The sequence below is a fragment of the Agrobacterium sp. LEGMi-208b genome (assembly GCF_059511785.1).
Window position 1 is genome coordinate 344,253 of sequence record NZ_CM183446.1, and the last position, 115,343, is coordinate 459,595.

Below are 115,343 nucleotides of genomic sequence, written 5' to 3' on the forward strand. Positions count from 1 at the left end.
AGGGTTGAGAACCGTCATGTTCAAGAAGAAAAACGCCATTGCCGAAGTCAAACCCCAGGGCCAGCTGGAATGGTACAGCGAGGTGCCGCGTTCGATCCGCCTGCACAGCTCGATCGGTCTTGCCGTGCTGCTCGCCTCCTTCGGCGGTTTCGGATTCTGGGCCGGCACCGCGCCGCTCTCCTCGGCCATCATCGCCCAGGGCAGTTTCGTCGCCACCGGCAACAACAAGGTGGTCCAGCATCTGGAAGGCGGCATCATCAAGGAAATGATGGTCAGCGAAGGCGACACGGTGAAGGAAGGCGATGTCCTTCTGACGCTGGACAAGACGACGGCGCTTGCCAACGAGCGCATGTTGCAGCTGCGGCGGCTTCGCCTCGAAACCATCGTGGTGCGCCTGCGCGCCGAGGCCCAGGGCGAAAAAAGCTTCAAGGTGCCAGATATCGTCATGAAGGAAGCCGGCGATCCGGATATAAATTCCATCATCCAGAGCCAGAACATCGTGTTCCACAGCAAGCTCATCAAGCTTGAGGAACAGATGAACCTGATCGACAAGAATATCCGGTCGCTGGAGTTCCGCTATGCGGGCTATGACGGCCAAAAACAGTCCTTCGACCGGCAACTGGCGCTTTTGACACAGGAGCGCGATTCCAAGGAGCGGCTCGCCAAGGACGGCGTCATTCGCAAGACCGACATGCTGGCGCTGGAGCGCGCCATTGCCGACGCCATGGGCGATATCGCCCGGCTGAGCGGCGAAATGAACCAGAGCGAGGCGGAAATCGCCAAGTTCCGGCAGGAAGCGGTCATCGCCGTCAACGCCAACAAGCAGGCAGCACTCGATGCGCTGGAAACCGCCGAATCCGATCTCGACAGCGTGCGCGAACAGGTGCGTGGCGCCGCCGAAGTGCTGGAACGCACCGTCATCCGCTCCCCCGTCAACGGAACCGTGGTGCGCGCCTATTATCATACGCCCGGCGGCGTCATCACGACAGGCAAGCCGATCATGGAAATCCTGCCCGCCCATGTTCCCCTGATCCTTGAGGCGCAGGTGCTCAGGACCTCCATCGACCAATTGCATGAGGGCCAGACCGCCGCGATCCGCCTGTCGGCGCTCAACCGCCGCACCACACCGGTTCTGAATGGCAAGGTCTTTTACGTTTCAGCCGACAGCATCGAGGAAAACGCCGGCCTTCAGGTCAAGGACGTCTATATCGTGCGCGTGCAGATACCCGACGAGGAAATCGCCAAGGTTCACAATTTCCATCCCGTGCCCGGCATGCCGGCCGACGTGCTGATCCAGACTTCGGAGCGCACCTTCTTCGAATATCTGACCAAGCCGATCGCCGACAGCATGTCCCGTGCCTTCAAGGAAAGATGAAGAAATATCAGTAACCTACACTGTCTTTTCCGCAGCGGTCGGCATATAATATCCAAATATGTTTCGTCGGGGCGGGAGAAGCGGCATGGCGGCGATGTCGGATGTATTGCTGCTGGTCGGCAGGCTGAATTACGTGTGGACCAACACGGAAAGCCTGATGATCTATCTGATCGTCCATCTCCTGAAAGTGGAGAAGGAAGCGGCCATCGTCGTGTTCCTGACGCTCAACACCACGCGGGCGCGCATGGATCTGATTGAGCGCCTGGCGAAGCTTCCCTCCACCGACGCGAAGGACCGCAAGACCATCCTCTCCATCATGGCGCGGCTGAAGAAGGAAGCGAAGACGCGCAACAAATATAATCACTGCATCTATTCCTTCGACGAGAAAGGTGAGATCGCCAGCACGCAGCTGATGCGGCTTGTGGAGGATGACAGCCAGGTGCGCTACGGCAAGGTGGAGCGCATGGACGAGAAGGAAATCGGACAGCTCGAAAAATCGATCGCCGACATCGTCGATGTCAGCAAGGACATGTGGAACTTCATCCATGCCAGCCCGCATGTTTCTGCGGATTATCTCTAGAGCATTTCCAGTAAAAATGCATGGCGGCTTTACGTCCGGAAAATCTCGGAAAACAAAGGGATAACGCTCGGCCGACGGTTTCGGCCACAGTATACGACGTTAATGGTGAGAAAATACTCGACCGTTTACCATCCATTTTGAAGCAATGCGCCTTGTCCAGAAATTTAAACCGGACAGCAGTGGGACAAGACCGAGGATGTCACTGTTGCCAGCCGATGTGCATCTGCGTCGCGGAAGCATCCTTCCAGCCCAAGAATTTGGGCTGGAAGGTTTCCTGTGACCGGCACAGGAATGAGACCGATGAGCGCACCCGAAAACAGCGGACTTCGTAACTGACGCATCGGCCCGAACATTTGGGCCACGGACCGTGAACATGAACCGGAAAGGTGTCATATTCATCTGTTTTCATTTATCTTTTCGGAAAGATCGGAGCCCATTTTTTCTGACGGACGCTGGTGAAGTCGAATGAGCCTGCCACAGCGCGGTCATTTTACAACGATGGAAATGACATCCTGATAGCGGTTTGTCTCTGTTCCCTTGGCGATACCCGTCGCATTCACCGCGCGTGTCGGGACGCGGCGGCCGCACTGCTTGCTTTGACGACTGGAAAGGCCGCCATCCGAATAGGAGACGATCCTGGATTTCGGAAGCTTGCCCGCCACCGCCGCAAAACTCAAGGGAGCAGCACCGCAGTTCTCGGCCCTGTAGGCCGTAAGGTGCCGCGTCTGGCCAACCGAAAGTTCCACCGTCTTGTCCACACCGGCGCTGACGCAACCCGAAAGCGCAAGGACGGCAACCGATACGCTGGCCAGCGAAATATATCTCTTCATAACGTCTCTCCTTAAAACAATTCAGCGCATCAGCGCATTCAAAATAATAAACGAGAACTTGCGCCGTATCTTTTTACACGCGCGAGTTCATGGCTGGACGATTTTTAGTGCTTCACATATCATCCTCAATCACCCGCGCGGGTGAATTGATTGAGGTGAAGGGAGCGGACCAGCGTTTGTCGGGCTTCTCCGGCGGCAGGGATTGGGGCATGCGCATTCGTGGCTTGAGGCACTCGGACGACGACCTGATAGATCTCATTTATGCAGCGCTGCTCGGCGAGGCGTCGTGGCAACAGTTTCTCGACCGGCTTTCAGAGAATGCACCCGATGGTCGAACGATTTTGTTTTCCATGAATACGCGCGAGCCCGACGACTATGTCGGCATGACGTCAAAATTCGACCTTCCGGAACTTGAAAGCTATGCAGCGCATTACATCAACACCAATCCATGGCTGGAGCATTGCGCTCTGCGCCAGGTAGGCTTGGGCGTTTTCTCGGATCAGATCGTCCCCAGAAAGCAGCTGGTCAAAACCGAATTCTTCAATGACTGGCTGTCACCTAACAATATTTCGACCTCCATCGGCGTCACCATTGACAAGAACGAGGGCAGCCCCCTGATCGTATCCACCGTCACCAGCCGCGGTGACCCCGATGAAAACAGCGTTTTTTCCGATCAGCTCACCCGTATCGCGCCCCATCTGAGGCGCGCCGCGCGTTTCTACAAGAACAGTTCGGTCCGATGGGCAGCCTTCGACCTCAATACGTCGCTGTTCGATTTCGTCGAGACGGGCGTCGTCATCATCGGCGAAAACGCGCAGATAAAGACAATCTCCCCGATCGGTCAGGAGCTTCTGGACAAAGGAACGCTCATATCGGTTTCGCCGCTCGGAAAGCTACGCCTGCGCGGCAAGGATGCTCAAACAGCGCTGAACACAATGCTGAAGCGCAGTTATACCGGCCCCAGAACAGCAAGCTTTCTGTTACAGGGCATCAGGCTCACGCTTGTCGCAATGGAGAAAGAACGCCTCTCGCTTTACTTCGAGGGGCCTACCGTTGCGCTCCTTATCCAGCCTTCCGGGGCGCCGGGCGAAATACCCGGCATCGACCAGTTCGCTGAATTTCATCGGTTGACGATGGGGGAGCGGCGAGCACTTCTCGGCGTCATAAACGGCAGGACCATCACACAGATAGCGCTGGAGGCCTCCGTATCGCGCGAGACGATACGCACGCAGCTCAAAAGCCTCTATGCCAAGACCGGGACACGCAGCCAGAACGACCTGCTGCGCCTCGCATACCGCATGGCAAACCCGGGCCCGTAAGCGCGTCGCGTCTGATCGTATTCCACAGTACACGACACAATGGTTTTTTTGTACCGTGGTTTCGACCAGACCGGACGCGCTCTAGGCGCGTGTCTGCAACCGCATGCCGATTGCCGGGTGAGTATCACCGCCCTGCGCCACCTTCGCCGGAAGGCAGAGTTTTCCGGCCGCGAAATAAAGCAGGAATGAACCGATCTGATAAGGGAAGATGATGTCGATCTCCACGAAGGAGCGCACCACGAACAGCGCGCAGATCGCAAACAGGATCACGCCCTGCGGATCGCTCTGACGCATCAGGACCGAGCGCAGATGCCCGATGAGCGTTCCGTAGAGCACCATGCCGAGCAGGAACATGCCGACAAAGCCGTTTTCCACCACCGTCTCGATATAGGTGTTGTGAAAATGGAAGCCGCTGCGCCCGGTAATGAAAAAATCGTTCCACAGGCGTTCGGCATCGGCAAAACCGGCGACCCAGAACCCCTGATAACCGACGCCGAGAATGGGCGTCTGTTTTGCCGCCTCGATGCCCTGCTGCCAGAGATAGGTTCGGCCGGTCAGCGTCGAATCCTTGCCGAAAATGCCGAGAATGGCGTCCAGCAGACCGAATTGCAGGGAAGCGACCGCGAGCAACGCGCCGAGACCGCCCAGCGCGAAAAACATCATCTTGCGGTTAGCCGGTGACAACATGCCGATGGGAATGAAGCCGATGATGAGGGCGACCACCGCCGCCGTGGTGATGGCGGATGTGGCCGATTGCGAGGCGATGAGACTATAGGCCGATAAAAGCCCGGTGACGCCGGCGATGGGCAGCCAGATGCCCCTTAACTTCAGCACCAGCACCGATGCGGCAGCAAAAATGACGCCGAGCGAGGCATAAAAACCGAGCTGGTTCTTGGAAGAGAAGGCGCCGACGAAACTATAGGTGCCGTCAAGCGCATCGAAGAGATAAATGCCGAACAGCAGCGAATAGAAGAGAACGACCGCGATGCCGATCAGCGCGCCGCGCGTCAGCGTCCGGATGGAGATCACCCGCATCGCGATCAGCGCGCAGACGATATGCGTCATATACTGGATGGAGGCGCGCATGGTCACCGACACCGCCTCCGACCAGAAGCTGGACAGAACCGTCAAGATGCCGAAGGCGAATATCCAGAGATAGCGCGGATAATTGCCGAGCACGCGCCGGTAATCGACCACCACCAACGGCAGCCACATGCCATAATAGGCCAGAACCGAGATTTGCCCGAAACGCGACGAATAAGCGAAGACGAAGAATGACAGCGCAACCGCCGCCATTCCGTAAATCTCATTGCGCTCGGGATCGATCAGCGCCGATTTGGCGATCCGCATTGAAACCTCACTGCATCAGGATTTCAGACGAGACCTTGATGACGTCGCCGGGCTGGAGCATGGCGTTTTCATCCACCTTCAGCTCTTTCGGCTTGCCGTTTTCCTCACGCACCACGACATAGCCGATCGTCGCGGACTTGCCCGACGGGTCGAAACGGATCGCTTCTGCCGATTGCGCCAGTGCTTCCGACATCAATTCGCGGCTGGTGGTCAGCTGCAGATTAAGCTTGTCGAGTTCCGCTTCCGTGTCCTGCAATTCCTTGGAGCGCTGTGCCACCCAGTCGTTGCGCAGGTTGATCTCGTCCTGGGTCGCCTTGTTGATATCCTGCTTGGCGCGCAGCGACTGCGTATCGATATCGAGCAGATTGGATTCCACTTCCGCCGCGCGTTCTTCCGCGGAAATACGCCGCTGCGACAGCGCAAGCCCCTGCTCGTTCAACCGGTTGACGCGGTCGCGATCCTCATTGGCAAGCTGGAGCTGACGATTTTGCGTCTCCGACTTCTTCTTGAGGGATTCCACTTCGCTCTGCAGAAGGGCGTGCAGATCCGTCAGCGCCTTGAGCTGCAGGGTGTAACGCTCGGTGCGCGATTTCATCAGCGCGCTTTCGCTGGCCAGCAACACGTCGATCTCGGCAATCTTTTCCATTTCAGGCGTCTTGGCGATGGTCGTGTCGCCCTTTACCTCGGCCACCAGCCGCGCCTGACGGGCAAGCAGCCTTGCCCGCTGGTTGTCATAGACGGCGGCGTCACCGCGGGCATTGATGAAGTCGCGGGCAAAACGCTGCCCGGCATCCGAGCGCCGCAGGCCGCCGGCAAGGCTGACGGCCTTCAGCACCGTGAGATTGGCGGCATAGGGATATTCACCCGGCGTCTGCACATCACCACTCAGAAAGATCGGCCGGAACTGAGCGATCTCGACGGAGGCCGAAGGCAGGTTGCGAAGGGCGAACTTGCTCTGAAGCTGGGCGCCGATCTCTTCGCTGACTTCCGATGGGGTCTTGCCCGCAACATCCAGCTGACCGATGAAGGGCAAGGACAGCGCACCCGACGGGCCGACCGAATAATCGCCGTTGATCACATCCCAGTTGCGGATGCTGCCATCCGCCGGCTGCCATTCGGCAACGCGGATACGCAATTTGTCGGCGGTGCCGAGCTTATATTGACCACCATCCGCAGCCATTGCGGAGAGCGGCGCGGCAAGGGCGACGGAAGCGGCAAGAACGAGGGCCACAAACGGGCGGTGGGCGGCAAACAAGCCGTTCATCGGGAAACTCCCTGTTAGCGGATCGCCCGGCAGGCGATCAGGCCGTAGCGCGACCGGCAAAGCCGGCTGCGCAGCGCCGCAAAAAGCGGCCGGTATGATTAGCACCAATGACGCACCCGAAGACCGGACTTGGGATCCCGGTCAGGGTGCGTGTCGAAACGAAGATCGATAAAGCCGAACTCAATATCGGTTTTCAGTAGCTTCCGCGTGAAAGGCACACGGCGGGAATGGTCTTGACGATGATGAAGACATCCTGCCGCATCGACCAGTTCTGCACATAATGCGTGTCGAAAGCGACGCGGGTCTTGTAGGATACGTCGTTGCGGCCGCTGATCTGCCACAGGCCGGTCAGGCCCGGACGGGTGCTGAGATAATAAGCGGCAGCGCTTTCATAATAGCTTAGTTCCTCATCGACGACCGGGCGCGGACCGACCACGCTCATTTCGCCGCGGATGATGTTGAGGAGCTGCGGCAGTTCGTCGAGCGAGAGCTTGCGCAGCACGGCGCCAACGGCCGTAACACGCGGATCGTTCTTCAGCTTGCGGGTGGCGCGCCATTCTTCGGCGGCTTCCGGATTGGCGGCAAGATATTGCCGCAGAATCTCGTCGCCGTTCATCGCCATCGTCCTGAATTTCAGGCAATGGAAATAACGGCCATTATGTCCCACACGCCGGTGGCCATAAAAGATCGGGCCGGGATCAGACAATTTCACCAGCGCGGCGATCAACAGGAATATCGGGCTGAAGATGAGCAGCGCAAGCGCAGCCGATGTCATATCGAAGCTGCGTTTTGCGATGCCCCCGATAGGGAAACTGACATCGAAATCTTCGGAGCTGCTGAGTGTCTGTTCAGCCGATTGGGTCGCGGACTTCATAGAGAGAACTCCATTTATGTTTTGCGATTGGTCGGTGCCCGGAGGCGCGTCTTTCCGTCTAAAAGAGATAACAAGTCTGTGTTCGGAATTTGATGCTAATGGATTTTTTGTAAGGCACATTGCCCATAACCGTCTATGCGATTTCTTGCGCGAGCGGCCGATCAACGCCCGGGCAATATTAACGGTTGCATAAAAAAGCAACAAATGTGCCGATGGCCATGTGTTGGGAGCATGGGTGTCGCTCCGGCATGTATTGGGTTTTGTGCCGTCGACAGCCTTTTCTTATATGTTTCTTATGACTTGGTGAGATGAGACAGGAACGCTAAGAACAGCCATGTATGTAACAGACTATTAAATTTTTTTGCAGCGCAGCAAGATTGTGGCAATGCATATAAAATTTGACATATTGGCCAGGACTTTTTTTCCCAACATTGCCACCCCACCAAGAAAAAGCGATGGAAAAATCGCTAAAAGGGCGCAAAGACGGCAAAAGAGTGGCAAGGAACTGCATTTTATTCATGGCAGCCACGCAAAAATGCCGGGTCTAACGGCCTGTTTTTATCGACTCGCTCCCATTTTGCCGTTCTACCAGTGCTGCGAGACGCGAAATCCGCCGGAATCAGAAGGTTGGAGGTGTGCAGGCGCTGATGACCTCGCACGGCACGGGACCGACGCAACGGAAGCGATGCGGCCTGCGGCTTTCGAAATAATAGGCATCTCCCGGCCCAAGCACCCGCCTCTCCTCATCGACCGTCACTTCCAGGCGCCCGGAGAGAATGATGCCCCCCTCTTCCCCATCGTGAACCAGCGGAACCTTACCGGTATCGGCGCCCGGCTGATAACATTCCTTCAGGATCTGCAGGCTGCGGCCGAAAACATTCTCGCCCACCTGCCGGAAGGAGATCGGCCCCTTGCCGATTTCGACCAACTCATCCGCCCGGTAAAAGGCCTTGCGGCTCGTCTCCGGCTCGAAAGCGAAAAACTCGGCAAGGCCGATCGGTATGCCATCGAGAATGCGCTTCAGCGCGCCGACGGATGGGTTGGAGGTGTTGGATTCGATCAGGGAAATCGTCGAATTGGTGACCCCGGCGCGTCTTGCCAGTTCCCGCTGGGAAATATTGTGGCGCAGCCGTAAATGGCGCAAACGCCCGCCTATATCCACCGACATGCGTGAGCCCCCGTTGTCCTTGTTCGAAATATCGAAAACCGCTGTCCACGGCTATAGTATTTTCAATGGCTTGGCTACAGAAAGAAAAGGGCTTGTTCGGCCGCGAAAATAGCTTTCAATCATCGGCACCGAACAGGAGACCAAGATGGACAACCCGAGCCGATCCAATTCCACCTCACTCGACAGCTACTGGATGCCGTTTACCGCCAACCGGCAGTTCAAGGCCAATCCCCGCCTGCTGACGAGCGCCGAAGGCATGTATTACACCAGCAATGACGGCCGTCAGGTTCTCGACGGCACGGCTGGCCTTTGGTGCGTCAATGCCGGCCACGGCCGCCAGCAGATTGCCTCTGCCGTGAAGCACCAGCTTTCGACCATGGACTATGCTCCCTCCTTCCAGATGGGCCATCCCGTTGCCTTCGAATTCGCCGAGCGGCTGGCGGAAATCGCCCCCGGCCCGGAAGGCGCGAAACTTGATCGTGTCTTCTACACGGGCTCAGGGTCGGAATCGGTCGATACGGCGCTGAAGATCGCGATCGCCTATCAGCGCGCCATCGGCCAGGGCACCCGCAGCCGCCTGATCGGCCGCGAGCGCGGTTATCATGGCGTTGGTTTCGGCGGCATCTCCGTGGGCGGCCTTGTCAACAATCGCCGCGTTTTCCCGCAGATCCCCGCAGACCATCTGCGCCACACCCATGATCCGGCGAAGAACAGCTTCGTGAAGGGCCAGCCCGAGCACGGCGCGGAGCTTGCGGACGATCTGGAACGTCTGGTCGCCCTGCATGGCGCCGAAACCATCGCCGCCTGCATCGTCGAACCGGTCGCCGGCTCCACCGGCGTGCTGGTGCCGCCGAAGGGTTATCTGGAGCGTCTGCGTGCGATCTGCGACAAGCATGGCATCCTCTTGATCTTCGATGAAGTCATTACCGGTTTCGGCCGCATGGGCTCCACCTTCGCCAGCAACTATTTCGGTGTTACGCCAGATATCGTCACCACCGCCAAGGGACTGACCAACGGTGCGATCCCCATGGGCGCGGTCTTCACCAGCCGCAAGGTGCATGATGCGCTGATGCATGGTCCGGAAAACCAGATCGAGCTGTTCCACGGCTATACCTATTCCGGTCACCCGGTCGCCTGCGCCGCCGGTATCGCGACGCTCGATATCTATCGCGATGAGGGCCTCTTCACCCGCGCCGCGGAATTGCAGGATGTGTGGCACGACGCCATCCACTCGCTGAAGGGCCTGCCGAACGTCATCGATATCCGCACCATCGGTTTCATCGCCGGCATCGAACTGCAATCGCGCGACGGGGCTGCCGGCGCACGCGCCTATGACATCTTCGTGGATTGCTTCGAGCGCGGCCTGCTCATTCGCGTCACCGGCGACATCATCGCCCTTTCGCCGCCATTGATCGCCGAAAAATCCCATTTCGACGATATCGTCTCGATCCTCGGCGATGCGCTGAAACGCGCGCAGTAAAAGTATACATTTCTAATAAAGAAAAGGCTGCAATACTAATTGCAGCCTTTTTTGCTTTTATCAATTCTGAGCGAAAATATATCATTTATTAAGCATGTTCTATTAACTTCCTGAAGTATAACAATTGCGCGGGAACGTTCCAATGGCATCGATTCAGAAAAAGATAATATTGGCGAGCATTGCAATCTTTTCCATCACCGGCAGCGCCGCCGGTGTCGGCATATGGGCAGCGGAGACGCTTAACCGCAACAGCGAATATGTGGCGCTTTCAGCCGACGTGCTTCGCAACCACATGCAGGCGGACATGATGCATGACGCATTGCGGTCCGACGTCCTTGCCGCCATTCTTTCTGCCGATACCAGAATGGACCTCGACCTCAAGGCGGTTAAGGCCGATCTTGCCGAACACGAAGCCAGTTTCCGCGAGATGATCGAAGCAAACAAGTCACTGTCGGCCGGCACCAATGTCAAATCCGTCATAGACGGCGTCGAAAAGCCGCTTCTTGCCTATATGGACGCCGCCAACGCCGTGGTCGGACTTGCCGGCTCCAGCCCCGAAGAGGCCATCAAGCTGATACCGGAATTCATGCAACAATTCTCCGCGCTTGAAAAAGCGATGGAAGCTGCAGGTGACCAGATTCAGGAGCTCTCGGACGCCGCATCGGCCGAAAGCGAAAAGACCAAGGCGGCGATCAATCTTATATTGAACGGACTTCTGGTTCTCGCAGCACTTTTCTCCGCCGGGCTTTTCCTTCTCACCCGCAAATCGATCATCCGTCCCATCCTGCAATTGGCAAGGAATATGGAGGCCCTGGCGGGTGGCGATACGTCACAATCGCCCCCCAGCATCAACCGCAAGGACGAAATCGGCTCCATGTCCGGCGCTGTCGAAATTTTCCGGCAGGCGGCCATCGCCAACCGGGCGCTCGAGGAACAGGCGGCAGCGGCCCGCCGGCAGGCGGAAGCCGATCAGGAAGCGGCCCGCCGGCAGGCCGAGGAGGAGGCGTCCGAAAGACTGCGCATCGCAACTTCCGGCCTCGCAACCGGTCTCAAGCGGCTCGCCTCCGGCGATCTGGCGTTCCAGTTGAATGACGCCTTCGCCCCGCAATTCGAGGCCCTGCGTCACGATTTCAACAGCTCGGTCCGGCAACTGGCCGAAACGCTCTTCGCCATTTCCAATGGTATCGGCACGATCGACGGCAGCAGCCGGGAAATTGCAGCCGGTGCCGGCGATCTTTCGCGCCGCACGGAGAATCAGGCCGCCTCCCTCGAACAGACGGCGGCGGCACTCGATGAGATTACGGTCAATGTCTCGAATGCCAACAAGCGCGCCGCCGAGGCGCGACTCGCCGCCACCGATGCCAATCACAGCGCCCTGAAATCGGTCGAGGTGGTGAGCCATGCCGAAGAAGCGATGCGCCGCATCGAGGCCTCGTCGCGGCAGATCACCGGCATCATCGGCGTCATTGACGAAATCGCCTTCCAGACCAATCTTCTGGCGCTGAATGCCGGGGTGGAGGCCGCACGCGCCGGCGAAAGCGGCAAGGGCTTTGCCGTGGTTGCGCAGGAGGTGCGCGATCTCGCCCAGCGCTCGGCAAAAGCCGCAAGCGAAATCCGCGACCATATCCGCCAGTCATCCGTGGAAGTGGAAAGCGGTGTGAAACTGGTTCTCGATACCGGCAGCGCGCTGAAGGATATCGGCGAACGCATCGCCGGAATCGACCGCCATATGAACGCCATCGCCACATCGGCCACTGAACAATCAACCGGTCTGGCGGAAATCAACGCGGCGGTGAACTCGATGGATCACGCGACCCAGCAGAATGCGGCCATGGTGGAACAATCCACCACCGCTTCGGCAACGCTTGCCGCGGAAACGGCAAAACTGCGCGCGCTGGTCTCGCGTTTCCGCCTGGATAAGGAAACAGCCGGAAGTCAGGAACAGCCGCGCAGGGTGGCCTGATGGCTGTGAAGAGACGAGGACATCTCGTCCTCATGCAGGACTTCAGCCGGCACATACCCACGGCACGCCTGCGCCGTGGTTGAAGCTCCAGCGATCAATAAGCCTGCGACGGTTGCGACAGGCCGTCGCCGATCACGCCATTGCCATATTGCGCCACGGGCACACCGTCCTGGCCGATCGGCACACCCTGCTGCGCGGGGCCGAGCGCCGTCACCACAATCGGCGTACCGTCAGGCACGCGATTATAGAGGTCGACGATATCCTGGTTCAGCAGGCGCACGCAGCCTGACGAGACCGACTTGCCGATGGTCCACCATTCCGGCGAGCCGTGCAGTCGGTAGATCGTATCCTTGCCATCCTTGAAGATATAGAGCGCACGCGCCCCGAGCGGATTCTTGAGGCCCGGCTCCATGCCGCCATTACGGCTGCTATAGGGTTCCAGTTCCGGCTGGCGCGCGATCATTTCGTCGGGCGGCGTCCAGCGCGGCCATTGGCGTTTGTACTGGATCACGCCGCGGCCAGCCCATTCGAAACCTGCACGACCGAGACCGACGCCATAGCGCATGGCCTGATTGTCCTCATAGGTCAGATAGAGGAAATGATTGGCGGTATCGACCACGATGACGCCGGGGCGCTCGCCGGTCGGGTTCGCCACCATCTGCCGCAGGAACTGGCGCGGAATCCGCTTGTAGGGAATCTCCGGCAGCGGGAACTGCTCGTCCGGCTTGGGGCCGTACATCAGCGCATACATCGGGTCTTCGGCAGGCGCCGCGGGCCGGGCGGCCTCACGCGCGGTTGTGTTGCAGCCCGCAAGGCCGGCAAGCGCCAGTCCGCCTGCTCCAAGCAGGAAACCCCGCCGGGTCGTCGTCGTCTCGTTCAATTGAAAAACCTCATTTACGTCATCTCACGCCGGCAAAGGGGTCTGCCAGCGCCGCCTCTGGGCGGCTGATAGGGTACTTCGTGCCGGAAACCTGCGATGCCATGGCCTTGGCGCCGCTGGATTTCAAAATAGCCCGGAAGCTCGGATGCATGCCGCCATCGACATAAGCGCTGACGGGGACCGAAGTTCCATCGCTCAATGCAGCGGCAAGTTTTTGTTGCTCTTCAGCCAGTTTCGACGCCACCAGCGGGTCCTGCTGGTTGATGGCCGGCGGGCAGGCCGCCAGCGGATCGGCAGGTTCGCCTCCGGCAAATTCACTGTTGAAGACATAACGGCGACCGCACACGGAAACCTTGGGCTGCCGGCGCGTCACCTCGAAATAGTCGTAGCCTTCCTTCAGCGTCTTCCAGAACGGCATGTTGGGATCGTCCCGATGCGCCACCATGTTCCTTGCGGTCATGCGAAACGGATAGGCCTGTACCTGAAAGCGGTCCTGTCCGCCCTGAAGCGCACGCGCAACGATGGCGTAAATCTCGCCCACCTGGGCGTCCGTCATGGCGTAGCAGCCGGAAGAGGAGCAGGCTCCATGCACCATCAGCGCCTCGCCGGTGTAACCGAGCGCCGATTCCAGCCGGTTGGGATAACCGAGATTAAAGGAGACGTAATATTGGGAGTTCGGGTTCAGCATGCCGGCAGAGACATGATAAAAACCTTCCGGCGCCTGCCGGTCGCCCGTCTTCATCTTGGGGCCGAGCTGTCCGGACCAGCGGCACATGGGATAGGCCTTGAGCAGCGCGTAATTTCCGGTCTTGTCGATCTTCCAGACCTCAAGCTCGCTTTCCTGCTTGAAAATGCGAACGAGAACCGGGCTTTCCGGGCGCATGCTTTTGGCCGACATCTGCGCCATCATCTTCGACGACAGTTTCGGCGGGTCCTTCTTGACGCTATCGAGCCCCATGGACGTGCACGCGGCGAGGCCGCCGCCGATCGCAACGATCGCGGCCATTCTTGCCCCTGCCCTTACCTTTTGCCGCAACCCCGCAACCGCGAAATCCAGCAATGCCTGCATGCCCATGGATCGTTCTGCCCGCCTGATTTGCCCACCGTTCCGGCAGACGCTTAACTATCGAAGGTGGCCACAACACGGCAACCTCGCCCATGGACAAAGTCTCGTGAACAGACGTTACCCATTCGTTAATCATAAGGACACAAGCCTGTGATGGGTGGGCAATGAAAGTAGCGGCCACGCTTATCGAAGCAGCCCCTGGCCGCCATCGATCCAAACCGGTGTGCCGGTAATGTGGCGGGATGCATCCGACGCCAGGAAACCGATCAGCGCGGCGACGTCGCCACTCGTCCCCGCCACGCCGCCGGTCACCGGAATGTCGCCGGCCGGAAAACGGACGGGAACCTCCGTTTTCTCCCGCCCGCGTATATCGGTATTTTCATCGATTGCCGTTTCGATTTCGCCGGGACACACCGCATTGACGCGGATACGGTGACGCCCCAGTTCCAGCGCCAGTTGCTGCGCCATGGCGAGTTGGCCGGCCTTCGTCACGGAATAGGCCGTAGCGCCGGGTGACGTGAAAGTACGGGTGCCGTTGATCGACGAAATGATGACGATGGATCCGCCGCCCGCCGCTTTCAGATGCGGCAGGCTCACATGAACGGTGAGATAGGTGCCGCGCAGGTTGATGCGGATCGTATCGTCCCATTCAGACGGCTTCAGTTCATCGATGGGCGCCCAGACGCCGTTGACGCCGGCATTGGCCACCACGACATCAAGTCGGCCGAAATCCTCAACCAGCGCTGCGACCGCGTGACGCATGGCCGCTTCATCCGCCACATCGGCCACAAGCACCTTCGCAGAACCGGATGCGGCGCCTATGTCACGGGCAACATCGTCCAATTCCGATTCGGTGCGGCCCAACAGGCCGAGCGAAAAACCCTCCGCCGACAGATGAAGGGCGGCGGCGCGCCCAATACCGGAGCCTGCGCCGGTTACCAGAGCGACTTTGCCATTAGCCACTATCAGTGCCCTCCTTTTCGGGACGCTATGGACGTGACCGTCGCCGAGACGGGGTCACTTGCCGGAAAGCTGTCTTCCAGCCCCTCTTCCAGCTCTTCCTCCAGAATCTCGCGGTCCCGCGCGGTGCGGGCGCTCGCCTGCCCGTGCGGGACTTCGTCCTGGGCCGTTCCGAGAGCGGAAAATTGCGCAGGCGCATCCGCACCATGGCGCGTTCCGAAGGCGGTCAGCTGCACCATCACGGCACTCGCGCGCTTGATGGCCTCGGCATCGTCGATCCCTTCGAGACCGTCGGCGAGGCGAACCGAAACCTGATCACCGTCGCTGCCGACGAACTCGACGGAGATAACCCCGTTATTGCGTTTTACATAGGTCGTCGAAAGTTGCATGACATGCCCTCCGGCTTGGAAAGCACCGGTACGAATCCGATGCTGGAAAACGGTTAGAACCTGAATTCACAACGGCGGCAGAGCGGAAGGGTTCCAGATGGATCAGGCCTTTGGTCCGGAAATGCAGGAGAGTTTCTTCCTGCGGGATGCGGTGGACGTGGCCCGCGCCATCATTGGCGCGGAGTTCCGCATCGGCAACACCGGCGGTATCATCGTGGAAACCGAAGCCTATCATCCGGACGACCCGGCATCCCACAGTTTCAACGGGCAGACCCCGCGCAACAGGGCAATGTTCGGCCCGGCCGGCCGTCTTTATGTCTACCGGTCCTATGGCATTCACTGGTGCGCCAACTTTGTCTGCGCCCCGGGGTCCGCCGTGCTTTTACGCGCCATCCAGCCCCTGACCGGTATAGACATGATGAAACTGCGCCGGGGAACTGACAAGCCGAAACTTCTCTGTTCAGGCCCGGGCAGGCTCTGTCAGGCGCTGGCCATCACGGGAGAGATGGACGGCGCGCCGTTGAACGCACCGCCGTTTTTCCTGCGGCTGCCGAAAGAAGCCGCAGCCATCACCATCGGCCGACGAATAGGCATCAGCCGCGCGACGGAATATCCATGGCGCTTCGGGCTGAAGGGCTCGGCTTTCGTCAGCAAGAAATTCGAGAATGGAGAGGCGTGAAAGACGAGAGCACTTTCGGTGGCCCGTCATTTTCATCCGGGTTGGGTGTCGGCACCTCGTCCGGCAAGCGGTCGGGTTCCGGTTCTTCCACCGGCGGAATATCCGGCTGCGGCGGCACGGGCATCGGCTGATCGGGATAGGGTTCGACGGGAACGGCGGGCATCGCGGCCTCCTGATAAACACGCTTTGCCACGATGGACACAAGCTTGCGTTTTTCATGGGACAGCGCGTTTGCGCCGTCGCCAATCAGGCGGCGCAACACCCAATTCGCCCATCGGTCAAATGCCGGTCAGGTCCCTTCGGTCCGATTGCGCCGCCCTGCGGGTCGTACAGGGAAAACGCGGGCACGGCCTGTCCGTTCCGTTTTTAAGGAAGGTTTTTGTGACGGCTCAGGCGAAACCGAGCGCGCTGCGGGAAATATCGCGATTTTCGCAATAATCGCGGGAATGGGCCTCATGACCATGCTCGCGGGCGGTCGAACGGGTGAGTTCCGGGCTTGGAACGTTGAGAAGCGCATCGGCATAGGTGCCGGTCGCCTCGACATCGTCGATCACAGTCTGCTGTTGCGGCTTTAAAAATTCAAACATCCGTCATCCTCCTTCGACGCATCCCCTCAACGCGCCGGCACGGGGCCTGTTCCATATGCCCGTGACTGTTCCGATTATACATGAGACTGGCTTAACGAATAGATGATGAAAGGCGAACGTCATCAACTGACGTTCACAAAATGGAGTGGAATCAGTGAGCTATGGCCCCAGGCTCAAGCTGGGCCGACCGATTCCCGCAAGATCAGTTCCACCGGCCACAATTCCTGAACCTCACGGACAGGACGGCCGCCGACGATCTGCAAAAGCAGGTCCGTGACCCGCATACCCGCCATGCGCATGGACGAGCGGGTGGTGGAAAGCGGCGGCATCATGCTTTCCGGCGTGAGATAGGGAAACACGTCGTCATGGGCGATGACGGAGACATCCTTGCCGATCGTCAGCCCCATCTGCGTGGCGGCGCGATAGACGCCCTGCGCCGTCATCATTGCGCCCGCCACAAAGGCGGTCGGGCGCGGCGTCTGCTCCAGAAGCGAGCGGGCAAAGCGAAAGGCCGCCTCCTCGCTGAAGTGCTCACTCATCATGAAACGCGGATCGGGCGTAATGCCGTGGGTCGCCAGCGCATCGCGAAAACCCTGTTCACGATCCTGCACGAAGGTGCGGCCGACGGGACCGTTGATGAGGGCGATGCGCCTGTGCCCCCGCTCGAGAAAATGGATCGTCGGGCGATAGGTCACATCGTGATTGTCGATATCGAGCCACGCATGTTCGAAGGGCGTCTTTGAGCGGCCATGCACGATGAAAGGCACGCCCAGCCGGTTGAGCAGCGCGATGCGCTCATCTTCGGGGCGCGGCGAATGCACGATGATGCCATCCACCCGGCCGCTCGCCGCCAGCCGGCTGAAAATCGCCAGCTCCTCGTCGAGATTATTGTCGACGGTGACGCTGACGAGAATGTCGGTCTCTTCGCGCTCCAGCCGGGTCGCCATGCCACCCATGAATTCCGAAAAGAAATGCCCGCCGCCCGAACGGCCCATGACAACGCCGATGGCACCGGCCCTGCCGGTTGCCAGCCTGACGGCGTTGGCATTCGGCCGATAGCCATATTTCAGCGCAGCCTCCATCACCCGCCGGCGCGTTTCCTCGCGCACCTCGGGGTAGCCGCCCAGCGCCCGGCTGACGGTGGTGGGCGAGAGCCCGACCTTTTCTGCAAATTCCTTGAGCTTCATGTTTTTTGCCAATTTGCCCCTGCATGCGTCGCCGCCGCGGATTTTTCAAGCCGACAAAATTGAAAACGATTTCAATTTTCCTCCACCTGAAACCTTACAGTTGATCAATAGGAATAGCAAACGCCGAAAAATTGCAGGCGAAAACAGCCGATTTCCGGGGGATTAGAAAGAGTATTGACAGATCGTTCGGCTTTTGAGAGCCTCATGCCAGTCAAAAGCGCTTTCAATTTTGAGGATAATCGGAAGCGTCAACGGAGGAGTTTGACAATGAATATTTCCATGAAGACTTTGTTCCTGTGCGGAACCGTGTTTTCCGCCGCCATTTCGGCTCAGGCGGCCGAACTTTCTATCGCCGCCAATTCGACCGGAAAGAACGTCGCGTTCTTCCGCGAACGGATCGCCGCTTTCGAGAAAGAGACCGGTCACAAGGTCAATCTCGTCACCATGCCGTCATCATCAAGCGAACAGTTCAGCCAGTACCGGCTGTGGCTTGCCGCCGGCAACAAGGATGTCGACGTCTACCAGACTGACGTGATCTGGGCGCCGCAGCTGGCAGACCAGTTCGTGGATCTGACCGCAGCGACCAAGGATGTCATCGGCGATCATTTCCCCTCCATCGTCGCTTCGCAGACGGTTGACGGCAAGCTCGTCGCCATGCCGATGTTCACCGACGCGCCGGCACTGTTCTACCGCAAGGATCTCCTGGAAAAATACGGCAAGCAGCCGCCGAAAACCTGGAAGGAACTGAGCGAGACCGCCAAGGAAATTCAGGACAAGGAGCGTGAGGCCGGCCAGAAGGATCTCTGGGGCTTCGTTTTCCAGGGCAGCGCCTATGAGGGCCTGACCTGCAACGCTCTGGAATGGATCGCATCCGCCGGCGGCGGCCATATTGTCGAGACCAACGGCGACATCTCCGTCAACAATGAAAAGGCCGCAGCCGCCATCGAAACCGCCAAGGGCTGGGTCGGCACCATCGCACCGCAGGGCGTGCTCGCCTACAAGGAAGAGGAAGCGCGCGGCGTCTGGCAGACCGGCAATTCCGTCTTCATGCGCAACTGGCCCTATGCCTATGCGCTTGGCAACGGTGATGACAGCGCCATCAAGGGCAAATTCGGCGTCACCCCGCTGCCGGCAGGCGAAGAGGGTGCAGCCCCTGCTTCCACACTTGGCGGCTGGAACCTTGCCGTTTCGAAATATTCCGACGACCAGGAAGCCGCCATTCAGCTCGTGAAATTCCTGGCATCGAAGGACACACAGAAGCTGCGCGCAATCCAGCTTTCCAACATGCCGACGATCGCTTCGCTTTACGATGACAAGGATGTCGCCGAAGCACAGCCCTTCATGCCTACATGGAAGCCGATCTTCCAGACCGCCGTTCCGCGTCCTTCCGCCTCGGCCAAGGTGAAATATAACGAGGTTTCGGCCAAGTTCTGGGGCGCCGTGCACAACACGCTCTCCGGCAACGGCACGGCGGCGGAAAATCTCGAACTTCTCGAGGTTGAACTGACCGATCTCAAAGGCAACGGCTGGTAATCCGGCCCGCGCGGGAGATGGTCTAGTCTGATCGTTTCCCGCGCCCCAACCGCGAGATATCCCCATGAACGACATCGCCCTTCAAAGACCGGTCGCGGCAGCCGGCACCGGCTCCGATCTGCAGTCGGAACGTCTGAAATCCGCCTGGCTGTTTCTTGCCCCCACATTTCTGGTGCTGGCGCTGGTGGCCGGCTGGCCGCTGGTGCGCACCGTCTGGTTCAGCCTCACCGACGCTTCGCTCACCAATCTCGAGGGTGCGCAGTTCGTCGGCCTCAAGAACTACCTCACCTGGATCACGCTCAGCAGCGGCCGCACCATCTATCGCGGCCTGCTTGCCGATCCCGCATGGTGGGGCGCGGTTCTCAATACGCTGAAATTCACCGTCGTCTCCGTCAGCCTCGAAACGGTACTCGGCCTCATCGTCGCGCTGGTGCTGAATGCCGAATTTAGGGGACGCGGCCTCGTGCGTGCCGCGATCCTCGTGCCGTGGGCCATTCCCACCATCGTTTCGGCGCAGATGTGGGCGTGGATGCTGAACGACCAGTTCGGCATCCTGAACGACCTGTTCCTCAATCTCGGGCTGATCTCCAACAAGATCGCCTGGACCGCCAATCCCGAAACCGCGATGATCGCCGTCTTGATCGTCGACATCTGGAAGACGACGCCCTTCATGGCGCTGCTCATCCTTGCCGGACTGCAAATGGTGCCGAAGGACATGTATGAGGCGGCCAAGGTGGATGGCATTCATCCGGTCAAGGTGTTCTTCCGCGTCACCCTGCCGATGATCCGACCCGCGCTCATGGTCGCCGTCATCTTCCGCATGCTGGATGCGATGCGCGTCTTCGACCTCATCTACATCCTGACGCCGAATAATGCCCAGACCCGCACCATGTCGGTTCTGGCGCGTGAGAACCTGTTCGATTTCGACAAGTTCTCCTATGGCGCCGCCGCCTCCACCATGCTGTTCCTCATCATCGCCTCGATCACGGTCATCTACATGTGGCTCGGGCGCGTCAACACCGATGGAGCCGCGCGATGACCCTGCCAAGCATCCTGAAAACCACCGCCTTCTATGCGCTTGTCGCCATCATCATGGTGATTTCGGTATTCCCGTTTTATTACGCGATCCTGACGAGCCTGAAATCCGGCTCGGCGCTGTTCCAGGTCAATTATTGGCCGCGTGACTTCTCGCTGACCAATTACAGCTTCGTCATCGGCAACGGCACATTCCTGCGCAATCTCGGCAATTCGCTGTTTGTTGCATCGTCCGTCGTCATACTCTCGCTGTTCCTTGCGGTAACGGCGTCCTATGCTCTCGCCCGCGTCCGCTTCCGTGGCCGCGCGCTGCTGCTGCTCACCATCCTGTCGGTTTCGATGTTCCCGCAGATCGCCGTGCTCGCCGGCCTGTTCGAACTGATCCGCTGGGCGGGCATCTTCAACACGCCGCTGGCGCTGATCTTTTCCTACATGATCTTCACCCTGCCCTTCACGGTCTGGGTGCTGACAACCTTCATGCGCGACCTGCCGATCGAGATCGAGGAAGCGGCCATCGTCGATGGCGCGACGCCGTGGGTCATCATCACCCAGGTGTTCATGCCGCTGATGTGGCCGGCGCTCGTCACCACAGGGCTTCTCGCCTTCATCGCGGCGTGGAACGAGTTCCTCTTCGCGCTCACCTTCACCTCATCGAACGAGCAGCGCACGGTGCCTGTCGCCATCGCGCTTCTGTCGGGCGGCTCGCAGTTCGAAATACCCTGGGGAACGATCATGGCGGCCTCCGTCATCGTCACCGCCCCGCTCGTCGTCCTCGTTCTGATCTTCCAGCGACGCATCATCTCCGGCCTCACCGCCGGCGGCGTCAAAGGCTAGGAGAAACATCATGACCACCATTCAACTGCGCGATCTTCGCAAATCCTTCGGCGCCTTCGATGTCATCAAGGGCATCGACATGGACATCCGCTCCGGCGAGTTCATGGTCTTCGTCGGCCCTTCCGGCTGCGGCAAGTCCACGCTTCTGCGCCTCATCTGCGGGCTGGAGGAAATTTCCGGCGGCACGCTTTCCTTCGACAGCGAGACAGTAAACCGCCTGCCGCCCGCCAGGCGCGGCGTCGCCATGGTCTTCCAGTCCTATGCGCTTTATCCGCACATGACCGTGTTCGAGAACATGGCCTTCGGCATGAAACTCTCAGGCGCGGACAAGGAACAGCGCAGGAAGCGCGTCGAAGCGGCAGCCGAAATGCTGCAGCTCACGCCCTATCTGGAGCGTCTGCCAAAGCAGCTTTCCGGCGGCCAGCGCCAGCGTGTCGCCATCGGTCGCGCCATCGTGCGCGATCCCAAGGTATTCCTGTTCGACGAGCCGCTTTCCAACCTCGATGCGGCGTTGCGCGTTGCCACGCGTCTGGAAATCGCCAAGCTGCACCGCTCGATGCATGACACGACGATGATCTACGTCACCCACGACCAGGTGGAGGCAATGACACTCGCCGACCGCATCTGCGTGCTGCGTGACGGCCGGGTCGAGCAGATCGGCACACCGCTGGAGCTTTACGAAAGCCCTGTCAACACCTTCGTCGCCGGCTTCATCGGCTCGCCGAAGATGAACTTCCTGTCAGGCAAATATGCCGAGACGGAAGGCGCAAAAACCATTGGCATCCGCCCGGAGCACATCACCATCACCACGGACGGCAGCGGCTGGAGCGGCGAGATCGTGCATTCGGAAATGCTCGGGTCGGACAGCTACATCTATGTCGAGATCGGCGCCGGTGAACCCGTCGTCGTTCGCGAAGAAGGCGTGACCGACCGCAAGGCGGGCGAGCGTATCGCCCTCGTGGCGGATGCGACGCAGATCCATCGTTTTGATGCCGAAGGCCGGGCGCTTGCCCGTAACCCCGCCCGGGGCGCTGCCTGAATTTTTCACTTTCGCCGGGATCACCCAAGGTCCCGGCTTTCACCGAGGAGCATGAAAATGACCATCAACACCGTTGTATGGGGCGAAAATATTCACGAACACATCAATGAGACGGTGCGTTCGATCTATCCAAACGGCATGCACAACACCATCGCCGACGCGCTGAACCAGAACCCCGAGATCAATGCCACCACCGCCACGCTGCAGGAGCCGGAACATGGCCTGTCGCAGGAGCGCCTCGACAAGACTGATGTGCTGGTCTGGTGGGGTCACAAGGACCATGGCGCGGTGCAGGACGAGATCGTCGAGCGTGTTGCCAAACGCGTCTGGGAAGGCATGGGCCTCATCGTCCTGCATTCCGGCCACTTCTCCAAGCCGTTCAAGCGGCTGATGGGCACGCCCTGCGCGCTGAAATGGCGTGAGGCGGGCGAACGCGAGCGTCTGTGGACCATCAATCCGCGCCACCCGATTGCCGCCGGCCTGCCTGAGCATTTCGAGCTGGAAAACGAAGAAATGTACGGCGAGCAGTTCTCCGTGCCGGAGCCGCTGGAAACCGTGTTCATCTCCTGGTTCCAGGGCGGCGAAGTCTTCCGTTCCGGCCTCACCTGGCGTCGCGGCGCTGGCAATATCTTCTATTTCCGCCCCGGCCACGAGACCTATCCCACCTATCACGATGCCAATGTCCAGAAGGTCATCAGCAACTCGGTGAAATGGGCCTATAATCCGGTTGGCGCACTGAAGAGCATTCACGATGCCCCCAATGTTCCCGTCGACAAGGCGCTGGAGCCGATCGAAGAACGCGGCCCCAAGCTGCACAAGGCAGGCGAAGCAGGTTACAGGTAAAAAGCCATGAGACTTCTCATTCTCGGAACCGGCGGCATGGCCAACAACCATGCCACCTATTTCTCGCAAATCCCCGGCGTCGAACTGGTCGCGGCGGTGGATGTGGACGATGTGGTGGTGCGCGGCTTTGCGCTCCGCCACAACATCCCGCTCTCCTTCACCTCGCTGGATGACGCCATTGCCTGGGGTGAATTCGACGCGGCGGCGAATGTCACGCCGGACGCCATCCACCACCCCACCAGTCTGAAACTGCTGGCGGCCGGCAAGCATGTCTTCTGCGAAAAGCCGCTGGCGGAAAACTACGCCAAGGCCGCCGAAATGGCCGATGCCGCCGAAAAAGCCGGCCTCGTCGCCATGGTCAACCTCACCTATCGCAACGTCGCCCCCTTGCAGGCGGCGCGCGAGATGGTGCTGGCAGGCAAGATCGGCAAGGTGCGGCATCTGGAAGCCTCCTATCTCCAGAGCTGGCTGGTTTCCAAGGCCTGGGGCGACTGGATGACGGAGAGCAAGTGGCTGTGGCGGCTTTCCACCAAGCATGGCTCGAACGGCGTGCTGGGCGATGTCGGCATCCACATTCTCGACTTCGCCTCCTATGGCGCGGGCAGCGATGTGGAGCGCATCTTCACGCGGCTGAAGACCTTCGACAAATATGAAGGCAATAAAATTGGCGTCTACGACCTCGACGCCAATGACAGCTTCACCATGACCGCCGAACTGGAAAACGGCGCCATGGGCGTCATCCATGCCAGCCGCTGGGCGACGGGGCACTTGAACGAACTGCGTCTACGCATCCATGGCGACAAGGGTGCGCTGGAAGTCATCCACACGCCCGACTATTCCAGCCTGCGTGCCTGCATCGGCGAGGATGTGGAGAAGGCGATCTGGAAGACGATCGATGTCGACCCGGTGCCGACGAATTACGAAAAATTCGCCAAGGTGGTGATGGAAGGCGGCGTTGCCGATCCGGACTTCCGCCACGCGGCCAATCTGCAGAAGGTGCTCGATCTGTCGATCATCGCGGATCGGGAGAGGCGCGAGCTGGCCGTTTCGGCTTGATGTGAAAAAAACAACATGCGGCAAAACGTTGCCGCATGTTTCTTCTCCCCGGGGGGAGAAGGTGGCCCGAAGGGTCGGATGAGGGGGCACCATTGCCGGATTTCGGGGAGCTCGCCCCCTCATCCCGCTGCCGCGGACTTCTCCCCGCCGGGGAGAAGAAATATGCCGTACTCAATCGCTCAATTCATCATGCGCTTCTTGAGGATGCACACTGCGGCGTGGAATTTCAGTCCCGCGCAGCCTACACCCCACGCTTGTTCCCCCACAACAGCACATGCAGCTGCGGCAGCACGCGGGCAGAAAACCAGCGGTCTTCGCTGACCTTGTCCACCAGCCACAACATCCGGTCCATCACCCCATCGATATCCACACGCGCATCGTCATCATCGGGCGGCGGCGGGGTGTGGTTGCCGGGCTGGAGATAGACGGGCAGATGCGGGAAGCGCGCGGATGCCGCCTTGGCATAGGCATAATCCGCATCGTCGAACACCACGATCTTTAGCGCCACCTGCGGCCCCTCGCCGGCGGCGGCAAGACAGTCCTCGAAAGCCCGCCAGTCCGTTTCCATGCCGCTTGATGGCGGCTTGGGGCTCAGAACCAGATGGTCGAGATCGGCAAACCAGTCTTTCGCGATGCTGCCCTGCGTTTCCAGCGCGAAGCGATACCCCTCGTCCTGTCCCCTGGCGATCAGAGCCGCGAGCGGCTGGATAGCCGGATTGCCGCCTGAAAGTGACACCGTCAGCGGCACACCACCGGAAAGCTGCCGTACCTCCTGCCAGATCGCCTCGACCGACAGCGGTTTCCACGTGTCGCGGTAGTCGCTATCGACCGCATGCAGCGTATCGCACCAGGAGCAGCGGTAATCGCAGCCGCCGGTACGCACGAAAACGGTCGGCAGACCGATCAGCAAACCCTCACCCTGAATGGTCGGGCCGAAGATTTCGCTGATGCGGATCGTGGATTCCTTCACTGCAATCTTGTGTGCAGCCGCCGTCATGGCCGGTATTCCGCCCAGGTCTTGGCGGTTTCGCTGACCCGCACGGCGCTGGTTTCCGGCAGGCGATCCTTGCACCAGTCATAAAAATGCTTCGCCAGGCATTCCGCCGTCACCCGGTCATGGCCGAGAACGTCGTTCAGGTGGCGATGGTCGAAATGATCGTCGATATAACGCTTCAGCGGCGCAAGCTCGTGATAGTCGCGCACGAAACCGTGCTCGTTCAGTGCTTCGCCCGCGAGCTCTATCTCGACAATGTAATTATGCCCGTGCAGGCGGTTGCACTGGTGATCCGACGGCAGGCTTTTCAACTGGTGCGAGGCGGAAAAGTGAAATTCCTTGGTGATGCGGAACATCAGCGCACCTCCTGCGCCGCATAGGCATGGGTGGCCGCCACCCAGAAATCCGGGTCTTCATAGTCGGTCGGATCGGTGACGCCGGCCAGATGAAAGGCCTCGCGCCGCTCCACGCAGGTGCCGCAGCGGCCGCAGTGGCGCAAGCCGCCCTTGTAACAGGACCATGTTTCGCCAAACGGCGTGCCGTATTTCACGCCATCGGTCACAATCGCCGCCTTGGAAACGGTGACATAGGGCGCAAAGAGCTTGACGTCGGCGTAGCCCTCAAGAGCATGCGCCTGCATGGCGTTGAAGCTGTCGATGAAACCCGGCCGGCAATCGGGGTAGATGAAATGATCGCCGCCATGCACGGCAATCGCCACGGCATCCGCCTGCTGCGCGGCGGCCAGCCCGAAGGCGATGGTGAGCATGATGGCGTTGCGGTTCGGCACCACGGTGGAGCGCATGGTCTCTTCCGCATAATGTCCGTCCGGCACCTCAACGTCGTCGGTGAGCGCCGAACCGGTCAGATGTGCGCCGATGGTTCTGATGTCGATGACATGATGCGGCACGCCGAGCCGTTTGGCGCAATCGGCGGCGTATTCCAACTCCTTCCTGTGGCGCTGGCCATAATCGAAGGAGACGAGAGCGAGAAGTTCATGTTCCGCCGCTATTTTATGCGCAAGCGAAACGGAGTCCAATCCGCCGGAGCAGATGACGATGGTTTTCATAATTTGGGATCCCTTGTTTTGACCGGGTGGGCTGCGACCGGATTTACAGGGAGCGGCTTTAAACCAAAGCGGCGGGCTTGTGAAGGGCCTTGCGCATATGCAGCCAAGCCGCGCCATCACGAAAATGCCCTGTCACAGCAACAAGACGAAACAAACGGGACATAAGCGGGAAACCGGCACGATCTAGAACGATGCGGAATTTGCTGTTCTTGAAGGGTCTTGCCAATGGTGGCGGCTGATACATTCCTGTTTTCGCTGAGCAACCTCAGCTCTCTTGGCGCCGGCCTGCTGATGGCGATGGCGGGCATGCTTTACGTCACGCTCACCATTCGTGGGCTGGTTGCCGCCCTTCGCCATGGATAAGGCCCTCGACACAAAACGCCACCGGTTCAGGCGCAATCTCACCACCGCGCTCTTCGTCGCCTCGGCGGCGCTTGTCGCGGCGGTCGGCATAGCCCCGTTCGTTTTCCTGATCTGGATGATCAGAACCGTGGCGCGCTGGCTCGGCCTTTTTATTGGAATTTGAAGGTTCCATGAACCCGCGACGCTCGCCGTAGCCGGCTGAGCGGAAAGGCCCGGCGAACTGGCAGTGCGCCGGGCCTTTTGCTCAGCGCAGCAGCGCCTGCGCCTCCTCGATGCCGAGTGCGGCCGGCTGGGTGCAGGTCGTTCTCATCTCGATGAAACGGCCTTCCTCGCCGGACTTCAGGATCGAGGTCATCACGTCGATGCCGTGCAGCGAGCGGTCCAGCGAGCAGCGGGCATCACGGCCTTCCAGAAGCGCAATCGCCATATCGGCAAGACCCGCCGTGCGGTAATTGGCGCGCGGACCGTTCGGGCTTTCCTGATTGGCTATGCCGAAGGGATGCGCCCAGTCCTCCAGCGGCTGGATATTCTTGTCGCGTCCGCTCGCTTCCACCACACCGCCGAAGAAGTTCGGGTCCGGCACGTAGATCGAGCCTTCCGTGCCGTAGAGTTCCATATTGGCGTGGCGATGCGACCACACATCCCAGCTGGCCGAAAGCGTGATCGTCGCGCCGTTCACGAATTCCAGCAGGGCGTGGATATTGGTCGGCGTTTCAACGGGAATGATCTCGCCATTCAGCGGCTGGCTGGTCACCGTGCGGGTGGGGTTCGCCATCGAGGTCAGCGCACCGACGCGTTTGACCGGGCCGAGGAGATTGATGAGGTTGGCGATATAATAGGGGCCGAGATCGAGGATCGGCCCGCCGCCCTTCAGGAAGAAGAAGCCCGGATTGGGGTGCCACATTTCCATGCCGGGGCTCATGACATGGCAGGTGCCTGAGGTGATGCGCCCGACCTTGCCGTCATCGATATATTGCCGGGCGAGCTGATGCGCCCCGCCGAGGAACGTATCCGGCGCGCAGCCGACGGAGAGCTTCTTCTCGCGGGCGATGCGCCGCAACTCCTCGCCCTCTTCCAGCGACAGGACGAGTGGTTTTTCCGAATAGACGTGCTTTCCCGCCTCAAGGGCCGCTTTCGACACCGGAAAATGCGCGGCGGGGATGGTGAGGTTCACCACCACGTCAATGTCCTTGTTGGCAAGCAGTTCCTCGATGGACTGCGCGACAACACCGAATTCTTCCGCCCTCAGTTCCGCCGCGTTGCGGTTGAGGTCGGCGCAGGCCAGCACCTTGATGCCCTTGAAGAGCGGTGCCAGCGAGAAATACGCAGACGAGATATTGCCGCATCCGATGATGCCGACGCCAAGATCCCTGGCCATGATGAAACTCCGAAATGTGAAACTTAGTAGGTTTTGAACGATGCGATGGAACGGGTGATCAGCCGGTCGATATCCTTCGGGTTGTCGTGCTCGACCACGAAATGTTTCGTGGCGGATTTCGCCTTCAGCGCCGCGACGAGGCCCTTCCAGTCCACCGTGCCATGGCCGACATCGGCCCAGCCGTCTTCATCCGCATTCTCGCCCGACGGTGCGATGTCCTTCACATGCACGGCGGTGATGCGCTGGCCGTAGCTTTCGATCCAGGCGAGCGGATCGGCATTGCCCCTGATAATCCAGGCGATATCCGCTTCCCATTTCAGGTCCGGTCCGCCGGCCAGAATCTGCTCCTGCGGGGTGGAACCATCGGCGAGCGCCTTGAACTCGAAATCGTGATTGTGCCAGCCGAAGACCAGCCCGGCATCCACGAAAGGCTTGCCGGCTTCCTGCAGACGTTTGCCGAAGGCGAACCAGCCTGCGGCATCCGTCGGGCGCTGGTCAGGCATCAGGTAGGGGCAATAGATCGCCTCCACGCCCAGAACACTCGCAATATTCAACGCCTTTTTCGGGTCACCTTCAAGAAGGTCGAGGCCGAAATGACCGGTCGGCATGGAAAGGCCGTTGGCATCGAGTTCGGCGCGCAGGCCCTTCAAACCGGCATCATCCAGCGAGGCATACATGGCGCCATAACCTTCGACCTGTTTGTAACCCGCCGCCGAGAGCTTCTTCAGAATATTGGAAAAAGGCTGAAAATTGCGGGCGCTGTAAAGCTGAAAACCGAGTTCTGTCATTGTCTCCTCCATAGAGATGTGGGTCTTGGGATTGTGTTGGGGGATAAGTGGGACGCCTAAAGCCGTTCCTCGCTTTGCGCGTCGAACAGCGACGCCATGGCCATGTCGAGACCGAGGCGGACCTTCGTGCCCGGCGAAAACCGCCTGTGGCCACCGACACGCACGGACATGGTATGCCCGGCATGTTTCAGCCAGATCAGATTATCGGCGCCCATCGGCTCCTCGATATCGACAACGGCCTCATGCACTTCCCCGCCGGCAATATCGGCATCGACACGGACATGTTCGGGGCGCACGCCGAGTACCACGGCACGGCCGGCGGCAAGCGGCGTTTCCGCGTGATAACCATCGAGCGCAAAAGTCACGCCATTGGTGGTGAAGACGACCTTACCGTCCTTTTCGATCAGCTCGCCACGCAGGAAATTCATCGACGGCGAACCGATGAAGCCGGCGACAAAGAGGTTGCGCGGTTTGTTATAGATGGTGACAGGATCGGCCAGCTGCTGGATGACACCGCTTTTCATGATGGCGATGCGGTCCGCCAGCGTCAGCGCCTCGATCTGGTCATGCGTCACATAGATCATGGTGTTCTTCAACGACTGGTGCAGCCGCTTGATTTCCACACGCAGTTCCGAGCGCAGCTTGGCGTCGAGGTTGGAAAGCGGTTCATCGAACAGGAACACATCCACATCCCGGACCAGAGCCCGGCCGATGGCCACACGCTGGCGCTGGCCACCGGAAAGCTCGGCCGGCTTGCGCTTCAGCAGCGGCTCGATCTGCAATATGCCCGCCGCTCTTTTGACGCGCCGATCGATTTCATCTTTCGGCACCTTGGCGACCTGAAGGCCGAAGGACAGGTTCTTCTCCACCGTCATCTGCGGATAAAGCGCATAGGACTGGAACACCATGCCGATGCCGCGGTCTTTCGGCTCCTCCCAGGTGACGTTGCGGTCCTTGATGAATATCTGCCCGTCGGTCGGTTCCAGAAGGCCGGCAATGCAGTTGAGAAGGGTCGACTTGCCGCAACCGGAAGAGCCGAGCAGGACGAGGAATTCGCCGTCGTAAATATCGAGATTGAGGTCTTTCAGCACGGTGACGGCACCGAAGGACAGGGAAAGATCGCGGATGGAAACGCTTTTGTTCATATAGCTCAACCTTTTACTGCGCCTGCGGCAATGCCGCGCACGAATAGCCTGCCGGAAACGAAATAGACGATCAGCGGCACCGCCCCGGTCAGAAGGGTGGCGGCCATGTTGACGTTGTATTCCTTCACGCCCTGCACGGAGTTGACGATATTATTGAGCTGCACCGTCATCGGGTAATATTCCGGCCGCGTGAACACCACGCCGAACAGGAAGTCGTTCCAGATGCCGGTCACCTGCAGGATCATCGCCACGACGAAGATCGGCAGCGACATGGGCAGCATGATGCGGAAATAGATCTGCCAGAAATTGGCGCCATCAATGCGCGCCGCCTTGAAGAGTTCCTCCGGCAGCGAGGCGAAATAATTGCGGAACAGCAGCGTCAGGATCGGCATGCCGAAGATGGTGTGAACGATGACGAGACCGGTCAGCGTGCCATAAATGCCAAGTTCGCGCAGCACGATGACAATCGGATAGATCATCACCTGATAGGGAATGAAGGCACCGATGATGAGGATCGAGAAGAACAGCTCCGATCCCTTGAATTTCCAGTTGGCCATGGCATAGCCGCTGACGGAAGCGACGATGATGGAAATGGCGACGGAAGGCACGAGGATTCGCACCGAGTTCCAGAAACCGCGCGAAAGCCCGTCGCAGTTCAAGCCGGTGCAGGCGTTCGCCCAGGCTTTCACCCATGGCTCGAAGGTGATCTCCACCGGCGGCGCGAAGATGTTGCCGAGCCGGATTTCCGGCATGCCCTTCAGCGAGGTAACCACCATCACGTAAAGCGGCAGCAGGTAATAAGCGGCAGCCACGAACAGCGTGCCATAGAGAATGATGTTGCGGCGGGAAAAGGTTTTCCTCGGCTTCCTGCCGCGCGGGCCGGAAAGCTCCCTGGAAACCGCATCGGTGGCGGCAACAACCGTGTTCAATGTGCTGATATTAGCCACGCTTCTTGCCTCCGAATTCGAGGTAGGCCCACGGAATGACGATGATAGCGACGGTGAGAAGCATCATGGTGGAGGCGGCGAAGCCCTGCCCCAGATTTTGCGCCTGAAACATGTAGTCATAGACATATTTCGCCGGCACTTCGGAGGCGATGCCCGGCCCGCCGCTGGTCTGCGCCACCACCAGATCGTAAACCTTGACGATGCCGCTGGCGATGATGACCAGCGTGGTGATGAAGACCGGCCGCATCATGGGAATGATGATGAGAATATAGGTCTTCCACATCGGAATGCCGTCGACGCGCGCCGCCTTCCAGATATCCTCATCGATACCGCGAAGACCGGCCAGCATCAGGCACATGACGAGCCCGGTGCCCTGCCAGAGCGCTGCAATCAGGATGCCGTAGATGACGATCTGGGAATTATAGAGCGGATCGAAGGTGAAACTTTCCCAACCCATCGAGCGGACCACGGACTGGATGCCGAATTCCGGATTGAGCAGCCATTGCCAGACAAGACCGGTGACGATGAAGGACAAAGCGAAGGGATAAAGGAAAATGGTGCGGAAGGTGTTTTCGAACCGGATTTTCTGGTCCATCAGCGCCGCCAGCACAAAGCCGATGACGAGGCTGAAGATCAGCGACAGGATGCCATAGATCGCCAGATTCTGGATCGAAACGATCCAGCGTGGTGCTGCCCACAGCCGCTCATATTGATCGAAACCGATGAAGCTCGCCCGCGGCAGAAGCTTGGAATTGGTAAAGGAATAAACCACCGTCCAGATCGTCCCGCCGAGGAAGATCACCATGGCGGTCAAGATCATCGGAATGGAGGCAATCTTGGAATTGAGATTGCGAAAGAGCTGGTTGGGGCGCCCCGAGCGCGCTTGTCCTGCCATGGAACCTCCTCCTGTAACGTTACAGTTCGCAGCCAAGTGAAAAACCTTGCCGCATGAAACCTGGTCCGTGCCGGTCATTATCGCACGGACCGGACGTTGGATCGGGGAGCGGCGAACCACTCCCCGGTCCGGAGAGATCACAATCAGTCAGCCGAACCGATAATATCCGCGAAGCGCTTCTGCCCATCTTCCGCCGACATCGAGCCCGCGAAAAATTCCGCCATCAGGTCTTCCTTCTGTTTCTGCGTATCGGCAGAAATCAGCTGGTCGGTGCTGGTCAGTGCATTGCCCTTGGCCAGAATTGCCAGCCCCTTCTTCATGCAGTCATTGGCCGCATTGAGGTCCACGTCGCCGCGGATCGGCAGCGAGCCCTTCTTCAGGTTGAAGGCGACCTGGGTTTTCGGATCGACGATGGTTGCGGCAAGCACGTCCTGCGCCTCGGTTTTCGCCTCGTCCTTCAGAACGGGGAAATAGAAAGCATCGCCGCCAGTGGTCAGATATTCATTGAGACCGAGACCGGGAAGGCAGGAATAATCCGTGCCGGCCTTCTGGTTGGCCAGCTGGAATTCACCCTGCGCCCAGTCGCCCATGATCTGGCCGCCGGCCTTGCCTGTAATCACCATGTTGGTGGCCTGGTTCCAGTCCTGAACATTGGTGCCCTTGGCCATGTCGCGCGCCTCCACGGCCGCCGCGAAAATCTTGGCCATGTCGGGACCGGCCGCCGCTTCGGCATCCTTGTCGCCATAGACCTTCTGATAGAGGTCCTTGCCGCCGATCGAAAGCGTCAGCGTATCGAACAGGCCGTTCGCCTGCCATGCCTGACCGCCCAGCGCGAGCGGCTGGATGCCGGCCTTTTTCAGCGCCGGTGCGGCCGCGACAAATTCCGTCCAGTTCTTCGGAACCTCGACGCCCGCCGTCTTGAAGGCAGCGTTGGAAAGCCAGAGCCATTGCCAGGAATGAATATTGACCGGCGCGCAATAGATCTTGCCGTCGATGGTGCAGCTGTCGAGCAGGCTTGCCGGCTTGATGACCTCTTTCCAGTTGCCCTTTGCGGCAACGTCGGACAGGTCGCGCATCAGGCCCGCCTGCACCAGCTCTTCCGCCTGCCGGCCATGATTGAACTGGGTGGCGCCCATCGGGTCGCCGCCGGTGATGCGGCTGATCATGATCGGCCGGGCCGTGCCGCCGGAACCGGCAATGGCGCCATCCACCCATTTATTGCCTGTCGCGTCGAAAGCCTTGGCCAGTTCGGCGACGGCGGCGGCTTCGCCGCCCGATGTCCACCAATGGGTCACCTCAAGATCGGTGGCCCCGGCCATACCCGCCGGAATCATGACACTGGCCAAAAAGGCCGCAGAAATAACACGCATTCGCATGAGTCTCCTCCCTCACTGAAACGTTGCAGTAGGAACCTATGCGAACATTCTTTATTAGGCAACCGCCTAAAATACGAATCTATTCCGGGTCGTTGCGGGGCTTTTACAGAGCGAGAAACCGCGCGAACCGGCGGCGTAAAAATCCTCATCCCACCGCGTAACATACTGGCAATGCTGGCTCTTTAAAGTCTCAGGCCGAGGCCGTGTCTCGCATCGAGATCGGGCGTGCGGATAAATGGGCAAAACCGAAAATGAAAAACTGGCACATTCTTTTGATCATCGGCCTGACGGGCGTCGCCTCACTGTGGCTGGCAAGTTTCGCGCAGCTTGCGCCGGGAGAGCAGCTTTCGCACACGATGCAAGCGCTGATACTTGTGCAACCGACGATACTGACCGCGGCTGCCGTTGCGGTCGGTCAGGCTCTTGCGGCAAAGGTTGGGCTTGGCGCGCCGCTGATCGATGCGCTGCTGCGGGGAGACAACCACCGCGCCGTGCTGCAAAGACAGGTGCCGGCCGCGCTGCTCATGGGGCTTGCTGTAGGCATACTGATGATCGCCTACGCACGGATTATCCTGCCATCAGTGGCAGATACCGCGACGATGGCAGGCATGAGCGCTTTTCCCGTGCCGCTGGCAACCCGCATCCTCTATGGCGGGATTACCGAAGAACTGCTGACGCGATGGGGCCTGATGTCATTTTTCGCATGGACGCTCTGGCGCCTGACGGGCAAGGGAGACGTCCGCCCTTCGATTTTGTGGGCCTCGATCATCATGGCAGCTGCCCTCTTCTCCGCCGGTCATCTGCCGCTTCTGTTCGCCATCGTCGCCCAGCCGCAGCCGGCGCTGATCGCCGCAATCCTGCTCACCAATTTCATACCTGGCCTGTTGTTCGGATGGCTGTTCTGGCGCCGGGGACTGGAGGCTGCAATGTTTTCCCACGCCTTTGCCCATTGCGTGAACGCACTGGCATCGTGAACGGGAAAAGGCGAGACGAACAATGTCCGGCTCGCCTTCGATCATGCGGCTTCAATGCGGCCAGCGAGGTTGCGGCCAGCGAGGTTATTGCCGTTTATAGTCATCCTCGATGCGGATCACATCATCCTCGCCGATATAGGCTCCGGTCTGGATTTCGACCAGTTCGAGCGGGATCTGCCCCTCATTGGCAAGCCGGTGCGGCTGGCCGATCGGAATATAGACCGACTGGTTCTCCGTCAGCAGCCGGGTCTCCTCGCCAATCGTCACCGTCGCCGTGCCCTTGACGACGATCCAGTGTTCCGAGCGGTGATAATGTTTCTGGAACGAGATGCGGTGGCCGGGATCGACCGTGATGTGGCCCACCCGGTAACGCTTGTCCACATACATGTGCTCGATGAAACCCCAGGGCTGATAGACCCGCTTGTGGCTCTGCGTCTGCGGCGCGTGGTCGCCAGCTTTCAGCTTTTCAACCAGCCCCTTCACATCCTGCACCCGGTTTTTCGGCACCACCAGAACCGCATCCTTGGTGGCCACGACAACCAGGTCCTTCGCGCCCACCACCGTCGTCAGCAATTGCGTGGAATGGATCAGGCAGCCCTCGGAATCGATGAAGACGCCATCGCCTTCCAGCGCATTGTCGTTGTCGTGCTTGTCGGCAATCTCCCAAATCGCGTCCCAGCTGCCAATGTCCGACCAGCGGAAGTGGCCATGCACCACCGCCATGCGTTTGGTTTTCTCGATCACCGCATAGTCGATGGAGTTTTTCGGCGAGGCCTCGAAGCTTGCCTGATGCAGGCGCACGAAACCGAGGTCGCTTTCATATTGCTCGACCGCCTGCGTCACCGCCGAAAGAATCTCCGGGGCGAAAGCCTTCAGTTCGGCGATCATCACATCGGAGCGGAACAGGAAGTTGCCGGAATTCCAGAGATAACCCTTTTCCAGATAGGAGATCGCCGTCTTCACATCGGGCTTTTCCACGAAGGCATCGACGGTGCTCAAGTCTTTTTCGCCGTCGATCGCATCACCCGGCTTGATATAACCATAGGAGGTGCGCGGTTCGGTCGGCACCAGGCCGAAGACGACGATATTGCCCTGATCGGCGGCTTTCGCACCGAGCTTCACGGCGTCGGAGAACTTGTCGGCATCGAGCACCACATGGTCGGCGGCAAGCGCCAGCACCAGGCAGCCGGGCTCGCGGCGCTCGGCCAGCACGGCGGCGGCGGCCATGGCGGCGGCGCTGTCGCGGCGGGCGGGTTCCAGCACCACGGTTGCCGGCAGGTCGATTTCTTCGGCCTGGCGGCGGGCGAAGAAACGGAAATCCTCGTTGGTGATGACAAGCGGCTCGGCATAAAGGCCCTTGTCGCCCACCCGCTGCAGCGTCTGCTGGTAGGTCGAAAGATTGCCGACCAGCGGCTGGAACTGCTTGGGCAACTGATCGCGCGATACGGGCCACAGCCTGGAGCCAGCGCCGCCGGCCAGAAGAACCGGCGTGATCTTTCGAGAGTGTTCCTTCACAACAAAACCTTTCCAACTCTAAAAATTTCCCGGCGCGCCGGACAATATACATATTTCGAAATACCGCCATCATCGGTTCACGAGCGGATAAGCGCAAGCTCATAAATTCGCCTTGTGAAAGCTTGGTGAACGGCGGAGGTATTTGCCGACGGAACCGTTTTCCTAACGCAAGGGAGAGCACGAGGTTCCGCACGAGAGCGCCGACGCATGGTCCGATTGCATGCCGGTCCTCCCTCGCTGGCCGAGCCTTCAATAGCGACGCATCAGGACTTAATCGATTGAATCGGGCGTAAATTTCATCACGCTTAAATTTGCTGCACTGAACAACATTCAAGGCTTGGCAGGGGCGCGAAAAATACAATAACAACGGCGGATATTTTTACATTGTTATCGACACGAAAGCACGCACAGCCCATGTCCGACACGACGAAACCCGCCAGCACAAGAACATCGGTTACGGATCAGGAAGCCCTGGATTTCCACGCGCAAGGCAGGCCGGGGAAACTGGAAATCACCCCAACCAAACCGATGGCGACGCAGCGGGATCTGTCGCTTGCCTATTCGCCTGGCGTGGCCGTGCCGGTGAAAGCCATCGCCGAAAATCCGGCGACCGCTTACGATTATACCACGCGCGGCAACATGGTGGCTGTCATCTCCAACGGCACCGCCATCCTCGGCCTCGGCAATCTCGGCGCCCTTGCTTCCAAGCCGGTCATGGAGGGCAAGTCCGTTCTCTTCAAGCGCTTCGCCGATGTCGATTCCATCGATCTTGAGGTCGATACCGAAGACGCCGATGAGTTCATCAATTGCGTGCGTTATCTCGGCCCCTCCTTCGGCGGCATCAATCTGGAAGACATCAAGGCGCCGGAATGTTTCATCATCGAAAGCCGCCTGCGCGAGCTGATGGATATTCCGGTTTTCCATGACGACCAGCACGGCACCGCCATCATCGCCGCCGCCGGCCTCATCAACGCCATCGAACTGACCGGCCGTGACTTCAAGACCACGAAGCTCGTCTGCAACGGCGCGGGTGCTGCGGCGATTGCCTGCATGGACCTCATCAAGGCCATGGGTTTCAACCCGGAAAACATCACGCTCTGCGATACCAAGGGCGTGATCTATCAGGGCCGCACCGAAGGCATGAACCAGTGGAAATCCGCCCATGCGGTGAAGACCAGCAACCGCACGCTGGCCGAAGCCATGAAGGGCGCGGATGTGGTGTTCGGCCTCTCCCAGAAGGGCGCCTTCACCGAAGAGATGATCCGCTCCATGGCGCCGAAGCCGATCATCTTCGCCATGGCCAATCCGGACCCGGAAATCACGCCGGAAGAAGTGTCGCGCATCCGCGACGACGCCATCATGGCAACCGGGCGCTCCGACTACCCGAACCAGGTCAACAACGTCCTCGGCTTTCCCTATATCTTCCGCGGCGCTCTCGATGTGCGCGCCCGCCAGATCAACGACGCGATGAAGATCGCCGCTGCGCAGGCGCTGGCCGATCTTGCCCGCGAGGATGTGCCTGACGATGTGGCCGCCGCCTATCAGGGCAACCGCCCGCGTTTCGGATCGCAATATATCATTCCGGTTCCCTTCGATCCGCGCCTGATCTCGGCCATTCCGGTGGCCGTGGCGAAAGCCGCCATTGAAACCGGCGTCGCCCGCCGGGAGCTTCCCGATCTCGACGCCTATGCCCGCGAGCTTTCCGCCCGCCGCGACCCGATGGCTTCCACCACGCAACGCCTTTACGAGCGGGTGCGCCGCTCGCCAAAGCGCGTGGTCTTTGCCGAAGCGGAAGAAGAACAGGTCATGCGCGCGGCGATTTCATTCACCGCTCAGGGTCTCGGCACCGCCATCCTGCTCGGCCGTGACGATATCATCAAGGCCAATGCGGAACGCGCCGGCATCGATCTCGACCGCGCCAATATCGAGATTACCAATGCGCGCCTTTCCAGCCGCGTCGATGCCTATGTCGATTATCTCTATGCGCGTCTGCAGCGCGGCGGCTTCCTGCTGCGCGACGTGCAGCGTCTGGTCCACAACGACCGCAACCATTTTGCCGCCTGCATGGTGGCGATGGGCGATGCGGACGCCGTGGTCACCGGCGTTACCCGCAACTACTCCACCGCGCTCGAAGATATCCGCCGCTGCATCAACACCAAACCCGGCCATCGCGTCATCGGCGTTTCGCTGGTAGTCTCGCGCAACCGCACCGTCTTCGTGGCCGATACCGCCGTGCATGACATGCCAAATGCGGAAGACCTTGCCGATATCGCCGAAGAGGCAGCCCACCTCGCCCGCCGTTTCGGCTACGAACCGCGTGTTGCCATGCTCGCCTATTCCACCTTCGGCCAGCCGACCGGCGAACGCTCCGACAAGGTGCGCGAGGCGGTGAAAATCCTCGACCGACGCAACGTCAATTTCGAGGTCGACGGCGAAATGTCGGCCGATGTGGCGCTGAACCACCACCGCATGCAGAGCCAGTATCCCTTCGCCCGGCTTTCCGGCCCGGCCAATGTGCTGGTCATGCCCGCCATCCATTCCGCCTCCATCTCCACCAAGATGCTGCAGGAACTGGGCGGCGCGACCGTCATCGGCCCGCTTCTCGTCGGCCTCGACAAATCGGTGCAGATCACCTCGATGGGTGCGAAGGACAGCGATATCGTCAATATGGCGGCAATCGCGGCCTATAACGCCGGACGGTGACGTCGCGGCGTATTTCTTCTCCCTGCCGGGAGAAGATGGCCCGAAGGGTCAGATGAGGGGGCTACGGCAGAGATAGACTGAGAGCTTGCCCCCTCATCCCGCTGCCGCGACCTTCTCCCCGGCGGGGAGAAGAAACAAGCGGGATCCACTCACTTTATCTGTCGCCGTGTCTGTCGCCGTTCAGTTCGCGGACAACATCTGGACTTCTCCCGCGCCCCTTACGGCAAAACGCAAAACGGGAGCGACACAGAACAGGATTCTACGATTTCAAATTATTAGGATAATTTTTCTTCCTGAAAGATTTATTGGAACCGGATTTTATTCATACTATTTTTCACGCAATGCCAATTCTCGCTCTCGGCGGGTGCCTCATGTAGTTTCCACTCACAATCAAAAGGAAATACCCATGGCCCTCTCTTTCTCCAGATTTGCCGCAAAACTCATCGCCGGAACCGTCGTCATCGCTTCGATGGCCACCGCCGCTCACGCGGATGCAACGCTTGACCGCATCAAGGGTCGCGGCAAGCTCACCGTCGGTGTCATCCTCTCCGGCGCGCCTTTCGGCTTTATCGATCCGAAGACGCAGGAGCAGAAGGGTCTCAACATCGACGTCGCCAAGGCGCTGGCCGCCGGCCTCGGTGTCGAGCTTGTCACCGAGACCGTCACGCCGCCCAACCGGGTACAGTTCCTGCAGCAGGGTAAGGTCGATATTCTGATCGCCAACATGCAGTACACGGAAGAGCGCGCCAAAACCCTCGATTATGTGCCCACGCCCTATGACCGCCAGGGTGGCGCCGCCATCGGCCGCAAGGACAGTGGCATCAAGGACTGGCCGGACCTGAAGGGCAAGATCGCCTGCGTTTCGCAAGGGTCGAACTACACCCAGCCGCTGATCGAACAATATGGCGCGCAGGTGAAGGCTCTGCCGAGCCAGCCGGAATCGCTGCTGGCGCTGAAGGGCGGCAATTGCGATGTTTCCGTTCACGTCAACGGCACACTGAGCCTGATGCTTCAGGACCGCGCCGACGAGTGGAAGGATTACGGCATCCTCATCCCCACCGACTTGATCCCATCGGATTCCGTGATCTGGCTGCGCAAGGGCGAAAGCGACACGCAGGCCGCGCTCGACAAGATCGTCAAGGAACTGCACGCGTCGGGCAAGATGCTCGAATTCGCCAAGGCCAACCGCCTGCCAAGCATCGGCTATATGGAAGAACAGCAGAAGAAGCTTTCGGCCGCTCAGTAAGAGAACGAGCGACCACGCTTGCTCCGCCACCCCCGGATTTCGTCCGGGGTCCAGCGCGATCAAGTCCTTGATCGCGAGAGGCTCTTTCACGGCGCAGCCGCGCCGTGGCTGAATGCGGGATCGTCCCCGGGCCTGTTCCGGGGACCGGCATGACGCAAGGGCGGCTGCCATCATAGCGATTTCCCCTGACTATCAGGAACGGTCGGTTTCGCCCGCCGTTCTTTTCTGCTTTAAAGCAAGACAGGTCATTCTGGCAGCGCCTGCCGGGCGGCACCCGCGACAACAGCATGGATTTCCGATGCAGGATGGATTTACAGCGCGCTTCATAGAACTGGCCGCGCATCTCGGCCTCAACTATGATTTTCTGAACAGCGGCTATGAGGTTCAGATCTGGCTCGACGGCATGAAGATGACGTTGATCCTCGTCGCCGTCACTTTGCCGCTCAGCCTCGTCTTCGGCTTCATTTTCGCGGCCATGCTGACATCCGGCAAGGTCTGGCTTGCCGGCCCCGTGCGCGCCTATGTGGAACTGACGCGCAACACGCCGACGCTGGTGCAGCTGATGTGCGGTTTCCTCGTGCTCAACATGCTGATTTCCAACGCTCTCGGCGGCGCGCAGAACAATCCGCTGACACCCTTTTTCTGGGTCGTCGCCATTACCGGCCTGCACATTGCCGCTTTCCATGCGGAAGCGTTGCGCGGCGGCATCGAGGCGGTGCCGGCCACCACCATCGAGGCGGCACGCGCAATCGGTTTCAGCTCCTTCGAGATTTTACGCTATGTGGAGTTTCCGCTGGCGATCCGCACGGCGTTACCCTCCATCATCAACAACCTCGTCAATCTGGTGAAGCTCACCACGGTCGGCTCGGCAATTGCTGTCGGTGAAATCACCTATGCATCGATCCTGATCTGGACGCAGCGCGACAATGTGGTCGAGCTGATGATCGTCATCCTGATCTTCTTCAGCGTCATCAATTTCATCGTCGCAAGGGCCGGTCTGTGGCTTGAACGGCGTCTTGCGGTTCCGGGGTTCGGTCAATGAGTGCGGTGGTTTCTCCAACACAGGCGGTAAAGAAGCCGCCCTTCGGCACCATTCTGCTGCTCGGTGTTTTGATCGCCGTCATCCTCTGGCTGATCCTCGATCCATCGCTCGGCCAGGTGCTGCTGCAATGGCTGCCCTATCTGGCCAAGGGTTTTGCCATGAACGTGCTGATCAGCATTCTGGCGATCGCCATCGGCACCTTCATTGGCGTCCTGCTCGGCATCATGGAGCTCGCGCCCTATCGCCTCGTGCGCGCGCCGGCACTGACCTATGTGCAGGTCTTCCGCAACGCGCCGCATCTGGTGCTGATCTTTGCCGCGACCTACATCTTCCCCTTCGAGATCGTCGCCTTCGGCAACTACATCCCCTTCCCGGACTGGATAAAGGCCGTCGTCGGGCTTGCCATTCCGGCAAGCGCCCATATCGCCGAAATCACCCGCGGCGCCATCCAGTCCATTCCGACGGCGCAATGGGAAGCGGCGCAGGGGCTGGGCTTTTCGCGCAACCAGACACTGCGCTGGATCATCCTGCCGCAATGCGTGAAACGCTCGCTGCCGCCATGGATGAACCTCTATGCGTCGATCACCATGGGCACGGCGCTTGCCTCGCTGGTCGGCGTGCATGAGCTTCTTCACGCCGCGACAGACGCCAGCACCGCCGTGCAGCGCAACGATTTCACCGTCGTGGTTTACCTCACCGTTCTGATGGCGTTCTTCCTGTTCTGCTATCCCGTCTCCCGTTTCACGCAGCGCCTCGAGCGGCGCTTCGCTTCCCGCTGATTGGAACAAGCCATGTCCGCACCCGCACCACAAACCGCCGCAAAAGCTCTGGTCGAACTGGAAGGCATACACCTGTCCTTCGGTGACAATCAGGTCCTGAAGGGCATCGACCTCACGGTGAACAAGGGCGATGCCGTCTCCATCATCGGCCCTTCCGGCTCCGGCAAATCCACCATCCTGCGCTGCATCAACGGCCTGCTCATCCCGCAATCGGGCAAGATCACCGTCGGCGGCACCCGTGTGGATCAGCTGAAGACCGAGGCTGAGCGCATCGCGCTGCGCAAGCGCATCGGCATCGTGTTCCAGCAGTTCAACCTCTTTCCGCATCTGACGGTGATGGAAAACATTACCATCGCGCCGATCAAGATTCTCGGTACGCCGAAGGCTGAAGCCGAGCGCCATGCCCGCGAATTGCTGGAAAAAGTGCGTCTTTCTCAAAAGGTCGATGCCTATCCCGGCCAGCTTTCCGGCGGCCAGCAGCAGCGCGTGGCGATTGCCCGCGCGCTTGCCATGCGGCCGGAACTGGTGCTCTTCGATGAGGTCACCTCGGCGCTCGACCCGGAAACCGTGGGCGAAGTGCTCGCCGTCATCCGCGATCTCGTCAATGACGGCATGACCAGTATTCTCGTCACGCACGAAATGCGTTTTGCCGAAGAAATCAGCGATAATATCGTCTTCACCGAAAACGGCCTGATCGTCGATCAGGGCACGCCGGAGCACATCTTCTACAGGTCGACCAATCCGCGCATCAACGCCTTCGTCAAGGGTCTCGGCGGACAGGTGGCGCGGGTCAATGACGGCGAAGGGATCTGATGCCATGACCGCCGACGAAAAGCTCACCCTTCGTCTCGCCGAAGCAATTGCCGCCTCCGATCCCTTGCGTGACGAGGAGGCTGTGGCCATCGCCCGCACGGCGCTGATCGATTTTTTCGCCTGCGTTCTGGGCGGTGCCGCCGACAGAAGCACCAGGATCCTGATCGACAGCTTTACACCGGGCACATCAGGCGCGGCGGGCATTATCGGCCACGATCTGCGCACGGATGCCTTTACCGCCGCCCTCATCAACGGCCACGCCGGTCATGTGCTTGATTATGACGATGTCCATGGCAGCGTGCGCGGCCATCCGACCGTCGCGATCATTCCCGCTTTGCTGGCTATCGCGGTCGAAGAGGGCTCGACGGCGGATGCCTTCATCGCCGCCTATATCGTCGGGCTCGAAACCATGGCGCGTCTCGGCTTGTCGCTCGGGACCAAACACTACGAAAACGGCTTCCACGCCACCGCAACGCTCGGGCCCATCGGCGCTGCGGCGGCGATTGCCCATCTCTTGAAATTCGATCCGCAGACCACGGCCGTGGCGCTCGGCCTCGCCGCCACCCAGTCGGCCGGGCTTCGTCTGCAATTCGGCTATGACGCCAAGCCTTTGCACGCCGGGCTCGCCACGCGCGCCGGCCTTACCGCCGCGCGGCTGGCGCGATCCGGTTTTCAGGGCGCGCCGGATTTTCTCGAAAACCCCATCGGCTTTTATTCGGCCTTCGCCTTCGGCGCCGAGCAGCCGAAACGCGTTCTCTCCGGTTGGGGCGCACCCTGGCAGATCGTCTCGCCGGGCCTCACCCTCAAGGCCTTCCCCTGCTGCACCGCCGCCCATCCCGTCGCCGTCGGCGCTTTGGCGTTGCGCAACGCGGATAATCTGACACCGGAGGAGATCGAGACGGTCACCATTACCTTTCCACCGGGCGGCGATGCCGCCCTTGTCGGACCGTCCACCCCCACGACCGGCATCGATGCGCGTTTCAGCCCCGAATATGTCTTTGCCGCCGCTCTGACCGATGGATCACTCGGCATTGGCCATTTCGATGAGCGCCCGACGCGCCCCGACCTGCTTGCGCTTTCCGCCAGGGTCTCGCGCCGACATGACGAGACCGCCCGCCGTCTCTCGCCCGATCCGACCACCCGTTTCGTGGTCATCGATGTGACGAAGAAGGATGGCACGGTGCTGTCGCGCCGTATCGATGGCCTCCCCGGCATCGATGATCCGACCGAAAAATTTGCCGACGCGACCGGCGGCAATGAAAAATTCGCCGGCATTCCGGCACTGTTGCGGTCCATGAAAACCGCAGCCGACCTCAGGAAGCTCGAAACGCTTCTGGTATCGCAAATATAACTCGACCGACATGAAGGCATGAACCCCATGACCACCACGACACGCAAAAGACAGATGCATCTCGGCCTCTTCCTGCAGGGCGCCGGGCACCACGTTTCCGGCTGGCGCCACCCCGATGCCGAAGCCGGCAGCGAGAATTTCGATCTGCTCACCCGCGTTACGAAAATGGCCGAGGCGGCGAAATTCGACATGGTTTTCCTTGCCGACGGCCTGACCAGCGGCGTCGACGCCCATCCGTCGATGATCGCGCGCTTCGAACCGCTGACCCTGCTTGCGGCCCTTGCCATGGTGACCGACAAGATCGGGCTGGCAGCCACCGCCTCCACAACCTATGGCGAGCCTTACCACACCGCCCGCGCCTTCGCCTCCATCGACCATCTCAGCCACGGGCGCGCGGCATGGAACATCGTCACGACCTCATACGCCCGCACGGCGGCGAATTTTTCCAAAGACCATCCCGAGCATGACGAGCGTTATGCGGTGGCGGAAGAATATGTGAATGTCGTTCGCGGCCTGTGGGACAGCTGGGATGACGACGCCTTCGTCAAGGACAAGCAGGCGGGCCGTTACGTCGATCCGGAAAAGGTCCATATCCTCAATCACGAAGGCAAATATTTCACGGTCAAGGGACCGCTCAATATTCCGCGTTCGCCGCAGGGCCACCCGGTTCTCATCCAGGCCGGCTCTTCCGGGCCGGGGCAGGATCTCGCCGCCCGCACCGCCGATATCGTCTTCACCGCCCAGCAGGCGATTTCCGAAGCGCAGGCCTTTTATACGAGCCTCAAGGCGCGCGTGGAGAAGTTCGGCCGCGATCCGGCAAGCGTCGCCGTGATGCCCGGTTTCATGCCGATCATCGGCAGGAGCTTCGAAGAGGCCGGCGAAAAGCTGAAGGAACTGAACCGCTGGACCGATATCAAGAGCGCCATGCCGCTGCTCGAAGAACGCATCGGCCACAGCCTTGCCGATTACGACCTTGACGGCCCGCTGCCGGACCTGCCGATCTCCGACCAATTGCGCAGCCGCGCCGAACTTCTGACCGAACTGGCGCGCCGCGAAAAGCTGACGATCCGCGAACTGGCGCTGCGCGTCGCCGCCGGCCGCGGCCACCATATCGTCATGGGCACGTCCAAGGATGTGGCAGACCGGATGCAGGAATGGTTCGAAAACGGCGCAGCCGACGGCTTCAACGTCATGCCGCCCTTCTTCCCCGGCGGGCTGGAGGAATTCAACCGCGAAGTTGTACCGCTTTTGCAGGAACGGGGCCTGTTCCGCAGGGATTACGAAGGTTCGACGCTGCGCGACCACCTCGGCATCGAGCGACCGGCGCTGCGGTCATAAAGGCATGCGGATGCCCGTTCAAAGGCATCCGCATCCATCGAATCTCATGATCAGCTGAAGCGGGCCTGAGCCTGCTCCTTTACGCGGCCGCCCGTGCCGACGGCTGGTCGCGCCGGGTGGTATGCGCGGTATCCGGGCGGGTGGACGATCCGTCTTCCCGTTGAATCGTGCGGCGGTTCAGCTTGAACAGGCTGACAAGCTGTGCCAGCGCATCCGCGCCCTGCGCCAGCGTCGTGCTGATCACCGTGGTGCGGGCGCTCATCGCCGCATTCTCCTGCGTCATCCGGTCCAGCCGGTTGACCGCCTTGTTGATCTCGCTGATACCGACGGCCTGTTCGTCCGCCGCCTTGGCGATCATGTCGACATTACCGTCAATATGCCTGACCAGCGCGTCGATCTGCTTCAGCGCTTCGCCGGTTTCGCCCACCAGCCTGACGCCCTCCAGAACCTCGGTGCCGGAATTGTTGATCAATGCCTTGATTTCTTTCGCGGCATTGGCGGAACGCTGCGCCAGTTCGCGCACTTCCTGCGCCACCACCGCAAAGCCCTTGCCCGCTTCACCCGCACGCGCGGCTTCCACGCCGGCATTCAGTGCCAGCAGGTTCGTCTGGAACGCGATTTCGTCAATCACGCCGATGATCTGGCTGATTTCCCGTGAAGCCGTCTCGATACGCTGCATGGCATCGACTGTCCGCTCCACGACCTCGGTGGAGGCCACGGTGGATGTCCGCGCGCTCTGAACGAGCTTGCGCGTCTCCTTCATGTTTTCGGTCGACGACCGGACCGTCGCGGTGATTTCTTCGAGCGCTGCCGAAGTCTCCTCAAGCGCCACCGCCTGCTCGCGTGAACGTTCGGCGAGATTAACGGAGGCTTCGCTGACTTCCTGGCTGCTGCGGGTCAGGTCTCCGGTCTGGCCGAGAACATTTTCCAGCGTCTTCTGGAATTCCGCGATCGATTTATTGAAATCGCAACGCAGCCGTTCGAACTCGCCGACGAAGGGTTTGTCCAGCGTAATGCGGATATTGCATTGAGAAAGCCGCTCCAGCGCAGCACCAAGCTCCTCGACCGCATGCATCCGGTCCGTCACATCGAAAGCGAATTTCACCACCTTGAAGACCCGGCCCCGGTCATCGATGATCGGATTATAGGAGGCCTGAATGAAAACGCGTTTGCCATCCTTGCCAAGGCGCATGAACTGCCCGGTCGAGAAGTGGCCCCTTGCGAGTTCCTTCCAGAAATCCCGATAGTCCTGGGACTGGGCATAGGCCGGCTCGCAGAACATCGAGTGATGCTTGCCGATGATGTCTTCTGCCGTGTAACCGAGTGTCGCGAGGAAATTTTCGTTGGCGCTGAGGATTTTTCCGTCAGGCGTAAATTCGATCATGGCCTGCGCGCGGGAGAGTGCCGCCAGCTTGCCGTTATCCTCGGCGCTCTTGCGCTTGATCGAGGTGATGTCGGTTGCGATCTTGACCACCTTGTAGGGTTTACCGAAACGGAACACCGGATTGTAAGAGGCCTCAATCCAGATTTCGTCGCCATTCTTGGCCTGACGCCGGTACTGGCCCTGATCGTATTCGCCGCGCGACAGCTTTGCCCAGAAGGCCCTGTATTCAGATGAGGCGGCATCTTCGGAAGAAAGGAACATGCCGTGGGAGCGGCCAACGATTTCAGACTGCTGATAGCCGAGCGCCTTGCAGAAATTATCGTTTGCTTTCAAAATCTTGCCGGTCAGATCGAACTCGATGATGGCCTGTGAGCGGCTAATTGCATCAAGCACCGCGGAAGCATCCAGACCGAATTTGGAAAAGTGAGACATCTATTTGAACCCTCGAACAGTAATCCATATGCAGACCCCCTCCATCTCCGAAATATAAAGATGAAAAAGGTCGACCCGCCTGCACGCGAAACTAGCCGGACACCGTTAAATAGCGATTAATAATGATCTATAACTATTGATCCAGAATCTGAAACGACTGCAAATATGCTTCACCGCGAATATATTCGTCTTGTCTATTTCGGACCGCTTATTTGCCACAGTGCTGATATTTCTGCGCCAGCAACACGATGCGGCCTTTCATCGGGGCGGCATTCATTGTTATGGCGGGGTTGAGAGATTTGTGTTGCAGGAGCGCCGATGACCAAAACCCTGAAATGCGATGTGCTGGTGATCGGCACCGGCATTATCGGTTCCATGGCGGCGCTTTATCTGCAGAATGCCGGGCGTGAAGTTGTGCTTCTGGAACGCAGCGAGGTTGCCCGAGGCGCAAGTTCCGGCAATGCCGGCATTCTGGCCTTCCCCGAAATCATCCCCATTCCCGCTCCCGGCATCATGAAAAAAGCGCCGCGCTGGCTGTTCGATCCGCTCGGCCCGCTCAGCGTGCCGCCAGCCTATGCGGCGAAGATCGCGCCCTGGCTGTGGCGTTTCTGGCGCGCCAGCGCCGAACGCAACTTTCGCCACGGGCTGAAATCACTCACCGACATCAACCGGCTGGCCGCCCTGGAAATGGCCCATGTCGCGGCGATGCCGGAACTTTCGCACCTCGTTTCAAAAACTGGCACGCTCGATCTTTATGACAGCGAGTCGAGTCTCAATGCTGCCCGCGGGGACTGGGACGAAAAGGAAAGCGCCGGTTTCATCTTTGAGCGCGTTGGCCGCGATGAAATCGAGGCATTGCAGCCGGGTCTCGCGCCGCAGTTCCGCCACGCCATGTTTTCGCCGGATGGCCTGCAGGTCTCCGACCCCTATGATTTCACCCGCGCCATTTTCGATCTGGTACTCGCCCGCGGCGCCAGCCTGCGCAAGGGTGAGGCCGAACGTATCGATGCGGTCGGCGAAAGCACGATCGTGACGCTCGAAAACGGTGACAAGATCGATTCCGACAGGGTGGTGATCGCCTGCGGCGCGTGGTCGGGAAAGCTTGCCGCGACGCTTGGCAACATCGTGCCGCTGGAAACCGAACGTGGTTACAACACCACCCTTCCCCCCGACGCTTTCAACCTTACGCGCCAGCTTTATTTCAACGACCACGGCTTCGTCGTCACCCCGCTATCGACGGGTATCCGTATTGGCGGCGCGGTCGAACTCGGCGGACTGGAACTGAAACCGAATTTCCGCCGAGCCGAAGCCATGCTGAAGAAGGCAGGACGTTTTCTGCCCGGCCTCAAACTGGAAGGTGGCCGGCAATGGATGGGGTTCCGCCCGTCGATGCCGGACTGTCTTCCCGTTATCGGCACCGCACGCGCCACGCCCTCCGTCATCTATGCCTTCGGCCATGGCCATCTGGGGCTGACACAATCGGCAGCCACCGCCCGTCTGGTGACGCAACTGGCCAGCGGTGAGGAGACGGCAATCTCGGTCGACCCTTTCCGGCCGGGACGTTTTTCCTGAGTTCAAGAAAAGTGGACTATTTCACCGGTTGCATGGAATCGTCCGGAAACTCCACCTCGGCGAAGGACGGATAGACCTTGCGCAGAATGGTGACCTGCTGCTGGTCGCTTACCCGCAGCAAATACCAGTCCGCGCCGTCCATCAGGGCCAGTGTGTGGGATTTCGCCTCGATCGTCTGGCCGCCGGTTTCCATCACCGTTTTTGTCGGGATAAGCGCATAGGGCGTTCCATCAGGCGTTTGCGCAAGGCTGATCGCCTGCGTATCCATGGTGAATTCGGTTATCTTGACCGCCGCAAGCGCCATCTGCATCTGCGCGGTCAAGGCGCCGCGCAATTGCTCCGCGGTAATACCGGCGTCACGCGCGATGAATTCAAAGATTTTAGGCGGCACTGTCTTGCCGACGACATCGAAATCCTGTGCGCCCAAAGCCGTCTGAAATCGCTCTATCTGTGTGCGAAGGCTATCCTGCTCGGCGGGCGAGAGATCGCGCGACAAAGCGGGATGCGCAATCGTCAACAGCAGAAGCAGACAAGATAACAGGCGCTTCATGGCTTGGCCTTTCCGGTTATCCGGCATCGCCCGATCCCCGGAACGGGAACCGCTCATGAACGGGATTGTTCAGCGCAGCAGAAAGAAACCCGCAGCCGACAGCACGACGAAGACGACCAGGCCACCAAGGAAACCGGCGGAGGTGAAGAAACCCGCGACCATCGCCAGCATCAGCACGCACAGCATCATCGTGCCGTACTTCGTCAAGGCCAGAAAACCGTTATAGGTCTTTTCGTGCTCGGCGTAATTCATCTCGGCGCCGACTTCGACAGGACCCGTGTGGTGTTCGCTCATTCCGCTTCCCCTTGTGCTCCATCCGTCATGCCCGTCGTGCGGGAAAATCTGCCCGTGGACGATCACGGGCCCATGCTGGATTCTCCGTAGCCAGAGGTAACATGAAGTCGCCGAAAAGCGCAATGCGTTCTCGGCGAAAGAGCGGCGATGGCATGCCCCGTGGCCGCTCAACCGGGCGAAACATGTCATAGGGCAACATTCTTTCGCAAACGGTTGAAAAGGGCGATCAGTCAAGCTGTTTGATGGTGGTTTTGGTTGCTTTTCGAACCGCCTGACCATACACGGAATTCTGTGAGGAGGAACTCTGGAACCTGTGGCAGCGGCAGAACGTGGAGGCGTGGCCGCAGCAGGGGTGCCGGGCTTTGCTCTCCGCCATAAACCCGCAAAGGGCCCGAAAAGGGAAGAGGGGAAAGTTATGAAGTCGCTTTTAAAACTAAGTGCGCTGATAGACCTTGCAAGCGAAGCTCTGGGCAAGGTTGCCGGTTATCTCGTGCTCATCTGCTGCCTCGTCAGCGCCGGCAACGCCATGGTCCGTTACGCCCTGAACTACAGTTCAAACGGCTGGCTGGAAATCCAGTGGTACATGTTCGCTTTCATCGTACTGATCGGCGCATCCTATACGCTGCGCATGAACGAACATGTGCGTGTCGACATCATCTATGGCGCGATTTCACCGCGCAGCCGCATCTGGGTGGACATTATCGGCATCGTGCTGTTCCTGCTTCCCGGCTGCTTTTACCTCGCCTGGCTTTCCTGGCCCATGTTCACACTCTCCTGGCATCAGAGCGAAATGTCCTCCAATGCCGGCGGCCTCATCCGCTGGCCGGTGAAACTCATCATCTTCGCCGGTTTCGCCCTTCTGGTTCTTCAGGGTTTTTCCGAACTCATCAAGCGCATAGGCGCCCTCAACAGGCTTTATGCGCTCGATACGAAGTACGAAAAACCCCTGCAATGATCGCACCGATCTGAACCTTCAGGATATTTCCCATGTTCGAATATGGTATTCTTCCGCCACTGATGTTCCTCGGCATGATCATCTTCATGCTTTACGGATTTCCGGTTGCTTTCTCGCTCGCCACCGTCGGTCTCGTTTTCGGCGTCATCGGCATCTTCACCGAGCATTTTTCGCCGGCCTTTCTTCAGGCTTTGCCCCTGCGCATCTTCGGCATCGTCTCGAACGATCTTTTGCTCGCCATCCCCTTCTTCACCTTCATGGGCGCGATCCTGGAGCGATGCGGGCTTGCCGAAGATTTGCTTGAAGGGACGGGCAAACTGTTCGGCGCAATTCCCGGCGGTCTCGCTTATGCCGTCATCATCGTTGGCGCAATTCTCGGCGCGATTACCGGCACGGTAGCCGCTTCCGTCATCACCATGGGCGTCATCTCGCTGCCGATCATGCTGAAATACGGTTATAATCCGCGGCTTGCCACCGGCGTCATCGCCGCATCCGGCACGATCACGCAGGTCATTCCGCCTTCGCTGGTGCTGATCGTGCTTGCCGACCAGCTCGGCAAATCCGTTGGCGACATGTATCTCGGCGCCATCGGCCCGTCGATCCTGCAAGTCGCCATCTTCATGCTCTTCATCCTGTTCATGTCGGTCGTGCGGCCGAAGGACCTGCCGGCGCTGCCGCCGGAAGCACGGGGAGAACTCAACCGGGCGCTGGTCTTCCGCGTGCTGGCGGGCATGATCCCGTCCATCGTGCTGATCTTCCTCGTGCTCGGCACCATCTTCCTCGGCCTTGCAACGCCCACCGAAGCCGGCGCGCTCGGCGTCGTGGGCGCCATGGCGCTGGCCGCCGCGCACCGCCGCCTCAGCTGGGATCTCATCAAACAGGGCATGCATTCCACCATGCACATCACCTCGATGGTGGTGTTCATTCTGGTCGGCGCCACCTGCTTCTCCCTCGTCTTTCAGGGCATGGACGGTTCGCTGTGGATCGAGCACATGCTGTCGGGTATTCCGGGCGGCCCCATCGGCTTCCTGATCTTCGTCAACATCTTCATCTTCTTCCTCGCCTTCTTCCTCGATTTCTTCGAAATCGCCTTCATCGTCATTCCGATGCTGGCGCCGATCGCCCAGGCGCTCGGTATCGACCTGATCTGGTTCGGCGTGCTGATCTGCATCAACATGCAGACGAGCTTCATGCATCCGCCCTTCGGATTTGCGCTGTTCTACCTGCGCTCCATCGCGCCGCGCTCGGTCAAGACATCGGATATCTATATGGGCGCCATCCCATGGCTCGGCATGCAGCTCATCCTCGTCGCCATCGTGATCTTCTGGCCGGAATCCGTCACCTACTGGCTGGACAAGGCGCCTGAGGTCGATCTGAATTCCATCAAGATCGAAGTGCCCGCCTTCGGCAATCAGGGCGGCAACACCATGCCCAATTTCGGCCAGCCGGGTGGATTGCCGGGCATGCCGAATCTTGGCGAGCCGCCGAAGATCGGGCCCTGACGGGCATCTTGTAAGGACCTGGCGAAACGCTTATGATTGCGGAGTGGAAGACAGGGTTGCGCCCCTGCCTTCCGTTTTGCTTATCGCTTGAAATGAAGCCGGACAGTCAGTGACCAGCCTGTCCGGTTTCTTCTAACGACAAACGCAATGCTCAGTGGTTTCCACATCGCATCACCTCCACAGTTGAGAGCAAGGCCTTTGCCGAGGTCGGCGTGGCCAATCCCCGCCGACGCTCCGGCTGGTCGCGGAGCCTGCTGCTTTTGCCCACAACGGAATTGATCGTAAATCATCCTTTGTTGTCGGATGCGTGAAGGCATGCGCGCACAACAAAAACCCCGGAGACCGAAATCCCCAGGGCCTTTGCTCGGTCCGCCGTCACCGAATAATCAGAGCTTGCCGTTACGCTGCTGGATCATCATGAAAGTATCGAACGTGTATTCTGCAAGCTGCATCCACAGATAACCTTCACGCTTGAAGGCGACCTGATCTTCGTAGATCTTCTTGAAGTCCGGATTGGAGGCCGAAATATTGGCATAGACTTCCAGCGCGGCCTTGTAGCAGGCCTCGAGGATTTCCTGGCTGAACGGCCTGAGCACCGCACCTTCCGAAACCAGTTGTTTGATGGCGATCGGGTTTTTCGCGTCGTATTTCGCCATCATGCTGGTGTTGGCGAAGGCGCAGGCGTCCTGCAGCGCCGTCTGGTAGCTTTTCGGCAGACTGTTCCACTTGTCCAGATTGACGAAGGAATGGATGACCGGGCCACCTTCCCAGAAGGCCGGATAATAATAATATTTCGCCACTTTCTGGAAGCCGAGCTTGTGGTCGTCATAGGGACCGACCCATTCCGCCGCGTCGATGGTGCCTTTTTCCAGCGCCGGATAGATATCGCCGCCGGCGATCTGCTGCGGCACCACGCCGAGCTTTTCCACCACCTTGCCGGCCAGACCGGCGATGCGCATCTTCACGCCCTTGAAATCGTCGACAGTGTTGATTTCCTTGCGGAACCAGCCGCCCATCTGCGCGCCGGTATTGCCCGAAATCATGCCGTAGAGATTGTGCTTGGCGTAAAACTCGTTGAGCAGCTTGTTGCCATTGCCTTCATAGAACCATGAATTCGTGAGGCGGGCATTGAGGCCGAAAGGTATGGCCGTGCCGATGGCGAAGGTCGGATCCTTGCCGACGTAATAATAAGAGCAGGTGTGGCACATTTCCACCGTGCCGGATGATACGGCGTCGGCCGCCTGCAGGCCGGGCACGATTTCGCCGGCGGCAAAGGGCTGGATGGTGAAATTGCCGTCGGTCGCGGCGGCGACATGCTTGGCAATATCTTCCGCGCCGCCATAGATCGTGTCGAGCGATTTCGGAAACGACGACGTCAGGCGCCAGTTGATCTTGGTGTTCTGCTGTGCAATGGCGGGCGCGGCCAGCGCTGCCGTGGCAGCTCCCGCAAGCGCACCTTTTTTCATAAAGGAACGGCGATCCATCTATATCCTCCCAGATATGAACGCTGCCCGCAGCTTTGAATTCCCCTCGTTGCTGTTCAGGCATCGCAGCAAAGTAAGCACGGTTACGGCCCGGCTGACAAGCACCCGCGCCAAGAATTAATCGCTGAAAAACCGGCCTTTCCGGGAATTTTCGGAAACTCTGCTTCGTATTTTATTTTCAACTGAAATATCCCGGCATCGCCTTATACTTTAGGCGCAGAAAGGATCGTCAGAACGCAAAACGCGTGCTTGACTTGGCCAGCCGGCAGTCGCACAAATTTCGAAGATTCGTCCCGGAGCCACCATGCCAAAACCCATTATCGCCGTTCCCGCCGACATCAGGCATTTCACCGGAGCCGACTGGCACGCCGCGCAGAACCAGTATGTTTCCGCCGCGCTGAAAGTCGCTGGCGTCATGTCCTTCATCGTCCCGGCCTTCGAGGACGGAAACGAGGTCGACGCCATTCTCGACCGGGTGGATGGCCTGCTGGTGTCCGGCTCCGCCACCAATGTGCACCCTTCCCTTTACGGCAAAGAGGCGCAGGAAAGCGACGGCCCGTTCGACCCGGCCCGCGACGCCACCAGCCTGCCGCTCATCCGCCGCGCCATTGAACGCGGCATCCCGATGCTGGCCATCTGCCGCGGCATTCAGGAACTGAACGTCGCGCTGGGCGGCACGCTGGCTTCCGAAATTCAGGAGCAGCCCGGCATATGGGACCACCGCAAGCCGGAACATGACGACCGCGACGTGGCCTTCGCCATTCGCCAGCCGGTGCATGTGCGCGAAGGCTCCTGCATCGCGCAGCATCTCGGCATGTCCGGCGAAATCCAGATCAATTCGCTGCACCGGCAGGCAATCGCCGAGACCGCACCCCGCCTGCAGGTGGAGGCAACGGCGGCGGACGGCACCATCGAGGCCGTTTCCGTCATCGACGCCAAGGGATTTGCCGTCGGCGTGCAATGGCATCCGGAATATTGGGCTGAGACAGATGCGCCGTCGCGCGCTTTGTTCGAGGCCTTCGGCAAGGCCGTCCACGACTATCGAAACAGCAAGGCATGAACCTTAGCTAGTCCCCCTCGGCTCACAGGAACACAAAAAAGGGGCAAGCCTGAAGGCCTGCCCCAAGTCTGGGAGGAGGATTTAGCGCTTTGCGCGTTTCTTCTGTCGGTAGACGTCGGCAACGACCGCGGCCACGATGATCAGGCCCTTGACGATTTCCTGGTAATAGGCGTCCACCCGGAGGAAGGTGAAGCCCGACGTCATGACACCGAGGATGATGGTGCCGATCACCGTTCCGGTAATACGGCCTGCACCGCCGGCGAGCGATGTACCACCGATGACGGCTGCGGCGATAGCGTCGAGTTCATACATCACGCCCATGCCGGCCTGCGCCGTCTGTGCGCGGGCGGCGGTGACGACGCCAGCGAGACCGGCGAGCAGGCCAGCAATGGCATATACCTTGATCAGATGCGCCTCGATATTGATACCGGACACACGTGCCGCCTGCTGGTTCGCACCGATGGCATAGGTGAACTTGCCGTAACGGGTATAACGCAGCGCCACGTGGAAGATGACGGCGACGACGAGGAACACCACGACCGGCCAGATGCCCGTGCCGATGAAGTTGAAACCGTCCGTCAGACCGGAGATCGGCTGGCCCTTCGTATACCACTTGGAAAGACCACGCGCCGTCACCATCATGCCAAGCGTTGCGATGAAGGGCGGAATTTTGGTGCGGGCGATGAGTTGCCCGTTGATGAAGCCCGCAAGAGCACCCGCCAATATGCCGACGGCCAGCGGGATGAAAAAGGGCAGATCGGTCAACCCCGGATAAAGCGCCCGCGGCCACGTGGATGATTGCGCCACGCTGGCGGACAGCATCGCCGTCAGCCCAACGACGGAACCGGAAGAGAGATCAATGCCGCCGGTGATGATGACCTGCGTGACACCAACCGCGATGATGCCGATCACCGAGACCTGCAGGATCATGATCGTCAGGCGCTGCTGGTTCATCAGGAAGCTCTGGCCGATGAAAATCCAGCCAAGAATTTCATAAACCAGCGCAATGCCGATCAGCACGAAAAAGATATTAGCCTCCGGCGGGATGCGCCGATGCGGCTTGCGTCCGGATTTTCCATCCAACTCTGTGTTGGCGGCGGCGTTCGTATTCATAATCATTCCTCCTCGAGAAATCCCGGCGCGCCTCACCGCGATGCGAGATCCATCACTTTAACCTGCGTGGCTTCACTTCTATCAAGGAAACCCGTCACCCGACCTTCATGCATGACCATGACACGGTCGCTCATACCCAGAACCTCCGGCATTTCGGAGGAAATCATGATGACGGCGACGCCCTGGCGCGCCATCTCGCAAACCAGCTTGTGAATTTCCGCCTTGGCCCCGACATCGATGCCCCGCGTCGGCTCATCCAGAATGAGGATGCGCGGCTTGGTCAGCATCCAGCGACCGATCAGCACCTTCTGCTGGTTGCCGCCGGACAGGTTTTCGATGCGCTCGTAAAGATGCGGCGTCTTCACCCGGAGCTTGCGGCACATTTCCTCGCAGGCATCCGACAGCGCGTTTTCCTGCACGAAGCCATTGGCGACATATTTGTCCTGCAGGACGGCGATCTGCATGTTCTCCAGAATATTCAGGATCAGCAGGCATCCCGTATCCTTGCGATCCTCGGTCAGAAACGCCATGCGGTGACTGATAGCCTTCGTCGGACTGTCGATCGAAACCGGCTTGCCGTCGATTGCAATCGTGCCCGAGGATGCGGGTGTTACACCGAACACCGTTTCCGCCACATTGGAGCGGCCCGATCCGACGAGGCCGGCAACGCCGAGAATTTCACCGGCGCGCACCTCGAAGGAAATGTCATGGAAAACGCCATTGAGCGTGAGATTCCTGACCGAAAGCACCACGTCGCCGATCGGAACCTCTTCCTTCGGGAACATCTGGGTGATTTCACGACCCACCATCATCCGAATGATATCGTCACGCGTTACGTCGCTCGAGGCGTGGGTGCCGATATATTTGCCGTCGCGGAAAACCGAAAATTCATCGGCGATCTCGAACAGCTCGTTCATCTTGTGGGTAATGTAGACGATACCGATACCGCGCTCCCGGAGATCGCGGATGATGCGGAAGAGATGCTCGACCTCGCGCTCCGTCAGCGCAGATGTCGGCTCATCCATGATGAGAACGTCGGAATCATAGGAAACAGCCTTGGCGATCTCGACCATCTGGCGACTTGCCACCGAAAGCTCGCCGACGCGGATTTCCGGGTCGAGATCGATACCCAGCCTTTCCAGCAGCGTTTCGGTGCGGCGATACATTTCGCCGTGATCGATAAGGCCCAGCCGGTTCTTCGGCTCGCGTCGTATCCAGATGTTTTCCGCCACCGTCATATAGGCCATCAGGTTCAGTTCCTGATGGATCATGGCAATGCCGTTTTCCAGTGCATCGAGCGGGGAATCGAGACGTATGCCGGCGCCTTTCAGGCGAATTTCGCCACTGTCCGGCTGGTAGATGCCGGCCAGGATCTTCATCAGCGTCGATTTTCCGGCGCCATTCTCGCCCATCAGCGCATGCACGGTGCCGCGCTTCAGCTTGAACTGCACATCATCGAGCGCCACGACGCCGGGAAATTCCTTGCGTATGCCTTCCGCCGCGAGAAGATACTCCGCATTCGGCACGGCTCCGCTGGCGCGCACGGCGGCCATTGTCGATGGACTGACGACCATCTCATCCTCCACAATAGACAAAAATGACCGGAAACAGGCTTTACCAAACGGCGCACCTCGCCTCCGGGGAGGCTTGCAGCGCCATGTCGATCACGACATGAGAGGCGCTGCAACACTTTGAATTCACTGAAATTCAATCGTCATCCGCTCGCGCACCGAAGCTTGTCTTCGGTGCCGTCGGAAACCGGCATCTGCCTCCAATATCAATCCGAACGGGCGCAGATGCCGGAAGGCGGCCGTTAGTTCTTGGCCACGTAGTCCTTGACGTTTTCAGGCGTGACGAGCTGGAAAGGAATGTAGACCTTCTTCTCGACCTTGTCGCCCTTGACGAGCTTCAGCGCCGCATCGAGGGCGCCCTTGCCCTGCCCTGCCGCATCCTGGAACACCGTCACATCGAGATCGCCCGACTGCATGGCCGCAAGGGCATCCTGTGTGGCATCCACGCCGGCGACGACGTAGTCCTTCATGTCCTTGCCAGCGGCCTTCAGTGCCTGAACGGCACCGATCGCCATTTCATCATTGTTGGCGATGACGGCGTTGAACTCGATACCGCTGGAGAGCCAGTTGGTGACAAGGTCGGAACCCTGCGTGCGCTGCCAGTTGGCGGTCTGCTCTTCAACAACCGAAATGCCCTTGCATTCATCGGTCTGCAAAACGTCCTTTGCAGACTGCGTGCGCATGCGCGCCGCCTGGTTCGAAAGCTCGCCCATCATGATGACGGCCTTGCCCTTGCCGCCGAGAAGGCGGCAAACTTCTTTGGCTTCAAGCGTGCCGGCCACCGTTTCATCGGAGGCGACGAATGCCTGGCCGTCCGGCAGCGTATCCACGTTCACCGGCTGGCGGTTGACGTAAACCAGCGGAATTTTCGCGTCTGCTGCAAGCTTCGACATGGCCGCCGTTGCATCCGTGTCAACCGGATTGACGATGATCGCATCGACCTTGGAAGCGATGAAATTCTGGATCTGGCTCTGCTGCTTGGCGACGTCGTTCTGCGCGTCTTCAACCTGCAGGGTCACGCCCTTCAGTTCCTTGGAATAATCCTGCATGCCGTTGCGCAGCACGGTCAGGAAGTTGTCGTCGAACAGCGCCATCGAGACGCCTACAGTCTCCGCATGTGCCGCCGTGCCCAGAAGCACAGACATGGCTGCGCCGATGATAAATTTCTTCATTGTTTTCTCCTCCTCGGTGTCCGGCGCCACCTCTCCCAGCCGGAGGCGAACCCGAAAGCCCGCCGCTACCTCCTCACATTCAGAAAACGGAATAATGAAACCGATTTTCTGTCTGTTCGATATATTTATTCCATTTTTGGGCTGAACGTCAATGCTTTCTTCACGACCCGGCGGCAAAGCGACACACAAGGCGGTGATGATGAGGGATTCCAGAGGATGTCCATTCCGGACGGGGCTGCCGATGAAAGCGTCCAAGCTCCATCCGCCTCATGTCCACCCTTGAAGCGGGGAGCCGTAAGGCGTTGAAATTACGGACTCCCGGTTCGAAGCTCGGAATGAGTTCGACTATGATGGAAGATTTATTCCAAGCCAAAATCCGCCGGCCCTTTTTTCACAGGGCCGGCGACAAAAGAAGAGCGTGACAAGTGCGTAGCGTCTTACCGGTGGGAAGCGGGCATGACATCGGCGGGAATCGGGCAGACATATTCGCTGCCCTCGGTCTTTTCCCGCCACTCTTTTTTGGCACTGGCGAGCAGTTCCGGCGAGGTCATCAGCGCAAGACCGGTCGTTGCAAGCGTTTTGGCGGCATGCGCCATGGCCTTGTGGGCGGCGGGACTTTTGCCCTGCGCTACCACCTGCCAGGTATGCGGATTGGTCCCGATCGCCCAGGCGGGCGTCCAGCACTGCGCCGTCGGCGTGACCCAGCTGACATCGCCGACATCGGTGGAACCCGCCCGGAAATGCGACTGACCATCGAAATCACGCAGGCCGAGATGCAGGGGCGTCGAACCATCGATCTTCCGGTTGGAAAAGACATCGCCCTTTATCTGGTAGAGCCGGATGCTGCTTTTGATCGCCTCGTCAGTAAAGGTGTCCTGAATGCTCTTTGCGAAAGCGATATCCGCCTCATCGAAGGCGATAGGGCCAAGCGCTACCATGTTTTCATGCATCGCCGTTTCCAGCGTGATGTTGGGCAAAAGGTTGGTTGAGGCGGTATCGAAGACAATCTCAACCTCGGTCTCGGTCATCATCGCCGCGCCGCGCGCCACCTTGTCCACCCGTGCAGCAAGATCGAGCGCCTGGCGCATTTCCGGGGCGCGGATCAGGTAAAGCACTTCTGCCTTGGCCTGCACAACATTCGCCGCCTTGCCGCCGGTATCGGTGATCGCATAATGCACCCGGCAATCCTGCGGCATGTGTTCGCGCAGGAAATTGACGCCGACATTCATGAGCTCGACCGCATCAAGCGCCGAGCGGCCGAGATGGGCGGCGTTGGAGGCATGGGCCGCAACACCCTTGAAACGGTAGAAATATTCCAGCACGGCAAGATTATTGGTGGAACGCACACCGTTGAACGGGGCCGGATGCCAGGTCAGCGCCGCGTCGACATCATCAAACAGGCCAGCCCGCACCATGAAGGTCTTGCCCGAACCGCCCTCCTCACCGGGGCAACCGTAATAGCGCACGGTGCCGGGCAGATTATTGGCTTTCAGATGCCGGGCGAGCGCGATGGCCCCCATCAACGAGCCGACGCCGAGGAGGTTATGGCCGCAGCCATGGCCGGTGGCGTCCGCCTCGCGCGGCTGCACCTGCGCCACATCAGCCACCTGGCTCATGCCGGCCAGCGCATCGAATTCGCCGAGGAAGGCAATGACCGGCTTGCCGCTGCCGAATTCGCCGATGAACGCCGTTTCCATGCCTGCCACACCGCGGCGAACCGCAAAGCCGTTTTCCTCAAGCGCGGCGGCCAGAACGCCAGCGGATTGCCGTTCTTCAAATTTAAGCTCGGCAAAATCCCAGATGCTGTCGCTTAAGGTGGTGAAGTCGGGCTTCATGGCCTCGACCTCGACGGCAATCGACATCACGGCATCACGGTTCATGGCTTGTCCTCGCATTTTCCGCCCTTTACGGGCACGCGCAAGCGCTTCGGCGGATGCACCGCCAAATACTTGCACCCTATGATGGAAAGTCCGCGCCGGGGTCCGCCTCCGGCGCGGGCAATAGTGGATCAGTTGTCGACCGAGACTTCCCAGAGGCGGGCGTTCGACTGCCAGACCGGCTGGCCCTTGAGCTTCTTCGTGGCACCCCAGACATCGACCATGTCGTAGAGGAAGATGCCCGGCATTTCCTTCAGCATCAGCTCATGGAACTCGTCGAAAATCTTCTGGCGCTTCGTCTGGTCGGCCTCGACATAGGCCGCCTTCATCAGCTCGATCGCCTTCGGATCGTCCCACATCAGCGAGGCGTTCTTGTCCTTGTTGCCGACATAGAAGGCATACATCAGCGCCGGGTCGAGACGCGGGGCGACCGACTGCGAGATCACCTGATAATTACCGGAGCGACGGCGATCGACCTGCGTGGCATAATCCAGCACCTCGATCTGCACGTTGAGACCCGCCTGCTGCATCATGGCCTGCGCCATGACGGCGGCCGGGAAACTCGGCACGTTGCCGCGCTTGTTGGCGATGATGGAGATCGGCTCGCCCTTGTAACCGGCAGCCTCCAGTTCCTTCTTCGCGGCCTCGATGTCATAGGCCGGACGCTGTTTCTGGGTCTCGTCGAAATAGACCGAGTCCTGCGAGACCATCGAGCCGTTGGCTTCACCCGTGCCGTTCGATGCGGCAGCAACCAGTTCATCGAGATCGAGCGCCATCGCCATGGCGCGGCGCACGCCTGGATTGCTCAGAACCTTGTCGCGGGTCTGGATGTAGAACAGGTTCTTGCCGTTGTTGCGGGCAACGATGAGCTGCATCTTGTCATTGGTCTTGAATTCCGGAATGAGATCAGGGGAAATCTCAGCCGTATCGAGCACGCCGGATTCAAGGCCCGCTTTCACCGTCGAAGCATCAGGAATGACCATGAATTTGATGCCGTCGGCCAGCGGCCGCTTGGAGCCGACCATGCCATCAGGCTTGCCGTCATTTGCCGGCGAAACATAATCGGCGAATTTGGCGAGGCGGATATATTCGCCTTTCTTCCACTCGTCCCACTGGAACGGTCCGGTGCCGATCGGCTTGACGAAACTGCCATCGGCAGCAACCGATTCCGGCGAGATCATGCCGGTATAACCGCATTCCGGCCGCGACATCAGGCCGAGGAAAACGGCGGAAGGTTTTTCAAGCGAGATCTCGACCGTGGATGCATCCGTGGCCTTGACGCCGGTGACGTGCGCTGCCCCGCCTTCCGCGAAATCGTTGAGGCAGGTCCATTTTGTTTCCGGCTTCAGATAACGTGTCCAGTTCCAGGCAACATCCTCTGCGGTGAGCGGCTTGCCATTGTGGAATTTCACGTCCTTGCGCAGCTTGAACGTATAGGTCAGGCCGTCAGCCGCAACCTCGACGCTTTCGGCCAGAAGCGGCTTCACCTCGCCAGCATTGTTATAACCTACGAGGCCTTCGACGATGTGCAGGATAACCCCGTCCGTATTGCCGTCGCGGTTCACGCCGGGATTGTTGCTGCGCAGATCCGAGCTTTGCGCGATGGTGATATCGCGGGCCGCCGCGATGTTGGCCGTTACCAGCAGGGCAACGCCTGCAAGGAGAAATTTTTTCACTGTTCTACCCTCTTTGTTGTCGTTGATTGTAATTGATTAAAAACCGTCCCAGCAGGCCTGTGCCAGCCGGCCGATCGTCTCAAGCGCGATGGTGTATCCCGGCGTGCCGTCAGGCATGGTTTGCGGAACCTCATCGGTATAGGTGGTGATGATGAAGGACGGCGCGCCGTTTCTGTAGACGATGCCGGCATCCATGCGCCCACGCTTGCCGCGGCCACTCTTGCTGGCCACCACGGCCTCGAAAGGCAGGCGGGAGCGAATTCCATACCGCAAAATCTGGTTTTTCAGCGTCTGCATCGCCCACTCGCACAATTGCGGGCTGCAACCGAGCTTTGCCTGCGCTTCGGGCGAGGACTGGGCATCGAGAATGGTCTGCAGCAGAAGCACCTGATCCGCCGCCGAGGTGGTCGTAACTGTCTTCAACGGATGGTCGGCCGCCAGCGCCAGCGGCGGGATGAGGAAACGGTGGTGGGTATTGGCCATGCCGAGCGACTTGCAATAGCCGTCCACCTCTTCCAGCGTCAGTCTCTCCAGCACCATCTTGGTGCAGACATTGTCGCTCAGCACCATCATGCCGGCGACGGCATCGCGTAGCGAAATGACGATACCCGGCGTCATATAACGGAACATGCCGCTCGCGACCTCTTCCGCCAGCCGTTTTTCATAGGTAACGGGCTGGTCGAGATCGATCCGCCCTTCGCTGGCGGCCTTGAGAACGGCCATCATGATCGACGTCTTGCGGGTGCTGCCCGATGGCGTCTCCTCGTTTTCTCCCCGGCCGATCTCTTCGCCGGTCAGGAGATTGCGCACCATGAAGCGCGTCACGAAAGGCTGTGCATCACAGATCGCATTTAATTGGGCAGCCACAGTCATTGTCATCTTCCTGTTAAACTTCATCTTCCAGACGCCATTTCAGTGTCACGCCGCCCTTTTCATTCTGGTCGAGGGCGGGAATGGCCGAGAGCAGCCGGCGCGTATAGGCCTCCCTCGGACTGTCGAAAATCGTGTCGCGGTCACCCTCTTCGATGATGCGGCCGTCCTGCATGACGACGACACGGTCGGCCACCTGCTCCACCACACCGAGATCGTGGCTGATGAACAGGCATGAAAAACCGTAACGTTTCTGCAGATCGGAAAAGAGATCGAGCACCTGCGCCCGCACCGTCACGTCGAGTGCCGAGACCGGTTCGTCGGCGATCAGGAACCGCGGACGGCGGGCAATGGCGCGGGCAATCGCCACGCGCTGGCGCTGGCCGCCGGAAAGCTCATGCGGATAACGGGCGGCAAAATCGGCGCCGAGCCCCACTTCCTCCAGCGTTTCCAGCGCCCGCTTGCGCTTGGCGGCCTGGTCGAGGTCAGGCACGAGGCGCAATGCCTCCTCCACCAGCGCCTGAATGGTCATGCGCGGATCGAGCGAGGAATAGGGATCCTGAAACACCATCTGGCAATTCAGGCGATAATCTTTCCAGTCCTCGTTGCGCTCGCGGCCCTGAAAGCGGATATGCCCTTCGCTTTCCTTGACGAGCCCGGCAATGGTGCGGCCAAGCGTCGTCTTGCCGGAACCGGAACCGCCGACGAGCGCCACGACCTCGCCCTCATGAATATCGATGCTGACGCCGTGCAGCGCCCGCTTCGGCTTGGCTTTTTTCAGCAGGGATTTGCGGCCGGCATAATCCACAACGATATCGCGGGCCGAAACCATTGACGCCTTGGAGGTGTCGATACGGCGCGGCTCACCGCGAAACGGCAGGGAGGAAAGAAGTTTCTTCGTATAGGGGTGCTGCGGCGCGTCCAGCAGGTCCTCGGTGCGGCCCTGTTCGACGATCGTGCCTTTTTCCATCACCACGATGCGGCTGGTATAACGTGCCACCATCGGCAGATCGTGGCTGATGAGGAGAACGGCGGTACCTTCCGCCCGCGTCAGCTCCACCATCAATTCCATGACATCGCGCTGGATGACCGCGTCGAGCGCCGTCGTCGGCTCATCGGCGATCAGCAGGGCCGGTTTCAGCAGCATGACCGAGGCCAGCATGATGCGCTGGCGCATGCCGCCGGAAAACTCGTGCGGATAGGCCGTCAGCGCACCTTCCGGATCGCGGATGCCGACCCGGCGCAGCATATCGAGAATTTTCTCGCGGCGCTCTTCGGGCGACAACTTCGTGTGAAGGATCAGCCCCTCTTCCAGCTGCCGGCCAATCGTCATCGATGGGTTGAGGGAGGTCATCGGCTCCTGAAACACCACGCCGATCTCCGCGCCGCGCAGACGCCGAAGCTCCTTCACCGGCAGGGACATGACATCCTGCCCCTTGTAGACGATCGACCCGCCGGTGACGGCGATGGCCGGTGGCAGAAGCGAGATGAGCGCGCGGGTGGCGAGCGTCTTGCCCGAGCCGCTTTCGCCGACGATGCCGAAGATTTCGCCCGCAGCAATATCGAATGAGACATCCTTGACCACCCGGTGGCCGGTTCTGGCGACTTCGAGCGAAAGACCGCGAACAGTGAGAAGTGTATTAACAGTCATTTGAGACCTCTCATGCGCGGGTCAAGCCTGTCGCGAAGGGCATCGCCCAGAAGATTGATGCCAAGCAGCGTCAGTGCGATGCAGAGACCGGGGAAAAGCCCGAGCCAGACGGCCTGCTGGATGAAGGGCCGGCCGGCGGCCAGCATGTTGCCCCAGGTGGGCGCCGGCGGCGGCACACCGAGGCCGAGGAAGGAGAGCGCGCTTTCCGACAGGATGGCCCAGCCGAACATCGAGGTGGCAAGAACCGTGATCGGCGCGATGCAATTGGGCAGGATGTGGCGGAACATGGTGTAGATTTCACCATTGCCCATCACCAGCGACGCCTCGATGAATTCCCGCTCGCGCAGGGAAAGCACGGCACCGCGCACCACGCGGGCCATGGATGGCGTATAGGCGATGCCGAGCGCGAAGATGATGCCATACTGGTTTGCACCGAAAACCGCGAGCAGGCCGAGCGCCAGCAGAATGCCCGGAAAGGCGAGAAGCGCATTGTTGATGGCCATGATGACGCCATCCACCCAGCCGCGCGCATAACCGCTGACAAGGCCGATCAGCGTGCCGAAGATCGTCGCGAAGCTGACCGTCAGGAAGCCGATCCAGACGCTGGCGCGCGCGCCGACCATCAGGCGGCTCAAAACATCGCGCCCGAATTCGTCGGTGCCGAGAAGATGGCTGGCGCTTGGGCCGGCCAGACGCGAGGCAAAGCCGAGCTTCATCGGATCATAAGGGGTCCAGAACAGGCCGGTTGCGGCGGTGATGAGCAGGAGGGCGATGAGAAAGCCGCCGATAAGCCCGTTAAGTGTGAACTTTTTCATTCGGCAACCACACGCGGATCGAAGAGGGGATAAAGAAGGTCGACGAACAGGTTGACCAGCACATAGGACAGCGAGACGAACAGCAGGCAGCCCTGTATGACCGGATAGTCGCGGGCAAAGATACTGTCGACCATCAGCCGTCCGAGGCCGGGAATGGTGAACACCGTCTCGATGACGGCGATGCCGCCGAGAAGATTGCCGAGGATGAGGCCGATCATCGTCCAGGTCGGACCGAAGGCGTTCTTGAAGGCGTGCCGCCAGAGGACAGCACCTTCGGAAAGGCCCTTGGCACGGGCATGGGTGATGTAATCCAGCCGCAGCACCTCCAGTGTCGAGGCGCGCGCCATGCGGATCAGAACGCCCATTTCGTGGATCACCAGCGTCATGACGGGCAGGACGAGATAAAGCATGCCACCGACGAAATTGTCGCTGATCGACACATATCCCAGCACCGGCAGCCAGCCGAGCTTGAGGCCGAAAAACAGAAGCAGCAGCAGGCCCAGCCAGAATGTCGGGATGGAGAGGAGCAGGGTTGCCGTTCCCACCAGCGCAAGATCGGTCAGGCTGTTCTGTTTCCAGGCGGCGATCACGCCTGCCGGAACCGCAATCAGGCTGGCGAGAAGCACGGCGACCACGACGATCTCCGCGCTGACGAGGAAGCGCGAGACGACCAGCGGCAACACCGCCTCGTCATTGACGATGGAGCGGCCGAAATCGCCCTGCACCACATTGCCGGCCCAGATGACGAATTGTTGCGGCATGGACTTGTCGAGGCCGAGTTCGGTCCTCATGGCTTCGATCTGTTCCGGTTGCGCCATGTCGCCCAGCATCAGGGCAGCCGGATCGCCCGGAATGAAGCGGATGAGCGCAAAGACCGTGATCGACACGAATGCGATCGTCGGCAGCGCCATCAAAAGACGGCTCAGTATGAATCTTATCATCGGTTCCCCACGATTGATGGCCGGGAATGACATCCCGCCTCTATCGGTTTCGTTGCTGGTGACTATGACGGATTGAGAAATATCACGCAATATTATGCGTAAATGTCATATGTCTATGCAGAATGGCGGCGCGTTTCATCCTGATGAGGACAATGAGGTTTTCCGCCCAAAATCCCGTTTTCAGTCGATTTTCTGCGAAAGCTGGATTTCCCGCTTCAGGGCATCGCTCAGTGCCTGCGCCGCGATGGACAAGGGTGCACCGGAAGCGCGCGCAAGACCGAATTCCTGTGTGGCCTGCGGGACGAATGGCCGGGCGACAACGGGAAGGTGCCGATAGAGGTTAGCATAAAAACTGCTGATGATCGTCACCCCCAGCCCATGCGCCACATAGGCGCAGGCGGAACTGTTGGTATGAGTCTCGATCTTCACCATCGGCTTCACACCCGCCTTCTTGAACACCTGATCGAGCGCCATGCGGTTCGGCCGCTGGCGACCGATGAGGATCAGCGGAATATTGCGCAGGTCCTTGACGGTGATTTCGGCAAGCCCGGCAAGCGGATGATCCTCCCGCACCACGCAGACGCTTTTGCCGGTCGCAACACGCTCAACATCGATGCCCGGCCCGATCTCGCCTTCCATTCGCAGGAAACCGAGATCGATCACCCGCTCGCCCACCAGCTTGTTGATGGCGGTGGTCGTCTCGAAGAAAGTTTCGATACGCACGCCGGGAAAATCCCGGACATAGTCGATCAGCATGGCGGGCGCGAAATTCTCCCACATGCTGCTCGGCAGGCCGATGCGAACGATTTCCGGGCCAGCAGCACCATTGCGCAGATCTTCGGCGTGGCCGGACATGCGATCGACGGCGAGCAGCACATTTTCGGCATCACGGGCAAGAAGTGCGGCCTCCGGCGTCGGAATGAGCCGCCCCTTGTCTCGGGCAAACAGTGTCAGCGACAGATCCGATTCGAGCTGCGCCAGAAGCCGGCTGACACCGGACTGGCTGAGCCCCATGGCCTTGGCCGTGGCAATGGTCGAGCCGGTGGAAAGAAGCGTGCGCAGGACTTCGAGCTGCTTGATGTTCATGAGGCCAGCACCATGAATGAAAAACGAGCCGGTAACGGTTCAAACCTTTTGCCGCCGATAGCGCTTCCTGTCACCGGTTTTTTATCCTACCCGCGACAGCGACCTACAATTTCACCTCGTAGACCGTGTCATGGGTGGCCACGCGTGCCTCGCCCGAGGGTGTCACCCAGCCACGGAACATGCCGGATGTATTATAGGGCGCGGATATGCCGCCTTCGGCATCGATCGCCACTAGCCCGGCACCGATATCGTAGGGGGCCAGATCCTTGTGCACGAGATTGCCGGCGGCGGTCTCCAGATCCTGCCCAAGATAGGCAACGCGGGACGCAATCTCGTGGCCGACGACATAACGGATGAAAAACTCACCCTTGCCGGTGCCGGAGACCGCGCAGGCGCCATCCCGCGCATAGGTGCCGGCGCCGATCACCGGGCTGTCTCCCACCCGGCCGTCCGGCTTGTTGGTGTAACCGCCGGTCGAGGTGGCCGCAGCAAGATGCCCTGCCGCATCGAGCGCCACTGCGCCGACGGTCCCGTGCTTTTCGTTTTCAGTCGCTTCCGTGCCCGTGGCGGCATGACGCTTCATCGCCGCCAGCGCCTCCACGCGTTTTTGCGTGGTGAAGTAGGATTGAGGCTCGGTCGCAAGCTCCTTTTCCCTGGCGAAGCGGTCCGCCGCCTCACCTGTCAGATAGACGGCACGCTCATCCACCATCAGCGCACGCGCCGCCTTCACCGGGTTGCGGATGGCGCGGGACGCGCTGATCGCGCCCGCCGCCAGTGTGGCGCCATCCATGATGGATGCATCGAGTTCGTGAATGCCGTTTTCGTTGAGTGCGGCACCATGCCCGGCATTAAAATGCGGGCTGTCCTCCATGACGACGACCGCCGCCTCGACCGCCTCAAGCGCGGTTCCGCCAGCCTTCAGCACGCCATAACCGGCACGCAGCGCTGCCGCCAGATCGTCGCGCGCAGCAGCCCATTCCTCAGACGTCATGCTGTCTTCCGGCATCACGCCACAACCGCCGTGGATGGCCAGTGCGATCTTCGTCATGTGCTCACTCCCTCGTCGCCCCACTCCGGCAGGGCCTCTTACCATCAATGAAAGGCGATATCGCCGATGACCCGCACGCGCACTCTGCGAGCGCCGCCCGGCAGATAAGCGATCGGAATATCCTCCACCTCAAGCGTCTTGAGGCTCGCCCGCTCCGCGCCAGACGCAACGGCTGCGTTCTGCGCCTCGGTCTCGGCTTTCGCAAGTGCTTCGTCGCGGCTCAGGCCGGAAAAGACCTGATCGACCTCGCCGGAAACCTGCGCCATCGCCGCGCCCAGCGCATTGGCTACGCCGGCATTTTCTACACGCAACACTTCCGACGCACCCGGAACCGTCTCGGGGATCAGGAACGCCCCGCCGCCGACCGCGACCAGCGGCACGTCTTCGGCCGAGGTCTTCATCTGGTCGAAACTGTCGGCCACCATGTCACGGATGCGTTGAAGCGAGGCCTGCACGAAAGCCGGATCGAGGTCTTTCACACGGTCGCGGTCACCCATCTCGATCAGACCGGCGGCCACCGCAATATCCGATGTCGTCAGTGTATCGCCGCCGAAAACCCGGGCTTCCGTCAGGATGCGATAACCGACCGAACGCGGGCCGATCTTGCCCGTCTCAGGGTCAACGATGGTGCCGCCGCCGAGCGCAATCGGCAGAAGATCGGGCATACGGAAAAGCGTGCGTACCCCGCCAATATGGACGATATTGTTAGCCTCGCGCGGAAAACCACCGACAAGGCAGCCGATATCGGAGGTGGTGCCGCCAACATCCACCACCATGGCGTCGGAAAGCCCGGTGAGGAAGGCCGCACCGCGCATCGAATTGGTCGGGCCGGAAGCGAAGCTGTGCACGGGGTTGGCGGCGGCCACATCCGCGAGCGCCACGGTGCCATCATTCTGGGTCAGATAGAACGGCGCCTTTACGCCCGCTTCGCGCAGCGCATCCGAAAATGCCTGAACCGTGGTCTTGCCGAGCGTTTGCAGCGCTGCATTCAGGAGAGCGACATTTTCTCGCTCCAGAAGCCCGATACGGCCAAGCGTATGGGAAAGCGTGATGCGTGCATCAGGGATCACGGAACGGACGATTTCCGCCGCCCTCACCTCGCACTCCGTCGTCAACGGTGAGAAGGTCGCGGAAATGGCGATGGAAGTGATACCCGCATCGCGGATTTTCATCGCCGCTTCGCGAATTTCATCGGGAACCATCGGCACCAGCGGACTGCCGTCATATTCATGGCCGCCGTGGACCATGAAGATTAGCGGATCAACGGCCTCGCGAAGATCCTTCGGCCAATCGCACATCGGCGGCAGTGAAGAACCTGTTGGCAATGCGATGCGGATCGCCGCGACCCGTTCCAGCCGGGCGCGCTCCACCACCGCATTGGTGAAATGGGTGGTGCCGATCATCACCGCATCAATCGGCCGGTCGGCCGCACCGACATGGCCCGCCACATGGGCAAGCGCCGCCTTTACACCGGAGAGGACATCCTGCGTGGTTGGAACCTTGATGGAAGCGACGATGGTGTCTCCATCGATCAGAACGGCATCCGTATTGGTGCCGCCAACGTCAATACCGATGCGTTTCATGGGAATACCGATCTGAAGTCAATGTCATAGCCGAAGGCGCGCGGGCCGACGGCGGCGATGCCGGCAGGAGTCGTCAAAAGCTCCGGCGCCGGCAGGGCGACAACCGTGACACGCTGGCCGTAACGCACCGATTCCGTACCGATGGCGCCACCGGAAACCGTGTCGAGAAGGCAGAGCAGGTCAGGCGTCATGGCGACGGGCTGGCCATCGCGGAAGGCGACCGCCCATTCGTTCTGGAAGGCGAGTTCCATGCGCGAACCGCGGTCGGCATCGATACCTTCAATGGTCGTGCTGCCACGCAGGAAACCACCGGTGGTCTCACGCGCCACATCCACCACCTTGCCCCGGAACAACTGCTTGCCGCCCTCATGGTTAAGAACCGCCTGAACCGGATCGTCATGGCGCGCACGCGCCTCCATCACCACGCGCCCAAGTTCCGTCGCCTTGGTGACGGTGTAGTGAATGCCCCATTCCTTCACTTCCTTGCCGGTGCGCGGCGCCTTGCAGGTGGCGGCGGTGGAGCCGACTTCGGTGCAGACCTTGCGCGAGATGCGCTCCATCCATTTCCACGAAGCAGCCCGCGTCACGATCACCTCATTGTCGCGCACATCGACCAGCGACAGCGGAAACATAGGCAGGTTGCCGATGGCGAAGGATGTCATCTGCGCTTCCGGATAGGCGCGTCCCATGGCATCGGCATTAACGACGGGCCGGTCGAGCACGGCGGCGGCGAGGAAGGACGACAGCGCATTGGAACCGCCGATTTCAACGCTCATGATCGCCCGGAACGGCTTGCCGAGATAATCCTCCATCACCTCGACGGCACGGGCGAGATGCACGGGATCCCCCAACCGCTCCTGACCGACAAGCGGCGCACCCATCTTGGAGACGACGGCAACCATGTCGTCATCGGCAAGCGCCATGGGGTCCATGACCTTTACCCGCCTGCCCTCGGCATAAAGACGGCGCAGATTGAGCGTCGAGATATAGGGATTGCCGCCGCCCCCCGTTCCCAGAATCCAGGCGCCGGTGGCCAGAGGTTCGATATCGTCTTCGGAAAATTCCTGGATCATGCGTCATCCTCGGGCATGCCGCAGCCTTTCCGGCCGCAAGCGATGCTCCTTCCCTTTGAAGTTCCAAGTCTGGCCAACCCCGCCATTTGTGGCGAGGCCGGTTTTCATGAGGCGGAGATCACTCCGCCTTGCAGTCCCAATGGAAATTGGAGAAGTTCAGGTCCCAGCTCTGCATGGGAATGAACTCGTAACCCTGAAGGCACTTGTTCGCCGCATAACGGCGGTTCGGCGCAACGGCCCAGACGTCAGGCTGAAGATCGGCGATCTTCGTCTGCAGCTCCTTGTAGGTGGTGTTCTGCTCATTGACATCGGTGGTGGCGCGAACCTTGTCGATCAGGCCGTCGATCTCAGCATTCTGCAGCCATTCCATTGACATCCAGGTGCCGGAAGCCTTGGAATGATACTGGTTGTAGAACATCGCATCCGGCGACGGGTAAGTCGGCGAAATGTTCACCTGCGTCGATGCCGGCGTGGTTTCGGGCTTGGAGGACAGCTCGACGATGCGGTTCCACGGCTCCGGCTTGATATCGAGCGTGATACCGATCTGCTCGAGGCTGGACTGCAGAAGCAGCGCCACTTCGGCCTCGAAGGCCAGCGACGCGACATAGCTGTTGACCAGCGTGATCTTCTGGCCGGCATATTTAGACTTCGCCAGTTCTTCCTTGGCTTTTTCCAGATCGTAGACGCCCGGCTGGATATCGCCGTTATGCGCATCCTTGAACGCGTCGGAAAGCGGTCCGCGCATGTCGAAGCCGGGATAGATCACTTCCTGGATCGTCTTGTAGTCGGTCGCATAGGCGATGGCGCGGCGCACATGAACGTCGTCGGTCGGATAGACCTTGGTGTTGAGCTTGATGACGAAACCGCCGGCGGTGCGGGTCTGGATCAGCTTGTAACCCTTCATGCGGCCGATGGATTCATAGGTGTCGTTGCCAAGCCCGTGCGAGGAAAGGCCAAGTTCACCCTTTTCCGCCAGCGCCTTGACGGTGGCGTCGTCGCTGGTCTGCACGAAGCGCACTTCGTCGATGGGCTTGCCCTTCGTCCAGCCGAGGAAATAATCGGCATTGCGGGCAATGACCATATCGGCGGAACGGTTGTAGCTGACGAGCTTGTAGGGGCCGGAACCGGCGGAATGTTCGCCGACATAGGCCTCGCCCCACTTGTCTTCCGGCTTGGTATTCGCCTCAATCAGCGTCTTGTTCATCGCCATCATCAAGGGCGTTGCCGCCATGAAGGGCGAGAACTGGCGCTCGATCTTCATGACCAGCGTCGCATCGTCAGGCGCGGTGACGTTTTCGGGCGACGATGAGGTTCGACGGGCCCTTGTTGATGCCGAGCAGGCGCTGGATCGACCAGGCAAGATCGGCAGCCTTTACCGCCGTGCCGTCCTGAAACTTCGCATCGTCGCGCAGGTGGAAGGTATAGGTCAGACCATCTTCAGAAATATCCCAGGATTTCGCCAGATGCGGCACGATTTCGCCCTTGGCGTTCACCGTGGTCAGGCCATCATACATGTTCACGATGGCCATGTAGCCGGTATAGTCCGTCACCTTCGCCGGGTCGAGCGAGCTGAATATCTGCATGGTGTTGACCGCGACCGACACCTTGTCTTCCGCAAGGGCTGCGGAAGAAACAAAGGGCAGCACGAGCGCCGTGCCGAGCGCCAGCGCGGCGAGACGGGAAGAAAGTACAGGCATTTTCATTATCGTTCTCCTCTTTATTGCGGGTCATTTGCCCCGCTTATGGTTAGGCAGCCTTGCTGACCGGAACGGGCAGCGGTGAGAAAGGAATGTCCGGATAACCGAAGGCCGCCGGCCCGACGACCTCAAGCGCGCGGGCGCTGCGCAGCAGGTCGTGGCAGGGAATGGCGATGACGGCCACGCGCTGGCCGTAGCGCAGGACCTCGGTGGTGATCGGATACCCCGTATCGACATCGAGCAGGACGATCAGGTCGGGCACCGTCACTTCCACCTTGCCGTCACGGGAAAACAGCAGGAATTCGTTCTGGATGGCGACGCCCGCCGTCTGGCCGGCGCAATCGTCGAAACCGGACAGCGTGAGATCGCCAACCGCAAAACCGCCGCGCAGATGGCGCTTCAGATCGGTGATCTTGCCATTGAAGATGCGCCGCCCGCCTTCCAGTGCGCAGACCGCGGCAATCGGGTCTTCCTGCTGCTTGCGGGCGCGGATCACTGCCTCACCGATAGCGATCGCCTTGGTGTAGGTTTTCGGAATGCCGTACTGGTGCACGTAATGCGCCTGCATCGGCGCGGTCGCCAGCATTGCGCCGCCGCCCTGCGAAACGACGCAGGCGCGCGCCATACGCTCGTGCCAGACTTCGGAAACAGCGTGGCTGAAGATGACGGCATTGCCGTGCAGGTCGCACATCACCGACGGCGTGGAACTATGGCCGTAGATGGAGAAGGTGGTCATCTGCATTTCCGGGAAAGCCCGGCCCATGCCGTCGCAATCGAGGATCGGCAGACCGCCCAGCGCCGCAGTCACCAGCGGGTTCATGGAATTGGAACCGCCGATTTCCTCACAGACGATGGCGTCGACCGGCGTGCGGATGAGCTCTTCCATCGCCCGCAGGCAACGCAGGCCTTCTCGGCCTTCGCGAATGCGCTCGACGCCGACGACAGGCGCGCCGATGCCGCCGATGGACATGCAAAGCGCGTCCGGCTCGATGGCGTCGGTCGCAAGGATCTTCATCTCGTAACCGGCCTTCATGGCCTCCAGCGCCAGCAGCTTGCCGAGATAGGGATTGCCGCCGCCGCCCGTGCCGAGAATGCCGGCGCCGATTTCCAGCGCGTCGAGGTCTTCACGGGTCAGCGTCCGCAATGCCGCTTCGTCATATTTCAGCTTGCGTGTCTCAGCCATGATTGGCTCCCATTTCTCCAACAACTTTCACATGAATGCGGGTGGCGTTGCCGGGCAGGTATGCAAGCGGCATGTCCTCGCGCTCGATGACATCAAGCGTTTCGGCAATCGCGCCAGCGGCAATCGCCTTTTCGCGAGCCTCGGCCTCGGCTTCTGCAAGCGCGCTCTCGCGCGTGCGTCCATCCACCAGCGAGAAGACCCGGTCCGTCTCGCCGCTGATCTGCGCAATCGCCGCACCGACGGCATTGGCCACCGCAAAATTCTCAGGCCGGATGACGTCCAGATCGCCAATACGGTCCGGCATCAGGATGGAGCCGCCGCCAACGGCGATCACCGGCACCGGCGACGACGAGATGCGGCTGCGCTCCACACAGGCCTCAAGCATGTCGTTGATCTTGCCGACCGCCGCATCCACGAGCTTCTTGTCGAGGCTGGAAACCAGCGCTTTCTCGCCCACATCCGCCTTGCCGGAGGCAACGGCGATATCGGTTGCCGTCAGGGTCGAGCCACCGAAGCAGAGTGCATCGCGGCGAACGCGGTAACCGACGGATTTCGGGCCGACGGTCAGGCCGTGATCGCCATGGACCACCAGCGAACCACCACCGAGACCGATGGAGAAAACATCAGGCATGCGGAAATTGGTGCGCACACCGCCAATATCCACGGTGGTCGAGGCCTGGCGCGGGAAGCCGTGCGACAACGAACCGACATCGGAGGTGGTGCCGCCGACATCGACCACGACGGCATCCTTGAGGCCGGTGAGGAAGGCCGCACCGCGCATGGAATTCGTCGGGCCGGACGCGAAGGTGAGTACGGGGAAACCGCGCACCACATCCGCCGCCATCAGCGTGCCGTCGTTTTGGGTGATATAGAACGGGCAGGTAATACCCGCAGCCTTCAGTGCCTCGCCGAAAGCCGCAACGGTGCGGTCGGCAAGCGACAGCAGGCTGGCATTCATGATCGCCGCACTTTCACGCGCAAGCAGACCGTGACGGCCAATATCCTTGGACATCACCACCGGCAGGCCAGGGCAGCGCTCCTGCAGGATTTCCTTCGCCCGCAGCTCCATCGCATCGTTGATGCCGCTGAAAACGCAGGTGACGGCAGCGGCCTTCAGGCCCTTGGCGCGAATATCGGCGGCGATGCGGACGATTTCGTCCTCATCGAGCGGCGAAATTTCGCGGCCGTCGAATTCGTAACCGCCGCGCACCTGATAACCGTGGTTGCCGACGATTTCCTTGAGATCATCCGGCCAGTCTACCATGGGCGGCAGGCCGGCGCCGGAAGGCAGGCCGAGCCGGATGGCGGCCACCTCATCCATATGCCGACGCTCGATCACCGCATTGGTAAAATGCGTGGTGCCGATCATCACGGCGCCAATGCGTGCCCGGTCGATGCCCGATGCCTCGATGACCTTTTCAAGGGCTTCGATGACACCTGATGTCACATCCTCTGTCGTGGAGGCCTTCACCCCCGCCAGAACGGTTTTATCCTGCAACACAACGGCATCGGTATTCGTGCCGCCGACGTCAATTCCAACGCGATACACGTCAGGCTCCTCTTTCATCAATCGGTCGTTTTGACGAGGAAGCGCATGCGCTCTTCCTCGGTCACGGTGGGTTTGAGACGTTCTTCCTCGTCGGTGACGACGGGGATGGCCGCGATCAGGGCGCGGGTATAGGGATGGGCCGGCTCGGCAAAGACCGCCGACGTCACGCCCTCCTCGACAATCTCGCCGCGCAGCATGATGGCGATGCGCGAACAGAAATTGCGCATCAGCGACAGGTCGTGCGAGATCATCAGATAGGTGAGGCCAAGCTCCTCGCGCAGTTGCAGCAGAAGGTCGATCACCGTCTTCTGCACGGAGACATCGAGCGCCGCCGTCGGCTCGTCGAGGATGAGGATTTTCGGTTCTGCCGCGAGCGCGCGGGCAATCGCCACGCGCTGCTTCTGACCACCGGAAAGCTCGTGCGGATATTTGCCGAGATAGGATTGCGGCAGCCGCACCAGCCCCATCAGTTCCTGCATCCGGCTTTCCCGCGCCTGGCCATCCATACCGATAGATTTCAACGGCAGGGAAAGCGTCTGCCTGACGGTACGCTTCGGATTGAGCGAAGTACCCGGATTTTGGTAAACGATCTGCGTCAGCCGCTTGCCACGCTCAGGCACCGGGGCGTCGATGACGAGATTACCGGAGGTGGGACGCGAAAGGCCCATGATCATGCGGGCAACCGAGGTCTTGCCCGAACCGGATTCGCCCGCAAGGCCAAAAACCTCGCCCTGCTTCAGCGTCAGGCTCACGTCGCGCACGGCATGGTAGCCATTGCGCCTGCCGTAAATCTTGTTCAGGCCTTCGATTGTGATGATCGGCTGCCGCGTGCTTTGCGCCAGATCGGTAACGCGCGGGCCATAAAGCGGCGGCACGGCATCCAGCAGTGAACGCGTATAGTCCTTGGCGGGACTATGCAGGATTTGCGTGCAAGGGCCGGTTTCGACGATATCGCCGTGGTGCATGACCACCACCCGGTCCGCCACCTTGCGCACGACGCCGAGATTGTGGGTGATCATCAGCAGCGCCATGTTTTCTTCGGCAACCAGCTGGTTGATGAGGTTGAGGATTTCATCCTGCGTCGTCACGTCGAGTGCGGTGCCGGGCTCATCTGCGATCAGGAGCTTCGGCTGGTGCAGCAGGGCAAGGCCGATCAGCACGCGCTGGCGCATACCGCCCGACAGCTCGGACGGATAGGCGTTCATCACCCGCTCGGTATCGGCAAGCTGCACCCGGCGCAAAACGGCTGCGATGCGGTTGCGGCGCTCCGCCTTGGACGAATTGATACCATCGCGTTTGTCGGCAAAGCGCATGACATCATCGAGATGCGTGCCGATCTTGAAGACAGGATTGAAGGACGATAGCGGGTCCTGCATGATCAGCGAAAACGCCGTTCCCTTCAGCCCCTCACGCTCTCTGCGCGGCAGGGCAAGCACATCCCGGCCATCGATGACGATGGCGCCGGAGGTGATCGCGGCATTCTTCGGCAGGGTGCCGATGATCGCCTTGGCGGTGACCGATTTGCCCGATCCGGTTTCGCCGATCAGCGCCACGCGCTCGCCGGCGGCAACGGTGAAGGCGACATCGCGCAGTACCTGCCGGGTGCGGCCATAATTGGTGAAGGTGACGTTGAGGTTTTCGACCTTGAGAAGCGGTTCAGTCATGGCCTTAGCTTTCCACGTCGAACATGTCGCGCAGGCCGTCGCCCAGCAGGTTGAAACCCAGCGTCACGTAAAGCACGGCCGCACCGGGGCAGAGTACTTCCCACCAGAAATCCGGCATGAACTGGCGCCCGTCGGCGACCATCGATCCAAGGTCGGGGGTCGGCGGCTTGACGCCGAAACCGAGGAAGCTGAGCGTCGCGCCGAACAGGATGACGAAGGCGGCATCAAGCGTCGTCTTGACCGATATGACCGAGACGCAATTGGGCAGGATTTCGCGAAAGAGAATGTGCAGGGGGCCGGCACCGGCAAGACGCGCCGCCTCGATGTAGTCTTCGGACGCAATGGACTTCGATACCGAATAGATCAACCGCGCGTGCCAGGTCCACCACAGCAGCGTAATCGCGATCATGGCGTTCATCAGCGTCGGTTCCAGGAGGTTGGAGACCGCCAGCGCCATGACGAGCGGCGGCATGGCCAGCATCACATTCGTCAGGCCGCTGATGAGTTTCTCGGTCCAGCCGCCGAAATAACCGGCAATGAGGCCAAGCACCGTGCCAACAGGCACGGAAATGCCGAGCACGCCGATGACGAGAAGGAGGGAAACACGCAGCCCGAAAATGGTACGGGAAAAGATATCGCGGCCGGCCTTGTCGGTGCCGAACCAGTGCTCCAGATCCGGCGGCATATGGCGGGCGCGGAAATCGACGACCGCGCCGATATGTTTCGGATAGGGCGTGAGCCATGGCGCGAAGACCGCCAGCACCAGCACCGACAGAAGGATCAGCGAACCGATGACCGCCGCCGGATTGCGGCTGAAGCGATACCACATCATATAACCGGCACTTAGACCGCGATCGGTGGGTTCGAGCATTTTCATATCAGCCATCAGCGAGCCTCCTTGCGGCGCAGGCGCGGGTCGATGATCGAGATCAGGACATCCACGATCAGGTTCGCAACGATGAAGAACAGGCCGGCCACCAGCACCACGGCAGTGACGGCATTGAGGTCTTTCTGCAGGATGGCGTTCAACCCGTAGGAAGCGAACCCGCCCCAGGCGAAGACCATCTCGATCACGAAGGCATTGCCGATCAACGACGCAAATTCGAGGCCCATGATCGTCAGCGGCGCAATGGAAGAGAGCTTCAACAGGTAACGGAAGATGATCACACGCTCCGGCACGCCGAAGCTCTGCAGGGTCAGCACATGGTCCTTGCGCTGGTTTTCAATCATCGAGGAGCGGGTAATGCGGGTGATCTGGCCGATGCCCGCCATGGAAAGCGCAAAAGCCGGCAGCGCAAGGTGTTTCAGCGCATCCAGCACCACATCGAACCGTCCGGCCAGCGTGCCGTCGATCAGGATGAAGCCCGTCGGCCCGCCCTGCCAGCCGAGCGAGTGATCGAGCCTGCCGATGATCGGCCAGCCGGAGAGAAACCGGGCGGCCAACAATTGCAGCGTGATGGCGAAAAGAAAGCTCGGGATCGTGACCCCGGTGAGCGACAGGATGCGACCGATATGGTCCAGTGGCCGGTCGCGGTAATGTGCCGTGATGACGCCGAGCGGGATGGCGACGGCAAACATGAAGATGACAGAGACCAGCACCAGTTCGACGGTTGCCGGAACGGTCTGCGCCAGATCGGTGGTGACGGGGCGCTGCGACACCAGCGAAAAACCGAGATCGCCGTGCAGGGCATTGCCGATGTAATCGAGATATTGGATGGCAAGCGGCTTATCGAGGCCCATCTCGCCGCGCAGCGCATCCACCTGCTCCTGCGTTGCCGCAGGACCCAGCGCCATGCGGGCGGGATCGCCGGGGACCACACGGGCGAGCCCGAAAATCATGATGGACAGGGCGATCATGACCAGCACGAAGGTGCCGAGCCTGTTCAAAATCGCGACCAGCGGATGTTGCTGCATCGGTGGAACGTTCCTTGTGCATCGGTTGCCTGAGCACAAGTTTTCACCAGATGGCCGTTCGAACAATTGCCGAAAGGTATAGTTTTTTGAAGAATGAGTATAGGTTTTTAAATCTGGATGCCCTATCCCTTTCCCGATGACACTCCTGCCCCGTCCCCGCCTCTGCCACCGTATCGCCAGCGAAACCGCGGGCGTGGTATTTCTGCGCGCGCCGGCGGGAGCCGGAAAAAGCGTGTTGCTGGAGATGCTCGCAGAAGAACTGGGAACGCAGATATGCCGCACGCACCAGCCGCAAAGCGACGACGCGGTAAATGGCTGCCTGCTGTGGGACGTTCCGGTCTTTGCACGGGCAGTACGCATGCCCGCCCCCATTCTGGAGTCGGTGCGTTTCGTCGTCATCGCCTGCCGGCCGGACCAGCGGATCAGCGGCATGGCGCGGCACATCCTGCATCGCGGTTCGCTCACCATAGGATCGGACGAACTGGCCTTCAGGCCGGATGAGGCGGATGGCCTTCCGCCCGAACAGAAGCATCTGGCACTCGAGGATTATGCGGGATGGCCGGCCTTCCTGTCGCTCGCGCGCCTGCCGGATGAAACCTTATGCGCCGACTATCTGCGCGAAAACTATCTGCCGCATCTTTCCCCTGCTCAAACGGTCGAACTGTCCTTCTGGCTCGAAAATCCCTCCGCAGACCCAGATGCGGACTGGAGCAAGCTTCTGCCGCCCTTTCTGACGGGAAAGCCCGACAATCACCGCACGCTGATACGGCTTCTGACGGTTGCGGCAAAAGAACGCCTCGCCACATTGCGGGCCGGCAGCGCCGTGGTGGAGGTCGCCTCGGCGTTCGAAAAGGCCGGACGTTCGCTCGCCGCCATGGCCATGCTGCTGGACCGCGGTTACGAGACCCATGCCGCGCAAATCCTCGAGCGCGCCGACGGCCGTGAGCTGATCTACAGAAGCAGCGTCGACCGGTTTCGCGAAATCATCATGCGGTTTTCGCAGGATATGATCGCGGCGAATGAAACCGTGCTCTTCGCCGTCACCCGCGCGCTGCTGAAACAGGGCGAATTGCAACGCGTGCGCCATCTGCTCGGCAAGAGCCTCGGTTCGGATTATCTCGATCCGCTGAAGGTGCTTGCCCGCGGCTCGCGGTTTTCCTTCGCCGCCCGCACCTTCCGCCTGAACCTGATGATCGCCGAGGACCTGACGCCCAATGACGCTGTCATAACGCGGCTCGGCGAGTTCATGGCCGATTATCCGATGGACGATCACGGCAAATGGGCGGCCTATTATAATGCGCTGCTCGAATTCGAAATCCGCCGCCGCAATTTCCGCGAGGCGGAGGCGGCTGCCGCCCGCGCGCTTATCTACCTGCGCAAGATGGGCGGGCAGCCCCTGCTGGAATTCTTCATCCATCTGCACCAGATCGTTTTGCGGCTGATGAGCGGCGATGTGCTTCTGGCCCGCCGGGCGGCGCAGGAGGCGCGCGCACGGCTGGAACAGGTGCCGCATGATGCCGTGCAGGAGTTCCGGATGCTGCGGTTGGCGGAAGCCTGCCTTGCCTATGAAGCGGGAAAACCGCGCGACCTTCTGCATTTCGTCGAGCACGAATTCGATCACTTCGCCGCTGCCGAAATCTGGCCGAGCCTCATGCAGTTTGCCCTGTTTTACGCCTCGCAAGTCTTGAGCGACCATTTTCCGATGACTGTTCGCCCGGGCTTTCTCGACGGCCTGTGGATTCATCTTTCGGAAGGTCTGCAATTCCATGCAATGATGGAGATCAGGACGGCCCTCGCCTATCAGAACGCCAACCGCTGGGCGGATGCGGCTGCTACCCTATCCGCAATCCGCATGCCGATGGGCCGCAACTGGGTGGAGAGCGCCCATGAAGACCTTTCCCGCCTGACGCGCCGCGACGAAATCGCCTATGTCATGGCCTGGCTGCGCGATGCGGTGCATCTTTTCACGCCGCGCGCCTATCTCTCCCGCCAGATCGACGCGATGATCGCCAATCCAAAGGTCACCAATCGTGAAAAGGTCGCGCTGAGGATCTGGCAGAGCTATGCCGCGCAGCAGCGCCGCGACAATGCCGCCGCCCGCGCCCATATCCTCACCGCCCTTGAATCGGCAACCCGCCTTGGCTGCAACGGCGTGCTGTCGGAAGAGCGCGTCTTTCTGTCGCCGCTTCTGAACAATCGCCGTATCCGCAGTTTCATCGAAACCTCTTCCGATGTGCGCGCGGCGCTGTCAATTTTCGCCGCCTCGGTCAACTCGCCGCAGGCGCGTGCGCTGCATGGCGGGCTTTCGCAGCGCGAAGCGCAGATGCTGCAACTGCTGGCCAGCGGCATGTCCAACAAGAAGATCGCCCAGACGCTCAACATCTCGGAAGTGACGGTGAAATTTCACCTCGGCAACCTGTTCCGCAAGCTGGATTGCAAACGCCGCGCGGAGGCGATCCGCGCGGCGAAAGCACTGGGCTGGCTGTGAGGTTCAGCGGTTGTTCTTCTTGCGCCATTCGGCGAAGGCCGTCTGGTGTTCGTCCTTGGTGCAGGGGTAAAGCCCGATGATCGTCTGGCCGGCCTTGACCTGCTCCACCACGAAATCCTCATAAGCCGTCATTTCCACCGCCTCGGTGGCAATCTCGTCGGCAATGCCGGCGGGGATGACGATGACGCAGTCCGCATCGCCGACGATGATGTCACCGGGAAAGACAGGCGCGTCGCCGCAGCCAATCGGGCCGTTGATCTCGATAGCCTCGTGTTTGGTGAGGTTGGTGGGGCTTGAAGGGCGGGTGTGGTAAGCAGGAATATCCAGCTCGGCGATGGTGGCCGCATCACGGAAACCGCCATCGGAAACGATGCCCGCTCCGCCGCGAACCATCAGTCGCGTGACGAGGATATCGCCGGCCGAGGCGGCAGTGGCGTCCTTGCGGCTGTCCATCACAAGCACATGGCCCGGCGGGCAGGTCTCGATGGCGACGCGCTGCGGATGGGCGGGATTGCGGAACTCCACGAGCTGATTGCGATCCTCACGGGCCGGCATGTAGCGCAGGGTAAAGGCCGGGCCCACCATGTTCGTGCCCTTGTAACCGAGCGGGCGCACGCCCTGGATGACCTGATTGCGCAGGCCGCGCTTGTAAAGCGCCGTCGCCAGCGTGGCGACGGAAATCGTCAACAGTTTTTCGCGCGTTTCATTGTTCATGTCTGTCTCCTCGCAGTGGGCGGATGGATGTGTTTCAAGTTCTGTGAATGGGCTCGTCTGTGAAGATGCCGCCCTGATATTTCGCTATCGCGGCCTCCGGGTCGGGGCGCGGTACGTCGCGTTCGATTTCCGCCCGGTAATGTGCGGCATTGTCGCGCCGCTGCCAGCCGAGAAAATCAACATGGGAATTATCCCACCAGCTGTCGTCATTGGCCGAAACGCCCCAGATGACCGGGCATCCGAGTTTTGGCACGCGGAAGGTCGCCTCGATCAGCGAGACGAAGTCGCCATAGCTGAGCCAGGTCGACAACATCCGCCAGTTGGTGGGTTTTTCTTCGCAGGAGCCGATGCGGACAATCGCCGTCTCCTGCCCGAATTTGGAATGATAGAGGCTTGCCATCGCCTCGCCGAAAATCTTCGAGACGCCATAAAGACCATCCGGGAGAAAGGGTGTCTCGGGGGCAAGCTGCTTGCCTTGTGGGTAATAACCGATCGTGTGGTTGCTGGAGGCGAACAGAATGCGCGGCATGCCGTTCAGCCTTGCCGCCTCATAGAGATTGTAGACCCCACGCAGATTGGCGGCCTCGATCGGATCGAAAGCCCTCTCGACGGAGACGCCGCCGAGATGAACGATACCGTCGCAACCCTTGACGAGATCATGCACCGCCTGCTCGTCTTCCAGTGCGCAGGAAACGAGTTCCTCGTGAGGGGCTGGCTTACCCAAATCGACGACGTCGGAAAGACGGATGGTCTCGGCGACATGGCCAAGCCGTCCGCGCAGCATGCTGCCCAGCTTGCCGCCGGCACCGGTGATGAGCAATCGCTTCGACATGTCGCGTCCTTAGAAAATATCGGGCTCGCCGGCGGTGCGGCCGAAATCCGTCTGCAGAAAGTCGAAGTCGCAACCTTGATCGGCCTGCGTGACGTGCTTGGAAAAGAGATAGCCATAACCACGCTCATAACGCGGTGCCGGCACCTGCCAGGCGGCGCGGCGGCGGGCAATTTCCTCTTCGCTGACCAGCATGTCGAGGCGACGCTGCGGCAGGTCGAGACGCACGATGTCCCCGGTCTTCAGCAGCGCGAGCGGGCCGCCGACGAAGCTTTCCGGCGCGACATGCAGCACGCAGGCACCATAGGACGTGCCGGACATGCGGGCGTCGGAAATGCGCACCATGTCGCGGTGCCCCTTCTTGATCAGCGCCTTGGGGATCGGCAGCATGCCCCATTCCGGAAATCCGGGACCACCGAGCGGACCGGCATTGCGCAGCACCAGAACGTGATCCGGCGTGACATCGAGGTTCTCGTCATCGATGGCCTTCTTCATGTCTGGATAGCTGTCAAAGACCAGCGCCGGTCCTTCGTGAACATGGTATTTCGGGTCGCAGGCGGCGGGTTTGATAACGGCGCCGTCAGGGCAAAGATTGCCGCGCAGCACCGCAAGCGAGCCTTCCGCATAGACAGGATTGTCGAGCGAGCGGATGACGTCGTCATTATAGACCTTTGCGCCTTCCAGATTTTCACCCATGCTGCGGCCGGTCACGGTCAGCGCCGAACAGTCGAGACGGCTTTCCAGCTGCTTCATCAGCGCCCGCAGACCGCCAGCGTAATAAAAGTCCTCCATCAGATAATCTTTGCCGGAGGGGCGGACATTGGCGATGAGCGGCGTGACCCGGCCAAGTTCATCCAGCTCATCCAGCGTCATCGGCACGCCGGCGCGCCGCGCCATGGCGATCAGGTGCACGACGGCATTGGTGGAGCAACCCGTCGCCATGGCGACGATGGCGGCATTGCGAAAGGCGTTCGCGGTGAGAATATGGTCCGGCGTCAGGTCCTCGCCCACCATCTCCACGATACGCCGGCCGCAGGCGGCCGACATGCGCTGGTGTTCCGCGTCGACCGCCGGAATGGAGGAAGCTCCCGGCAGGGTGAGGCCAAGCGCATCCGTAATGGCAGTCATGGTCGAGGCCGTTCCCATGGTCATGCAGACCCCGGCCGAGCGGGCGATACCGCCCTGCACGCCACGCCATTCCTCGTCCGTGACGTTACCAGCGCGGCGCTCATCCCAATATTTCCAGGCGTCCGAACCGGAACCCAGTACCTTGCCGGCATAATTGCCGCGCAGCATCGGGCCAGCCGGCAGATAGATCATCGGCACGCCGGCGGAAATCGCCCCCATGACGAGGCCCGGCGTCGTCTTGTCGCAACCACCCATCAGCACCACGCCGTCGAGCGGATGCGAGCGGATCATCTCCTCGGTCTCCATGGCCAGCATGTTGCGGTAAAGCATCGATGTCGGCTTGGTGAAGCTCTCGTCTACCGACAGCGACGGCATTTCGACTGGGAAGCCGCCGGCCTGCAGCACGCCGCGTTTCACATCCTTCACCCGTTCAGGGAAATGCGAATGACAGGTGTTGAGCTCCGACCAGGTATTGAGGATACCGATGACGGGCTTGCCGACAAAATCCTCCTCCGCATAACCAAGCTGCATCATGCGCGAGCGGTGGCCGAAGCTGCGCAGGTCGTCGGGTGCGAACCAGCGGTCGGAACGGAGTTTTTTATCGGTCATGTCAATGGTCCTGCGTTGCGGGTTGCGCTTAAGGCTGTCAGTCCTTCCGGAGCGTCAGCCCGCTCGTCGTGTCGAAAAGATGGATGTGCTCCAGCGGCGCCGACAGGCGGATGACTTCGTCCGCCGATGTCGAGGTCTGGCCGGAAAGATGCAGCGTCACCCGGGTGCCATCCCCGAGAGTGCCGTAAAGATAGGACTCGCCGCCCAGCTGTTCGGCGGTGCGCACAGACATGGTGAGTGCGCCTTCGCCACCCGCCTGCACATGGTTCGGGCGGATGCCGAGCGTCACTTTCTGACCGGGCTTGTAGGCAAAACCGGTCTGCGGCAGGGGGATAAGTTCGCCCGTCGCGATCTTCAGGGACGGCGCTGCATCCGACGTTACTTCGCCGGCAAAGAAATTCATCTTCGGGGAACCGATGAAGCCCGCCACGAAGAGATTGGCGGGGCGGTTATAGAGATCGAGCGGCACGCCGAACTGTTCGAGCTTGCCGGCGCGCAGAACGGCGATCTTGTCGGCCATGGTCATGGCCTCCACCTGATCGTGCGTGACATAGATCATGGTATTGCCGAGCCGCCGGTGCAGGCTGGAAATCTCGCCGCGCATATCGACGCGCAGCTCCGCATCGAGGTTAGAAAGCGGCTCGTCGAAAAGGAATACGCGCGGCTCGCGCACCACGGCGCGGCCGATGGCGACGCGCTGACGCTGACCACCCGACAGGTCCTTCGGGCGACGCTCCAGCAGCTGGTCGATCTGCAGCATCTTGGCGACCTGGCTGATCTTCTCGGCGATGTCCTTCTTCGGCGTGCCGATGTTCTCAAGACCGAAAGAAAGGTTTTCGCGCACCGTCATATGCGGATAAAGCGCATAGGACTGGAAAACCATCGCGAGGCCACGATCAGCAGCGGGCACGGTGTTGACCACGTCGCCGCCGATGACGATATCGCCGCCGCTCAGTTCCTCGAGACCCGAGATCATCCGCAGCAGGGTTGACTTGCCACAGCCGGAAGGGCCGACGAAAACGCAGAATTCGCCGTGCTTGATATCGAGATCGACACCCTTGATCACGTCGAGGGCACCATATGTCTTTTTGACCTGACGAAGCTGAATACTTGCCATTGTCGTGTTTCCTCCCTGAGGATTATTTGCCGCCAGTCGATGCAATGCCGGTGGCGATGTATTTTTGCAGGAACATGAAGACCAGCGCGATTGGGGCAAGTGTCAGCACCGTCATGGCCAGAAGGTTGCTCCATTCCGTCGTCATCTCCCCCTGGAAGGAGTTGAGCGCCAGCTGCAGGGTGAAGTTGTCGTTGCGGGTCAGCACGATCAGCGGCCAGAGGAAGTCATTCCAGCGCCACATGATCGCAAGGATCGCCAGAACCGCAAGCGCCGGGGCCGAGAGCGGCAGGATGATGCGCCAGTAGATCTTCCACTCGCTGGCCTTGTCCATGCGCGCCGCATCAAGGATTTCATCCGGGATCGTCAGCATATATTGCCGGAGCAGGAAGACGCCGGTCGGTGTTGCGGCACCCGGAATGATGACGCCCCAGAGACTGTTGATCATGCCCAGCTGGCTGGTGATGAGAAACAGCGGCACGAGCACCACGGTCTGTGGGATCATCAATGTGCCGACGACCAGCGCCAGCACCACACCCCGGCCCTTGAACTCGTATTTCGAGAGCGCGAAGGCCGCCATGGAATTGACGATCAGCATGATGAGGGTGGAGGTCACCGTGATGAAGGTCGAGTTCCAGAAATAAAGCGGGAAATTGAAACGCTGGAAAAGCTCGGTGTAGTTTTCCGTCGCAAGCGCCACCTTTTCGGCCGGCTTCAGCTCGTTAAACTGCATTTTCAGCACTTCAGCCGGCTTGGCCGGGTCGACCACCTGGGCCACGAGGCCAATGCGCCTGATCATGCCGAGCTTGCGGCCATCCTTGTCGACATAGGCCGGCAGCGGCGCTGCCTGCCCATCCACAACAACGGTTTCCTGGCTATAGGGCAAAAGGCGCGGCGGGAAGCGCTGGAGATCGGCTTCCGTCTTGAACGAGGAGAGCACGAGCCAGACGACGGGACCGAACATCATCAGCACGGCCACGCCAAGATAGGCGTAGGACAGCCAGTCGGTCCAGTGCAGCTTGCCGTTGCGGCCGCGGGTACGGGTCAGAAATGCGCCAATCCTAGCCATCGACCTTGCTCCTGTTTGCCCGGAATTGCAGGGCGGTCAGCACCACGAGCACCACGGCGAGCAGCAGCGAAGCGGCAGCCGCAAGGCCGAAATTGCGGGGCGTCCCGGCAAAGCCGGTCTGATAGATGAACTGAATGATGAAGGTGGTCGCCGAACCCGGGCCGCCACCCGTGAAGGCAAAGACTTCATCGAAGGTCTGCACACCCTTGATGAGCGACAGCACGAGAACGACGAGCATGGTGGGTGCGAGCAGCGGCAGGGTGATGCGCCGGAAGATGCGCCACGGGCTTGCCTTGTCGAGCTGCGCCGCCTCGTAGACATCACGCGGGATCGCCTGCAGGCCGGCGAGAAGAATGAGCGTGTAGAAGCCCATATGCGCCCAGACCGACAGGAAAACCGACCAGCCGAAGGCGAGATTGGCTTCCAGCAGCCAATCCACCGAACCGAGGCCGAGCCCCTCCATCGCCGCATTGAGAACGCCGAAACGCTGGAGAATCCATTTCCAGATCAGCGCGACCACGACGGGCGAGAGCAGAACCGGGAAGAAGAACACCGCGCGGAAGAAACCCCGCGCCCGGATATCGCGGTTGAGCACGACGGCCGTGATCAGCGAAAAACCGACCATGAAACCCACCTGCAGCACGACGAAGAACAGCGTGTTCCAGACAGAGCGCCAGAACAGGTCGCGCTGACAGGAATTGGGATCGAGGTAGTTCTGACAGGAGAGAAGGACCGAAAAGTTTTCGCCGCCCACGGAAGGACGTTCCGAAAGCAAGATGTGTTCACTGCCGGTCACGGAATAGGCCATGTTCAGCGCGATCGGCAGAAATGCGAAGACCGCGAACAGGATCAGGTTGGGCGTCAGGAACACCCAGGCGATCCGCCGGTGGCCGAGAACCTTCTGCAGGAAGGCAAAGGGCAATTCGACGATGCCCATGACGGGCGCAAGAAATTTATACATGAGGGTCCTCCTTCGATCCGGCGCGGCGCGGCATGCGCCACGCCGGAAGGCGATGGATCACTTCGCCTGTTTCAACGCTTCCTCAAGGTCCGTCTTCGCTCGGGCCATGGCTTCATCAACGGTGCTTTCACCGACGATGGCCTGCGTGATGCGCTGGACGGAAATGTTGAACATGGCGCGGTTGTTCTTGTAGCCCTGATAGGCATAGGCAATCGGGCTGAGGCCGGGAATCTGATCGAGCCAGGCATTCATGGCCTTCTGCGTCGCAGGCGTTGCACCGGTATAGGTCACGCCCTTGTCGGCCACCGACTTGTTGGCCGGAACGTTGCGGGTGCGAACCGTGAAGTCGAGATAGTTCTCGTCCTGAGCGAGGAAGTTCAGGATATCGGCAACGATCTTCGGGTTCTTGGTCTGCTTGAAGCCGACGATGCCGGTTCCACCGGGCATGCCGGTGCAGGCAACACCACCGCAGGGCTGCGGCACGACTTCCCAGTCAAAGGCATCACCCACCTGACTGTCGAACCGCGCGGTCTGCCAGCTGCCCGAGTAATAGTAGACGAGCTGGCCGTTGATGAATTCCTGTGCGGCGTCACGATAGGTATTGCCGCCCTGTCCGGCCCAGACGTCACGCGCCATGGTGCCGTCCTTGTTCCACTCCACGAATTTCTTCACGAAAGTGGTGAAGCCTTCATCGACCAGGATCGGCTTGCCATCAGCATCGAAAATCTTCGCGCCATAGGAAATGGCCGGACCGGCAATACGGTGGCCGGAGCGGTCGATTGCCATCGGATAAGGTGTGCCGGTCGCCTTGGCGACGGCATTGGCAGCTTTTGCCCAATCGTCCAGCGTCGCATCCTTGCCGGGGACGGCCACATTGGCCTGATCGAACAGGGTGCGGTTGATGAAGGCGCCGGTAATGGTGAGCTGGGTATGCATGCCGTAGATGCCCTTGTCGTCAGGGCCGCTGCGGTACCATTTCAGCACGTTGGAGAAATTGTCTTCCCAATATTTCGCGTCCACATAGGGCGTGAGATCGAGATAATAGCGGTTGAGACCGCCAAGGTCGGTCACCGTCGCGAAATCAGGGCCGCTGCCGCCGGCGAGCTGAACGGGCAGGCCTTCCAGCAGCGCCTTATAGGGCACGACATCGGTGACGATTTTGACGTCCGGGTGCTGCTTTTCGTAACGCGCGAGAATGTCCTTGAGGATCTCGCAACCATTACCGTCATAAGCGCAGGTGAAGCGCACTTCCTGGGCCGCCTGCGCGGCACCGGCAAAGGACGCCGCACCAATGGCGAGCGCCAGTGCCATGCTGTATTTTCTGGTCATCTGGTTTCCTCCCTTTAGATGATTATGTGTTGGCGGATGCGCGCGGAGCCCAGCCCTTGATCCACTCGCCTTCGGCGGCGTCGGACAGGCGAACCGGCTTTCCTTCCCTGACCGAGCGATAGATGGCGGTGACAAGTTCGATGGACTGCAGGCCGTCATTCACAGTCACTTCCTTGCCGCCGCGTCCTTCCATCGCGTCGGCAATGGCTTCGACAAAACCCGCAAAGCCGTTTTCGCCATCGGCCACCGTTGCCAGAACGGCATCGATCTGGTCCTGCGTCGTTGGTGCACGAGCAATGAAACGCCAGGTGTCTTCAGCCGGGCGATAGGGCAAGGTGCCGCTCTCTGCGGTGAACCCTTCAAAGCAGAAGCGCAGGCGCGACGTGTCTTCGGCCGCACCGAGCGTGACCGAGCTCGTCGCCAGGGCACCGCTTTTCATACGGAAGCTGAGGGCTGCGCAATCTTCGGTTTCGATCGTGTTGACGCGCGTGTCGGCCATGGCGAAAACTTCTTCGACCGGGCCGAGAACGTGGCAGAGAAGATCATGGGCGTGGATGGCGTGCCCGAGGATCGCGCCGCCGCACTCGCCCTTCCACGTACCGCGCCACGGAATGTCGTAATAGCTGGCGCCACGGTTCCAGTGAACTTCCGAGCTCGCGACAAAGGCCTTGCCGGCAAGACCGGCATCGATCAGTGCGCGCAGCTGCCGCATGGCCTGTCCGAAACGGTACTGGAAAACCGGGAACACGCCGCGACCCGTCTTCTTGACGGATTCGATCAGCGCATTGGCCTCTTCCAGCGAGCGGACGAGCGGCTTTTCGCAGACCACATCCTTGCCCGCCGCATGCGCCTTCAGCGTCACCGGGAAATGCAGGTGTGGCGGCAGGCAGACGTCGATGAGCTGGATGCTCTCATCTGCCAGAACCTCATCGAGATCGGTGGTCAGGCGGATGGAGGTATCGTCACCGGCAACAGAGCGGGCGCGCTCCAGATCGAGATCGCAGATCGCCTTGACGACGAAGCGCTTCGGCAGGGCCCGATAACCGCTCAGATGCTGGGCGCCGATGCCGGCACCAATGATGGCAACACCGATCATTTCGACGCTCCCTCAGCCTTGGCCTGTGCCTGCAGCGACAGGTCGCAGACCTTGAAGACGTGCTCCTGCGTCATCGCCGTTTCGGTGCGGTTGCGGATATCGTCGCAGATACGGGCGAAATAGGGCAGACCAGCATCGGACGCGTCGATATATTCGCACCGGTCGCCATTCACGAGAACGAGGCGGTCCGTGCCCTCGGTGTTGCCGACATCGACATATTTGCGCAGTTCGATGTAACCCTCGGTGCCGAGGATGGTCAGGCGGCCGTCACCCCAGGTCGGCAGCGCATCCGGCGTATACCAGTCGACACGGATATAACCGTGGCCCTTGTCGCCGCGCAGCACTACTTCGCCGAAATCCTGCAGGCCCGGATCGCCGGGGTTGGCATAGTTGGCAACGGTGGCGGCCACGATCTCCACTTCGGTCGAGCCGGTGAAGAACATGAACTGGTCGATCTGGTGGCTGGCGATATCGGTGATGATGCCGCCGTAAGCTTCCCGTTCGAAGAACCACTTCGGGCGGATCTGGCGGTTCAGACGATGGGGGCCGAGGCCGACGGTCTGAATGACGCGGCCGATGGCGCCCTGCGCGACGAGTTCGGCCGCCTTGGTCACGCTTGGAACTTCAAACCGCTCGGAAAAATCGACGGTCCAGATGCGCTTTGTCTTTGCCACGGTCTGGCGAAGGCGATCAAGCTGTTCGAAGGTGGTGCAGCCGGGCTTGTCGGACATGACATCCTTGCCGGCTTCCATGGCGGCAATCGCGAGATCGGCACGCTTGGAAGGAATATCGGCGATGACCACGAGATCGACGGTGCCATCAGCCAGAAGCGCTTCTTTCGATGCTGCGCGCGGCACATCCGGGAAGCGCTTGACGAAGCCTTCCACGACATCCGGTTCGCCTTCTGTCCACCAGCCGGCGAATTGCGCGCCGGCATCCAGCAGGTTCTGGGCCATGCCGAAAATGTGGCGGTGCTCTATGCCAAGAGCGACGAACTTGATTGCTTTAGTCATCCTGCAGTTCCACTTCCTTGCCGGTGTCGGCCGAGTTGATGATCGCGTCGATCAATCTGTGAGACAAAAGAGCCGCTTCACCGGTGACGACCGGCGGGCGTCCTGAAGAGATGGCGTCTGCGAAATCCTCGAAGACGCCCTGATGCCATTCATGCGTGAAAGCCATGGGGTCGGCACCGCCGCCCGTACCGGAGGCCGCGCCACCGAAGGTCTCCTGCCGGCCATCGCGCCAGTCGATATGCAACAGGCCCGAGGCAAGCCGCAGGCTGGCATTGTCGAAGTGGAGCAGGATCGATTCCGCCGCGCCGGGGAAACTCGCGGTGCTTGCAACGAGCGAACCGACGGCGCCATTCCTGAAGCGCAGGCCGGCAGAAACATAATCCTCGGTTTCCATGCGATGGAAACGCGTCGTCGCCGCCATGGCCTGAACCCGTACGACCGGCCCCGTGAGGCTCAATGCCAGATCGATTGTGTGGATTGCCTGGGAGATCAGAACGCCGCCGCCGTCGCGCGCCAGAGTGCCGCGCCCGGGTTCGTCGTAATAGGATTGGGCCCGCCACCATGGCACGGAAATTTCGCAAAGACCAAGCGCCCCGAGCGTACCACCGTCGACCAGTTCACGGGCTTTCTGGGACGCCGCCCGCATGCGGTGCTGGAAGATGATGCCGAGCATAACGCCCGCGTCGCGACAGAGGGTGACGAGACCATCGGCTTCCTCAGTGTTACGGGCAACGGGCTTTTCCATCAGAATGTGTTTGCCGGCTTTCGCAAGCTGTCCGACGATATCGACGCGGGCATTGGGCGGTGTCGCAATAATGGCGAAATCCACATCCGCGTCGCGTGCCGCTTCTTCGACCGAGGAGTAAACCGCGACATCGTATCCGGTGTGTTTCGACGCTTCGGCAGCCAGTGCCTTGGCGCGACCGGAACCGCCATCGACGATGCCCTTCAGACGAATTTTTTCCGGACTTGCCGCACAGGCGAGCACATGCGTCTTCGCCACCATTCCGGCGCCAACGATGACGCAGGTCTTGATATTTTGCATTTCGGGAGCCTCCTTCCCAATGCGCGATCATTTGCATACCGGTATGCCGGTTGTCAACAGGCTTGTGTTCCGGTATACCGGTTATGAAAACGCTGGAGGGTCTATGCCGAAAATTCCCGTGACAGGTGGCACCGTGCCGACGATGGAGCGACTGGACCTCAACCGTCCGGTCGTTGACCAGATTTATTCCGCGCTGAAATCCGCCATCCTTTCGCGGGAGCTTTTTCCCGGTCAGGCGGTCTCGGAAAACGAGATCGGGCAATCCTTCAGTTCCAGCCGGACCCCGGTTCGCGAGGCGCTCAGCCGGCTGAGAGATGACGGCCTGATCGTCACCCTGCCAAGCCGCGGCACCTATGTTTCGAAATTATCGGAAAAGCACATCCGCAGCGCGCAGTTCATCCGCGAGGCGCTGGAGGTGGCCGCCGTATGCAGGCTATGCCAGATCGGCATTGCGCCGGAAGCCGAACAGGAAATCGAACATGCCCTGAGCGGCCAGCGCGCGGCCATGCGCAAGGGCGACAGAAAAGCCTTCCGTATGCATGACGACCAGTTCCACAGCGCGCTTGCCGCCGCGACGGGACTGGAAAGACTGGAGACCTTGCTGATCCGCGAAAAGGCGGGACTGGACCGCCTGCGTGCGCTCGCCATCACCGACGAGGCACATATGGCGCGGCTGCTTTCCGAACATGAGGCGGTTTACGAGGCGATCAAGGCCGGGGACGAAACCCTTGCGGCCGAAGAACTGCGCAAACACCTGAGGCGTGTCCTCGGCATTCTTTCGCAGGTTTTCGAGAACCACCAGGACTATTTCGAATAATTCTGCGCCAACATTTTAAACGGTTCGAACATCATGAATACGGCAAATCCCGGACAAGCGCTTGCCATGTCGCAGGCAAAACTTCTGTGCGACACGATGAGCACGCTGGCGGAATCCCCTGTCTGGGACGAGCGGCGGCAGGTGCTTTTCTGGTGCGATATCCTCGGCAGGACAGTGCGGTCGGCTGCGCTGGAGCCCGGCCAGTATCGCGAATGGTCGTTTCCCCACACCGTGTCGAGCCTCGGGCTTTGTGAAAGCGGCGACCTCGTCGTCGCCTGTGGCATGGATATCGTTATCCTCGATCCGGACAGCGGCAAGACGCGCCTCCTCCATTCCATTCCGGCACCGGAAGACATCCCCTGTCGGCTGAACGACGGACGGGTCGGCCCTGATGGCGCTTTCTGGGTGGGAACCATGCACAATGTGCCACTTGGGGACATGGAGCCGCATGGTGAACTTTGGCGTATCACCGAAAAGAGCGCCGAGCGCATGCAGACCGGGCTGACATGCCCGAACGGGCTCGCCTTCTCTCCGGACGGATCCATCATGTGGCAGAGCGATTCCGTGCAGAAATGGATACGCCGGCGCAAATTCGACAAGGGGAACGGCACGTTCGATGACGGCGTGCTGGTGGCCCGGATGACGGAAGAGACAGGAAGACCCGATGGCGGCTGTCTCGACAGCAACGGCACCTATTACAGCGCGGGCGTTTCCGCAGGCCTGTTGAACGTTTTCATGCCCGATGGCACGCATGCGGATGTGATCGCGACCCCTGTCCCGCACCCCACCATGCCGTGCTTCGGAGGACCTGATTTCAGCATCCTTTTCCTGACGTCACACCGCCACAACATGTCCGAAGACCGCCTGGCGAAAGCGCCCTTTTCGGGCGGCGTCTGGGCAATCCCGACACGGACGAAAGGCTTTGCCGCCTTCCGTTTTGGCAAAGGTGGATAAAGGCCCGAAGCCGGGCCTATATTCCTATTCCTCACGGAAGGCGCGGCTGATCTGGTCCGTCAGCGGCTTGGCGATATAGGACAGCGCCGTCCTTTCACTGGTCTGGATGAACGCCTCGGCCGGCATGCCCGGCACCAGCGGCGCATTGTTCAGCTTCTTCCGCTCGGAAACCGGCACGGAAATCCGCGCCAGATAATAGGAGAGACCGCTTCGCTGGTCGGTGGTGATATCCGCCGCGATGCGGCTGACATGGCCTTCCAGTTCCGGCGTGACCCGCTGGTTGAAGGCGGTCATGCGCAGCATGGCCTTTTGCCCCACCTGCAGCTGATCGATATCCTTCGGTACGATCTGCACCTCCAGCGCCAGCTCGTCTCCGTCAGGCACAATGAGCATGATCGGATCGGCGGGCGTCACCACGCCGCCGACCGTATGCACGGCCATTTCATGCACCATGCCCGATTGCGGCGCGACGATATCGATGCGCTTCAACTCGTCTTCGGCGGCGACCTTGCGCTCGACGAATTCACCCATCTGCGCCTGTATCTCGCGCAGTTCCCGGCCGACCTCGGTGCGCAATTCCTGATCGATCTGCAGGATCTGCAGCTTGGTTTCGGTGATGCGCCCTGCCGTCTGCGCCTGATAGGCGATTTTTTCGCCGCGTTCGCCGCCGAATGTCGCGGCCTGCGTCTGCAGGCTGTTCAGCCGCTGCACGGAGACGATCCCCTGTTCGCGCAGGGATTTTTGCGAGGTGATTTCAGCCTCCAGCACGGCAAGGCCGTTATCATAGGCGACTTCCTGCGCCTTCAGCCCTTCGATCTCATGCTCGAACTGGGTGATACGTTCGGAAAGCTGTGCTTTGCGCCCTTCGCGATAGGATTTGCGGAATTCGAACAGCTTGGTCTCGCTGCGCATGGCGGAGGCGACATCGGCATCGTCTTTTCTCGCCATCAGCGCCTGCGGAAAAACGAGTTCCGGCAGATCGTCGCGCTCGGCCTCCAGCCTTGCCATTCGCGCATTCAGTTCATCCAGGCGCTTGGTGACGATGGCGAGATTGGCGCGGGTCTGGGTCGCGTCGAGGCGCATGACCACATCGCCGGCCTTCACCCTGTCGCCCTCATTCACCAGAATTTCGCCGACGACACCACCGCTCGGATGCTGCACCTTCTTGCTGTAGGAATCCACCACCAGATGGCCGGAGGCGACAACGGCGCCGGCAAGATTGGTCGTCGCCGCCCATCCGCCGACACCGGCCAGCAGCGCTACACCTGCTGCAAGACCGGCAACAAGATGTTTGCGGATGGAGCGGGACACATGGCTGCGCTGATCAATGTTTGACATCCGCATCTCCTTCCTGGCTGTTCTCTTCACGGACATCTTCCAGCACCAACGCCTGGGGCTGGGTATTGGCGACGACGCGCAGCGGCGAGATCGTCTGGGCGGATGCGGTAAATCCCTTGGCCGCCTGCGCCTGCGGAACGCGCAGCACCTTCGACAGCACCTCGTCGCGAGGGCCAAAAGCCTTCATACGCCCCTCTTCCATCATCAAAATGAAATCGACAGCACCGATGGCGCTCGGCCGGTGGGCGACGACGACGGCAATACCGCCCCGCGCCTTGACCGAGGAAATCGCCTTGACCACGGCGGCTTCGCCTTCGGCATCGAGATTGGCGTTGGGTTCGTCCAGCACCACGATAAAGGGATCGCCGTATAGCGCGCGGGCAAGGCCGATGCGCTGGCGCTGCCCGGCGGAAAGCGCCGAACCCGCCTCACCGATATCGCTGTCATAACCCTTTTCGAAACGCAGGATCAGTTCATGCGCGCCCGCAGCCCTGGCCGCCGCGATGATGGCTTCGGGATCGGGATTATCCTCGAAACGGGAGATATTTTCACCGATCGTGCCATCGAACAGCTCCACGCCCTGCGGCAGATAACCGATATGGCGGCCCAACACCTCACGGTCCCACTGCTCGAAACTCGCACCGTCCAGCCGTACCTTGCCGGCCGCCGGCATCCACGCGCCGGTGAGAATGCGCGCGAGCGTGGATTTACCCGAACCGGAGGGGCCGATGACGCCGAGCGCGTTTCCGGCGGTCACAATGAAGCCAAGGCCGGTGACGGTCGGCTTTCGCTCGCCCGGCGGAACGATGGTGACGTTTTCGACCCGCAATTCCTTTTCAGGCTTCGGCAGGGCCATGGCGGCGGCATTGGCCGGCATCTGTGCAAAAAGCTCCTTCAGCCGCGCCCAGCTCTGCCGGGCGGCCACGAAGGACTTCCAGTTGGAAATGGCGAGATCGACAGGCGCGAGCGCCCGGCCCATCATGATCGAGCTGGCGATCATCACGCCGCCCGAGGCCTCCTGGTTGATGACGAGCCAGGCGCCGACCGCCAGAATGGCCGATTGCAGCACGACCCGCAAAGACTTGGCGATATTGCCGAGACCGCCGGCCACATCGCCCGCCTTGCGATTGGCGGCGAGATAGGCCTCGTTGGAAATCTGCCAGCGTTTGCCGAGCCGGCCGCCAAGCCCCATGGCCTGCACGACTTCGGCATTGCGGCGCGAGGCCTCCAGTTGCCGGTTGCGGGCCATGTTTTCCACCATGGTGTCGCGGATCGGCTTCTGCGAGAAGATATTGGTGAGGATCGTGAGGGAAACAAGCAATATCGCGCCGGCAAGCGCCGTCACACCGATCCAGAAATGAAACAGAAAACATATGCCGAGATAAAGCGGCATCCACGGCAGATCGAAAAAGGCGGTCGGCCCCGTGCCGGAAAGAAAACCGCGCACATTGTCGAGATCGCGCAGCGGCTGCAGACCGTCGCCCGGCATGCGGTTGACGAGCGGCAGGCGCACCACCGCGTCATGCACCCTGCCGGAGTGGCGCATATCGAAATCTTCGCCGATGCGGATCAGAACGCGGGCGCGGATGATATCGAGCAGGCACTGGAAGCCATAAAGACCGAGCGCGAGTATGGCGAGCCCGACCAGCGTCGGCAGGCTGCCGCTTGCCAGTACCCGGTCATAAACCTGCAGCATGAAGAGCGGCGAAGTGAGCGCGAGTATATTGACCACGCCGCTGACGAGCGCAACACCGAGAAATGTGCTTTTAAGGGGCGAAACAACCGCCGCAGTCAGGGACTGCGGCGGCGTCTGCTGGTGGTTTTGAAAGCCCACAGCCTGATTTTCCTTTACGCGGCAAGCGCCGATGCGCTGGCGAAAATGAAGTCCGATGCGTCGAGCACATTTGCATCGACGCCATTCAGTGTGACGGAGACGGACGTATCTGTGGCCGAAAGGATAACGGCATTTCCGTTATCATTATACCACAACAAATCGTCCACCGAAGTTGCGCCCCAAGCGGAGACATCGAGCGTATCCGTGCCGTCCTGATAGCCGTAGGTTCCGGTCGGGCCGGCCTGTACGACATCATTGCCGCCGGAGAATACGAAGGTGTCTGCGCCGGCAAAGCCGGTCAGGGTGTTGGAGGCAGCCGTGTCCTCAATTACCGTGCCGGTGGCGGCAAAGTAGTCATAGAAGCCGGCCAGCGAACCGAAGCGGGCAAGCTGGTAGACGGCGAGATCGAGAAGATCGCGAGCACCGGCGAGCGAATAGGCGCTGTCGGGATCGATCAGCAGTTCCTGCTGGCTGACGGCGATGCCGCTGGTGGACTGGCTGTAGCCGGTGCCCAGAACGATGCTGTCAACCGAACCCGTCAGGTTGCCCTGGGAGTACTGCAGAGCGCCGCTCATGACGATGCCCTTGCCGCCGGAGCTGCCATCGCCCCACGCCTCGTAGGTCGTGTTCGGATCGATGGTGGTGGTGGCGAGAGAGCTGGTCTGAGCGTCGTAGAACGCACCATAGGTCGAACCGAAACCGCTCGTCCAACCGTTGAGGTAGCCGATCAAATCGGAGGAAGACTGCGTCAGTTGAATTGTGGTAGCCATAGGTGTACTCCTTTGCTGGCCAATAGAGGTACCTTCGTCCTGTAGCGAAGGCGTTTCATCTCCGGGACGGGCTGCAACCCTGCCCGGAGAATTTCTTCCACGGTTCAGAACTTCACGTTCATCGTCGCGATAAAGGTGCGGCCCGGCGCCGTGTAGGCGCTGGCTGCCGGGATGTATTTGCGGTCCGTCAGGTTGTTGACGGCGAAGCGAAGCGTGGCCTTGTCGTTGAAGGCATAGGAACCATAGAGATCCACCGTCGTGTAGGGATCGGTCACCTCGCGCAGATTGCCCTCCGTATCCAGTGTGCGCGACTGTGTCGGCGTGACATGGTTGAGCCTTGCGCCCAGCGAGAATTTCTCATCGAAGAAACGCATGCCGCCATCGAGCGTCAGCTTCGCCTTGGGCGCGACATCGCCCGGCCAGGCAACGATTTCGCCCGTTGTGGTGGTCGTGCCGTTGGAGAAAACCTGCGTCTTTTCAGGCCATTCTGTTTTCAGAAATGTTGCCGAACCGCCGATCCAGAAACTGCGAGCATCGTAATTGCCCTCGAATTCAAGCCCGCGCATATAGGTCGTGCCGTCCAGATTGACGAAGCTGGTATAGGTGCGGTCGAGGACCTGATCGGTGACGAGATAACCGAGCGCGATATAGTCCTTCACCTCGCGGCGAAAGGCGGCCATTTTGAAGCGAATGGAATCGTCGTCCAGCAGCACGCCGTCAAAGCTCATATTCGCGCCGATTTCGTAGGTCGTCGCCTTTTCGGCGCGCAGGGCCTGGTTGGGAGCGTATTCATATCCGGGGCTGTCGCCCGGACGCGCACCGGCGAAAAACGCCTCAAGAATTGTCGGCGGGCGCAGGCTCTGAGAATAGCTCACATAGGGGCGGAACCAGTCGACGGGTTTCAGTTCGATGGTGGCGGAGGGCAGCCAGGCGCTGTAGGTGCGATCGATATCGACTTCATGCGAGGGATATTCGGTGACCGGCGTATTGGTGGTTGTACCGGTGCCCGGCATGCAGTTGGCCGAGGTCGTGGGCCAGACACGCGCAAGATAGAGGGCATAACGTGCCGTCCAGCTCGGGTTGGCCGGGGCGAAGACCTGATTGAAATAATCGAGAGCCGTATAATGATTGCGGATCGCATCGCAGGGTACGGTCGTGGTCACCGTGTAATCGCGAACGCTATAATAGGTCGCCGATCCCTTGAGACGCGACCAGTCGTAACGCACGCCGCCACTCAGCGTGATCCAATCGGCCGGCTCAAGCTCACCATTCAGGAACAGGCTGGCGACATCGCGCCGGCCGGCAGGGCTGAATGACGTGTAACTGCTGGCAAAAGAGGGATTTTCCGCGATCTTGGCGCTTGTCGCGACGGATGTGGCAATGTCCCGGAAAGCTTCTGCCCCATAATTCAGGCTGAGCGCACCCGCCTTGGTGTCAAAGCGGCTGGTATTTTCCAGGCTGCCACCGAAGCTGCGCAGACCCATATCGAGATTGGTTTCAGACGCATAGGAACGCGCTGCGCGCAGTTCATGCGTCATATTATCGTTCAGCCACAGCGACGACTTGAAATCGATGAGTTCACTCTCCGGGTCCCAGTCCAGCTTCGCGACGACGCTGTCGTTTCGCACGCTTTCCCGGTCGATCACCTCAGATGCACCCTGAACGAAGTCATTCTCCTGATGCATCCAGGAGAGCGAAGCCTTCACATCGCCGAAGTCACCCTCGCCCTTGAAGAATGTCGACCAGCCGTCGCGACCCAGCAGGTCTTTCATCGTCAGCGCGGTGCTCCGGGCCTCGCCCTTCGTTCCAATCTTGTATTCGTCCATGATGGTGCGGCTGTAGCCGGCGACAAAGGATAGAGGACCATCCGGCGAGCGAACGGCGCCGAGAACCGAGCCCTGAAAATCATAACCATTGGTGCCGCGGGAAACATTCACTTCCCCGCCCTTGTTTTCACCCTCGGCAATCAGATCATCGGCGCTGACGGTTCGGAACTCGACCTTACCACCCAGAGAACCGGCATTACCCGACCGCGCGTTGGTTATTTTCTCGATCTCGACGGCACGGATGAAAGCGACATCCACATAACCCTGCCCCGCACTTGCGGTGTAGCTCGTCGCGCCGCCGAAAGCCGCACCACGCTGCGCATTCTGCCGTGCGCCATCGATGGAGACGACCACGCGGCCGCTTTCCTGCAAGCCGCGCACATTGGGCGAAACGGTTGGGAAGCTGCCATTGCCCTCGCCGGCATAAACACCGGAAACCCGGTTGAAAACGTCGCGCGTATTGCGCACGCCGGCCGACTGGATCGCCTCGCGGCCGACCACGCTGACGCTGGCGGGCGTTTCATAAACCCAGTCGGGCGTCCCCTGATAACCGGAACCGGCAATGGAGTTGCGCCCGGTCTTGCCGGTCAGGGTAATGGTTTCCAGAACCGTGGTGCCCTCCGCCGCGGAAAGATCGACGGTCGATTGCCCCGTGCCGATAACGACCGCCCTGCCATTGCCGGCGATACGGAAATTGACGCCCGTTCCCGCCAGCAACCGCGACAGCGCCTCCCGTACCGTGAAACTGCCCGTGACGGCGTTGGTGCGCACATTGCCCGCCGCCGGTGTGGCAAGCGTGACCTGAAGGCCGGATTGCCGCCCGAAAGCACCCACGACCGATGACAGCGACTGGGCGGGAATATTGAACGGCCGCGTCGCCCCCTGCTCGCCACGCTGGGAGTTGGTGGCGTCAGCTCCGGTCTGGGCCAAAACGGGCGTCGCGAATGAAACGGCGATCGCCGTTGTCGCCATCAGCACGGCCCTGCGAGCCCGCTTTGCTGCTTTTTCCCCTGAACCGGTCTTGCATGTCTGGAGGCGCATATTGCTTTCGTCTTCCTGTCTTTCGCTCCGGACATATCTTGACCGGATTACTCAACAAAAAGACGATTGCCGCGTCGATTTTTTTCAGGCTTTCGGAAGAAATTTTATAAACTACTGAAAATAAATATGATTTTTTGTTTCGGAATATTTCAGAAGCGGGTGATGATGCGGGCACTGCCGCCAATCGCATGCACCTTGCCCTTATAGGGCTCCACCAGGGCCTCCAGCGCGCGATCCGGGTCGCGCAGATCGTAAAACCCTGTCACCCTCTGCTCGGCAAGCCGCTTATCGGCCATGGTCAGCCACGCCGGATGGTAACGCTGGATCTGCTCCACGACCGAGCCTATCGTCGCATCGACCACATAGAGTTCGCCGTTGCGCCAGCCGCCAATATCCTCGACGGAAACGGTCTCTTTGCGGATCGCGCCGGAAGCGTCGACGATCAGCATCTCACCCGGCACCAGCCGCGTTGGCGGCGCATTACGGAAAGAGGCCTCCACGGAACCGTGCGCCAGCGCCACCTGGGTTACTCCATCCGTCAGGTCGACGTCGAAAGCCGTGCCCAGCACCTGAACGGTCACGTTTTTTGCCTCCACAACAAAGGGACGCGTTTTATCCGGCACGACGTCGAAAAAGGCTTCACCTTTCAGCACCGTCACATTGCGACGGCCGTTCGTGAAATCCGTTGATAGCGCGCTCGCCGCCGCAAGCTGCACTTTGCTACCGTCTTCCAACGTTATCGTGCGGCTTTCGGCGGTGGTGGTCTGATAGTCAGCCTCCAGGCGGACAAAAAATGTTGGGACGAACAACACCGCGAGACAGAGGGATGCCGCCGCGGCGGCCGCGCCGACATAATGACGCACGGCCCAGCGCCGCCGCCGCGGCTTTGTCGCGGCTTTGCCCGGCAGATGCGGTGCATCCTCCCAAAGCTTCTTGAATTCCGGCTCCACCAGACCGAGGTTCCGCCAGGTCTTGCAGGTTCTTTCCCAGGCGAGACGGTTTGCGGGCGCAGCCGCCAGCCATTTTTCAAACTCCGCTTTTAGCCGCGGTTCCGCTGAGCCCGATTGCAAACGCAGCAGCCAGTCGGCCGCCTCTTCCGCCTTCCCGGTCGGCAATTCGATTTTTTTTTCTGGATCAAGGGTCATTGAACCGGGCCAGTTCCTTTGCGGGGCGGAGGAGAAGCATCGTCTTCTGCATTATTATAAAGACGTTTGACAAAGAGATTTTTTTCACGGGGCGGGACAATCAGGATTATTTACTTCATTTCTTTGGTAATCGCGGCAATGCCGCCCTTGATCAGACGGTGTGCGCTGGCCACGGACACGCCGAGGTGATGCGCAATCTCCTCCATATTGTAACCGCCGAATCTGTGCATTTCCAATGCCACCCTCGCCTGAACCGGCAGGCCGGCCAAAATAGTCCGCATCTGCCGGACTTCGTCGCAGAAAAGGGCATGCTCCTCCGGCGTGCCATTGTCCTGCGGCATACCCCAGAACGGCGTATCGTCCGGCCGTTCCCTGAGGTCCTGACGGCTGCGCCTGATATTGTCGAGCGCAAGATTGCGAACGATGCGGAAAAGATAGGATTTGAGATTGGAAGGATTACCCGAGGCCTCGGGAACGAATTTCAGGAATGCTTCCTGAACCACGTCCTCCGCATCCGCCCGCGACCCCAGAATGAGGGTGGCGTATTTGATCAGGTCGACCCTATGCGCGACGTAAGCGTTATAACGCTTGTCATCTTCCCGTATGCCCATGTCTCAACCGAGAGAAATTCGAGGGATCGACGAAACCCGCCGGGGCCTGAATGGCCGCGCAGTTCTGCCGCTCAAAGCTCTAGCATCCAAACCGTGGATCGAACAGATATTTCATGACTATTATCATCAAGAATTTGTGCAGGCCGCCGCGAATGGACCCGGCAGCGAGGGCGGCCGGGTTTTGACCTGTCAGATGGCCCCGTCGACAATGACCATGGGTCTGCCCTGCGAGCAAGGCTCGATACGGGCATCGATGCGATATATGTCGCGCAGCATTTCGGGGGTTATCACCGCCTCCGTGCTGCCGCTCACCACCATTTCACCGCGCGCGATCACCATCGTATTTTCGCAATAACGAAGCGCATGGTTGAGGTCATGCAGGGCGATCAGCACGATCATGCCGGTCTTCTGCGCCAGATCGGTGACGAAGCCCAGAACCTCGATCTGCCGGTGAAGATCGAGCGCGGAGGTCGGCTCGTCCATCAGCAGCACTTCCGGCTTGCGCGCCAGCGCCTGCGCCAGCGAAACAAGCTGGCGCTGACCGCCGGACAGTTCGCCAAGCCCGCGGAAAGCCAGGTCGTGGATTTTCAGTGCCTTGAGAATGGCGTCGATCTCGAACAGCTCATCGTCATGGACCCGCCAGCCGCCGCCCTGCTTGGCGGAAAGAAGCACGGATTCATAGACGGTCAGAACGGCGTTGGCGCCGGTATCCTGCGGCATGTAGCAGATGGCGCGGTCGCCGCGAGCCGTATCGGAGAGCTCGACCAGTCCGGGGCCAGAAATCAGGCTGGCGATCCGTTTGAAAAGCGTGGACTTGCCGGCGGCATTCGGGCCGATCACGGCCGTCACGCTGCCGCCTTCCAGCGTATCGATGCCGACCTTGGAAAGAACCGTGATGCGCCCATAGGCGGCGCCGACGTCTTTCAGTGCGAGCGCTACCATGCGCGTCTCCTGTTGCCGAAAATAAGCACGAAGAAGAACGGAACGCCGACGAGCGCCGTGATGACGCCGATCGGCAAAATAGCGCCGGGAATGAGGATCTTGCTGATGACCGAGGTTGCCGACAGAAGCAGCGCGCCGCAGATCACCGAACCGGGCAGGAAGAAACGCTGGTCTTCGCCAACAACCATGCGGGCGATATGCGGGCCGACCAGCCCGACGAAACCGATTGTGCCGACAAAGGAAACCGGAATGGCCGCCAGCAGGCTGACCGTCAGCATGGTCGTCAACCGCAGCCGCCGGACATTGATGCCCATGCTGGCCGCCTTGTCATCGCCGAGCCTCAGCGCCGTCAGCGCCCAGGCATTGCGCATGAACAACGGCACGGTGACGAGGAGGATGGCCGCGGTGATATAGACCTTGTCCCAGGTCGCCTTCGTCAGGCTGCCCATGGTCCAGAAAACCACGGCGGCAAGCGCCTGTTCGGAGGCGAGATATTCGAGCAGCGACAGCGCCGCGTTGAAGGTGAACACCAGCGCGATACCGAGGAGCACGATGGTCTCGACCGTCACCCCGCGAAGTGTCGAGGCGAAATGGATGAAAAGAGCCGCGACCATGGCCATGATGAAGGCATTGATCGGCACCATGTAATGCACGGCGCCCGGAAAGATCGCCACGCCGCCGACAAGCGCCAGCGCCGCACCAAAACTTGCCGCAGCGGAAATGCCGAGCGTGAAGGGGCTGGCGAGCGGGTTCGACAGGATGGTCTGCATCTGCGCGCCCGCAACCGAAAGCGAAGCGCCGACGGTGACCGCCATCAGCGCGATCGGCATGCGGATATCCCAGATCACCACCCGAAGCTGGTTTCCGACGGCGGCCGGATCGGCAATCGTTGCCAGAACCTCGGAGAGCGTATAGCGCGCCGGACCGAGCGCCATGTCGGCGGCCATGCTGAAACACAGCGCGATAAAAAGCCCGAAGAGGATGATTATCCTGCGCGCGGCAAGGGCGCGATATTGATCGCGCCCACTGAGGCCAACGGCGCTTTCATTCAGCGAACTCATTGGTTCAAACCTTTTTCGAGCGAGGCGAAATAGCCCGGCTTGTAGGTGACGGGGAGGAATTTGCGGTGAAACTCCTCAAAATTCTTTTCCGGATCGAGATCGGCGAAGAGATCGGGATGGAACCACTTGGCGAATTGCTGGATCGGGAAAAATTCGTAGGGCGCGCCATAGAACTGGTGCCAGACGGCATGGACATTGCCTTGCTTCACGGCCTTCAGTTCCGGAAACGGCGTGCGCTTCATCAGGTTGGCCAGTCGCTCCCGCGAGAGAGCCATATCCGCCCCGCGTCCGACGGGAACAAACTGGTTGATGTCGGATTCGGCGGCCCAGTTGGAACCGGTGACGATGACGTGGTCAGGATCGGCAACGACGAGCTGTTCGGGATTGAGATCGCCGAAGGTCGTCTTGATGATGCCGTCGGCAATGTTGTGGCCGCCGGCGAGATCGACCATCGCGCCGAAATTGACCGGTCCGAAAGTGCGGCAGCAATTGTTTTCGCCGGAAATGCCGGGCGCGCGTTCGATGAAGACGTTCGGGCGCTTCAAATCCTTGACGCTGGCCAGCCGGTCGGTCACGCGGGCGATTTCGGCGCGGCGATAGGCGATGAATTCCTGCGCGCGCTCTTCGGCGCCGAAGAGTTTGCCGAGAATGTCGACCGAGGCTTCGCTGTTCTTTTCGGGATCGATGCGGAAATCGAGATAGATGATCTTGATGCCGGCGGCGGCGGCCTTTTCTTCAAAACCGCTCTCCTTGGCGGATTTCTCCGCTTCCAGATTGAGGGTGATCACATCGGGCGAGAGAGTGATGGCCGTTTCCAGGCTGAAATCGCCCTGCGGCACATAACCGAAGCGCGGCAGTTTCTCGATCTGCGGAAAACGCTCGACATAGGCGGTGTAGCTATCGGGATCCTTCTTGAGAAGATCGTCACGCCAGCCGACAATGGTGTCGAAGGTCTGGTCGCCCCTGAGAGCCGCAATGACGTGCACCTGGCGTGCCTCACCGACGATGACGCGTTTGGCCGGCAGGTCCAGCTCGACCTTACGCCCGGTGACATCGGTAATCTCGGCCGCCAGAACCGGCATTGCGAGAAGGGAGAAAGCCAGCACCGCAAGATGCCTGAGAGCGTTGAGCCGCATGAGAAATCCTCATTGAGTTCCAAAACAAAGCGATAAAGCCGCATGGCTGCGACTTTATCCATCGGTTGGACGGCGCTCCCCTTCACCGTCCCTTTATTACTTGGCGTCCTTCAGCGAAACGAAGTAGCCGGGCTTGTAGTCGAGCGGCAGGAAGCGGGCATGCAGTTCCTTGAAGGTCGCCTCGGGGTCGAGATCCCTGAAGAGGTCCGGATGCAGCCACTTGGCGATTTCCTGAACGGCCACGAACTGATAGGGATTGTTGTAAAACTGATGCCAGATGGCGTGGACATTGCCGTCTTTCACCGCCTGCACGCCGGTGAAGGCCGGGCGCTTGGTGAGGTTTTCAAGCTTGCGATGAGCTTCCTTCAGATCCGCGCCATAACCGACGCCGACCCAGTTGCCGCCGGGAACATAACCGTTCCAGTTGCCGCCGGTGATGATGATCTGCTCCGGATTGGAGGCAATGATCTGTTCCGGATTGACGGTGCCGAAGGTGCCGGGAATGATGTCCTTGGCCATGTTGATGCCGCCGGCAAGCTCCACCATCTTGCCGAAATTCTCGTTGCCGAAGGACATGCAGCAATCGTCGGAGTAACCGCCGGCGCGTTCCATGAACACGACAGGCTTCTTCGGATTGGCTTTTTCGAGCGTATCGGTGACCTTGGCGATGGCGTCGGCGCGGAACTTGATGAAGTCCTCGGCGATCTTTTCCTTGCCCGTCAGCTGGCCCATGAGGCGCATGCTCGGCTCGGTATTTTCCATCGGCTTTTCGCGGAAATCGACATAGACCAGCGGAATGCCGACCTTGGCGAGCTTTTCGATATAGCCCGCTTCTTCGGTCGCCGTCTTGGCGTCGATATTCATCAGGATCACATCAGGCTTCAGGGCGACAGCCTGCTCGATGTCGAAGGTGCCATCCTTCATGCCGCCAAAGGTCGGCAGCTTGGCAATCTCAGGATATTTGGCGAGATAGGCCGCATAGGTTTCCGGGTCGGCTTTCGCCAGATCGTCGCGCCAGCCCACCACGTGCTGGAAAGGGTTTTCCTTGTCGAGCGCAGCCAGGAAATAAATCTGGCGACCTTCACCGAGGATGACGTGCGATACCGGCACATTGACCTCGATATCGCGGCCCGTCACATCCTTGACGGTGACCTTTTCGGCGAATGCCGGCCATGCGGCGGATACGAGAAGGCCAAGGGCAAGTGCCGCAGATTTGGCTGAGATGCGCATCGGATATTGCTCTCCAGTGTTGACTGGCGCGGCTGTATTATTTTCTGACTATACTAGTCAACATTTATGTTTTAGAGCCATTCTTAACTGACCGGCACATGAGTTGAAGACCGATGATCGACACAATCCAATATGGCAAAAACGATAGTCTGAGAGACGAAATCAAATCCTATTGGTCCGGCCGCGCCGCGACTTTCGACCTTTCCCCCGGACATGAAATTTTCTCCGAAGACGAGCGCGAGGCCTGGCATGCGCTTATCCTGAAGCATCTCGGCCGCGGAGAAGGCCGCAGGGCGCTTGATCTCGCCAGCGGCACCGGCGTCATCTCGCACCTGATGGACGATCTCGGTTTTCAGGTCACCGGCATGGACTGGTCGGAGACGATGCTGGCGCTTGCACGGGAAAAAGCGAAAAGCCGCGGCCGCAGCATCCGCTTTTTCGTCGGCGATGCCGAAAACACCATGGAGCCGGATGAAAGCGCCGACGTCATCATCACCCGTCATCTGGTCTGGACGCTGGTGGACCCGCAGGCAAGCTTCGCCGAATGGTTCCGTGTCCTGAAACCGGGCGGAAAGCTTCTGATCGTCGACGGCGATTTCGTGAATACCGGCTGGCGCGAGAGACTGGTGAAGAAACTGGCGGCCAGTCTCGAAGGCGTCGGCCTCGTCAAACCGGACCAGCCGCACAAGCCGGCGGACCCGGAAAACACTTTCAACAGCATCCTGTCGCGCGTTTATTTTTCGAAGGGCGCAAGGGCCGGCGATGTCGCGGCGCTGTTGCGTGCGACCGGCTTCGAACCTGTCGCGATCGACCAGGAGCTTCAGGCCATTCACCGCGCCCAGGCGAAAAATTTCAGCCTGCTGAAAGGTATCCTTCGCGGGCTGCAGCATCGTTATGCCGTGTGCGCGGTGAAGCCGGGGGACTGCTCCGTCCTCCCGGACTAGTTCCGGGTCAAGTGCGATCAAGTCCTTGATCGCAAAAGGCTCTTCCCACGGCGCAGACGCGCCGCGGCTGGATGCCGGATCATCCTCGGGCTGGTTCCAGGGACCGGCATGACGGATGAGAGCTCAGTGCAGCCTCATTTTTCCGCCTGCTCGAAAAGATCGTCCAATCGCGGTTTGGCGCGACCCGGCACATCCACCGTCCTGTAACTCTGCGGCAGGGTCGCGTCGCCGACCTTAATCAGCATGACCATGCCCATGCCGTAGTGCGGTGAGCATTTGATGCCGTAAAAGCCCGGCTTTTCAAACCCGGTCTCGAATTCATCATTGATCCGGCTTTTGAAACCCTCGACCCCTTCGGGAACCATGCCGTCGATGGTCGCGGCATTGTGGCTCTTGTGGGTGGGCACGAAGCGCACGCGGTCGCCGGGGGCGATCTCGAGAAAATCGGGCTCGAACACCATCGGGCCTTTTTCGCCCCGGTTCAGCATCTTCACCTCGAAGGTCTCGGCTGAAGCCTGAAGCGGAAAGCCTGTGAACGCCACGGCAATTACGGCAGTGGCGCAAAGCAGTCTGGTCTTTGCAGCGGTGTTTGCGAGCGTCGTCAATGTCATCATCGTGCCAATACTTTCCTTGCTTGCCCGGCCCGTCCATGGGCCGGCAGAAAACGAATATGCGAAAAGCCGGCCTCATCCGTGGTGACGACGCATTCCACCCCGAAGACCGCGGCTATTCTCGCCGGTGTCAGAACCTCCCGCGGCGGACCGGCGGCAATCATCTCGCCCCGGTGCATGATGGCGACGCGGTCGCAGAACATGGCGGCGTGATTGAGATCGTGCAGCGCCGCCACGACGGTCAGGCCCTGCCGTCGCACCAGATCGAGCAGGCCGATCTGGTGGCCGATGTCGAGGTGATTGGTCGGCTCGTCCAGAAGCAGGATATGCGGCTCCTGCGTCAATGCGCGGGCGATATGCAGGCGCTGGCGTTCTCCGCCGGAAAGGTGGTGCCAGTTGCGCTCCGCCTTGTCGGCCATGTCGACATTGGCAAGTGCTGCATCAACGATGGCGTCATCCTTCTGCGACCAGGCGGAAAGCGGACCGAGATAGGGCGTGCGCCCAAGCTCCACCGCCTGTCTTGCGGTGATGCGTTCGGTGGTTTCGGCCTGCTGCTCCACAAAGGCGAGCCGGCGGGCAAGATCGCGCCGTCCCAACGAGGCAAGCGGCTCATCCCCGAGCGTGACATGGCCCCGGCGCGGCTTGCGAATGCCTGCGAGCATGGAGAGCAGCGTGCTTTTGCCGGAACCGTTCGGCCCGATAATGCCGAGAAACTCACCGGAACCGACATCGAGTGAAACGCCGCGCACGATGTCGATATTGCCGGCATGGAAATGCAGGTCGTGGGCGGATAATTTCATGAACGCCCCCTCTTCTGCCCAAGAATGAAGGCAAAGGCGGGCGCACCGACAAGCGCGGTGATAACGCCGATGGGCAGCACCTGCCCCGGAATGACGATGCGCGAGAGAATATCCGCGACGATCATGAAAACCGCGCCGGTCAGCGCCGTTACCGGCAGCAATATACCATGGCGAACGCCGACGAAGATGCGTGCCGCATGCGGAATGACGAGCCCCACGAAGCCGATGGAGCCAACCAGCGACACCATCGCAGCCGTCATGACCGCCGAAACGGAGATGAGCACGGCGTAGACCCAGCGCACCGGAATGCCGAGCGAAACGGCGGCCTGGCCGCCGAAGGCGAAGGCATCGAGCGCCCGGGCATACCAGAGACACACAGCAAGTCCCGCAAGGCTGACCGGCAGCGCCAGCCAGACATCCGGCCAGCGCACGCCCGAGAGGTTGCCCAGCAACCAGAACATGATGCCGCGCGCCTGTTCCGCATTGGCGGATTTGGTGACGATGAAAGAAGTCATGGCGTTGAACAGCTGCGACCCGGCCACCCCCGCCAGAATGATGGCGCTGTTGCCGTGCCCCGCCCGCACCGCCAGAAGGCTGACCAGCGAAAACGCAACGAAAGCGCCGATGAGCGCCCCGGCCGGCATCGTTAGAAACCCCGCACCGAAGCCCAAAAGCGCCACGGCGACGGCACCGGTGGAAGCGCCGGCGGAAATGCCGAGAATATAGGGATCGGCAAGCGGGTTGCGCAGAAGCGATTGCAGCACCGCTCCGGCGAGCGCCAAAGAAGCGCCGCAACAGGCGGCAACAACCGCGCGGCTGAGGCGGTAACTCCAGACAATGCCCTCATCCAGCGGCTCCAGCGGATAACCCGCATGGAAGACGCGGTTGGCAATGGTTTTCGCCACGACATCAAACGGAATGGCGGTCTCGCCGATGGCCGCTCCGGCCATCAGCGCGACGAGCAACAGGGCGAGCGCGGCAAGAGCCAGCCCCGCCCTGCCGAGATGAATGGAAAGTCCGTTCACTTGGCGAGGCCGGCAGCCGAAATCGCCTCGGCCAGCGTTTCGATGCCTTCGATGGTGCGGATGGTCGGGTTCATCGCCTGCGCATCCATCTCGAACACATGACCTTCCTTGACGGCGGGCATGATGCTGGCCACGGGATCGGTGGCGAGGAACTTCAGCTTGACGGCGACATCGTCGGCGGGGAACCGGCGGCGATCCATCTTGCCGGCAACGATGATGGAGGGATTTGCCTTGGCGATGGTTTCCCAGCCGACGGTCGGCCATTCTTCATCGCTTTCGATGACGTTCTTCAGACCCAGCGCGGACATGATGTAGCCGGGGGCGCCATTGCGGCCGGCCACATAGGGATCGATATCCAGCTCGGCGCTGGAGAACCAGAAGACGGCGGAAAGCTTGCCATTGGCGGAGGCGATCTTGGCGCGGGCGGCTTCCTCACGCTTCTTCAGATCGGCAACGACCTCCTCACCGCGATCCTGCACGTTAAAGATTTTGGCGAGATCGCGAATTTCCTGGTAGATCAGGTCCATGGTGAAGACGGTGTTGCGCACGCCGTCGCCGCCGCCGGAATTGTCCTTGCCCAGGCAATCGGCGGGCGAAGTATAAACGGGAATACCAAGTTCGGCGAATTGCGCCGGCGTTCCGACAACGCCTTCCGGGCCGATCTGCCACTGGAACTGCGTCGTCACGAGGTCCGGCTTCTTGCCGACGACCGCCTCGAAGCTGGGGTCATTATCGGCCAGCCGCTCGACCTTGGCGTTGGCCTCCTCATAACCCTTCAGAACCGGGCCAATCCACAGCGCGGTGCCGACAACCTTGTCGGCGAGGCCGAGCAAATAAAGCACCTCGGTCGTGCTCTGGCCGACGGACACGGTGCGGGCGGGAGCCTGCTTGAAGGTGATCTCCTGACCGCAGCTGTTGATCGTCAGGGGATAGGTGGTTTCGGCAGCATTTGCAGCGGTGACAGGCAAGACCGCAAGCGCAGCGGCCAGAAAGCCGGCATGGACCGGCAGGCGTCTAGAATGAAACATGTGTTCTCCAGTCGACAGTAAAACTTATTCCAGAGCAGCAGGCGTCAGAACGCGCAGCAACAGCGGGACGTCTTGTACGGAGAACGGTCTTGGGACGCAAACGAAATGTTATGAAATAACATTACAATCTCCTCCTCCGGGCTTCCCCGCCCGTAACGATGGTTTATATTTTGACGGCAGGTCTCCTGGCTCACGGATTTGCGTCACTCATCTGCCTTCCCGCATTCCTGAGAATACAGTGGCATGACGCCTTCAAGCGTCACGGGGATGAACGACAATCCGCTTACAGTTGCGGGGGCAGCCACGGCATTGGGTGAAAAAATCGCCCGCACCATGTTCCCTATTAATCCCTTCGCCTTTCGGCTGCAGGAACCGTCGCTTTCTCACATAAGGGGCAAGAGGCGGGGCGTCAATTGCGATAGTGCCGCACTTCAGCACAAAGACGGGCCTGCAAGGGCGAAAGTCCTTGCGGAACCGGCGCCTGCCGGTTGCGGTACACCTTTCGACATGATGGTGAGCGTTTCGATGACCACCAGCCCGGATTGCGTCAGGAAATCGGTCAGAAGACCGCTGTCCCGCACGGCATCGAGACGGACAAGCTGATCGTCGAGATCGGAAAAATGCCGTTTCACCAGCGCAATGGCATCCGCCTCCTCACCGGCAACGACCGGGCCGACGATATGGCCCCGCCCCGCTGCACGCCGCAATGCAAAGGCGGCAAGACGATCGGCCTCGAACAGGCCGTAACCCGTATTTTCCCGGAGAAGGCGCTGCAGGACGCCCCGGCGCGAAACACCGAAAGCCGCCCGATCCAGATCCGCCACGACGGATAAATGATCCTCGGACAGCGGCTCGATTCTCTGTTTTCTTCCAAGCGCCGACGCCTCGGCAATACAACGCGCCTTGCCGCGCAGGAGATGTATTTTTTCCGTATCCCCGGCAAAACCCAGCCGGGCAAAAAGCCGCCGTGACGCTTCCGTGGCGTTCAAACGCAGGGCGGCGTCAGGGTAACCCGCAATGAGTTGGCCGACCAGCCATGGTGCGACGCCCTGCCCTTGCAAACGCGGGGAAACGATGACCATGCCGACCGTCGCGAAACCCTCATCATAAGGAAACAGCATTGCCGTTGCGACAACGCGGTCTATCTCGTCCAGCGCGGCAAGGCCGACGCCACATTGACGCAGGAAACACCATTCGTTCGCGTGATATCGCCATCCGACAGCCATGGACAAAGCATGCAGATGATCGGCCTCCACATCGGCGATATCCACGGTCCGCAACTCGAAACTATCGACTTTGAGCAGCTCCATGACAAACGGCTCTCATTCCCTCCGGCGCGGAACCTTGATCCCGGCATCCCAGCTCACGACATCCGAAGATAACCAGCCTCGTCAGCAGGAATTTTTTGAAAGTGCTGAAAGGACACAACAATCTACTGAAATCACGCCTATTTCAGCAGATAAACGCCGCAGGCCGCTCTAAGCTTTTCGGCGTTGAAGCGACGGAGACAGCCATGAACGCAATCGACATTCTGGAGCGTCTTGTCGGCTTCCCCTCGGTCGTCGGAACCGCCAATGGCGACATTGCCGGATGGATCGCCGATTATCTGGAAAGCCACGGCGCGAAAGTATCGCTGCTTGCCGGCCCGGAGGGCGACCGCGCCAATCTCTTCGCCAGCTTCGGCCCGACCGATGCCAGCGGATACATCCTGTCCGGCCATATGGATGTGGTGCCTGCCGGTGAGCCGGAATGGTCCTCCGTTCCCTTCACGCTGAGAACCGAAGGCGAGCGTCTTTACGGACGCGGAACCACCGACATGAAAGGGTTTCTGGCCACGGTTCTCGCCGCGGCACCGGCATTTTCACGCATGGCGCTGAAGCGGCCCGTTCATATCGCCTTTTCCTATGACGAGGAGGCGGGCTGCCGCGGCGTTCCGCATCTCATCGCCCGATTGCCGGAACTATGCGCAAAACCGGCGGGCGCGATTATCGGCGAACCGAGCAATCTGCGCGCCGTGCGCGCCCACAAGGGCAAGGCCGCCGCACGCATCGCCATTCGCGGCCGCTCCGGCCATTCCTCGCGGCCGGATCAGGGCGTGAACGCCATCCATCTGATGACCGGCATCATGGCAAAGGCGGTCGAGACCGCACAGGCTCTCACGCAGGGGCCTTTCGAAGCGACGTTCGAGCCGCCCTATTCTTCCCTCCAGATCGGCACGGTGAAAGGCGGACAGGCGATCAACATCATCCCCGATTTCTGCGCCATCGAACTGGAAGCGCGGGCGATTGCCGGGATATCGCCGGTGGCCCTGCTTCAGCCGGTGCGTGACGGGGTCGAAGCGCTGGCTGCCAAGGGAATCGACGTGGAATGGACGCCGATGAGCGATTATCCGGCGCTGTCCCTTGCCGCCAATGCACCCCTCGTGACGCTTCTGGAAGAATTGACCGATGCGCCCTGCATCGCCGCCGTCAGCTACGGCACGGAGGCCGGGCTTTTTCAGGCAGCCGGCATCGACGCCATCATCTGCGGCCCGGGCGATATCGGCCGCGCCCACAAGCCGGACGAATTCATAACGGCCGGCGAGCTTTCGGCCTGCCAGTCAATGCTGGAAACACTGGCAAACCGCTGTACGGTTTAAACCTTCGGAACCACGGATTTCAGATGACTTTCTTCTTCAATTCCGACGCGAAGCGCGGCGAGATTTTCCGGCAGGCTCTGGCGCGGGACCTGCCGGAACTGCCTTTTTCGATGGATGCAGCCAGCGTCGATGCGGATGCGGTTCGATACCTCATCACCTGGACCGTGCCTGATGATATCGGCCGTTACCGCAATCTCGAAATCCTGTTTTCCATCGGTGCGGGCGTCGATCAGTTCCATATCGATGCAGTCCCTGCGCATGTAAAAGTCGTGCGCATGGTGGATGAAGGCATCATCCGCATGATGCAGGAATATGTGAGCCTCGGCGTGCTGGCGCTTCACCGCAATCTGCCGGTCTATTTGAAACAGCAGCGCCAGCAACTCTGGAAGGCCCTGCCGCAACGTCAGGCGGAAGAATGCCGGGTGGGCGTTCTCGGCCTCGGCATGCTGGGCGTTGCGGCGCTGGAACGGCTGAAACCCTTCGGTTTTCCGCTGTCCGGCTGGAGCCGTTCACCGCGCGAGATCGATGGTGTGACCTGCCATCACGGCGAAGCCGGATTATCCACAATCCTCTCGACCAGCGATATTCTCGTTTGCCTGCTGCCGCTGACGGACGAAACGACGGGGCTTCTGAATGGCGAACGCCTGAGAATGCTTCCCGAGGGTGCGGGACTGGTCCACGCCGGGCGCGGCAGACAGCTCGACCACGACGCCCTCATCGATGCGCTGGAGAGCGGCAGGCTTTCGGTTGCTGTGATCGACGTCACCGATCCGGAACCGCTTCCGGAAGACCATGCCTTCTGGACGCATCCGAAAATTCTCCTGACGCCGCACATCGCCAGCGTCACCCAGCCTCATTCGGCAGCACGCACCGTTGTCGAGAACATCAAACGATACCAGTCCGGCCTCGAGCCGCTCGGCCTCGTCGACCGCAATCGCGGATATTGATCATCCCGTTCCAGGAAAGGACACCCATGCCGCTTCTCAAGACCATCGACACCCATCCCGCCTTCGAGCCGAAAGCCTCCAAGGCCCTGCCGGAACGCCTCATTTCCGGCGATCCCTCCTTCAAGACCTGGCCGCTGGACGAAGCCCGCAATGGCACCGTCCACACCGGCATCTGGGAAGCGACGCCGGGTGAGAGCCGTTCGATCAAGGGCGAAACCTTCGAATTCTGCCATATTCTCGAAGGCGTCATCGAAATCACGCCGGAAGGCGGCGAGCCGCTACGTTATACGGCGGGCGACAGTTTCGTCATGAAGCCGGGCTTCGTCGGCGTGTGGAAAACCATTGAAACCGTCCGCAAGATCTATGTTACGGTGAACGGATGAACTGGGAACCGGCCATTTTTGAAATCACCCGCGACGGCTATATGCTGAGCACCGATCCGGCACGGGTGGATTTCGATCTGGTCCATGGTTTTCTCGCCCGCGATTCCTACTGGGCGCAGGGAATGACCGCCGACCGGCTGAAGCGGG

Annotated in this window: 104 protein-coding genes, 1 pseudogene and 1 riboswitch (2 of these 106 cut by a window edge); of the genes and pseudogenes, 35 read left to right on the forward strand and 70 right to left on the reverse strand. The window is 60.3% G+C overall.

Annotation, left to right across the window (positions count from 1 at the left end; all coding sequences use genetic code 11):
* The 3 genes from AC5YUO_RS16310 to AC5YUO_RS16320 all read left to right on the forward strand — a co-directional run.
* Positions 1-8, forward strand: the 3' end of a protein-coding gene (locus AC5YUO_RS16310; RefSeq protein WP_496155960.1) for a type I secretion system permease/ATPase. It extends 2,197 nt beyond the left edge of the window; 8 of the gene's 2,205 nt are visible here — the last part of the coding sequence; its start codon lies off the left edge, out of view; it ends in the stop codon at positions 6-8.
* 8 nt (positions 9-16) lie between these two features.
* Complete coding sequence (locus AC5YUO_RS16315; RefSeq protein WP_496155961.1) at positions 17-1,375, forward strand: HlyD family type I secretion periplasmic adaptor subunit; 1,359 nt, start codon at positions 17-19, stop codon at positions 1,373-1,375.
* 85 nt (positions 1,376-1,460) lie between these two features.
* On the forward strand, positions 1,461-1,955 hold the full coding sequence (locus AC5YUO_RS16320; protein WP_496155962.1) for a hypothetical protein: 495 nt from the start codon (positions 1,461-1,463) through the stop codon (positions 1,953-1,955).
* Positions 1,956-2,440: 485 nt separating this feature from the next.
* On the opposite strand, the gene AC5YUO_RS16325 is transcribed toward AC5YUO_RS16320, so the two are convergent.
* Positions 2,441-2,785, reverse strand: a complete 345-nt coding sequence (locus AC5YUO_RS16325) for a hypothetical protein (RefSeq protein WP_065117595.1) — start codon at positions 2,783-2,785, stop codon at positions 2,441-2,443.
* An 89-nt stretch (positions 2,786-2,874) separates the two neighbouring features.
* Between AC5YUO_RS16325 and AC5YUO_RS16330 the strand changes: the two genes are divergently transcribed.
* Positions 2,875-4,104 (forward strand): helix-turn-helix transcriptional regulator, encoded by a 1,230-nt coding sequence (locus tag AC5YUO_RS16330; RefSeq protein ID WP_496155963.1) that lies wholly within the window; start codon positions 2,875-2,877, stop codon positions 4,102-4,104.
* A gap of 81 nt (positions 4,105-4,185) precedes the next feature.
* Here AC5YUO_RS16330 and AC5YUO_RS16335 read toward each other — a convergent pair whose 3' ends face one another.
* The 4 genes from AC5YUO_RS16335 to AC5YUO_RS16350 all read right to left on the reverse strand — a co-directional run bounded on the left by AC5YUO_RS16335 (position 4,186) and on the right by AC5YUO_RS16350 (position 8,760).
* The gene (locus AC5YUO_RS16335) at positions 4,186-5,454 is read right to left on the reverse strand and encodes an O-antigen ligase family protein (protein WP_496155964.1); all 1,269 of its coding nucleotides are present in this window, start codon (positions 5,452-5,454) and stop codon (positions 4,186-4,188) included.
* Positions 5,455-5,461: 7 nt separating this feature from the next.
* A complete protein-coding gene (locus AC5YUO_RS16340; protein WP_496155965.1) occupies positions 5,462-6,718 on the reverse strand; it encodes a polysaccharide biosynthesis/export family protein in 1,257 nt (418 codons plus the stop codon).
* Positions 6,719-6,911: 193 nt separating this feature from the next.
* Positions 6,912-7,592 (reverse strand): sugar transferase, encoded by a 681-nt coding sequence (locus AC5YUO_RS16345; RefSeq protein WP_003523803.1) that lies wholly within the window; start codon positions 7,590-7,592, stop codon positions 6,912-6,914.
* A gap of 619 nt (positions 7,593-8,211) precedes the next feature.
* A complete protein-coding gene (locus tag AC5YUO_RS16350) occupies positions 8,212-8,760 on the reverse strand; it encodes a cupin domain-containing protein (protein ID WP_003523802.1) in 549 nt (182 codons plus the stop codon).
* Between the two features lie 145 nt (positions 8,761-8,905).
* Between AC5YUO_RS16350 and aptA the strand changes: the two genes are divergently transcribed.
* The gene (gene aptA, locus AC5YUO_RS16355; protein WP_400812773.1) at positions 8,906-10,240 is read left to right on the forward strand and encodes an omega-aminotransferase AptA; all 1,335 of its coding nucleotides are present in this window, start codon (positions 8,906-8,908) and stop codon (positions 10,238-10,240) included.
* A gap of 142 nt (positions 10,241-10,382) precedes the next feature.
* Entirely contained in the window at positions 10,383-12,203 is a 1,821-nt protein-coding gene (locus tag AC5YUO_RS16360) for a methyl-accepting chemotaxis protein (RefSeq protein ID WP_496155966.1), read from the forward strand.
* 94 nt (positions 12,204-12,297) lie between these two features.
* On the opposite strand, the gene AC5YUO_RS16365 is transcribed toward AC5YUO_RS16360, so the two are convergent.
* The 4 genes from AC5YUO_RS16365 to AC5YUO_RS16380 form a co-directional block, all read right to left on the reverse strand.
* Positions 12,298-13,083, reverse strand: a complete 786-nt coding sequence (locus AC5YUO_RS16365) for a L,D-transpeptidase (protein WP_496155967.1) — start codon at positions 13,081-13,083, stop codon at positions 12,298-12,300.
* 19 nt (positions 13,084-13,102) lie between these two features.
* Entirely contained in the window at positions 13,103-14,158 is a 1,056-nt protein-coding gene (locus AC5YUO_RS16370) for a L,D-transpeptidase family protein (protein ID WP_496155968.1), read from the reverse strand.
* Between the two features lie 174 nt (positions 14,159-14,332).
* Positions 14,333-15,115: an SDR family oxidoreductase gene (locus tag AC5YUO_RS16375; protein ID WP_496156510.1), complete on the reverse strand. Its 783-nt coding sequence runs from the start codon at positions 15,113-15,115 to the stop codon at positions 14,333-14,335.
* Entirely contained in the window at positions 15,115-15,498 is a 384-nt protein-coding gene (locus tag AC5YUO_RS16380; protein WP_400812777.1) for a hypothetical protein, read from the reverse strand. The genes AC5YUO_RS16375 and AC5YUO_RS16380 overlap by 1 nt, the downstream gene beginning before the upstream one ends.
* Positions 15,499-15,595: 97 nt before the next feature.
* On the opposite strand from AC5YUO_RS16380, the gene AC5YUO_RS16385 reads away from it, so the two are divergent.
* A complete protein-coding gene (locus AC5YUO_RS16385) occupies positions 15,596-16,177 on the forward strand; it encodes a DNA-3-methyladenine glycosylase (RefSeq protein WP_496155969.1) in 582 nt (193 codons plus the stop codon).
* On the opposite strand, the gene AC5YUO_RS16390 is transcribed toward AC5YUO_RS16385, so the two are convergent.
* The 3 genes from AC5YUO_RS16390 to AC5YUO_RS16400 all read right to left on the reverse strand — a co-directional run bounded on the left by AC5YUO_RS16390 (position 16,146) and on the right by AC5YUO_RS16400 (position 17,951).
* Positions 16,146-16,340, reverse strand: a complete 195-nt coding sequence (locus AC5YUO_RS16390) for a hypothetical protein (protein ID WP_400812779.1) — start codon at positions 16,338-16,340, stop codon at positions 16,146-16,148. The genes AC5YUO_RS16385 and AC5YUO_RS16390 overlap by 32 nt on opposite strands.
* 226 nt (positions 16,341-16,566) lie before the next feature.
* Positions 16,567-16,764, reverse strand: a complete 198-nt coding sequence (locus tag AC5YUO_RS16395) for a hypothetical protein (protein ID WP_020011889.1) — start codon at positions 16,762-16,764, stop codon at positions 16,567-16,569.
* Between the two features lie 173 nt (positions 16,765-16,937).
* Positions 16,938-17,951 (reverse strand): substrate-binding domain-containing protein, encoded by a 1,014-nt coding sequence (locus tag AC5YUO_RS16400; protein ID WP_496155970.1) that lies wholly within the window; start codon positions 17,949-17,951, stop codon positions 16,938-16,940.
* A gap of 267 nt (positions 17,952-18,218) precedes the next feature.
* Here AC5YUO_RS16400 and AC5YUO_RS16405 point away from each other — a divergent pair, with 267 nt between their 5' ends.
* From AC5YUO_RS16405 to AC5YUO_RS16430, 6 genes are all read left to right on the forward strand, one after another.
* A complete protein-coding gene (locus AC5YUO_RS16405) occupies positions 18,219-19,484 on the forward strand; it encodes an ABC transporter substrate-binding protein (RefSeq protein ID WP_496155971.1) in 1,266 nt (421 codons plus the stop codon).
* Positions 19,485-19,548: 64 nt separating this feature from the next.
* Entirely contained in the window at positions 19,549-20,523 is a 975-nt protein-coding gene (locus AC5YUO_RS16410; RefSeq protein WP_496155972.1) for a carbohydrate ABC transporter permease, read from the forward strand.
* Positions 20,520-21,353 carry a carbohydrate ABC transporter permease gene (locus AC5YUO_RS16415; RefSeq protein ID WP_003523786.1) on the forward strand — a complete coding sequence of 278 codons (834 nt, stop codon included), beginning with the start codon at positions 20,520-20,522 and terminating at the stop codon, positions 21,351-21,353. The genes AC5YUO_RS16410 and AC5YUO_RS16415 overlap by 4 nt, the downstream gene beginning before the upstream one ends.
* A 10-nt stretch (positions 21,354-21,363) precedes the next feature.
* Entirely contained in the window at positions 21,364-22,392 is a 1,029-nt protein-coding gene (locus tag AC5YUO_RS16420; RefSeq protein WP_496155973.1) for an ABC transporter ATP-binding protein, read from the forward strand.
* A gap of 57 nt (positions 22,393-22,449) precedes the next feature.
* Positions 22,450-23,235, forward strand: a complete 786-nt coding sequence (locus AC5YUO_RS16425) for a ThuA domain-containing protein (RefSeq protein WP_046801358.1) — start codon at positions 22,450-22,452, stop codon at positions 23,233-23,235.
* A 6-nt stretch (positions 23,236-23,241) separates the two neighbouring features.
* The gene (locus AC5YUO_RS16430; protein ID WP_496155974.1) at positions 23,242-24,291 is read left to right on the forward strand and encodes a Gfo/Idh/MocA family protein; all 1,050 of its coding nucleotides are present in this window, start codon (positions 23,242-23,244) and stop codon (positions 24,289-24,291) included.
* A 241-nt stretch (positions 24,292-24,532) separates the two neighbouring features.
* Here the strand turns inward: AC5YUO_RS16430 and queE are convergent, their stop codons facing one another.
* The 3 genes from queE to queC are packed head-to-tail and all read right to left on the reverse strand — an operon-like array spanning position 24,533 to position 26,351.
* Positions 24,533-25,288: a 7-carboxy-7-deazaguanine synthase QueE gene (gene queE / locus AC5YUO_RS16435; protein WP_496155975.1), complete on the reverse strand. Its 756-nt coding sequence runs from the start codon at positions 25,286-25,288 to the stop codon at positions 24,533-24,535.
* Positions 25,285-25,641, reverse strand: coding sequence for a 6-carboxytetrahydropterin synthase QueD (gene queD / locus AC5YUO_RS16440; protein WP_020811477.1), 357 nt, complete (start codon positions 25,639-25,641; stop codon positions 25,285-25,287). Before queD ends, queE begins: the two co-directional genes overlap by 4 nt.
* Positions 25,641-26,351 carry a 7-cyano-7-deazaguanine synthase QueC gene (gene queC, locus AC5YUO_RS16445; RefSeq protein ID WP_496155976.1) on the reverse strand — a complete coding sequence of 237 codons (711 nt, stop codon included), beginning with the start codon at positions 26,349-26,351 and terminating at the stop codon, positions 25,641-25,643. Before queC ends, queD begins: the two co-directional genes overlap by 1 nt.
* Positions 26,352-26,576: 225 nt before the next feature.
* Here queC and AC5YUO_RS16450 point away from each other — a divergent pair, with 225 nt between their 5' ends.
* Positions 26,577-26,714, forward strand: a complete 138-nt coding sequence (locus tag AC5YUO_RS16450; RefSeq protein WP_269342821.1) for a hypothetical protein — start codon at positions 26,577-26,579, stop codon at positions 26,712-26,714.
* On the forward strand, positions 26,707-26,877 hold the full coding sequence (locus AC5YUO_RS16455; RefSeq protein WP_496155977.1) for a hypothetical protein: 171 nt from the start codon (positions 26,707-26,709) through the stop codon (positions 26,875-26,877). Before AC5YUO_RS16450 ends, AC5YUO_RS16455 begins: the two co-directional genes overlap by 8 nt.
* A gap of 81 nt (positions 26,878-26,958) precedes the next feature.
* On the opposite strand, the gene AC5YUO_RS16460 is transcribed toward AC5YUO_RS16455, so the two are convergent.
* The 6 genes from AC5YUO_RS16460 to AC5YUO_RS16485 form a co-directional block, all read right to left on the reverse strand.
* On the reverse strand, positions 26,959-28,092 hold the full coding sequence (locus AC5YUO_RS16460; protein WP_496155978.1) for a Gfo/Idh/MocA family protein: 1,134 nt from the start codon (positions 28,090-28,092) through the stop codon (positions 26,959-26,961).
* 23 nt (positions 28,093-28,115) lie between these two features.
* Positions 28,116-28,880, reverse strand: a complete 765-nt coding sequence (locus tag AC5YUO_RS16465) for a sugar phosphate isomerase/epimerase family protein (RefSeq protein WP_496155979.1) — start codon at positions 28,878-28,880, stop codon at positions 28,116-28,118.
* Between the two features lie 56 nt (positions 28,881-28,936).
* On the reverse strand, positions 28,937-30,025 hold the full coding sequence (locus AC5YUO_RS16470) for an ABC transporter ATP-binding protein (RefSeq protein WP_496155980.1): 1,089 nt from the start codon (positions 30,023-30,025) through the stop codon (positions 28,937-28,939).
* A 5-nt stretch (positions 30,026-30,030) separates the two neighbouring features.
* Complete coding sequence (locus AC5YUO_RS16475; protein WP_400812791.1) at positions 30,031-30,972, reverse strand: carbohydrate ABC transporter permease; 942 nt, start codon at positions 30,970-30,972, stop codon at positions 30,031-30,033.
* A complete protein-coding gene (locus AC5YUO_RS16480) occupies positions 30,965-31,867 on the reverse strand; it encodes a carbohydrate ABC transporter permease (RefSeq protein WP_077985009.1) in 903 nt (300 codons plus the stop codon). Before AC5YUO_RS16480 ends, AC5YUO_RS16475 begins: the two co-directional genes overlap by 8 nt.
* Before the next feature lie 143 nt (positions 31,868-32,010).
* Positions 32,011-33,243 carry an ABC transporter substrate-binding protein gene (locus tag AC5YUO_RS16485; protein WP_496155981.1) on the reverse strand — a complete coding sequence of 411 codons (1,233 nt, stop codon included), beginning with the start codon at positions 33,241-33,243 and terminating at the stop codon, positions 32,011-32,013.
* Between the two features lie 251 nt (positions 33,244-33,494).
* Here AC5YUO_RS16485 and AC5YUO_RS16490 point away from each other — a divergent pair, with 251 nt between their 5' ends.
* Positions 33,495-34,217 (forward strand): CPBP family intramembrane glutamic endopeptidase, encoded by a 723-nt coding sequence (locus tag AC5YUO_RS16490; RefSeq protein ID WP_496155982.1) that lies wholly within the window; start codon positions 33,495-33,497, stop codon positions 34,215-34,217.
* Between the two features lie 84 nt (positions 34,218-34,301).
* Here the strand turns inward: AC5YUO_RS16490 and AC5YUO_RS16495 are convergent, their stop codons facing one another.
* Positions 34,302-35,732 carry a mannose-1-phosphate guanylyltransferase/mannose-6-phosphate isomerase gene (locus AC5YUO_RS16495; protein WP_496155983.1) on the reverse strand — a complete coding sequence of 477 codons (1,431 nt, stop codon included), beginning with the start codon at positions 35,730-35,732 and terminating at the stop codon, positions 34,302-34,304.
* A gap of 414 nt (positions 35,733-36,146) precedes the next feature.
* Here AC5YUO_RS16495 and AC5YUO_RS16500 point away from each other — a divergent pair, with 414 nt between their 5' ends.
* The 7 genes from AC5YUO_RS16500 to AC5YUO_RS16530 all read left to right on the forward strand — a co-directional run bounded on the left by AC5YUO_RS16500 (position 36,147) and on the right by AC5YUO_RS16530 (position 45,004).
* Positions 36,147-38,435: an NADP-dependent malic enzyme gene (locus tag AC5YUO_RS16500; protein ID WP_496155984.1), complete on the forward strand. Its 2,289-nt coding sequence runs from the start codon at positions 36,147-36,149 to the stop codon at positions 38,433-38,435.
* A 406-nt stretch (positions 38,436-38,841) separates the two neighbouring features.
* Positions 38,842-39,681 (forward strand): transporter substrate-binding domain-containing protein, encoded by an 840-nt coding sequence (locus AC5YUO_RS16505; protein ID WP_271045726.1) that lies wholly within the window; start codon positions 38,842-38,844, stop codon positions 39,679-39,681.
* A 298-nt stretch (positions 39,682-39,979) separates the two neighbouring features.
* Positions 39,980-40,723, forward strand: a complete 744-nt coding sequence (locus tag AC5YUO_RS16510) for an amino acid ABC transporter permease (protein WP_003524557.1) — start codon at positions 39,980-39,982, stop codon at positions 40,721-40,723.
* Positions 40,720-41,502, forward strand: a complete 783-nt coding sequence (locus AC5YUO_RS16515) for an amino acid ABC transporter permease (RefSeq protein ID WP_400812798.1) — start codon at positions 40,720-40,722, stop codon at positions 41,500-41,502. Before AC5YUO_RS16510 ends, AC5YUO_RS16515 begins: the two co-directional genes overlap by 4 nt.
* Before the next feature lie 12 nt (positions 41,503-41,514).
* On the forward strand, positions 41,515-42,315 hold the full coding sequence (locus AC5YUO_RS16520) for an amino acid ABC transporter ATP-binding protein (RefSeq protein ID WP_400812799.1): 801 nt from the start codon (positions 41,515-41,517) through the stop codon (positions 42,313-42,315).
* A 4-nt stretch (positions 42,316-42,319) separates the two neighbouring features.
* Positions 42,320-43,666 carry an MmgE/PrpD family protein gene (locus tag AC5YUO_RS16525; RefSeq protein WP_496155985.1) on the forward strand — a complete coding sequence of 449 codons (1,347 nt, stop codon included), beginning with the start codon at positions 42,320-42,322 and terminating at the stop codon, positions 43,664-43,666.
* 18 nt (positions 43,667-43,684) lie between these two features.
* Entirely contained in the window at positions 43,685-45,004 is a 1,320-nt protein-coding gene (locus tag AC5YUO_RS16530; protein WP_496155986.1) for an LLM class flavin-dependent oxidoreductase, read from the forward strand.
* Positions 45,005-45,083: 79 nt separating this feature from the next.
* Here the strand turns inward: AC5YUO_RS16530 and AC5YUO_RS16535 are convergent, their stop codons facing one another.
* Positions 45,084-46,820, reverse strand: coding sequence for a methyl-accepting chemotaxis protein (locus AC5YUO_RS16535; protein ID WP_496155987.1), 1,737 nt, complete (start codon positions 46,818-46,820; stop codon positions 45,084-45,086).
* Between the two features lie 318 nt (positions 46,821-47,138).
* On the opposite strand from AC5YUO_RS16535, the gene AC5YUO_RS16540 reads away from it, so the two are divergent.
* A complete protein-coding gene (locus AC5YUO_RS16540; RefSeq protein WP_496155989.1) occupies positions 47,139-48,392 on the forward strand; it encodes an NAD(P)/FAD-dependent oxidoreductase in 1,254 nt (417 codons plus the stop codon).
* A gap of 16 nt (positions 48,393-48,408) precedes the next feature.
* On the opposite strand, the gene AC5YUO_RS16545 is transcribed toward AC5YUO_RS16540, so the two are convergent.
* On the reverse strand, positions 48,409-48,942 hold the full coding sequence (locus tag AC5YUO_RS16545) for a hypothetical protein (protein WP_496155990.1): 534 nt from the start codon (positions 48,940-48,942) through the stop codon (positions 48,409-48,411).
* Between the two features lie 69 nt (positions 48,943-49,011).
* Entirely contained in the window at positions 49,012-49,236 is a 225-nt protein-coding gene (locus AC5YUO_RS16550; RefSeq protein ID WP_269342798.1) for an aa3-type cytochrome c oxidase subunit IV, read from the reverse strand.
* 415 nt (positions 49,237-49,651) lie between these two features.
* On the opposite strand from AC5YUO_RS16550, the gene AC5YUO_RS16555 reads away from it, so the two are divergent.
* A complete protein-coding gene (locus tag AC5YUO_RS16555; protein ID WP_496155991.1) occupies positions 49,652-50,191 on the forward strand; it encodes a TRAP transporter small permease subunit in 540 nt (179 codons plus the stop codon).
* A 32-nt stretch (positions 50,192-50,223) separates the two neighbouring features.
* Positions 50,224-51,693 (forward strand): TRAP transporter large permease, encoded by a 1,470-nt coding sequence (locus tag AC5YUO_RS16560; RefSeq protein WP_400812806.1) that lies wholly within the window; start codon positions 50,224-50,226, stop codon positions 51,691-51,693.
* A 386-nt stretch (positions 51,694-52,079) separates the two neighbouring features.
* Here the strand turns inward: AC5YUO_RS16560 and AC5YUO_RS16565 are convergent, their stop codons facing one another.
* Positions 52,080-53,177 (reverse strand): TRAP transporter substrate-binding protein, encoded by a 1,098-nt coding sequence (locus tag AC5YUO_RS16565; protein ID WP_020011921.1) that lies wholly within the window; start codon positions 53,175-53,177, stop codon positions 52,080-52,082.
* 304 nt (positions 53,178-53,481) lie between these two features.
* On the opposite strand from AC5YUO_RS16565, the gene AC5YUO_RS16570 reads away from it, so the two are divergent.
* Positions 53,482-54,237 (forward strand): gamma-glutamyl-gamma-aminobutyrate hydrolase family protein, encoded by a 756-nt coding sequence (locus tag AC5YUO_RS16570; protein ID WP_496155992.1) that lies wholly within the window; start codon positions 53,482-53,484, stop codon positions 54,235-54,237.
* A gap of 81 nt (positions 54,238-54,318) precedes the next feature.
* Here AC5YUO_RS16570 and AC5YUO_RS16575 read toward each other — a convergent pair whose 3' ends face one another.
* The 19 genes and pseudogenes from AC5YUO_RS16575 to AC5YUO_RS16665 all read right to left on the reverse strand — a co-directional run bounded on the left by AC5YUO_RS16575 (position 54,319) and on the right by AC5YUO_RS16665 (position 78,720).
* Entirely contained in the window at positions 54,319-55,350 is a 1,032-nt protein-coding gene (locus tag AC5YUO_RS16575; protein WP_496155993.1) for an ABC transporter permease, read from the reverse strand.
* A 32-nt stretch (positions 55,351-55,382) separates the two neighbouring features.
* On the reverse strand, positions 55,383-56,924 hold the full coding sequence (locus AC5YUO_RS16580; protein WP_496155994.1) for a sugar ABC transporter ATP-binding protein: 1,542 nt from the start codon (positions 56,922-56,924) through the stop codon (positions 55,383-55,385).
* A 239-nt stretch (positions 56,925-57,163) separates the two neighbouring features.
* Positions 57,164-58,093, reverse strand: coding sequence for a sugar ABC transporter substrate-binding protein (locus AC5YUO_RS16585; protein WP_400812810.1), 930 nt, complete (start codon positions 58,091-58,093; stop codon positions 57,164-57,166).
* 437 nt (positions 58,094-58,530) lie between these two features.
* A complete protein-coding gene (locus AC5YUO_RS16590) occupies positions 58,531-59,973 on the reverse strand; it encodes a M20 family metallopeptidase (protein WP_496155995.1) in 1,443 nt (480 codons plus the stop codon).
* Positions 59,974-60,101: 128 nt separating this feature from the next.
* The gene (locus AC5YUO_RS16595) at positions 60,102-61,646 is read right to left on the reverse strand and encodes an ABC transporter substrate-binding protein (RefSeq protein WP_496155996.1); all 1,545 of its coding nucleotides are present in this window, start codon (positions 61,644-61,646) and stop codon (positions 60,102-60,104) included.
* 36 nt (positions 61,647-61,682) lie between these two features.
* Positions 61,683-62,519: a serine hydrolase gene (locus tag AC5YUO_RS16600; RefSeq protein WP_035221036.1), complete on the reverse strand. Its 837-nt coding sequence runs from the start codon at positions 62,517-62,519 to the stop codon at positions 61,683-61,685.
* Between the two features lie 13 nt (positions 62,520-62,532).
* A complete protein-coding gene (locus AC5YUO_RS16605; RefSeq protein ID WP_496155997.1) occupies positions 62,533-64,167 on the reverse strand; it encodes an ABC transporter ATP-binding protein in 1,635 nt (544 codons plus the stop codon).
* Positions 64,164-64,982 (reverse strand): ABC transporter permease, encoded by an 819-nt coding sequence (locus AC5YUO_RS16610; RefSeq protein ID WP_003524591.1) that lies wholly within the window; start codon positions 64,980-64,982, stop codon positions 64,164-64,166. The genes AC5YUO_RS16605 and AC5YUO_RS16610 overlap by 4 nt, the downstream gene beginning before the upstream one ends.
* Positions 64,979-65,923, reverse strand: a complete 945-nt coding sequence (locus tag AC5YUO_RS16615) for an ABC transporter permease (protein WP_496155998.1) — start codon at positions 65,921-65,923, stop codon at positions 64,979-64,981. Before AC5YUO_RS16615 ends, AC5YUO_RS16610 begins: the two co-directional genes overlap by 4 nt.
* A gap of 180 nt (positions 65,924-66,103) precedes the next feature.
* Positions 66,104-67,009: a LysR family transcriptional regulator gene (locus AC5YUO_RS16620; RefSeq protein WP_496155999.1), complete on the reverse strand. Its 906-nt coding sequence runs from the start codon at positions 67,007-67,009 to the stop codon at positions 66,104-66,106.
* A 103-nt stretch (positions 67,010-67,112) separates the two neighbouring features.
* A complete protein-coding gene (locus AC5YUO_RS16625) occupies positions 67,113-68,057 on the reverse strand; it encodes an isoaspartyl peptidase/L-asparaginase family protein (RefSeq protein WP_496156000.1) in 945 nt (314 codons plus the stop codon).
* A 44-nt stretch (positions 68,058-68,101) separates the two neighbouring features.
* Positions 68,102-69,640 (reverse strand): hydantoinase/oxoprolinase N-terminal domain-containing protein, encoded by a 1,539-nt coding sequence (locus AC5YUO_RS16630; protein WP_496156001.1) that lies wholly within the window; start codon positions 69,638-69,640, stop codon positions 68,102-68,104.
* Positions 69,637-70,713 carry an S-methyl thiohydantoin desulfurase family protein gene (locus AC5YUO_RS16635; protein WP_496156002.1) on the reverse strand — a complete coding sequence of 359 codons (1,077 nt, stop codon included), beginning with the start codon at positions 70,711-70,713 and terminating at the stop codon, positions 69,637-69,639. The genes AC5YUO_RS16630 and AC5YUO_RS16635 overlap by 4 nt, the downstream gene beginning before the upstream one ends.
* A 118-nt stretch (positions 70,714-70,831) precedes the next feature.
* Positions 70,832-72,416: pseudogene (locus AC5YUO_RS16640) on the reverse strand (ABC transporter substrate-binding protein).
* A gap of 43 nt (positions 72,417-72,459) precedes the next feature.
* Positions 72,460-73,593, reverse strand: coding sequence for an S-methyl thiohydantoin desulfurase family protein (locus tag AC5YUO_RS16645; RefSeq protein WP_004438394.1), 1,134 nt, complete (start codon positions 73,591-73,593; stop codon positions 72,460-72,462).
* A complete protein-coding gene (locus AC5YUO_RS16650; RefSeq protein ID WP_496156004.1) occupies positions 73,586-75,142 on the reverse strand; it encodes a hydantoinase/oxoprolinase N-terminal domain-containing protein in 1,557 nt (518 codons plus the stop codon). Before AC5YUO_RS16650 ends, AC5YUO_RS16645 begins: the two co-directional genes overlap by 8 nt.
* A 17-nt stretch (positions 75,143-75,159) precedes the next feature.
* Complete coding sequence (gene nikE, locus AC5YUO_RS16655; protein ID WP_496156005.1) at positions 75,160-76,806, reverse strand: nickel ABC transporter ATP-binding protein NikE; 1,647 nt, start codon at positions 76,804-76,806, stop codon at positions 75,160-75,162.
* Between the two features lie 4 nt (positions 76,807-76,810).
* Positions 76,811-77,692: an ABC transporter permease gene (locus tag AC5YUO_RS16660; protein WP_020813268.1), complete on the reverse strand. Its 882-nt coding sequence runs from the start codon at positions 77,690-77,692 to the stop codon at positions 76,811-76,813.
* Complete coding sequence (locus tag AC5YUO_RS16665; RefSeq protein WP_142855896.1) at positions 77,692-78,720, reverse strand: ABC transporter permease; 1,029 nt, start codon at positions 78,718-78,720, stop codon at positions 77,692-77,694. The genes AC5YUO_RS16660 and AC5YUO_RS16665 overlap by 1 nt, the downstream gene beginning before the upstream one ends.
* A 136-nt stretch (positions 78,721-78,856) precedes the next feature.
* Here AC5YUO_RS16665 and AC5YUO_RS16670 point away from each other — a divergent pair, with 136 nt between their 5' ends.
* Positions 78,857-81,208: a helix-turn-helix transcriptional regulator gene (locus AC5YUO_RS16670; RefSeq protein ID WP_496156006.1), complete on the forward strand. Its 2,352-nt coding sequence runs from the start codon at positions 78,857-78,859 to the stop codon at positions 81,206-81,208.
* Between the two features lie 3 nt (positions 81,209-81,211).
* Here the strand turns inward: AC5YUO_RS16670 and AC5YUO_RS16675 are convergent, their stop codons facing one another.
* From AC5YUO_RS16675 to AC5YUO_RS16720, 10 genes are read right to left on the reverse strand one after another with little or no spacing between them, the layout of a single operon-like run.
* Complete coding sequence (locus AC5YUO_RS16675; protein ID WP_496156007.1) at positions 81,212-81,922, reverse strand: ribonuclease activity regulator RraA; 711 nt, start codon at positions 81,920-81,922, stop codon at positions 81,212-81,214.
* Positions 81,923-81,956: 34 nt separating this feature from the next.
* Positions 81,957-82,754 (reverse strand): NAD-dependent epimerase/dehydratase family protein, encoded by a 798-nt coding sequence (locus tag AC5YUO_RS16680; RefSeq protein WP_496156008.1) that lies wholly within the window; start codon positions 82,752-82,754, stop codon positions 81,957-81,959.
* 9 nt (positions 82,755-82,763) lie between these two features.
* Positions 82,764-84,488: an L-arabinonate dehydratase gene (araD, locus tag AC5YUO_RS16685; RefSeq protein ID WP_496156009.1), complete on the reverse strand. Its 1,725-nt coding sequence runs from the start codon at positions 84,486-84,488 to the stop codon at positions 82,764-82,766.
* Between the two features lie 37 nt (positions 84,489-84,525).
* Entirely contained in the window at positions 84,526-85,605 is a 1,080-nt protein-coding gene (locus tag AC5YUO_RS16690) for an ABC transporter ATP-binding protein (protein ID WP_496156010.1), read from the reverse strand.
* A gap of 22 nt (positions 85,606-85,627) precedes the next feature.
* Positions 85,628-86,671: a carbohydrate ABC transporter permease gene (locus tag AC5YUO_RS16695; protein WP_496156011.1), complete on the reverse strand. Its 1,044-nt coding sequence runs from the start codon at positions 86,669-86,671 to the stop codon at positions 85,628-85,630.
* A complete protein-coding gene (locus AC5YUO_RS16700) occupies positions 86,664-87,632 on the reverse strand; it encodes a carbohydrate ABC transporter permease (RefSeq protein WP_006313660.1) in 969 nt (322 codons plus the stop codon). Before AC5YUO_RS16700 ends, AC5YUO_RS16695 begins: the two co-directional genes overlap by 8 nt.
* Positions 87,633-87,689: 57 nt before the next feature.
* The gene (locus AC5YUO_RS16705) at positions 87,690-88,961 is read right to left on the reverse strand and encodes an ABC transporter substrate-binding protein (protein WP_496156012.1); all 1,272 of its coding nucleotides are present in this window, start codon (positions 88,959-88,961) and stop codon (positions 87,690-87,692) included.
* A 22-nt stretch (positions 88,962-88,983) separates the two neighbouring features.
* A complete protein-coding gene (locus tag AC5YUO_RS16710) occupies positions 88,984-90,057 on the reverse strand; it encodes a Gfo/Idh/MocA family protein (protein WP_496156013.1) in 1,074 nt (357 codons plus the stop codon).
* Positions 90,054-91,070, reverse strand: coding sequence for a Gfo/Idh/MocA family protein (locus AC5YUO_RS16715; protein WP_496156014.1), 1,017 nt, complete (start codon positions 91,068-91,070; stop codon positions 90,054-90,056). The genes AC5YUO_RS16710 and AC5YUO_RS16715 overlap by 4 nt, the downstream gene beginning before the upstream one ends.
* Positions 91,063-92,115 (reverse strand): Gfo/Idh/MocA family protein, encoded by a 1,053-nt coding sequence (locus tag AC5YUO_RS16720; RefSeq protein ID WP_496156015.1) that lies wholly within the window; start codon positions 92,113-92,115, stop codon positions 91,063-91,065. The genes AC5YUO_RS16715 and AC5YUO_RS16720 overlap by 8 nt, the downstream gene beginning before the upstream one ends.
* 103 nt (positions 92,116-92,218) lie before the next feature.
* Between AC5YUO_RS16720 and AC5YUO_RS16725 the strand changes: the two genes are divergently transcribed.
* Complete coding sequence (locus tag AC5YUO_RS16725; protein WP_400812835.1) at positions 92,219-92,932, forward strand: GntR family transcriptional regulator; 714 nt, start codon at positions 92,219-92,221, stop codon at positions 92,930-92,932.
* 33 nt (positions 92,933-92,965) lie between these two features.
* Positions 92,966-93,886 carry an SMP-30/gluconolactonase/LRE family protein gene (locus AC5YUO_RS16730; protein ID WP_496156016.1) on the forward strand — a complete coding sequence of 307 codons (921 nt, stop codon included), beginning with the start codon at positions 92,966-92,968 and terminating at the stop codon, positions 93,884-93,886.
* 24 nt (positions 93,887-93,910) lie between these two features.
* Here AC5YUO_RS16730 and AC5YUO_RS16735 read toward each other — a convergent pair whose 3' ends face one another.
* The 10 genes from AC5YUO_RS16735 to AC5YUO_RS16780 form a co-directional block, all read right to left on the reverse strand.
* A complete protein-coding gene (locus AC5YUO_RS16735) occupies positions 93,911-95,224 on the reverse strand; it encodes an HlyD family type I secretion periplasmic adaptor subunit (protein WP_496156017.1) in 1,314 nt (437 codons plus the stop codon).
* A complete protein-coding gene (locus AC5YUO_RS16740; RefSeq protein ID WP_496156018.1) occupies positions 95,211-97,058 on the reverse strand; it encodes a type I secretion system permease/ATPase in 1,848 nt (615 codons plus the stop codon). The genes AC5YUO_RS16735 and AC5YUO_RS16740 overlap by 14 nt, the downstream gene beginning before the upstream one ends.
* A gap of 14 nt (positions 97,059-97,072) precedes the next feature.
* Positions 97,073-97,828: a hypothetical protein gene (locus tag AC5YUO_RS16745; RefSeq protein ID WP_006698641.1), complete on the reverse strand. Its 756-nt coding sequence runs from the start codon at positions 97,826-97,828 to the stop codon at positions 97,073-97,075.
* A gap of 104 nt (positions 97,829-97,932) precedes the next feature.
* The gene (locus AC5YUO_RS16750) at positions 97,933-100,695 is read right to left on the reverse strand and encodes a TonB-dependent receptor (protein ID WP_496156019.1); all 2,763 of its coding nucleotides are present in this window, start codon (positions 100,693-100,695) and stop codon (positions 97,933-97,935) included.
* Positions 100,696-100,844: 149 nt separating this feature from the next.
* Positions 100,845-101,840: a FecR family protein gene (locus tag AC5YUO_RS16755; RefSeq protein WP_496156020.1), complete on the reverse strand. Its 996-nt coding sequence runs from the start codon at positions 101,838-101,840 to the stop codon at positions 100,845-100,847.
* 110 nt (positions 101,841-101,950) lie between these two features.
* Entirely contained in the window at positions 101,951-102,451 is a 501-nt protein-coding gene (locus AC5YUO_RS16760) for an RNA polymerase sigma factor (protein WP_400812841.1), read from the reverse strand.
* A gap of 189 nt (positions 102,452-102,640) precedes the next feature.
* A complete protein-coding gene (locus tag AC5YUO_RS16765; protein ID WP_496156021.1) occupies positions 102,641-103,393 on the reverse strand; it encodes an ABC transporter ATP-binding protein in 753 nt (250 codons plus the stop codon).
* On the reverse strand, positions 103,387-104,454 hold the full coding sequence (locus tag AC5YUO_RS16770) for a FecCD family ABC transporter permease (protein ID WP_496156022.1): 1,068 nt from the start codon (positions 104,452-104,454) through the stop codon (positions 103,387-103,389). Before AC5YUO_RS16770 ends, AC5YUO_RS16765 begins: the two co-directional genes overlap by 7 nt.
* Positions 104,451-105,590, reverse strand: a complete 1,140-nt coding sequence (locus AC5YUO_RS16775) for an ABC transporter substrate-binding protein (protein ID WP_496156023.1) — start codon at positions 105,588-105,590, stop codon at positions 104,451-104,453. The genes AC5YUO_RS16770 and AC5YUO_RS16775 overlap by 4 nt, the downstream gene beginning before the upstream one ends.
* Positions 105,591-105,686: 96 nt before the next feature.
* Positions 105,687-106,820: an ABC transporter substrate-binding protein gene (locus AC5YUO_RS16780; RefSeq protein WP_496156025.1), complete on the reverse strand. Its 1,134-nt coding sequence runs from the start codon at positions 106,818-106,820 to the stop codon at positions 105,687-105,689.
* A gap of 113 nt (positions 106,821-106,933) precedes the next feature.
* Here AC5YUO_RS16780 and AC5YUO_RS16785 point away from each other — a divergent pair, with 113 nt between their 5' ends.
* Positions 106,934-107,764: a class I SAM-dependent methyltransferase gene (locus AC5YUO_RS16785; RefSeq protein ID WP_496156026.1), complete on the forward strand. Its 831-nt coding sequence runs from the start codon at positions 106,934-106,936 to the stop codon at positions 107,762-107,764.
* A 134-nt stretch (positions 107,765-107,898) separates the two neighbouring features.
* Here the strand turns inward: AC5YUO_RS16785 and AC5YUO_RS16790 are convergent, their stop codons facing one another.
* The 5 genes from AC5YUO_RS16790 to AC5YUO_RS16810 form a co-directional block, all read right to left on the reverse strand.
* Positions 107,899-108,378 carry a pseudoazurin gene (locus tag AC5YUO_RS16790; RefSeq protein WP_496156027.1) on the reverse strand — a complete coding sequence of 160 codons (480 nt, stop codon included), beginning with the start codon at positions 108,376-108,378 and terminating at the stop codon, positions 107,899-107,901.
* Positions 108,375-109,175, reverse strand: a complete 801-nt coding sequence (locus tag AC5YUO_RS16795; RefSeq protein ID WP_496156028.1) for an ABC transporter ATP-binding protein — start codon at positions 109,173-109,175, stop codon at positions 108,375-108,377. Before AC5YUO_RS16795 ends, AC5YUO_RS16790 begins: the two co-directional genes overlap by 4 nt.
* Complete coding sequence (locus tag AC5YUO_RS16800; RefSeq protein ID WP_496156029.1) at positions 109,172-110,200, reverse strand: FecCD family ABC transporter permease; 1,029 nt, start codon at positions 110,198-110,200, stop codon at positions 109,172-109,174. Before AC5YUO_RS16800 ends, AC5YUO_RS16795 begins: the two co-directional genes overlap by 4 nt.
* Positions 110,197-111,228 carry an ABC transporter substrate-binding protein gene (locus AC5YUO_RS16805; RefSeq protein ID WP_496156030.1) on the reverse strand — a complete coding sequence of 344 codons (1,032 nt, stop codon included), beginning with the start codon at positions 111,226-111,228 and terminating at the stop codon, positions 110,197-110,199. The genes AC5YUO_RS16800 and AC5YUO_RS16805 overlap by 4 nt, the downstream gene beginning before the upstream one ends.
* A gap of 158 nt (positions 111,229-111,386) precedes the next feature.
* Positions 111,387-111,620, reverse strand: a riboswitch (cobalamin riboswitch).
* Positions 111,621-111,659: 39 nt separating this feature from the next.
* Positions 111,660-112,538, reverse strand: a complete 879-nt coding sequence (locus tag AC5YUO_RS16810; protein ID WP_496156031.1) for a GNAT family N-acetyltransferase — start codon at positions 112,536-112,538, stop codon at positions 111,660-111,662.
* Between the two features lie 203 nt (positions 112,539-112,741).
* Here AC5YUO_RS16810 and argE point away from each other — a divergent pair, with 203 nt between their 5' ends.
* The 4 genes in view from argE to AC5YUO_RS16830 are tightly spaced (at most 26 nt apart) and all read left to right on the forward strand, a layout consistent with a single transcriptional unit that may run on beyond the window.
* Entirely contained in the window at positions 112,742-113,866 is a 1,125-nt protein-coding gene (argE, locus tag AC5YUO_RS16815; RefSeq protein ID WP_496156032.1) for an acetylornithine deacetylase, read from the forward strand.
* A gap of 23 nt (positions 113,867-113,889) precedes the next feature.
* On the forward strand, positions 113,890-114,813 hold the full coding sequence (locus AC5YUO_RS16820; RefSeq protein ID WP_496156033.1) for a 2-hydroxyacid dehydrogenase: 924 nt from the start codon (positions 113,890-113,892) through the stop codon (positions 114,811-114,813).
* Positions 114,814-114,839: 26 nt separating this feature from the next.
* Positions 114,840-115,196 carry a cupin domain-containing protein gene (locus AC5YUO_RS16825; RefSeq protein WP_035264219.1) on the forward strand — a complete coding sequence of 119 codons (357 nt, stop codon included), beginning with the start codon at positions 114,840-114,842 and terminating at the stop codon, positions 115,194-115,196.
* Positions 115,193-115,343 carry the beginning of a GNAT family N-acetyltransferase gene (locus AC5YUO_RS16830; RefSeq protein WP_496156034.1) on the forward strand. Its footprint extends 305 nt past the window's final position, so the window shows 151 of its 456 coding nt (coding positions 1-151); its start codon is at positions 115,193-115,195; its stop codon lies beyond the right edge, outside the window. The genes AC5YUO_RS16825 and AC5YUO_RS16830 overlap by 4 nt, the downstream gene beginning before the upstream one ends.

Coding starts and splice junctions, on each gene's coding strand:
- AC5YUO_RS16670 (WP_496156006.1), top strand. CDS start 78,857: ATGACACTCCTGCCCCGTCCCCGCCTCTGCCACCGTATCGCCAGCGAA.
- AC5YUO_RS16630 (WP_496156001.1), bottom strand. CDS start 69,640: ATGAAACGCATCGGTATTGACGTTGGCGGCACCAATACGGATGCCGTT.
- AC5YUO_RS16360 (WP_496155966.1), top strand. CDS start 10,383: ATGGCATCGATTCAGAAAAAGATAATATTGGCGAGCATTGCAATCTTT.
- AC5YUO_RS16725 (WP_400812835.1), top strand. CDS start 92,219: ATGCCGAAAATTCCCGTGACAGGTGGCACCGTGCCGACGATGGAGCGA.
- AC5YUO_RS16750 (WP_496156019.1), bottom strand. CDS start 100,695: ATGCGCCTCCAGACATGCAAGACCGGTTCAGGGGAAAAAGCAGCAAAG.
- AC5YUO_RS16795 (WP_496156028.1), bottom strand. CDS start 109,175: ATGAAATTATCCGCCCACGACCTGCATTTCCATGCCGGCAATATCGAC.
- AC5YUO_RS16480 (WP_077985009.1), bottom strand. CDS start 31,867: ATGGCAGGACAAGCGCGCTCGGGGCGCCCCAACCAGCTCTTTCGCAAT.
- AC5YUO_RS16485 (WP_496155981.1), bottom strand. CDS start 33,243: ATGCGAATGCGTGTTATTTCTGCGGCCTTTTTGGCCAGTGTCATGATT.
- AC5YUO_RS16645 (WP_004438394.1), bottom strand. CDS start 73,593: ATGGCTGAGACACGCAAGCTGAAATATGACGAAGCGGCATTGCGGACG.
- AC5YUO_RS16320 (WP_496155962.1), top strand. CDS start 1,461: ATGGCGGCGATGTCGGATGTATTGCTGCTGGTCGGCAGGCTGAATTAC.
- AC5YUO_RS16515 (WP_400812798.1), top strand. CDS start 40,720: ATGAGTGCGGTGGTTTCTCCAACACAGGCGGTAAAGAAGCCGCCCTTC.
- AC5YUO_RS16450 (WP_269342821.1), top strand. CDS start 26,577: ATGGTGGCGGCTGATACATTCCTGTTTTCGCTGAGCAACCTCAGCTCT.
- AC5YUO_RS16580 (WP_496155994.1), bottom strand. CDS start 56,924: ATGGTCGTCAGTCCATCGACAATGGCCGCCGTGCGCGCCAGCGGAGCC.
- queE (WP_496155975.1), bottom strand. CDS start 25,288: ATGACGGCGGCTGCACACAAGATTGCAGTGAAGGAATCCACGATCCGC.
- AC5YUO_RS16600 (WP_035221036.1), bottom strand. CDS start 62,519: ATGACTGTGGCTGCCCAATTAAATGCGATCTGTGATGCACAGCCTTTC.
- AC5YUO_RS16705 (WP_496156012.1), bottom strand. CDS start 88,961: ATGACCAGAAAATACAGCATGGCACTGGCGCTCGCCATTGGTGCGGCG.
- AC5YUO_RS16335 (WP_496155964.1), bottom strand. CDS start 5,454: ATGCGGATCGCCAAATCGGCGCTGATCGATCCCGAGCGCAATGAGATT.
- queD (WP_020811477.1), bottom strand. CDS start 25,641: ATGTTCCGCATCACCAAGGAATTTCACTTTTCCGCCTCGCACCAGTTG.
- argE (WP_496156032.1), top strand. CDS start 112,742: ATGAACGCAATCGACATTCTGGAGCGTCTTGTCGGCTTCCCCTCGGTC.
- AC5YUO_RS16760 (WP_400812841.1), bottom strand. CDS start 102,451: ATGGGCATACGGGAAGATGACAAGCGTTATAACGCTTACGTCGCGCAT.
- AC5YUO_RS16460 (WP_496155978.1), bottom strand. CDS start 28,092: ATGGCCAGGGATCTTGGCGTCGGCATCATCGGATGCGGCAATATCTCG.
- AC5YUO_RS16380 (WP_400812777.1), bottom strand. CDS start 15,498: ATGCAACTTTCGACGACCTATGTAAAACGCAATAACGGGGTTATCTCC.
- AC5YUO_RS16455 (WP_496155977.1), top strand. CDS start 26,707: ATGGATAAGGCCCTCGACACAAAACGCCACCGGTTCAGGCGCAATCTC.
- AC5YUO_RS16465 (WP_496155979.1), bottom strand. CDS start 28,880: ATGACAGAACTCGGTTTTCAGCTTTACAGCGCCCGCAATTTTCAGCCT.
- AC5YUO_RS16410 (WP_496155972.1), top strand. CDS start 19,549: ATGAACGACATCGCCCTTCAAAGACCGGTCGCGGCAGCCGGCACCGGC.
- AC5YUO_RS16805 (WP_496156030.1), bottom strand. CDS start 111,228: ATGTTTCATTCTAGACGCCTGCCGGTCCATGCCGGCTTTCTGGCCGCT.
- AC5YUO_RS16385 (WP_496155969.1), top strand. CDS start 15,596: ATGGATCAGGCCTTTGGTCCGGAAATGCAGGAGAGTTTCTTCCTGCGG.
- AC5YUO_RS16545 (WP_496155990.1), bottom strand. CDS start 48,942: ATGAAGCGCCTGTTATCTTGTCTGCTTCTGCTGTTGACGATTGCGCAT.
- queC (WP_496155976.1), bottom strand. CDS start 26,351: ATGAAAACCATCGTCATCTGCTCCGGCGGATTGGACTCCGTTTCGCTT.
- AC5YUO_RS16500 (WP_496155984.1), top strand. CDS start 36,147: ATGTCCGACACGACGAAACCCGCCAGCACAAGAACATCGGTTACGGAT.
- AC5YUO_RS16425 (WP_046801358.1), top strand. CDS start 22,450: ATGACCATCAACACCGTTGTATGGGGCGAAAATATTCACGAACACATC.
- AC5YUO_RS16555 (WP_496155991.1), top strand. CDS start 49,652: ATGAAGTCGCTTTTAAAACTAAGTGCGCTGATAGACCTTGCAAGCGAA.
- AC5YUO_RS16710 (WP_496156013.1), bottom strand. CDS start 90,057: ATGATCGGTGTTGCCATCATTGGTGCCGGCATCGGCGCCCAGCATCTG.
- AC5YUO_RS16720 (WP_496156015.1), bottom strand. CDS start 92,115: ATGCAAAATATCAAGACCTGCGTCATCGTTGGCGCCGGAATGGTGGCG.
- AC5YUO_RS16505 (WP_271045726.1), top strand. CDS start 38,842: ATGGCCCTCTCTTTCTCCAGATTTGCCGCAAAACTCATCGCCGGAACC.
- AC5YUO_RS16470 (WP_496155980.1), bottom strand. CDS start 30,025: ATGAACAAAAGCGTTTCCATCCGCGATCTTTCCCTGTCCTTCGGTGCC.
- AC5YUO_RS16525 (WP_496155985.1), top strand. CDS start 42,320: ATGACCGCCGACGAAAAGCTCACCCTTCGTCTCGCCGAAGCAATTGCC.
- AC5YUO_RS16780 (WP_496156025.1), bottom strand. CDS start 106,820: ATGCGCATCTCAGCCAAATCTGCGGCACTTGCCCTTGGCCTTCTCGTA.
- AC5YUO_RS16675 (WP_496156007.1), bottom strand. CDS start 81,922: ATGAACAATGAAACGCGCGAAAAACTGTTGACGATTTCCGTCGCCACG.
- AC5YUO_RS16825 (WP_035264219.1), top strand. CDS start 114,840: ATGCCGCTTCTCAAGACCATCGACACCCATCCCGCCTTCGAGCCGAAA.
- AC5YUO_RS16345 (WP_003523803.1), bottom strand. CDS start 7,592: ATGAAGTCCGCGACCCAATCGGCTGAACAGACACTCAGCAGCTCCGAA.
- AC5YUO_RS16570 (WP_496155992.1), top strand. CDS start 53,482: ATGCCAAAACCCATTATCGCCGTTCCCGCCGACATCAGGCATTTCACC.
- AC5YUO_RS16535 (WP_496155987.1), bottom strand. CDS start 46,820: ATGTCTCACTTTTCCAAATTCGGTCTGGATGCTTCCGCGGTGCTTGAT.
- AC5YUO_RS16370 (WP_496155968.1), bottom strand. CDS start 14,158: ATGGGCATGCAGGCATTGCTGGATTTCGCGGTTGCGGGGTTGCGGCAA.
- AC5YUO_RS16340 (WP_496155965.1), bottom strand. CDS start 6,718: ATGAACGGCTTGTTTGCCGCCCACCGCCCGTTTGTGGCCCTCGTTCTT.
- AC5YUO_RS16605 (WP_496155997.1), bottom strand. CDS start 64,167: ATGACTGTTAATACACTTCTCACTGTTCGCGGTCTTTCGCTCGAAGTC.
- AC5YUO_RS16625 (WP_496156000.1), bottom strand. CDS start 68,057: ATGACGAAGATCGCACTGGCCATCCACGGCGGTTGTGGCGTGATGCCG.
- AC5YUO_RS16620 (WP_496155999.1), bottom strand. CDS start 67,009: ATGAACATCAAGCAGCTCGAAGTCCTGCGCACGCTTCTTTCCACCGGC.
- AC5YUO_RS16700 (WP_006313660.1), bottom strand. CDS start 87,632: ATGTATAAATTTCTTGCGCCCGTCATGGGCATCGTCGAATTGCCCTTT.
- AC5YUO_RS16575 (WP_496155993.1), bottom strand. CDS start 55,350: ATGAATACGAACGCCGCCGCCAACACAGAGTTGGATGGAAAATCCGGA.
- AC5YUO_RS16775 (WP_496156023.1), bottom strand. CDS start 105,590: ATGCGGCTCAACGCTCTCAGGCATCTTGCGGTGCTGGCTTTCTCCCTT.
- AC5YUO_RS16765 (WP_496156021.1), bottom strand. CDS start 103,393: ATGGTAGCGCTCGCACTGAAAGACGTCGGCGCCGCCTATGGGCGCATC.
- AC5YUO_RS16560 (WP_400812806.1), top strand. CDS start 50,224: ATGTTCGAATATGGTATTCTTCCGCCACTGATGTTCCTCGGCATGATC.
- AC5YUO_RS16810 (WP_496156031.1), bottom strand. CDS start 112,538: ATGGAGCTGCTCAAAGTCGATAGTTTCGAGTTGCGGACCGTGGATATC.
- AC5YUO_RS16325 (WP_065117595.1), bottom strand. CDS start 2,785: ATGAAGAGATATATTTCGCTGGCCAGCGTATCGGTTGCCGTCCTTGCG.
- AC5YUO_RS16610 (WP_003524591.1), bottom strand. CDS start 64,982: ATGAAAAAGTTCACACTTAACGGGCTTATCGGCGGCTTTCTCATCGCC.
- AC5YUO_RS16350 (WP_003523802.1), bottom strand. CDS start 8,760: ATGTCGGTGGATATAGGCGGGCGTTTGCGCCATTTACGGCTGCGCCAC.
- AC5YUO_RS16530 (WP_496155986.1), top strand. CDS start 43,685: ATGAACCCCATGACCACCACGACACGCAAAAGACAGATGCATCTCGGC.
- AC5YUO_RS16585 (WP_400812810.1), bottom strand. CDS start 58,093: ATGAAGAAATTTATCATCGGCGCAGCCATGTCTGTGCTTCTGGGCACG.
- AC5YUO_RS16690 (WP_496156010.1), bottom strand. CDS start 85,605: ATGGCAAGTATTCAGCTTCGTCAGGTCAAAAAGACATATGGTGCCCTC.
- AC5YUO_RS16730 (WP_496156016.1), top strand. CDS start 92,966: ATGAATACGGCAAATCCCGGACAAGCGCTTGCCATGTCGCAGGCAAAA.
- AC5YUO_RS16745 (WP_006698641.1), bottom strand. CDS start 97,828: ATGGCTACCACAATTCAACTGACGCAGTCTTCCTCCGATTTGATCGGC.
- AC5YUO_RS16330 (WP_496155963.1), top strand. CDS start 2,875: ATGGCTGGACGATTTTTAGTGCTTCACATATCATCCTCAATCACCCGC.
- AC5YUO_RS16635 (WP_496156002.1), bottom strand. CDS start 70,713: ATGATCCAGGAATTTTCCGAAGACGATATCGAACCTCTGGCCACCGGC.
- AC5YUO_RS16315 (WP_496155961.1), top strand. CDS start 17: ATGTTCAAGAAGAAAAACGCCATTGCCGAAGTCAAACCCCAGGGCCAG.
- nikE (WP_496156005.1), bottom strand. CDS start 76,806: ATGACTGAACCGCTTCTCAAGGTCGAAAACCTCAACGTCACCTTCACC.
- AC5YUO_RS16540 (WP_496155989.1), top strand. CDS start 47,139: ATGACCAAAACCCTGAAATGCGATGTGCTGGTGATCGGCACCGGCATT.
- AC5YUO_RS16820 (WP_496156033.1), top strand. CDS start 113,890: ATGACTTTCTTCTTCAATTCCGACGCGAAGCGCGGCGAGATTTTCCGG.
- AC5YUO_RS16510 (WP_003524557.1), top strand. CDS start 39,980: ATGCAGGATGGATTTACAGCGCGCTTCATAGAACTGGCCGCGCATCTC.
- aptA (WP_400812773.1), top strand. CDS start 8,906: ATGGACAACCCGAGCCGATCCAATTCCACCTCACTCGACAGCTACTGG.
- AC5YUO_RS16715 (WP_496156014.1), bottom strand. CDS start 91,070: ATGACTAAAGCAATCAAGTTCGTCGCTCTTGGCATAGAGCACCGCCAC.
- AC5YUO_RS16735 (WP_496156017.1), bottom strand. CDS start 95,224: ATGTCAAACATTGATCAGCGCAGCCATGTGTCCCGCTCCATCCGCAAA.
- AC5YUO_RS16395 (WP_020011889.1), bottom strand. CDS start 16,764: ATGTTTGAATTTTTAAAGCCGCAACAGCAGACTGTGATCGACGATGTC.
- AC5YUO_RS16405 (WP_496155971.1), top strand. CDS start 18,219: ATGAATATTTCCATGAAGACTTTGTTCCTGTGCGGAACCGTGTTTTCC.
- AC5YUO_RS16785 (WP_496156026.1), top strand. CDS start 106,934: ATGATCGACACAATCCAATATGGCAAAAACGATAGTCTGAGAGACGAA.
- AC5YUO_RS16550 (WP_269342798.1), bottom strand. CDS start 49,236: ATGAGCGAACACCACACGGGTCCTGTCGAAGTCGGCGCCGAGATGAAT.
- AC5YUO_RS16400 (WP_496155970.1), bottom strand. CDS start 17,951: ATGAAGCTCAAGGAATTTGCAGAAAAGGTCGGGCTCTCGCCCACCACC.
- AC5YUO_RS16430 (WP_496155974.1), top strand. CDS start 23,242: ATGAGACTTCTCATTCTCGGAACCGGCGGCATGGCCAACAACCATGCC.
- AC5YUO_RS16390 (WP_400812779.1), bottom strand. CDS start 16,340: ATGCCCGCCGTTCCCGTCGAACCCTATCCCGATCAGCCGATGCCCGTG.
- AC5YUO_RS16615 (WP_496155998.1), bottom strand. CDS start 65,923: ATGATAAGATTCATACTGAGCCGTCTTTTGATGGCGCTGCCGACGATC.
- araD (WP_496156009.1), bottom strand. CDS start 84,488: ATGACCGATAAAAAACTCCGTTCCGACCGCTGGTTCGCACCCGACGAC.
- AC5YUO_RS16415 (WP_003523786.1), top strand. CDS start 20,520: ATGACCCTGCCAAGCATCCTGAAAACCACCGCCTTCTATGCGCTTGTC.
- AC5YUO_RS16565 (WP_020011921.1), bottom strand. CDS start 53,177: ATGGATCGCCGTTCCTTTATGAAAAAAGGTGCGCTTGCGGGAGCTGCC.
- AC5YUO_RS16695 (WP_496156011.1), bottom strand. CDS start 86,671: ATGGCTAGGATTGGCGCATTTCTGACCCGTACCCGCGGCCGCAACGGC.
- AC5YUO_RS16755 (WP_496156020.1), bottom strand. CDS start 101,840: ATGACCCTTGATCCAGAAAAAAAAATCGAATTGCCGACCGGGAAGGCG.
- AC5YUO_RS16420 (WP_496155973.1), top strand. CDS start 21,364: ATGACCACCATTCAACTGCGCGATCTTCGCAAATCCTTCGGCGCCTTC.
- AC5YUO_RS16660 (WP_020813268.1), bottom strand. CDS start 77,692: ATGGCTGATATGAAAATGCTCGAACCCACCGATCGCGGTCTAAGTGCC.
- AC5YUO_RS16770 (WP_496156022.1), bottom strand. CDS start 104,454: ATGAGTTCGCTGAATGAAAGCGCCGTTGGCCTCAGTGGGCGCGATCAA.
- AC5YUO_RS16665 (WP_142855896.1), bottom strand. CDS start 78,720: ATGCAGCAACATCCGCTGGTCGCGATTTTGAACAGGCTCGGCACCTTC.
- AC5YUO_RS16680 (WP_496156008.1), bottom strand. CDS start 82,754: ATGTCGAAGCGATTGCTCATCACCGGTGCCGGCGGCAAGCTGGGCAGC.
- AC5YUO_RS16790 (WP_496156027.1), bottom strand. CDS start 108,378: ATGATGACATTGACGACGCTCGCAAACACCGCTGCAAAGACCAGACTG.
- AC5YUO_RS16490 (WP_496155982.1), top strand. CDS start 33,495: ATGAAAAACTGGCACATTCTTTTGATCATCGGCCTGACGGGCGTCGCC.
- AC5YUO_RS16590 (WP_496155995.1), bottom strand. CDS start 59,973: ATGAACCGTGATGCCGTGATGTCGATTGCCGTCGAGGTCGAGGCCATG.
- AC5YUO_RS16520 (WP_400812799.1), top strand. CDS start 41,515: ATGTCCGCACCCGCACCACAAACCGCCGCAAAAGCTCTGGTCGAACTG.